The organism is Pararhizobium polonicum (assembly GCF_001687365.1).
GTDB classification, from domain to species: domain Bacteria; phylum Pseudomonadota; class Alphaproteobacteria; order Rhizobiales; family Rhizobiaceae; genus Pararhizobium; species Pararhizobium polonicum.
The window spans coordinates 54,789-168,190 of record NZ_LGLV01000015.1; the positions used below are offsets into that span (position 1 = coordinate 54,789).

A 113,402-nucleotide genomic window follows, 5' to 3' on the forward strand; every position below is an offset into this window, starting at 1 on the left:
TGTCGATAAAGCCGGGCACGACGATCTGCCCGGTGATGTCGATCTCGGTTTTGCCGCTATAGGTTCCGCACGTGCCGACGATGCGGTCGCCGCAGATGGCGATGTCGGAGGCAATGAGATCGCCGGTGACGAGATCGAAGAAACGTCCGCCCTTGAGCACGATGTCGGCCGGAATACGGCCGGTGCCCTGATCGATCAGCTTTTCAAGTTTTTCGCTCACGGGGCCTGCCTCTTTGATGCTTGTCTGAAATAGGAGTGGCCCGAAGCATAGAGGCTGATCGCCGTCATTGCATAGCCAGGCATGGAAAATCGCTGATGGCGTCTGTGGATGGCGGCGGAATGTAGGGCTGCCAGCCCGCTCGCCGAAACGAAATCGGGCGCCGAAGCGCCCGATCCGTTACCGGTCTGTCTGCTTACTCGGCAGAAACGATCTTGCCGTCTTCCCACTTGTAGAGCGAGAAACTCTGCGAGGTGAGGTCGCCGGTTTCGCCATAGGTGACGTCGCCGATGGCGGTCTTGATCGGCTCGCCGGTTTTCAGGGCAGCAGCAACGGCTGCTGCATCGTCTGCACTGCCAGCCTTTTCGATGCCGGCCTTGATCACTTCGACAGCCGCATAGGCGTTGAGCGTGAAGGCTTCGGCCGGGATTTTCGCGGCTTCGAGGGCGGCAACGGCTGCCTTCGAGCTGTCGTTCTTCAGGGCGTCCGCAGCGTTGGTGAATACCGTTCCAGCCGCCGCATCCGTGCCGATGGCCCAGAATTCGGTGTTGGAGAGGCCGTCGCCACCGATGATCTGGATCGGAGCGGAAATGTCATGCAGCTGGCGGACGAGAAGGCCGGCTTCCGGATGGTAGCCGCCGAAATAGAGGACATCGACCTTTTCCGCCTTGAGGCGGGTGGTGAGCGCGCTCAGATCCTTGTCGCCCGGTGTCAGCGAATCGTTGAAGACTTCGGTAACGCCGCCGGCGTTCAGCGTCGCCTTGAACGAATCGGCAAGGCCCTTGCCGTAGGCGCCCTTATCGTTGAGGATGCCGATGCGCTTGTCCTTGAGCTGCTTCAGCACATAGGCCGCTGCCACTTCAGCCTGCTGGTCGTCGCGGCCGCAGGTGCGCAGGATCGTCGTCAGGCCGCGCTTGGTGAGGTCCGGCGTGGTCGCGGTTGGCGTGACCATCAGGACGCCGTTTTCGGCCAGAACATCGGAGGCCGGCATGGCGACACCGGACGTGACCGGGCCGACAACGAAGCGGATGCCTTCGCCAACGATCTGGTTTGCTGCCGATACGCCTTGCTTCGGCTCACCGGCGTCGTCCGCCAGCTTGAGTACGACCTGCTCGCCGAGAATGCCGCCGTTCTTGTTGATCTGGTCGACGGCCACCTGGGCGCCGTTCTTGACCTGATCACCGTAAGCGGCGACGGGACCCGTCAGCGGCGCGATCAGGCCGATCACGATCTCGGCATGCGCCAGCGGCGCAAAGGCCAGCGAAGCGGCGAGGGTGGCGCCTGTCAATCTCTTGAAATTCATCTTTCGTCTCCTTGGATGGGTTGGTTCCCCGCGTGCCGGCACTATCACCGTTCCCTGACGGAGAGGCCCCAGCCGATCCGTCAAAGCAAGTCGAGCCCGTTGGGTTTCCGTCTCTTGCGGACGGGTAAAATCCCATAGCAATCGTGTAGGAAGTGGCGGCGGATTCCGCAAGCCGGATTTTTAGGCTGTTCGCCCAATGTTTGATCGTTATCGACGCAAAACCGGGCCGAAACGTCAATTTCGACCCGGTTTTCATATGAGTATTGGCTAAATATTGTTCATTCAGGCGTTGGCGATCAATACCTTGCGGATGCCGTCGATCAGTTCGTCGATCTCCGCCTTGGAGATGATCAACGGTGGCGAGAGCGCAATGATGTCGCCGGTGGTGCGGATCAGGTAGCCGCTTTCATAGGCCTTGAGGAAGGCCGAGAAGGCACGCTTGGTCGGTTCGCCGGCGATCGGTGCCAGCTCGATGGCACCGATCAGGCCGATATTGCGGATATCGATGACATGCGGGCAATCGCGCAGCGAATGCAGCGCGTCGCCCCAGTAGGACGCAAGTTCGGCACCGCGGGTGAGCAGGCTTTCGTCGCGATAGGTATCGAGTGTGCCGAGTGCGGCGGCGCAGGCGATCGGGTTGCCGGAATAGGTGTAGCCGTGGAAGAACTCGATCATGTGTTCCGGGCCGTTCATGAAGGCGTCGTGAATTTCCGCGGTGACGAAGACGGCGCCCATCGGGATGACGCCGTTGGTCAGGCCCTTGGCGGTGACGATCATGTCGGGCTTGACGTCGAAATACTGGGCTGCGAACGGCGTGCCGAGGCGGCCGTAGCCGGTGATGACTTCATCGAAAATCAGCAGGATGCCGTGCTTGGTGCAAATCTCGCGCAGCTTCTGCAGGTAGCCCTTCGGCGGGATGAGGACGCCGGTGGAGCCCGCAACCGGCTCGACGATGACGGCAGCGATGGTCGAGGCGTCGTGCAGCGTGACGATGCGTTCGAGTTCGCTGGCGATGTCGCCGCCATGCTCCGGCACGCCCTTGGTGAAGGCATTCTTTTCCGGCAGGTGGGTATGCGGCATGTGATCGACGCCGGTCAGCAGCGTGCCGAACATCTTGCGGTTGGAAACGATGCCGCCGACCGAGATGCCGCCGAAATTGACGCCATGATAGCCGCGCTCGCGGCCGATCAGGCGGGTGCGGGAGCCCTGACCCTTTACCTTGTGGTAGGCCAGCGCCACCTTCAGTGCGGTTTCGACCGATTCAGAACCGGAATTGGTGTAGAGCACATGCTCCATGCCGTCGGGGGCGATGTCGATGAGGCGGTTTGCCAGTTCGAAGGCCTTGGGATGGCCGAGCTGGAAGGCCGGGGCATAGTCGAGCTCGCCGGCCTGCTCACGGATGGCTTCGGTGATCAGCGGCCGGCAGTGGCCGGCGTTCACACACCAGAGGCCTGCCGTGCCGTCGAGCACCTGGCGGCCGTCATGGGTGGTGTAATGCATGTCCTTCGCCTTGACGAACATGCGCGGTTCTTTCTTGTACTGCCGGTTGGCCGTGAACGGCATCCAGAAAGCGCTGAGATCGTTGGGCGTGGCATTGAGGCGGTTCGACATCATATTCTCCGTGGCGTTTTTTATGTCTGGTGGCCAAGTCCAGATGGATGAGGTGAATCTTTACCTGCCGGTCAAACTATCAGGGCGCCTTTCCCGGTCAAGTCTCGGGCTTGGCCGGACGGAGCGGTTTCCAATCGGATCGGAGAAAATATTCCCCGTTGAAAACAGCTGGAAACAGGGCTTGCGGCCCGGTCTTTTCCGAAGGTTAACCTGTTTGCAGCAGAGTGGCGCCGCATTCCCGAAACATGGGCTCAGGATAGAGACTTGCCGAAATTTCCAGCCAGCCTGATGCTCGTCCTTCTCGTTTGCCTCCCCGGCCCGGCAGGCGCGGCCGATATGATTGCCGACGGTGCCTTTGCAAAGGGACAGGACGGATTCTGGGCTGCCGGAGGCGTTGTATTGTCGCGTGAACACGGCAAACTGTGCGCCGATGTCGAAGCCGGGGGAGAACCCTGGGACCGATTGCTTGGTGTCAACGACCTCGAATTTACCCCGGGCACATCCTACCGGCTGACGATGGCTCTTGAAGCCAAGGAACAGCACAGCTTCCCGATTCTGGTCCAGCGCAATGCGGAACCGTGGACGGCACAGGCGAATTTCACGGCGGAGGCCAAAGCCGGGAAGACGACGTTTGCGACCGTCTTCAAGGCAACCGAAGCCGAGCCGGCCCAGATCGTCTTGCAGCTGGGCGGGGCGGAAAAACCCTGGCGGCTCTGCCTGGATACTGTGGCACTCAACGAGGCGAAGCCTGACGAGATCGCGGCGGCGACAAGAGACGTGGTCCGCGCCCTGCCGGCGCTGGTCAACCAGACCGGCTATTTCCTCGATGGGCCAAAGCGCGCGACGATTATTTCGGATGCAACCGGGCCGCTGGCGTTCAAGCTTGAAGATGCGTCGGGCGCTGTGGTCGGCGAGGGCACGGCGGCACCTGCCGGTTTTGACGAGACGGTGGGCGCCGACACGCAGATCGCCGATTTCTCGGCCTTTGCGACCGCCGGCGAGGGATATCGCCTGATCGTCGGCGACACGAAAAGCTACCCGTTCTCCATCGGCCATGACATTTACGGCCAGCTACGCGTTGATGCGCTGTCCTGGTTCTATCCGCAGCGCAGCGGTATCGCGATCAGGGGCGATATTGCCGGGTCGGCCTATGCGCGGCCTGCCGGTCATCTGCAGGAAAGCCCCAACAGGGGCGACAACGATGTGACGTGCCTGACCGGCGAGGCGGCGGCAAAGCTCTACGGCAAGGACTGGACCTGCGACTATACGCTCGACGTCTCCGGCGGCTGGTACGATGCCGGCGACCAGGGCAAGTACGTGGTCAACGGCGGCATTGCCGTGTCCCAGCTTCTCGGCACGTTCGAGCGCGGGCTGGTGTATGGCAAGGGCGCATCGCCCGTCATGAGCGACAGCCTGTCGCGCATTCCGGAAAATGGCAACGGTGTTCCCGATATTCTCGACGAGGCGCGCTGGGAACTCGAATTCCTGATGAAGATGATGGTGCCGGACGGTCAGCCGCTGGCCGGCATGGTGCACCACAAGGTTCACGATACGAAATGGACCGGCGTGCCGATGCTGCCGCATCTCGATCCGGAACTGCGGGCCCTGCATCGCCCTTCGACGGCCGCGACACTCAACCTTGCGGCCGCCGCCGCGCAGGGGGCGCGGCTTTTCGCACCCTATGACGCGGCGTTTTCGCAGCAGCTCCTGGCCGCCGCGCAAAAGGCCTGGCTGGCCGCCGCCGCCAATCCGGTTCTCTATGCGCCGGATTCGGATGGTCATCAGGGCGGTGGAGATTACGGCGATACGGATATTACCGACGAAACCTACTGGGCCGCCGCCGAACTTTATGTCACCACGGGAGAGGCGCGCTATCTGACCGCGCTGAAATCCTCGCCCCATTGGGCGGGACCGGTCTTTCCTGCCACGGGCGCCTTCGACTGGCGCAGCGTCGCGGGGCTTGGCCGTCTGGATCTCGCGCTTTACGGCGACAAGCTTCCTGAAGAGGACAAGGCGATGATCCGTGCATCGGTGGTGGCCGCTGCCAAAAACTTCATAGGCCTGCAGAAGAAGGAGCCCTTCGGGCATATCTACCGGCCGGCTGGTAACCGCTACGACTGGGGATCCAACCAGGTCATTCTTCAGAATATGATCGTTATCTCAGCGGGTTATGACCTGACGGGCGAGCGGCCGTTTCTCGACGGCGTGCGCGAAAGCATGGATTACATCTTGGGGCGCAATGCGATGAACATGTCCTATGTCACCGGTTACGGTAGCGTCTTTGCCCAGAACCAGCACAGCCGCTGGTATGCCCACCAGGCCGACGCTTCGTTGCCCCATCCTCCGGTTGGCAGCCTGGCAGGCGGGCCGAATTCGTCGCTGGTCGATGATGTCGCGCGGGCACGCCTCAAGGGGTGCCGGCCGCAGACCTGCTATGTCGATGACATCATGTCCTGGGGGACGAACGAGATCACCATCAACTGGAACGCGCCGCTGGTCTATATCGCGTCTTTCCTGGCGGATGCACGATGAGCGGACAGACGGGCATCGCTTTCATCGGCACGGGTTTTGTCGCCGACTACTATATGACGACGCTGGCGAACCATCCGCAATTGCGGCTGACGGGTGTCTGGGACATCGATCGCGCACGGCTGCGGCAGTTCAGCGATTACTGGAAGGTCCATGCCTATTCGTCTGCGGAGGAAGCGCTTGCCGATCCCGCCGTTGCCATCGTCGTCAACCTGACGCCGCCCGAAAGTCACCATGCCGTCAACAGGGCGGCGCTGCTTGCGGGCAAACACGTCTATTGCGAAAAGCCGCTGGCAATGACGGTGGACGAAGCCAGGGAACTGGTCGGGCTGGCGGCGGAAAAAGGATTGATCCTGGCGGGCGCGCCGGCCAACGCGCTCAGCGATGCCCGCGCCCATTGCGCCGATATCCTTGCCTCCGGTGTCATCGGGACGCCGCGTCTTGCCTATGCGGAGATGGAGGACGGGCCGGTCTTTCACGACAAGTGGCAGGAATGGCGCAGCCGTTCGGGCGCGAAATGGCCGGCCGTTCACGAATTCGAAATCGGCTGCACGCTGGAGCATGCCGGTTACGCGGCAAGCTGGCTCGTCTCGCTGTTCGGGCCGGTTGCCAATGTCGCGGCTTTTTCGGCGCTGACCTTTCCCGACAAGGGGCCGGGGACCGAAACCCTCACGCTCGGGCCGGATTTTTCCGTCGGTTGCCTGACCTTCCGGTCGGGTCTGGTCGCCCGTCTGACAAGTGGGCTCGCAGCGCCCAGAGATCGATCGCTGACGATCACCGGCGACAAGGGCACGATCGTCGTGCGCGACCTCTGGGACAATCGCTCGCCGATCCATGTCGAGCTGGCGGGTGCCCGGCGGCCGCTGTTCCATCGTCTGATCGAGCGTCTCGAATGGCAGTTTCAGCGAAAATTCCCGTTTCGTCTCACGGCCGGAAAGCCCGTGGCCTATGCAAGCGCCGCTGCGAAAAACATCCTGCCGGCCTATCCGTCGCAGATCGATTTCGTGCGTGGCATCGCGGCGCAGGCGGATGCGATCCGCAGCGGTAGCACGCCGTTCTTTTCCGGCGAGACCGCGTTGCATCTGACCGATATCGTGCTGGCGCTCAACGCCGGCAAGCGGGATCATACGCCGGTCGGGCTATGATGCGGGCTGTGCCAGAATGGTTTCGATGATGCCGAGCGCTTCGGCACTGGAGCCAAGCGGCATCGAAGGCTGTTCGCGCTTTCCCTCCAGAATGGCCTTGCTTGCGGCCTCGATTTCGAATTGCAGCCCGTTTCCCGGAAAGCCGTGTTCGTAGACGGTGAGGCCGGGCAGGGGGAGCCTGCGCGCGATTTTGCTGATGGCCCGCGCCAGACGGCCGGAACCCGCCGGGGTTGCAAGACGACCGGCAAGCCGGTTTCGCGTCACGATAACACGGCTCGCCCGCAGGAACGGGGCATCGATGACCAGATTGCCGGTTTCGCCCTCGATGATGAAACGATTGTCGCCGTTGCGATCGAAGCCGCAGGAGAGCGCTGCTTCGAACCCGTCATAGCCAAGCCGGATGTCCGCTGCCATATCAACGCCCGTGGGCGCTGCGCGCCATCGCCCCGCCACTGTCTGGGGTGAACCGAACAGCGCCAGTGTCAGCGCAATCGGATAGATACCGAGATCGAGAAGAGAACCGCCGCCGAGCGCCTGCGAGAAAAAACGGCTGTTGCCGTCGAAGGCCTTGGCATAGGCGAGCTCGGCGCGAATGCGGGTGACGGCCCCGATCGCGTTGCCGGCCAGCAGGCTGCGGACCCGGTCGATTGCCGGGAGGTAGACGGTCCAAAGGCCCTCCATCGCAAAGACATGCCGTCTTGCCGCCAGTTCGGCAAGCGACCGGGCCTGTGCGGCCGATGTGGCCAGCGGCTTTTCGACGAGTACAGGTTTTCCGGCGGTCAGCAGTGTCTGGGCCTGATCGTAGTGAGCGGTATTCGGTGTGGCCAGATAGACGGCATCGATCAGAGGATCCGCAGCCAGAGTCGCGATATCCGCGAGGATGCGAAGGGGGCCGAAGCGGTGCGAAAAGGCGGCGGCGGCTTCCGGTGTTCGTGAGCTGACGGCGGCAAGCTCGGCATTGCCGGTCAGCCGGATGTCTTCGGCGAAGGTCGAAGCAATTGCGCCTGTGCCAAGTACGGCCCATTTCAGGCGCGGTACCGGAGGCTGGTTTTGGGCTGTCTTGTCCATGCGCAGATACTGCACGCCAAGTCTCAAAGGCGCGTAAACGCCAAAGGTGGCGGCGTCTTTCCGGGACAAACAATTCAGGTTGAAAGCAGAAGAGGCGGCTGACAGGACGGGGCCGGCAAGCGGCCCCAACCCATATCAGGCGGTACGGCGCTGTGCGACCTTTTCGGTCGTGCTCGTTTCGTCGCCGTAAATATCCTTCAGTGTCTTCAGCACTTTCAGGACAGCATCCGAGGAACTCGAATAGTAGATCGTCTGCGCGTCCCGACGGGTGGTTACGAGATTCTGGGCACGCAGTTTCGAGAGATGTTGCGACAGTGCGGACTGGCTGAGGCCGACCTGGTTTGCCAAGGCGCCGACAGCCATTTCCTCGTTCACCAGTGAACTGAGAATCAGCAGACGCTTCGGGTTGGCCATGGCCGACAGAAACTCCGCAGCTATTTCAGCTTTGCCGTGTTTCTGAGGAGAGATCGTTTGCATTCGGTACTCCATGCGAAGTTCACATCACGCTTGGTTATGAATGTGAATAACGGATAATTAGCCGTGATGAATAAAAGGACAACCTCTCATAGCAAGAATTCGGGGTAGATAGCATCGAGTTAACCGTAAAGTCTGACCAGCATCGGCCGGAGTTCTCCTGCGGATTGGAGAGGTCCCTCATATTCCAGCCGTTTCAGCTGATCTCCGGAGGCCAGATCGACGCCGCCGGCGTCCAGGCCGCAGATTCGCCAGCCGGTCCCCTTCGCCTTGCAATAGAGTTTTGCGTACTTGCTCGCCGCATCCGAATGGTCGGTGTTCATGTGGTCGATCGCCCGCGCTTCCATCGCAGCGAGTTCGTCGATTGCCGGAGAGCGGATGAACAGGTCCTCGCCGTCAAGCGCATAGGCCCGGCCGAAACCGCCGTTCAGGCTGGCTTTGAGCGGCGTCAGCCGGAAGAAGGCGAAATCCGGGAAGTCGACATAGAGTTTCGCTTTCGGATGACGGCGGATGAAGCGTTCGCGGATGCGGGCATGGGCCGCGCTGTCGCGGTCAAGTCTTTCCGTCTCGCACTGGATTGTGAGCCGGGCATGGGCCAGCGGATCGCCCTTGCCGATTTCGCCTGTGAGCAGGGAGCAGCGGCTGTCGGCGGACAAGGCCTGCGTGTGAGTCGACAGCGCGGAAACCAGAATGACCGGCGCCCCGTCGATATCGATGCCGAGCAGCACGCGGCTGACAAAGGGAAAGCCGTTGCTTCCGGGCTCGACGACGGCGATGGCGGCGCTGCGGGCCGAGCGCAGCAACACGCGGGCCAGCGTGCGCGCCTCATCGTCGGTTTCGCGCAGGACGGAAGGTTTGTCGGCCATCGGGTGCCTCGTCTTGTGAATGCCAAACGCCCGGAGAGGTTGTCTCCGGGCGTCTTTTATAAGGGCATTCAGGCCCGTCCGGTCAACTCTTGTTGCGGTGCCGGGTCAGGCCTTCCACGACGTTCTGCGCATCGATGGTACCGACGATGGCGCCGTTTTCGACGACGCCGATGCTGCCCGGCTGGCGCGACATGGCGTCGAGAATGTCGATCAGCGGTGTCGTCGGCTTGGCCGTCGCCGAGACGCCGGCGCCGCTGCCGGCGCGGTTGACGCCCTGGCTCATCACGTCCATCGCGGTCAGCATGGTGATCGGGTTCATGTGCTGGACGAAATCGGCGACATACTGGTTTGCCGGGTTCTTGACGATATCCTGCGGCGTGCCGCACTGGATGATGCGGCCGCCTTCCATGATGGCAATACGGTTGCCGATTCGGAAGGCTTCGTCGAGATCGTGGCTGACGAACAGGATGGTCTTCTTCAGCCGCCGCTGGAATTCCAGCAGTTCGTCCTGAAGCCGGGTCCGGATCAGCGGATCAAGCGCGGAGAAGGGCTCGTCCATCAAAAGGATCGGCGCCCCGGTGGCAAAGGCGCGGGCAAGGCCCACGCGCTGCTGCATGCCGCCGGACAGTTCCTTGACCTGGCGGCTCGCCCATTTCGTCAGGTTGACCAGTTCCAGCTGTTCGGCAACGCGGTCCTTGCGTTCCTTGTCCGGCACGCCGGCAAGCTCCAGTCCGAAGCCGACATTGTCTTCCACCGTGCGCCACGGCAGCAATGCGAACTGCTGGAACACCATGGAGACATCGTGCATGCGGAAGTCGCGCAGCGACTTGGCGCTGGTCTTGTACGGGTTGATCATGCCGTGCCCGGTCTTCACCTGCACTTCGCCGCGCACCACCGGCGCCAGACCGTTGACGGCGCGCAGCAGCGTCGACTTGCCCGAGCCCGACAATCCCATCAGCACGAGGATTTCGCCCTCGGTGATGGTCAGCGATGCATCGGCGACGCCGAGCACCAGGCCGGTGGCCGCGCCGATTTCGTCGCGGGTCTTGCCCTGATCGACCATGGCGATGGCGGCTTGCGGCCTGTTGCCGAAGATGATGTCGACATTCTTGAAAACGACGGCATCGGTCATGCGCCTTCTCCTTCATCGGACGAACGGAACAGGCGGTCGAGAATGATCGCGAGAATGACGATACAGAGGCCGGATTCAAAGCCCATGGCGATGTTGACCGTGTTCAGCGCCCGCACGACCGGCACGCCGAGACCGGCGGCGCCAACGAGGGCAGAAATGACCACCATCGACAGCGACAGCATGATGGTCTGCGTCAGGCCGGCCATGATCTGCGGCATGGCAAAGGGCAGCTCGATCTTGCGCAGCACCTGCGAGGGCGTCGCACCGAAGGAGACCGCCGCTTCGACCAGCGATGGCGGTGTCGAGATGATGCCGAGGCGGGTCAGCCGGATCGGTGCCGGAATGGCGAAGATCACGGTGGCGATCAGACCCGGCACCATGCCGAGGCCGAACAGAACCAGCGCGGGGATCAGGTAGACGAAGGTCGGAATGGTCTGCATCAGGTCGAGGATCGGCCGCATCACGGCATAGACCCAGGCGCGCCGGGCAGCGGCGATCCCCAGCGGAATGCCGACGGCCATGCTGACGGCGCTGGCCGCCAGCACCAGGGCGAGCGTCTCCGTTGTCGCCTTCCAGTAGCCGAGATTGATGATCAGCAGCAGGCCCAGCAGCGTGAACAATGTGACCCCGATCGAGCGGCGGAACCAGTAGGATGCTGCCGTCACCACAGCCACGACGATCAGCGGGTGCGGTGACTGCAATATCCACAGGATCACATTGACCACGCCCGACAGGACGGCGGAGACATGGTCGAAAAAGCCTGAGAAATTGGTGGTCAGCCAGGTGAAGAAACTCTTCGCCCAGCCGCCGATGGGGATGCGTCGATCAGGATTGGTTAGCCATTCCACGGAAAATCGCCTGGTTCTTGATGCCGATGATAGGAGAGGATGCGCTTAAAAAAGGCGGGGACTGCTCCCCGCCTTTTGTTGACCGGTCAGAGACCGAGCGCTGTCTTCACCGCTGCCAGTCCGTCGCCACCATCCTTGGTGGTGACGCCGGCAAGCCAGGGGTCGATGGCTGTCGGATTGGCTTTCAGCCATTCGGTCGCAGCCGCTTCCGGATCCTTGCTGTCGTTCAGGATCTTGCCCATGATCTCGTTTTCCATCGGAAGCGAGAATTTCAGGTTGGTGATCAGCTTGCCGACATTCGGGCATTCGGCGGTGTAGCCGGCGCGCACGTTCGTAAAGACGGTGGCTCCGCCGAAATTGGGGCCGAAGATGTCATCGCCGCCCGACAGGTAGGTCAGCTTGAAATTGGCGTTCATCGGATGCGGTTCCCAGCCGAGGAAAACCACCGGCTGACCGTCTTTTTCCGCGCGGGCGACCTGGGCCAGCATGCCCTGTTCGGATGATTCGACCACCTCGAAGCCCTTGAGGCCGAACGTGTCCTTGTCCGTCATGTCGATGATCAGGCGGTTGCCGTCATTGCCGGGCTCGATGCCGTAAATCTTACCGTCGAGTTCGGCCTTGTGTGCGGCGATATCCTTGAAGTCCTTGATGCCGAGCTCTGCGCCCTTGGCATTGGTCGCCAGCGTGTACTTGGCGCCTTCCAGATTGGGACCGAAGGATTCGACGGACTTGTCATCAAGGAAGGGACGCACGTCGTTTTCCTGGGTCGGCATCCAGTTGCCGAGGAAGACGTCGATGTCCTTGTTCTTCAACGACTGGTAGGTGACCGGAACGGAGAGAACCTTGATGTCGGCCTCGTATCCGAGGCCTTTCAGGATCGACGCCACGGTCGCGGTGGTCGCGGTGATGTCGGTCCAGCCCACATCGGCGAACCGGACGGTGCCACAGCTTGCCGGCTCGGCGGCATGGGCGGATGTCAGTGCGGTCAGCGATACAGCCGCGGTCAGCATGAGTTTCAGTGTCAGTCTGGTCATCGTGATCATTCCCCTGCTTTTTGGTTTAAGCCAATCACCAAATGTCCGCCTCTTCAAGCGCCCTGATGTTGGCTCCAAGTGTATTGGGACATTCGCCGGACACGCCCGCGTAAAACGACGCGGGATGTCGCATTGCTAATGTTCTGCTGGCTTGCGTCGATTTTCTGTGACTTTCGTGCTCGCGCTCTGGCCTTCCCCGTTCGGTCTGTTCATGAACAACCGACAGCATACAGAAGAGGACGCCATGGCAAAACTGTATTTCAGCTACGCCACCATGAACGCCGGAAAATCGACCTTGCTCCTGCAGGCGTCCTATAACTATCGCGAGCGCGGCATGCGCACGGTGATCCTGATCGCGGCCTTCGACGATCGGGCAGGCAAGGGGCGTGTGTCCTCGCGCATCGGCCTGAGCGAGGATGGCATATCCTTCCATCATGACGACGACCTCTATGCTCTGGTCGAGCGGCTGCATGCTGAAGAGACGATCGCCTGCGTCTTCGTCGACGAGGCGCAGTTTCTCGGTGAGGATCAGGTCTGGCAACTGGCCCGCGTCGCCGACCGCATCGGCATTCCCGTCATGGCCTACGGGTTGCGCACGGATTTCCAGGGCAAGCTCTTTCCCGGCTCGATGGCGCTTTTGGCGATCGCCGACGAGATGCGTGAAGTCCGCACGATCTGCCATTGCGGCCGCAAGGCGACCATGGTGGCGCGGATGGATGCGCAGGGCAATGTCGTGCGCGAAGGCGCCCAGGTCGATGTCGGCGGCAACGAGAAATACGTGGTTTATTGCCGCCGCCACTGGGAAGACAAGATGAGCGAAGGCTGAAGCGGGCTATCGCGAAGCCCGCGCTCCATGCCATGATGGTGGCGATCCCAATAGATTTTCCGGAGAAACTGCCCATGTCGTTACGGCTTGCTCTGATGAGCCTCTGTCTCTGTCTTCAGGCCGGTCTTGCCCATGCCGGCGGCGATGCGGCGGCCGGTGCGCAGGTCTTCAAGAAGTGCGGTGCCTGCCATACCGCAACGGAGCCCTTGAACCGGGTCGGGCCAAGCCTGATGGGGGTCATCGGCCGTCCGGTGGCGACATATCCGGGTTACAGCTATTCGAGCGCCATGAAAACCTTCGGCGAGGACGGCAAGCTCTGGGACGTGGACCGGCTTTCGGAATACCTGCTCAGCCCGAAAGCGATGGTGCCCGGAACCAAGATGTCTTTTCCCGGCCTGAAGAAGCCGCAGGATATCGACGACGTCATCACCTATCTGACATCGGCTGCGAAATAGGCGCGGCGTTGCGGGGCAATCTCGGCGGATGGCGTGCATTGAAATTCGTCACACGAGATACTTGCGCTTCAAAATACCAGTCCCATTCTATAAGCTGATGTCACGACTGAATAATTAAGCTGCGTGGCGCGTCTGCACCGGAGCAACCAAGGGGGAAAACCGATGGCGACACTTCAGAATTTTGAGAGCGAAATCGAGAAAACGCGCGGCATCGTCGAACAGATCCGCGGCAAGATGAACCAGTCGGCCGTCGTACTCGACCAGTTCGCCAAATCGGACACCAAGCTGGGCGATGCCAATTTCGATATCGAGAACGCCCGCATTCAGGACGTCATCAACCAGCAGAAGGTGATGGAGGGCAATATTGCCGACCTGATCATCGGTCTGGAAGACGCCACCAACGTCTTCGGCTCCGAATTCGAGAGCATGAAGAGCTATACCGGTTATGAAAAATTCATCGGCATTTTTTCCAAGCAGCGGTCACAACGCATGCGCACCGACCGTGTCCGCAACATGTCGCTTGCCGGCAATCTTCAGGAACTGCTGGCCAAATCCGACACCATCGTGGGCATTCTGAAAGAACAGAAGAATGTACTCGATCAGCGTTACAAGACCTCGGAAGCAAGCCTGCTGCAGGTGATCGAGCGGCGCAAGAGCACGATGGCAAACCTGCTGGAAACCCAGAAGCGGATCGAGGAACTGAACCCGCTGCTGATGGACATCGAAAACAAGATCGCTGCTTCCACCGACCAGATCTCCCGTACCCAGCTAGAAGGCGAGCGTTCGGTTCTGGCGACGGAATACAATCAGAAACAGGCCAAGGAGCAGGAGCTTCTGGCCGAGAGCCAGACATACGAGCGCTACACCTCGATGTTCCAGACCTTCGTCGATTCGCTCAACAACCAGATCGCCGCGCAGAACACGCTGATCAACAAGCTGACGATCGATACCGAACAGCGCATCGTGCTTTACAAGGCGCTGGAGGATTCCTTGAAGACGGCGGCCCAGCAGGATGTCGCCCACAAGATCAATACGCTCGGCAGCCAGGTCGATACCGCAGCCGAGGAAACCATGGCCGGCATCGGCTCCGCCTCGCAGCGCCATATCGGCGATCTCCTGGAAATGCACGAGAAGAACATGCTCTCGACCCAGGACATCCAGCGCCGCAAGAAGCTGGCCGACGATGCTTTTGCCCGGCGGTTCCAGGCTGTCATGGACAAGCACAATTCGGCGAATTACGTGAAGCCGTGATTGCGCCCACAATGCCGTCTCGCGCCAAAACGTTTGATATGTCCGTCTACCATGGCCGCTGGGCGGCCTATACCTCCCCCTTGAGGGGGGAGGTCGCGCGGAACGCTCGGGTGGGGGGGGCCGTTGGGTGTCTCGAAAAATCACCCCACCCCGGAGCTTCGCTCCGACCCGCCCCCTCGATGGGAGGGTGGCCATCATGAACGCCGCATCCGAAGGCACGGTTGGCCAGTATTTTGCCTCGATCCGCGCCGCCCTTGGCGGTCTCGAAATCTTTCTGGCCGACAGCAGCACGCCGCTTTACCGGAATTCGATGATCGGCGAGGCGGTCGTGCCCTATCTGGCGCGGTTGAAGGCGTCCTTCTCCTGCTGGGAAAATCGTATCGGCTTTATCGAACAGTTCCGTATCTCGCGGGCCGAGAGCGGTTTTCCGGTGTTCCAGAATGTGCTGGAGCTGGAAAACGACCGGCAATCGGCTGAAAAACGGTTGTCGAGCATTCCGGTCGCCGATGCGCTGCGTCTGGAAATGGCCGATTTCATTCTTCGCCAGAAAGCATTTCCGGCTGAATTGCAGTCGCGCATGGCCGAGCGGCTCTATCTCGAACAGATCGGCAAGGGTGACATCTTCTCGCCCTTCATCATGCCTGAGACGATCCGGGTTGCCGTCAATCCGAAGACCATGCGGCCCTATTACGTGGTCAGCTGGGGTGCTTTCGATGGCACAAGCACGCTGCCGATGGTCTACATGGCAACCATCGAGGATTCCTCGGAAAAGATCATCAAGCTTTTGGTGACGGCGGACGGCAAGCTGAACCCGGAGATGGATATTCCCTTGCCGATCGGCGGTCTGCTCAATCCGGATCTCGCCAGCCGGTTTGACGATTTTGCGTTGAAGAACAGCGCCTATTCTCTGACACCGGTGACGATAGCCACCAGTCTCGACAGGGATTTCCCGGACCTGCATCCCAAGCAGCTGCGGCGCATCGTGCTTGGACCGTTCTACTCGGCCGGAATTACCGAGAACAATGCCAAGATCAACGAGATCCTGTCGAAGGTGCGCAAGGCGGAAAACGCCTGGCTTTTGACCTGGACCGTGCAGGAGGTGTTCTCAAAGGCCGAACGGCCCGCCCAGCGCGGCTTTTTCTCCTCGACACCGGCGTCGGAGGAATTCCACATCGATACCGACAATCTCGAGGCGACCCGCATGGGCGTCAGTTCCTACGAGAAGCACGCTTTGGTGCCGCATGACGCTTACCAGGCGCTCTATGCCGCCGGCGATGCGGCGGAGGTCTTCGGCGACTACAAGGTGCATGTGATTTCCGGAAACCAGGTTATCAGCGAGGTGTGAGGCAATGTCACTGAACGCGGGCTTGACGACACTGCACGAGGACGACATCGCCAAGCATCAGGCGGTGGCGCAGGGGCTGGTCACCCGGCTGATCATCCTTGAAGCCGACGATCCGTCTGCGGGGACAGCTTTGGCCGGAACCGGCCGCCGTTTCGTGTCCACCGTTTCGACCGGTGGTCAGCGCCGCACGCGCGAGGTGGAATTGACGAAGGCCATCCAGTCGGTTCGCGCCAACGATCCGCTGTTTTCGCCTGCTCAGCACGCGCTGCTCTATCGATCGCGGCGCGGCATTCAGGTGGCGCTCGCCGTTGCCGATGTCTTTGCCCGCCAGACCAATCTGGAAGGGTTGCAATCACGCAATGCCGCGGCACCGCTGTCGGGCGAGGACGCCACCCAGTTCAAGGCGCTTCTGTCGGCATCGGCCTATATCGCCGCCTTCACCTTCGCCGCCTATCTCGGGGCGACGCTTGCGGGGGAGGGCGAACCGGTCGAGGATGGGACCGAGCCGGATTTCCTGTTCGATACGCCGCAGGATGCGCTGAAGGGCATGCTCTCGGCGTTGGACAAGACCATTGCCGGTGCGCCCGACGATGCCGCGCTGACCAGCCGGGCGCGGGCCTTCTCCCGGCTTGCGATCGAGGGACTGATCGGCCGCAAGGCACGGTTCACCGGGCTTGCAAGCTTCGAGAATGTCCATATCCGGCTCGATCAGGACGATTTCACCCTCAACGGTTTTGACGTCGCGCCCGGTCAGAAGCGCAAGCCGCTGGTGATGAGCTTCAAGAAGCCGGAAGAGATCATCGGCAACCACATCGCCAAATATCAGGCGTTGAAGCTTGCCAAGATGCTGATGGCCTATGATTTCGACCGGCAGATGAATCCGTTCGTCGAACTGGGCGGCTTCCTTTTCACCTTCATCGGCGACGGCATGCCGGGCACCGGCAAGACCATCCTGATCCAGATGCTGGCGGGCATGCTCAACGACTACTGCGAGATCGCCGGATACGCCTTTCACTACGAGAATTTCGGGGTCGACCAGATTTCCTCCTATCAGGGCAAATCGGGGCAAAACTGCAAGGAATTCGTCAACAACGTCATCAATCCGAAGGCGATCGGCTTCGGCACCATCGACGATGTCGATCAGGTGGCGGCCAAGCGCTCGGACGACCGCGCGTCGGCGGGGCAGCATGAGGTGACGGCGGTGCTGATGGAAAGTTTCGCCGGTGCCTCGACGGTGATCCGCGGCAACTGCACCTTCGGCATGTTCTCCAATTATCCGGAAAACGTCGATGATGCCCTGCGCCAGCGCGCCGGTGCCCGCTGGCTGGTCGATGGGCCGCAATCGGAAGGCGATTATATCGATATCTTTGCCATGCTGGTCGGCAAGAACCATAAGATCCCGCTGGGCGAGCACCAGCTGTTCGCTGGTCAGGAGATCAAAAAAGCGGTTTCGCAGTCCTACGAGGCGCATGCCCGCCCGAAGGAAGAGGGGCTGCTTGCGGTGTGGGAGCGCCACGAAAAGGAAGAGGGCAAGATCGCGACGCTGGCCGACGTCGGCTCCTACCTGCATATGATCAAGGAAGCCGAGCCGCGCTTTACCGGCCGGGCAATCAAGAACATCACCGACGCGATCAAGATGCGGGCGATGGATGTGGACCTGCCCGACGACTGGTTTGCCACGCCGCAGGCCTTCATGCACAAGGCCTATGACGAGAAGAAAGCGATGATCGAAGACCTGCGCGGGCCCATCACGCTCGAGATGGTCATGCAGGAAATCAACCGCTACGCCGACAGCGAATTCCGTTACACCGACAAATCCGACGATGCGGCCGTGACCGACATCATTCGTCGGGAGCGCCAGAGGGAGAAGGCGATCCGCGAGATCGAGGCGATGAAGGCGGATGGGCGGTGGCAGGGGTAAAAGTTTGCTGAGAGCGAATTGTTCTTGCCGTCAGGTCTGAAAGGCCTTAATTTCATGAGGAAAATTGTTCTCAGCAAACAGGCGGCAACGGCATTGCAGCGTATGCCGCAAACGGATGCGAAGCGGATAACGAAAAAGCTGCAGCAATATTCGGTCGATCCGGCATCGTTGGCAAACAATGTGAAGAGGCTGCAAGGCTCGGACCACTATCGACTCAGAATCGGCGATTGGCGTGTGATTTTCAATGAGACAGGCATCGTCATTGATGTCGTTAAAATCGCCCCGCGCGGCGACGTTTATAAGGAGATGTAGCATGAACTCAGCTGTGTCTTTCAAAACGCCCAACGGCGAGGAGCTGGTCTTGCTGAGCAAGCAGGACTATGAGGATCTTGTGAGGCAGGCCGAACTGGCGGAGGATTTGGCGGACGCTGAAACAGTTCGCGTTTTTCACGAAAAACTGGCGCGTGGCGAAGAAGAACTGATCCCGCTCGAGATTGTCGAGCGATTAATCGATGGCGAAAACCCGATTCGGGTTTGGCGCGAGCATCGCGGTCTGTCCGCAAAGAAGCTTGCCGAGATTGCCGGGATCAGTGCTGCTTATCTCTCTGAGCTGGAGACCGGCAAGAAGGAGGGCAGCTTGTCAACTTTTAAAAGCATTGCGACAGCGCTCCGTCTCGATCTGGACGATCTGGTACGGAACGAAACCGACAGCTCAGCCAGGCACCCATGATTTTGACCAAGCGTGTTACCGCATGAAACGCCTCCTCGAAGCCGAACTGATCTATGGCCGCCTGCTCGATATTTCCGAGCCGCATCTGATTGCGCGCTACAACAAGGCGCTTGCCGGGTTCGGCCTGCGCCCCACGGCGCTGCCATCCTTTCAGATCGACATGACCGGTTTTTCGCCGGAGATCGCCGATGAACTCGGCGACCGCGATTATCTCGATCCCAACCGCGTCAACCGCCGCTTCATCATCCTGACGCCGGCGCAGGAAGAACTGCCGGTGGTCCATACCAGCTTCTCCAATACCGCGGCGCTGATGCACGAGTTTTTCGCCGCCAATAGCCGTGCGATCAATGCGGTGACGATCAAGGATGCGCTGTACGGCGAGATCGAGGATTCGGTATCGGTCGTCAACGATATCGACGACCTGTTGTCGATCAACGAGGTGCGTTTTCGCGTGCTGTCGGCCGAGGACATGCTGGGCAAGGCGGCCGAACTGCGCTCGCTTGTCGACCGGCTGAAGACGGTGCCGACCGCATGGGCCGATGATGCGTTGCTCAACCGCATGGTCGAGCTTGCAAAAGTCACCGGCGATATCCGCGAGAATGCGCTGGTGCCGGACAAGCTGGTCTTCCGCCACGAGGCCTTCTGGGCCAATCATTTCGGCGGCGTCTACGTCTTTCTCGATGAAAAGACGACGACGGTGATCTGCGATCCCTCTGTGCCCGGGTTCCGCCGTTCGCGGCCTTGGCAGGTCGGCTATATCAGCCTCTCGGATCATCAGCACATCTATGAGTTTCTCGCCTCGACCAACCGGCTGCAATTGCCGCAGGCATCCTGGGTGGAAAGCTCCGGGCTCTATCAGCACCGCGCGGACATGATCCTGCGCGGGCTGGTCAATCAGGCCGACCCGGCCACGGATATCAATGCGATCGACGCGATCTGGCTGCAGACCTGGATGCATCGCAACTCGGCGCTGGTGTCGTCGGATGGTGCCTATCCGTTCCTGCAGACCATGCTGCGCACGGTCCTGGCGTCTGGCAGCATCAAGATGCAGGACGTGGCGCCGGAAAATCGTTTCCTGCTGGTTCGCGCGGCACCCGATCATCCCGACCAGTGGCTGACCAACCGGTTGATTTCGCAGCTTGTGCCGCGCGACTTCGTCTCCCGCTTCGTCTTTGACAAGCAGGGGTTTTATACGGCCTATGAACATTACAGCGAAAAGTTCAGGGAATATGTTGTGGCAACGCTGACCGGCACATATCTCAGGGACAAGGTGGCGTTCCGAAAACGCCTTTATGGCATCAAGGAGGATAACAGCAATGCTTGATCCGATCGTCGCGTTTTTCCAACGTGTGTTTGCAGCGATCGGCCGGGGCATCGGCCTGGCGATTGCCTGGATACTCTCTCCCTTCATCGCCATCGCCAACTGGTATCGGGGGCGTGCGTGGATCATCAAGGGGCCGATCGGTATTGCTCTTCTCGTCCTCATCGGCCTCTACGGCTATTTCTTCTGGCAGACGCAGGCCTGGACGAATTTCGACCCGGATTATCCGAACCGGTACAATCTTGCCGCGCGCAAGAATGACGCCGGCCTTCCGGTCAAGGTGGCCGCGGGCCAGACGGCGCCGGCCAATGCCTGCGAGCGCTCGGCCATCGTCGATGTCACCGCCGATCTGATTGACTACAACGTCAACCAGAATGCCTGGATCTCGTCGATGCTGCTCTACAAGGTCGGCCTGTTCGGCATGGATTGGGATCGCACACCTTGGCTCGACAACAAGGCGTCGTTCCAGCGCGGCATTAACGAAGCGGTGCGGCGCACGACGGTCGAACTGGTCGATTCCCTTGTCCGCATGCGCGGTACGTCCGGCATCAATCCGCTGCTGCAAAGCGTGCGCAGCAAGATGCAGTACGAGGAAACCAACTGGTATTTCGGCCTGTCGCCTTTTGGCCCGCTGACACCGACACCGTCGCAATATCGCGTGGCGATGAAGGATCTGCGGACCTTCAACGACGAGTTGTCGAAATGCGCGGCGACATTCGACGCCCGCGCCGACAACTTCCTGGAATTCATGGACCGCGTCTCAAGCTCGATCGGCAGCACCTCGGCAATGCTGCGCGAGCGCTCGGAGAACTTCAATGGCGGCTGGTTCGATACGCGGGCCGATGATCGCTTCTGGTTCGCCTATGGCCAGCTCTACGGCTATTACGGCGTGCTGACGGCAGCCGGCGCGGACTTCGACGGGGTCATCACGCAGCGCGGCCTCGGGCCGATCTGGAACGAAAGCATCAAGCAGCTGCGAGCCGCCTTGCGCATCCAGCCGTTTATCATCTCGAACGGCCAGGAAGATGGATGGATCATGCCGACCCATCTGGCAACGCTCGGCTTCTATGTCCTGCGGGTTCGCTCGAATCTGGTCGAAATGCGCGATATCCTGGCACGCTGAGACCGTTTGATCGTTTTAAGGACGGAAGGACGTTGTTCTTCCGTCCTTTTTGTTGGATTTGGCCAAAATCCGCATCGTTTTTGCTTTTTCCCTTGCCGATCGGGAACAAAACGATGGAAAGCGCCTTCGGTTCGCGTTCATATGCGCCTCAGACCCAGAAAACGGTGGAAGGGGAGAGACACCATATGGCCGAGGTCAAGTCCGATATCGAAATAGCCCGCGCAGCGACGAAGAAGCCGATCCTCGAGATTGGCGCCAAGCTTGGAATTCCGCCCGAACATCTGCTTCCTTACGGCCATGACAAGGCGAAGATCAGCGCCGACTTCATCTCCCAGCAGAAGGGCAGGCCGGACGGCCGGCTGATCTTGGTCACTGCGATCAATCCGACGCCGGCCGGCGAAGGCAAGACGACGACGACGGTCGGTCTTGGCGACGGGCTCAATCGCATCGGCAAGAAGGCGGTCGTCTGTATTCGCGAGGCGTCGCTTGGCCCCTGTTTCGGCGTCAAGGGCGGGGCTGCCGGCGGCGGCTATGCGCAGGTCGTGCCGATGGAGGACATTAATCTTCATTTCACCGGCGATTTCCACGCCATCACCTCGGCCCATAATCTGCTGTCGGCGCTGATCGACAACCACATATACTGGGGCAACGAGCAGAATATCGACATCCGCCGCATCGCCTGGCGCCGCGTGATGGACATGAACGACCGGGGGCTTCGCCATATCGTCGGCTCGCTCGGCGGCGTTGCCAACGGCTTTCCGCGCGAGACCGGATTCGATATCACCGTCGCCTCGGAAGTGATGGCGATCCTGTGCCTGTCCACCGATCTCAAGGATCTGGAAAAGCGCCTCGGCGACATCATCATCGCCTACCGGCGCGACAAGACGCCGGTCTTTGCCCGCGACATCAAGGCCGATGGCGCCATGACCGTGCTGCTCAAGGATGCAATGCAGCCGAATATCGTGCAGACGCTGGAAAACAACCCGGCCTTCGTGCACGGCGGCCCGTTCGCCAATATTGCCCATGGGTGCAACTCGGTCGTGGCGACGACGACGGCGCTGAAGCTTGCCGATTATGTCGTCACGGAAGCCGGTTTCGGTGCCGATCTGGGGGCTGAAAAATTCTTCGACATCAAATGCCGCAAGGCCGGCTTGAAGCCCGATGCGGCGGTGATCGTGGCCACCGCGCGGGCGATGAAGATGAATGGCGGCGTGAAGAAGGAGGATCTGGGTCACGAGAATATCGAGGCCGTGAAGAAGGGCTGCGCCAATCTCGGCCGCCATGTGCAGAACGTCAAGAAATTCGGCGTGCCGGTGGTCGTGGCGATCAATCATTTCACGCTGGATACCGAGGCTGAGATCCGGGCGATCAAGGATTATGTCGCAACGCTCGGCGCCGAGGCTATCCTCTGCAAGCACTGGGCCGAAGGATCCGCCGGCATCGAGGACCTTGCCCGCAAGGTCGTGGCGCTGGCGGAAAGCGGCCGTTCGCAGTTCTCGCCGCTTTATCCCGACGACATGCCACTGTTCCACAAGATCGAGACCATCGCCAAGGACATCTATCACGCCGGAGAGGTGATCGCCGACAAGGCGGTGCGCGAGCAACTGCACATATGGGAAGCGCAGGGCTATGGCCACCTGCCGATCTGCATGGCCAAGACGCAGTATTCGTTCTCGACCGACCCCAACCTGCGCGGCGCCCCGACCGGGCATACGGTGCCGATCCGCGAGGTCCGTCTTTCCGCCGGCGCCGGCTTCATCGTCGTCATCACCGGCGAGATCATGACCATGCCCGGTTTGCCGAGGGTGCCCTCGTCGGAGAAGATTTTCCTGAATGCGGATGGCTTTATCGAGGGATTGTTCTGAGCGGCACATCAACGGAATCATGGCGAAATCGGCAGCGATGCCGTTGATTTTGCCTGCCGGCAGCCTTCGCCTCAGCCATAGGGGCCGAGATAATCGGTCTTGCCGACGGCAACGCCCTGATTGCGCAGGATGTCGTGGGTTGTGGCGACGTGGAAGAAGAAGTTCGGAAGGGCGAATTTCAGCAGGTAGTCGTCACCCGTGAAGGTGAATTTGAGTTTGCCGAAAGCGATCGGCACGTCCTTGGTGTCGCTCTTTTCCAGATCGGACGGCTTGACGGTTTCGAGGAAGGCGATCGTCTTGGCAATGCGTTCGCGAAGCTCGGAAAACGTCTTTTCCTCATCCGGAAAACTGGGTGCAGGCACCTCCGTCAGGCGGCCGATGGCGTTCTTCGACGTATCGCTGACACGCTGGATCTGGCCGGACAGCGGCAGCATGTCGGGGGCAAGCCGGGCATTGAACAGGTCATCCAGCGGGATTTTCTTGGCCGCCGCATGGGACTCGGCCTTGTCGAGAAGCGTTGCAAGAACGTTGAGACCGCGAATGAACACCGGTACCGACAGTTTGAACATGGAAACGGGCATGGAGAATTCCTTGTCTTGAGTGCGCGGGCTTCAAGGCCGGCGCCTGAGGCAGATGGGGTGCGTTCAGCCCCCATGCAAGCCGAGGGCGCAGTTGCCGGATACGATCTTTATCAGCTCAAAGCCGGATGATATGTGACGCTGTTTCAGCGGCAATAGCGGTATCCGCCTTTCCGCTCGATCACGTCGAAATGCAGGTGGTTTTCATGGGCTTCGTCGCTGCCGGGATCGAGAACGGTTTCGAAATAGAGGCAACCGGTCGCGGTCACCGCGCGCTGGAAAGCTCCAGCGAGGGTGGAATCGTCGTCGCGGGGCTGGATTTCGATCGATTTGCCATTCTTGAAGGTGAATGAGGCGATGTCGATGGCATTGCCGCGCGCATGTTCGGAGATTTTCCCGGTCGTTGCGTTGTTGCGCAACCGGCAGATATAGCTTGATGCCTGATTGATGGTGATGAGCGGCCCCTCGTTTTCGAGAGCGACTTTCGCGGCCGGCAGCACCGCATCCTTTGTCCAGCGAGCGAGTTCCAGCGCCGTTTCGCACCGCATCTTGCCTTCCGGCTTCAGCGTGATGCCGGGAAGGACAGTCTGCAGCGTCAACGGCTTGTCGATGCCGCAGCCCTTGCCGTCATCGATCCGTTTTTCCTCCCGAAAGGTGGCGCCGAGTTCTTTCAATGCCGTAAGGCAGGCACCGTATTCCTTCGGATCCCCCGCCTTGATCGTCAGGTCCGGCTGAAGGGGCGTGTCCGGCTGTTCCGCCGCAGGCTTGGCATCGTCCAGCGCTGGCGCCTGCTTTTCGTCTTTCTTGGCGAGGGGCGGCTCCTGCCTGGTCTTGTGCCCACTCCCGGTCGTATCCCCGGTCTTTGCTGCCGGCTGTGGTGTCTCCACCGTCACCGGTTTCGTTTCGGGGATGGGGCCTTTCTCGGGAAGGCCGGCGCTGGACAGGAGAAGGATCGACAGAAGGAGAAGGGCGAATCGAAATGGCATAAGCGGGCTCCGTTTCTGCCGGAGGCGGCAGGGTCACGGTTCACAACGCATTCGGGCGCTAGTCGGTTGCATTGCAGCTTGCGGATGACGATCGTTGCCGATCGGACACGATTTGTCCGCGGGTGGCGAAAGGTTGATCGAATTGTGGCGATTATATGTTGACAATAATAGTCATGTTTCTTACGCCGCATGAAACGTAGCGTTTCTTGTCGCTGCCCGATATTCGTTATCCATACCTAGCCAGCCCTTTGAGCCATTCGTCTCAGCAGCCAGCCCGGTGCATTTATCAAAGGATTGGTCCATGATTACCCGGCATCACTGCGCGGCGCTCTTGGCGTGCGCGGCGTTTTCTTCTGTCGCTTTGCCTCCCCAAATTTCCCGGGCACAAGACGCTGTTGCAACAACCGCTGAAGAGGGCGCCACCACGCTCAAAAAGCTGACGGTCAAGGGGAGGGGCGTGACGGGGGTCGCCGATACGCCGCTTGCGACGGAAACGACGGTCGAAGACATTCAGGACAATCAGGTTTCCTCTTTCGAGGACCTTGGTCGCACGCTGCAGCCGGGTGTGGGCTTCAACCGGGCCAATGGCAGCGTCAACGTCCGCGGGCTGGACGGCGCGCGCGTCCAGACGACGATCGACGGCATCGTCATTCCCTATCTCGATGATGGCGCCCGCGATGCCGATGGCGGAATCGACAGCTTCGATTTCGATGCACTCTCGGCCGCCGATATCGTTCGTGGCGCGGATTCAAGCCGGGCCGGTGATGGCGCTCTTGGCGGCGCCGTGGTGCTTCGAACGCTACAGCCGGAGGATCTGATCGGTGAGGGCAAAACCTGGGGCGGTATCTTCAAGTTCAGCTATGATAGCGAAGACAAGAGCTGGGCAGCCTCGGCTGCTGCGGCTGCCCGCTACGGTAATACTGCGGTACTGTTCCAGGGCGGCTACAAGAAAGGGCATGAGCAGGACAATCGTGGTACGTCCGGCGTCTACGGTCCGGGCCGCACGGAGCCCAACCCCGCCGACTTTGACCAGAAGAATGTTCTTGTGAAGGTCAAGCAATATACCGATACCGGTCACACCTTCACGTTCACCGGCGAGCGCTTCGATCGCGATAAAGATATCGACCTGCGCCAAGAACAGACAGCCACTGGCAACTACCGCCCGGGCGATTGGGACGGCAATGAGGCGGTCAAGCGCGATCGTATTTCGCTGAACTACGAATTCGAGGCCGTTGACGACGACGCATTGATCGATGCCGCCAATGCCGTCTTCTACTGGCAGGACCTGACCCGTGATAGCGGCAAATCGGGATACCGCTACACGTCGGTCATCGGCGACTATTCGCGTAATAGCGAGGTCGAAAATCGTTCGGTGGGTGCTGCCGGATATGTGGAGAAGAAGTTCGACACGGGAAGGTTGCATCACACGGTCCGGCTCGGTGGTGATTTTTCCATCGGCAAGACGACGCAATATTCCTCCGGCGAAGACAGCTGCTCCGGTGGACCGTACACGCCATTTGACCCCTGCAATTTCCTCCATACCAATCAGGCTGATATGCCCGATGTCGACAGCAAGAAGTTCGGCATCTATTTTGAGGACGAGATCGCCATCGGTGATAGCGCGTTTTCGTTGACGCCAGGCCTTCGCTACGACTGGTACGATCAGTCGCCACAAGAAACGGCTGCCTACACCAACAATCCGAATTTCAACGGCATGCCTCCCGGCCAGAGCAGCGACGCTTTCTCGCCGAAACTGCTTGCGAAATACGAGGCTGCGCCGAATGTTGAGTTTTTCGCCCAGTGGGCGATGGGCTTCCGCTCGCCGACGGCAAACGAGCTCTACCTCGACTATGGTGCGCCCGGTACCTATCTGCGGCTTGGCAATCCGGACCTGAAGCCGGAAACCAGCAACGGGTTCGAATTGGGCGCGAATCTGGGTGACGAAGATTTCGGTGGACGTATCAGCGTCTTCCACAATCGCTACCGCAATTTCATCGACACGGTCGCTGTCGGTGCGGATCCTGCCTATCCCTTCGGAGTGACGCAGGCCGTCAATCTTGATCGAGTCCGTATCTACGGGGTCGAAATTTCCGCCCACAAGCAGTTCGACAGCGGTTTCCATATCAACGGCTCGCTCACCTATGCCAACGGTCAAAATCTGGATCCAGCCGTGGAAAACAACCGGCTTGCGTCGGTTGCACCTTTGAAGGGCGTTCTGGGCGCCGGCTATGCTACCGAAACATGGGGTGCCGATGTGACACTGATCGCGGCAAAGGGAGCTCCCAGCAAATCCGATTCAACGTTTGGTAATGTACCCGGCTATGGTCTTGTCGACCTTACCGGCTGGTGGAAACCCGAAATCGCCGAAGGCCTCACTGTGCGGGCAGGGGTCTACAACATCTTCGACAAGAAATATTACGATGCCATCAGCGTGCGCGATGTCACATTTTCCGGGACATCGCCGGGCAAGGCATACTATTCCGAGCCAGGCCGGACCTTCAAGGTCTCGCTAACCCAGCGCTTCTAAACATTAGTTGATGTTGGCGATCACGGGAGCGGTCTGGAAAGGCCGCTCCCATTCTCGTTTTTCAAAGCGCCAGATTTTCCATTGACAAAGTGCATATACACACATATCTCCCATCGCATGAAAGCGAACTCCTCCATCACCTCCTGCAACTGCTTTGCCATCCGTCAGGCCGCGCGTTTCGTGTCGCAGCTTTACGAGCGGCATTATGCCAAGGCGGGGATCACGGCGGCGCAGTTTTCATTGCTGGTCTATATCGCCGAAGCGGAGAAGGCCGGTATGGCGGATATCGCCGAGGCGATGGTGATGGAGCGGACGACATTGGTGCGCGCCCTGAAGCCGCTGGAGCGGGATGGTTATGTGGTCAGCGAACCGGAAGGCAAGGGGTCGCGAAAGCTGCTGCTGACGCTGCCGCCGAAGGGGCTGCAGAAGCTGAACGAAGCGGTCGAATGCTGGCACGCCGCGCAAGCGGAATATGTGGCGCTGGTCGGCGCGCAAAGGGCAGATGACCTGCGCCAGATGCTTCTCGCCATTCCCTCCGGAAAAGCCGCCTGAAGAGCAAAGGCCGGAAACATTCGGCTTTTCACGATATAAATAGTGCATATGCACATATGGAGAAAAGAAAATCATGTCCCGGACAATTGAAAATACCGTTGCTCTCGTCACCGGCGCCAATCGCGGTATCGGCCGCGAATTCGCAGCCGAGTTGCTGCGCCGTGGTGCGCGCAAGGTCTATCTCGGTGCCCGCGATCCGGCCTCGCTTGCCGCGCTCGTCGCTCTCGATCCTGCCCGTCTGGTGCCGCTCAAGCTTGACGTGACCAATGCGGCGGATGTCGCGGAGGCTGCCCGGGTGGCAACCGATGTCACGCTGCTGATCAACAATGCCGGTTTTGCCGGCGGGCAGGGGGGTATCTCCGCGCCGGATCTTTCGATCGCCCGCCAGGAGATGGAGGTGAATTATTTCGGCGTGCTGGCGCTGTCGAAGGCCTTTGCGCCGATCCTTGCCAAGGCGCCGGCAAGCAGCATCGTCAATGTCCTGTCCTTCCTGTCGCTGGTCACATTGCCCGCGGCCGGGACCTATTCCGCCTCCAAGGCTGCCGCTCTTGCCGCCACCCGCACCATTCGCGCGGAATTGAAGGATCAGGGCACGCATGTCGTTGCCTCCATGCCGGTCCAGGTGGAAACCGATATGGGCCGCGGCCTGCCGGAGCCGCGCCTGCAGCCGATTGACGTCGTCAGTGAAACGCTCGATGCCGTCGAGACCGGTGTGGAAGAGGTGTTTCCGGGCGAGCTGACCCGCAATGTCGCCGCCGCATTCGCTGCCGATCCGAAGGGCTTGCAGGCGCATATGTCGGCAACACTGCCTGCATAAGGACGGGCATTGGCACCGGCGGAAAACGCGTGTTTATTTTTCCGCCGCTGCCCGCTTGCACAATCCTGCGTCTCACGCTAACAATTCCGCCATGACACAGGCACGCAACATTGCAATCTGGTGGTGGGCTCGCTAAAGCGGCCTTGACCAGTCATGCGTGATTGAGACGATAAGCCGCCCGGAAGTTTCGAGGCGGCTTTTTTGTATTCGGGCCGCAGGAAATGACGGGCCTGAACGGAGCGGAACATGGCGACGACAATTCTTGCAGACGGCGCGGAAGCCTATACCACCAAGGGCGGCATTTCCGTCACCCGCCGGCGGCGCGAGGCCCCCTATGGCGAAGCGATCTCCAGCTATGTCGACAGGCTCGACGAACGCCGGGGCGCGGTTTTCTCCTCCAACTACGAATATCCGGGCCGCTACACGCGCTGGGACACGGCGATCATAGACCCGCCGCTCGCCATTTCGTCCTTCGGCCGCGCGCTGTGGATCGAAGCCTATAACGAGCGCGGCGAAGCGCTGCTGGAGATGGTCTCGGCGCATCTTGCCGGTGTTGCCGATATCACGCTCGGCGCATCGACGGCCCGTCGCCTGGATCTGACGATCAACATGCCGGACCGGGTCTTCACCGAAGAAGAGCGCTCCAAGATGCCGACGGTGTTCACGGTGCTGCGCGCCGTCACCAGCCTGTTCTATTCGCAGGAAGATTCCAGCCTCGGGCTCTACGGCGCCTTCGGCTACGATCTCGCCTTCCAGTTCGATGCGATCGAACTGAAGCTGAAGCGCCCCGACGACCAGCGCGACATGGTGCTGTTCCTGCCGGACGAAATCCTCGTCGTCGATCACTACGCCGCCAAGGCCTGGATCGACCGCTATGATTTCGCCAAGGACGGCAAGACCACCGACGGCAAGGCTGGCGATATCGCCCCGGAGCCGTTCCGCACCGCCAACAGCATTCCGCCGCACGGAGATCATCGCCCCGGCGAATATGCCGAGCTGGTGACGAAAGCGAAGGAAAGCTTCCGCCGCGGCGATCTGTTCGAGGTGGTTCCGGGCCAGAAGTTCTTCGAGCGCTGCGACAGCAAGCCGTCGGAGATTTCCAACCGGCTGAAGGCGATCAATCCGTCGCCCTATTCCTTCTTCATCAATCTCGGCAATCAGGAATATCTGGTCGGCGCCTCGCCGGAAATGTTCGTGCGTGTATCGGGCCGGCGTATCGAGACCTGCCCGATCTCAGGCACGATCAAGCGCGGCGACGATCCGATCGCCGACTCGGAACAGATCCTCAAGCTGCTGAATTCCAAGAAGGACGAATCCGAACTCACCATGTGCTCGGACGTTGACCGCAACGACAAGAGCCGCGTCTGCGTGCCCGGTTCCGTCAAGGTCATCGGCCGCCGCCAGATCGAGATGTATTCGCGCCTGATCCACACGGTCGATCACATCGAAGGCCGGCTGCGCGACGACATGGACGCCTTCGACGGTTTCCTGTCGCATGCCTGGGCCGTCACCGTTACCGGTGCGCCGAAGCTGTGGGCGATGCGCTTTATCGAAAGCCATGAAAAGAGCGCCCGGCTCTGGTATGGTGGCGCCATCGGCATGGTGGGCTTCAACGGCGACATGAACACGGGGCTGACGCTGCGCACCATCCGCATCAAGGACGGCATTGCCGAGGTGCGCGCCGGTGCCACATTGCTCAATGACAGCAATCCGGAAGAAGAAGAAGCCGAAACCGAACTGAAGGCATCCGCCATGATCGCAGCGATCCGCGACGCAAAATCCGCCAACAGCCGCGGCACCGGCCGTGACGTGGCCTCGGTCGGCACCGGCGTCAACATCCTGCTGGTCGATCACGAGGACAGTTTCGTCCATACGCTGGCCAATTATTTCCGCCAGACGGGGGCGACGGTCACCACCGTGCGCTCGCCTGTGGCCGAAGAGATTTTCGACCGTGTGAAGCCGGATCTCGTCGTTTTGTCGCCCGGTCCCGGCATGCCGAAGGATTTCGACTGCAAGGCGACGATCAAGAAGGCGCGGGCCCGCGACCTGCCGATCTTCGGCGTCTGCCTTGGGCTTCAGGCGCTGGCCGAAGCCTATGGCGGCGATCTGCGCCAGCTGGCCGTTCCGATGCACGGCAAACCGTCGCGCATCCGTGTGCTCGAGCCCGGCATCGTCTTTTCGGGTCTCGGCAAGGAAGTGACGGTCGGCCGCTATCATTCGATCTTTGCCGACCCGTCAACCTTGCCGCGTGACTTCATGATCACCGCCGAAAGCGACGACGGCACGATCATGGGCATCGAGCATACCAAGGAGCCGATCGCGGCCGTTCAGTTCCATCCGGAATCGATCATGACGCTGGGCGGCGACGCCGGCATGCGGATGATCGAGAACGTGGTGGCGCATCTGGCCAAACGGGCGAAGATCAAGGCCGCCTGATCGGACATGGACGCAGGTTGAAAACCGTCGCGCCCGAAATGGCGCGGCGGTTCTTTTTATTGAAAAGGGGCCAGCAAATGGCGACAGACGTTCATAAAAACGGGGCACAGCGCCTGGCGTTCTGGGGCATTCCGCTGGCGATGGCCGTGCTGGGGCTGAAGATGCTCGCCTGGTGGGTGACGGGATCGGTGGCGCTGCTTTCGGACGGTCTGGAATCGATCGTCAATGTGGTTGCCGCCATCGTCGCCTTCGTCGTCATCGGTTATGCCGCCAAGCCCGCTGACGCCGGTCATCCGTTCGGCCATTACAAGGCGGAGTATTTTTCGGCCGTCATCGAGGGTGTTCTCATCGTCGTTGCCGCCCTTCTGATCGTTTTTGAGGCGATTCCGGCCATTCTCGCGCCGCGGCTTCCGGATGCGCCGGCGCTCGGCCTTGCGATCAACCTTGCGGCAGGTCTCGTCAATGCGGCCTGGGCCTATACTTTGATCCGCGCGGGAAGAGCCTATCGCTCTCCGGCGCTAACCGCCGATGGCCATCATATCCTCTCCGACGTCGTCACGTCCGTCGGCGTGCTGGTCGGCCTGGTGCTGGCGATCGTCACCGGCTATGCGGTGCTCGACCCATTGCTTGCCGTGATCGTCGCCTGCAATATTCTCTATCAGGGCTGGAAGGTGATCGCCCGTTCCGTCGACGGGCTGATGGACCGGGCGGTGTCTAGCGAAGAGGAGAGCGCCATCAAGCAGGCGATCGCCGCCAATGCCACGGGGTCGCTTGGCGTCCACGATCTGAAAACCCGCGAGGCGGGCTCGGCGATCTTCGTCGATTTTCACATGGTTGTTCCAGCCGCGATGCCGGTGGGGGATGCCCACGATATCTGCGACCGGCTGGAAGATGCGATCCGCGAGGTCAATCCAGGTGCTAAGATTACCATCCATGTCGAGCCGGAAGGCGAAAAGGCCCATGGGATCAGGGTCAAGGTTATGAAGGAATGAAACGATGACGAAAACAGATGTCTCCGGCCTGTCGCAGCTCGGCCAGAACGTGGCTGCACCCCAGACCCCCGAGGAGGCCGTGCTCGAGCGCGTGCCCACCAGCCATGCCGGTACGGATTTCGTGGTGCGCTTCACCGCACCGGAATTCACCTCGCTCTGCCCGATGACGGGCCAGCCGGATTTTGCCCATATCGTCATCGATTATGTGCCGGATGGCTGGCTGGTCGAATCCAAGTCGCTCAAGCTCTATCTGCATTCGTTCCGCAATCACGGCGCCTTCCACGAGGATTGCACGATCGATATTGCCAAGCGTCTGGTCGATTTGCTGGCACCGAAATGGCTGCGGATCGGCGCCTACTGGTATCCGCGCGGCGGTATTCCGATCGATGTGTTCTGGCAGACCGGCGCGCCGCCGGAAGGCCTCTGGTTGCCGGATCAGGGCGTGCAGCCCTATCGCGGACGTGGCTGAAACGAAAAAACGGCGGTTGTTGAGCCCGCCGTTTTTCGTTGATCGGATATTGGTCAGTTGAAGATCAGCGCCAGGCCGGCGAATGCGGTGATGCCGCCGAGGATGCGCGAGATGACCCGGCCGGAGGAGAGCCGGCCGATGCCGAGACCCAGGCCGATGCCGGCGGCATGCAGCAGCGCCGTTGCGATCACAAAACCGGCGCTGAAGGGCAGTGCACCCGCGGCACCCAGCTCGCCGCCATGGGCATAGCCGTGGAAGAGGGCAAAGACGCCGACGACGGCGGCGCAGGCAACCGTTTCCATCCGCACCGCCATGGCAACCAGAAGGCCAAGCGCAACGACGGAGGCAAGGATGGCCGGCTCGACGAAGGGCAGGTGCACGCCGGTCATCGCCAGGACAAAGCCGAAGGCCATGGTGCCGACGAAGGCGGATGGAACGATCCAAAGCGCGCGTCCGCCGATCTGGGCTGCCCAGAGGCCGACGGCGACCATGACGAGGATATGATCGAGGCCTGACAGCGGATGGGTGACGCCCGCCAACAGCGAGCCGTGTTCGGCCGGATTGAGATGGGCAAAGGCGGGCGCGGTGGATGCGGTCAAGGCCAGGGCCGTGAGAAGAAGATGTTTTTTCATGGTGATCCCCACTGAAGGACGGGAGCGTGGGAGGCGGCCCGCCGGATGCGAATTCGTGACATCGCCATCTTATTGCCGATTGGGGACCTGTCCATACGGCAAATACCGGGGAGCCGGAAAAACAGTTTGGAAAACTGTCTTTCCGGCGCTGATAGGGTTGATATCTATGTTCAGTTTAAGCGCCTCTTCCTGCGAAGAGGATGGAGGCGGTCAGACGTCGAAGCTGTCGTCCGAAAAATTCGAGCTGTCGTCGTTGAAATCGGCATTGCTGAAAGAATCGTCATTGCCGGCAGAGTTGGCGGTATCCGCCGTCGCATCGCCGCTGCCGAAGTAATTGTTGTTGACGACGTTTTCCTCGATCACCTCTTGCGGCCCTGCAAGCCCGCCTGTCCCGCCGAACAGGCCGTGGTTGCCACCGAAGAGACCGCTCAGCGAATTGGCAAGCAGCATGCCGCCGGCAACACCCGCCGCCGTCCCCATGGCGCCGCGCAGGAAACCGCCGGCGGGAGAGGGGGCGGCTGCGCCCCACGGACCGGCGGCCGGCCGCTGTTCACTGCCCCAGGGACCTGCGGGGGCGGGCTGCTGTGCATAGGCGGGTTGAGAGGGGGCGGGTTGAGAGGAAGCTGGGGGCGGGCTGCCGAACAGGCCGCCGAGACCGCCGAGGAAGCTGCCGCCGCTTCTTTGCGGTTGCTCTCCCCGGCTTTCCAGCTCGGCTATCCTTTGTTCCAGCTCCTTGAGGTGACCGGCGGCCGAGCGCAGTGCCTGATCCTGCAGGATCACCGCCTGGGACAGAAGATAGGGGGCGTGGGGCTGGGTGCGGATGGCCTCGTTGATCAGCGTCTCGGCCTGCGGATCGCGCTGGGTGTCCTGCGCTGCGCGGGTGCGCTCGAAAAGCTCTTCAAGCAGTTTTTGTTCATCAGGTGACATGATCGTTCTCCTGGGACACGGGACGGCATCTCTTGCCGTGCGTTCCGGTCGTCACGAACCTGATTTAGGCAACGATCATGGCGGCGCAACGTCGCTGGACCTGCATTACGCATTTGTAATGGACGCCGCCGCCACCGCATTTTTACCAATGCGCAGCTTTGCCTGCGGGCCGCATTGTTATAGGAGGAAAGTTGCACTATGTGCAGGACAGATGAAATCATGCTGGAGACGAGCGTATGAATCGTATGAATGAAGACGAGGAAGACAAGGCAAAGGAACTGCCTTTGGGCAAGGAAACCGAGGCGAATCTGTTCAAGTCGCGCTCGATCTTTATCTACGGTCCGATCAATCAGGAACTGGCGCAGAAGGTCTGCTCGCAGCTCGTGGCTCTTGCGGCTGCCAGCGACGAGGATATCCGCATCTTCGTCAGCTCTCCGGGTGGGCATGTCGAATCCGGCGATTCGATCCATGACATGATCAAGTTCATCAAGCCGAAGGTCTGGATGATCGGGACCGGCTGGGTCGCTTCCGCCGGTGCGCTGATCTACGTATCGGCTCCGAAGGAACGGCGCATTTGCCTGCCGAACACGCGCTTCCTCTTGCACCAACCCTCGGGCGGCACGCGCGGCATGGCATCCGACATCGAAATTCAGGCCCGTGAAATCATCAAGATGAACGAGCGCCTGAACCGGATCTTCTCGGAAGCCACCGGTCAGCCGGTCGAAAAGATCGCCAAGGACACGGATCGTGACTACTGGCTGTCGGCCGAGGAAGCCAAGGCTTATGGTCTGGTTTCGCGGATCGTCACGTCGCAGGCCGATATCTAAGGCGTTCAAATCTTCGAAACATCCCAACCCCGCTGGTTCGCCCGGTGGGGTTTTTTATTGTCGGTTTGCTGTGGCAGAGAGGGGATGATCGATGAGTGCTGTGTCGATGGTGATGAGCTTCATGTTTTCGACTAGGCATTGGGCAAGCAGAAGTCTGTCAAATGGATCGCGTGTCGGCGGTTCGGGCTCGACGCTCGGTAGGACATGATCTTCGTTGATCGAAATGAGGGCGATGCCGAAATGCCGCGCTATTTCAGGCAACTCTTCCAATCGGTTTTGCAGCGGAAGTTTGCCCAGACGGTTCTTGATCGCAATTTCCCAGAGGCTTGCAACACTGAGATAATATTGATCATCAGGATCGGTAATGACCCTGCGGATTGCTACCGGAAGTGCGGCGACACGGTCTTCGATAATTGCCAGAAAGATATGCGTGTCCAGTAGCCTTGCCACTCTTATTCTCCGCGAAAAGGCGGCAGAGGCGTGATCAGAAAATCTTCAGGTAACGGGTCGTCGAAATCTGCCGGAATTTCGCCAAAGAAGCTGTCTATGCCAAGCTTCTTCTTGTAGGCTTTGCCAGCCTCCCAATCGATCCCGCCCTTCTTCGTTGCCGGTACGAGGTCCATCACCGCCTTGCCGTTGCGGGTCACGGTGATTGTTTCCCCGGCCTCGACGCGGCGGGCGAGCTCGGTCAGCTTGTTCTTGGCTTCGCGGATCGGGATCTGGACCATGGCGATAGTGTAGCTGCAGGTGGCCACATTTTCAATCTGGATGATTTGCCAAGGCCGCTCTTGCCCTTGCGCCTGTCTGCGGCTATACAGCCCTCATGTCGAATACAGGCGCCATCATTATCGAACAGGCTACCCGCGGGCACGTTGCCATCGCGGAGCGTTCGCGCGCCTCGCTTCTTCTTCTCGGCCTTACACGCGGTTGCCGGGTTCTTTGAAGGAGCGCCCGGTGGCCGAAAGCCCACCGGCCACAGCTCCTTGCCTTCCCTGAATAACAGATACGAAAAGAACCCGAGAGCCAGCATTTTGCCGTCGCAATGCGACCGTCGATCGGTTATTGCATGCGGACGATGCGCCTCAAAGACGAAGAGAAGCCGCAATGATCATGAAGTCCCACACCGTCAAGCAGGGTATGCCCGAGGCAGCGGTCAAGTATCAGCCCTATCCGCAGATCAATATTCCGGACCGCACCTGGCCGGGCAACACCATCACCAAGGCGCCGATCTGGTGCTCGGTCGACCTGCGCGACGGCAACCAGTCGCTGGTCGACCCGATGGGCCACGACCGCAAGGCCCGGATGTTCCAGCTGCTGCTCGACATGGGCTTCAAGGAAATCGAGATCGGTTTCCCGTCCGCCTCGCAGACCGACTTCGATTTCGCCCGCTGGTGCGTCGAGGAGGGCAATGTGCCTGATGACGTGTCGTTGCAGGTGCTGGTCCAGTGCCGCCCCGAGCTGATCACGCGCACGTTCGAATCCCTGCAGGGCGCCACCAAGCCGATCGTGCATTTCTACAATTCCACCAGTGAGTTGCAGCGCCGTGTTGTCTTTGCCAAGGACGTGAAGGGCATCAAGCAGATCGCCACGGATGCGGCCAAGATGATTGCCGACATGGCGGCCAAGGCCGGCGGCGGCTTCCGGTTCGAGTATTCGCCGGAAAGCTTTACCGGTACGGAACTGGATGTGGCACTGGAAATCTGCAACGCGGTGGCCGAGATCATCCAGCCGACGCCGGACAACAAGCTGATCCTCAATCTGCCCTCGACCGTCGAGATGGCGACGCCGAACGTCTATGCCGACCAGATCGAGTGGATGTGCCGCAATCTCGACAACCGCGAAAACCTGATCATCTCGCTGCATCCGCACAACGACCGCGGCACCGGCATCGCCGCCACCGAGCTCGGCCTGATGGCGGGCGCCGACCGTGTCGAAGGCACGCTGTTCGGCAATGGCGAGCGCACCGGCAATGTCGATGTGGTGACGCTGGCCCTGAACATGTTCACGCAAGGGATCGACCCCGAGCTGGATTGCTCCGATATCGAGCGGATCAAGGAAGTCTACGAGTATTCCAACCAGATGGTCATTCCCGAGCGCCATCCTTACGTCGGCGAACTGGTCTACACGGCGTTTTCCGGCTCGCATCAGGACGCGATCAACAAGGGCATGAAGGCGATCAAGGTCGCCAACAAGCCGCTCTGGGAAGTGCCCTACCTGCCGATCGATCCGCAGGACGTCGGACGCTCCTACGAGGCGATCATCCGCATCAATTCGCAGTCGGGCAAGGGCGGCATCGCCTATATCCTGCAGCAGGATTACGGCATCAACCTGCCGCGCAACCTGCAGGTCGAGTTCCGCGAGGACATCCAGCGCATCACCGACGAGCATGGCAAGGAATTGCCGTCGAAGGCGATCCACGGACGCTTCATCGAATGCTACGTCGATCAGCCCGATGCGCGCATCCGCTTCGTCGATCACCACACCTATCCGGTCGGCGAACACAGGGGTGTGCGCGTCGTTGCCGCCGAGATCACCGACAATGGCGAAACCAAGCGGATCGAGGGCAAGGGAACAGGCCCGATCGACGGCTTCATCAATGCGCTGTCGATCTATCTCGGCATCGAGATGTCGGTTGCCGACTATTCCGAACATTCGCTGCAACACGGCTCGAACGCGGCGGCGATCGCCTATGTCGAAGTCGAATACCCGGGCGGAAAACTGTTCGGTGTCGGCATCAACACCAATATCGTCGCGGCCTCTCTTGAGGCCATCGTCTCGGCTGCAAACCGGGTGCTGGCGCAGAAGGCGAAGTAATCCAGCTGTTTACGCGATTCCTTGAAGGAATTGATTCAAACAGAAAGGGCCGCTTCCTCCGGGGAGGCGGCCCTTTTCACTGATCAAGCAGGATTTCAGATCGTCGCCGAGACGGCGTCGGCGAGTTGCTGGAGGTCGGCATCGGCCGAAGGGCCGACGACCACGTAGGAGGCGCCGTCCTTCTGCCAGGAAATCATGGCGATATCGTCGCGCATGCTTTCGGTCATCCTGCCGTCGGATGCGCCGGGCTTGCTTTTCAGGAAACAGATCGCAAAGACATCGCCGTCCTCGTTCTTATACATCAGCTGTGCCACCGGCTTGCCGGCAGCGACCAGCAGGCGGGCGCCTTCGAAGGTCAGGCCCTTGCCGGTCAGGTCCGGAAGCGTGAAATTCACTCCGACATTCGAGGCCAGCCAGCTCTCGATCTTGCTGTTGCCAGCCGGAACCTCGACCAGATGCTCGGCCGTTTGCCGTGCATAGATGCGGTGATAGTCGGCGATATCGTCGAGCCAGGTGCGGGCGGCGGCCACGTTCACCGGCACCGCGCCGTCGTTGCTGGTCTTGCCGATCATGAAGCCGGTCGAGCCGCCAACGAGCAGCAGCACGATCGACGCCGCAAGCGCCCTTGGCCACAGGCGGGTGCGCGTCTTGCGCGGCGCGGCATTGGCGACACGCTCGGCCTTTGGTGCGGCGCCCGGTCCCTGCTTGATCTGCCGGACCAGCGAAAGCGGAACAGGATCGTGAAGAAATTCCTCGAATCCCTTGTTGCCGAAGGCATTCCCGGCCTTCAGCATTTCAAGCACCAGCCGCGCTTCGTCATCGCGCGCCACCAGCTGATCCAGTTCCTTGCGTTCCGCCTCATTCACTTCGCCGTCGATATAGGCCGACAGGCGGATTTCCAATGCGAGCCCCTTCGTGTTCTGCAACGCTCAGGCCCTCCTTTCCGTCGTCTCGGTGATCATGGCGGCGAGACGCATGCGCGCGGTCGAAAGCCTGCTCATCACCGTGCCGATCGGGATCTTTAGGATATCGGCGGCTTCCCGGTAGCTGTGCCCTTCGACATTGACCAACAGGAAAACGCTCGCCAGTCCTTCCGGCATGGAGAGGATCATCTTTTGCAGCTGATTGGCATAGACGGCCTTTTCGCCGGATGCCTCGATCGACAGTTCGTCCTGCTCGGAGGCATCGACGGTGCCGCCGCCGGTGCGCACCTTGCGCTTTCGGATTTCGTCGATCCAGAGATTGCGTGTCATGGCATATATCCAGCTTTCAAGCCGCCCTTCACCGTTCCAGAGGTGGTTGCGCGTGATCGCACGCTCGCACACCTCCTGAACCAGGTCATCGGCATCGGCGGCGTTGCGCGTCAGTGTCATGGCGAAACGGCGTAACTTGGGCAGCACACTGACCAAGTCCCGTCTGAATTCGTTCGATTCTGCCGCTGGACGCATTGCTCTTCCAAAGAAACGTTCCGGATGGGGAATCTATTCATCCGGGTCGAAATACACGCCGGTTGATATGAAACATTTGTCCCATGGTCTGCAAGCAGGCAGCTGGCCGGACGCGCATATTTTGCGGCTCCCGGGCGTGTGTTGGCACTGAATGACCGGCCGGGCACGCCGGAAGGGCAACCCGGCCGGATCGGATCAATAGTTGCGGACGCCGCCGAGCGATTCGAGCAGGGCGCGATAGGCCCAGCTGTTTTCGCCGCCGCGGTCGCGAATCTCGATCAGCTGCGCCTTGGCCTCCTCGACCTTGCCCTGTTCGATCAGCGCCTGGCCCATGTAGGAGCGGGCAAGAATATAGTTCTCGTCCGCCTGTAGTGCGCGCCTGTAGAAGCTCATGCCGAGTTCCATGCGGCCCGCCTTGCGGTTGGAATAGCCGCGATAGTTGAGGATGCGGGCGCTGTTCTGGTCCTTGACCGCGTCGAGGACCTTCAGCGAATTCTCGTACTGGCCGGCATAGGCGAGCTCGCGCGCCGCCTTGAACAGAATATCGTCGTCGAGGCTGCTCTTCTTGGCGTCGACGCATTCCTTCTTTGCCTCATCCCAGACCTTGCCGTCCTTGCATTCGGTCGAGGTCTTGGTCTTTTCCGGCGGAGCGGTCGTGTCCTCGCCCGCGGCCCGGGCCGTCTGGCTCAGTGTGAAAGCTGAAACAGCTGAAAACAGGGCAATCAGTGCGGTCTTGCGGTTGATCATGGTCATCTCCTGGCTGAAAACTGCGTCCGGCAAACCGGATTGTCTGACGTCCCTGCGGGTGCGCCATTGCTCCTGTCTTCCGGTCAGTTCCATGTGACGGATGACGAACGCCGATTATTGCATCAGCATAGCGGTTTTTGGCATTTTGGCGAGTAACGATCGCAGGATCAGAACCGCGTGGTCTCGACCAAGGTAATCGAGCGGCTGTCCATGGTGAGCTCGAACCGTTCGCGGATCAGGTTCCATTGTCCCGGGCCGCCGGAGATCGAAAACAGGTTGAATGCGGCTGGCGGTTTCTTGCCGCCCCGTCCTTGCGATGCCGAGGCGATCCCAACCACCGGCACGGGCTTGATCTGGCCCTTGAGGGAATAGACCGTGTTCAGATGGGTGTGGCCATGCAGCACCAGCTCTGCGCCGCCGGCGGTCACCGTGGCGGCAAACCGCCTGATGCCGAGCATGCGCTTGTGCATGGACGTCGCGCCACGGATCGGCGGATGGTGGATCATCACCACGCGGAACAGGCCGGCTTCGCCCGCAGCCCGCAGCAGATTGACGGTTTCGCGTGCCTGCCGGCTGCCGAAATAGCCGCTGGCGGCAAAGGGCGGCGTGGCAACGGCGGTCGAGCAGCCGATCAGCGCCACGGGACCGCGCACGCGCAGATAGGGATAACAGTGAAAATCGTCGTTCCACTCCGCCGGTCCCTGATCGCCGCGCATATAGGGGTACCAGGCCCTGATGGTTTTCTCGTAGGCGCCGGGGACATAGGCATCGTGGTTGCCGGGCACCACTGAGATGTTTTTCGGTTCGCCGGCCTCCTTCAGCCACGCGCTCACCGCCTCGATCTCGCGGGAAGAGGCGAGGTTGACCAGGTCGCCGGTAATCGCCAGATGATCCGGATCGACACGCTCGATCTCGTCCATCAACAGGTTGAGCGTGTTGCCGACCAGATGATTGCGGCGGTTGCGATGCCAGTTGACGAAGCCGGTGATGCGCTTCGATGCGAGTTCGCGGAACGAAAGGTCGGGCAGGGGGCCAAGATGAATGTCGGAAATATGGGCGAGTTTGAACATCCCTTGTACCTAGCGCATATTCCCGGCAAGGGGAATCATCCGGGGCGTTTTATCCTCGGCGAAACAATGGGTAAGACGATGACCGACGGAACCGGACCGGCATGAGCGAAAAGCCGCCGGAAATGCGCAGCTGGAGAGCCCGGCTTCTCACCCGCCTGATGCACAGCTATTTTGCCTTGGCGCGAGGCATGACGATGGGCGTGCGCGCCGCCTGTTTTGACGCGGAAGGCCGGGTTTTTCTCGTCAGGCATTCCTATGTTCCCGGCTGGCATATGCCGGGCGGCGGGCTGGAGCGAGGCGAGACGGCCTTGCAGGCGCTGGTCAAGGAATTGCGCGAAGAGGGCAATCTGGAGCTGACCGACGCTCCTGAGCTTTTCCACGTCTATTTCAACCGGCTGACCAGCAAACGCGATCACGTTGTCTTCTACCGCTGCCGCAATATCCGGCAGGTTTCGCCGAGAACGCCGGATTTCGAGATCGTCGAGACCGGCTTTTTCGCGCTGGACGCCCTGCCGCCGGAGACAACCGCCGCCACGCACCGGCGGCTGGCGGAACTCTCGGGAGATACTCCGCCAGCCGACTTCTGGTAGCTCAGGCAGCCAGCTTTTCGCGGCCATGCGGCGCGTCGAGGGTGAGAACCGGTCCGGCGGGCACCACGCCGGTCGGATTGATCATCGTATGGCTGCGGTAATAATGCTCCTTGATGTGGCGCAGATCGACCGTCCCGGCCACACCGTCGACCTGATAGAGGTCCTGCAGGTAGCCCTGCAGGTTCCTGTAGTCGGCGATGCGGCGGATATTGCACTTGAAATGTCCGACATAGACCGGATCGAAGCGCACCAGTGTGGTGAACAGCCGCCAGTCGGCTTCGGTGGTGCGGTCGCCGGTGAGGTAGCGCCGTGCCGACAGGCGTTCTTCCAGTTCGTCCAGCACCTCGAAGAGGACATCGACGTTTTCCTGATAGGCTTCCTGTGTCGTGGCGAAGCCTGCTTTGTAGACGCCGTTGTTGACCGCGTTGTAGATGCGCTCGTTCAGACCGTCGATTTCGGTGCGCAGCGTCTGCGGATAGAAATCGTCGTTCGATCCCGTCAATCCATCGAAGGCCGAATTGAACATGCGGATGATTTCCGAGGATTCGTTCGAGACCATCTTGCCCTGTTTCTTGTCCCAGAGCACGGGCACGGTGACGCGGCCGGAATAATGTGGGTCGGCCTTCACATAGACCTGCCAGAGCGCGTCCGAGCCGAACAGATGATCGACGGTGCCGCCGATCTCGTTCTTGAATTCCCAACCCTTCGACAGCATCAGTGGATCGACGATCGAGACGGTGATCAGGTCTTCGAGCTTTTTCAGCTTGCGGAAGATCAGCGTGCGGTGCGCCCAGGGACAGGCGAGCGACACATAGAGATGATAGCGTCCGGCCTCGGCCTTGAAGCCGCCTTCGCCGGTCGGGCCTGCCGAACCGTCAGTGGTGATCCAGTTGCGGAACTGCGCGGCGGCACGTTTGAAGTGGCCCTTGGTTTCCTTCGTGTCGTACCAGACGTCCTGCCAGACGCCGTCAACCAGCATGCCCATCGTCGATCTCCTGCGGCGGTAGTGCCGCCTGCCCGTGAATGTGTTCCTCCTAGATAGTGTATGAAACCGGCGTATATAGCCCGCAAATATTGAACAGTGCGTTTTGGGCTTTGACATCGGGTCTTTTTCTGCTATCCGGCCTCTCAGAATTTTTCATGCCAACGGATACATTCGATGTTTTTCCCGGGAAGCCCACGACGACGCTGATGCTGAGAACGCCTTGAGGGCGAAGCCATCACCTTTTTTCCGTCTCGTATGCCCGGTTTCCCGATGTTCATGAAAAAGCACGATCTCGTCTATCTGACCGAAGACGCCTCCCACGACGCAGCCATCGAAATCATCAATGAAGAAGCGTTCGGCCCCGGCCGGTTCGCCCGTGCCGCCGCACGCATCCGCGAGCAGGGGCCGCATGATCTTTCGCTGTCCTTCGTCTGCGCCGATGACGGCGAAACTATCGCCTCGGTGCGAATGACGCCTGTTCTCGCCGGCTCGATCAAGGGGCACCTGCTCGGCCCGCTCGCCGTGCGCCCGTCGCACAAGAATCGCGGCATCGGCCGGGAACTGGTGCGCATCGCCGTCGAGGCTGCGCGCAGAAAAGGGTCTCAGGGCGTCATCCTGGTCGGCGACCCGCCCTATTACCAGCCGCTGGGCTTCGAGAAGGTCGCCTATGGCGCGCTGACCTTTCCGGGGCCGGTGGACCCCAACCGTGTTCTCATCGTGCCGATGGGCGAAGACGTGCATGCGGGGCTGAAGGGCGAGATCCGCTGGCGTGAGCAGTAAGGTTGCGGGGACGTTGCATCGGATAACGGTGCCGGCTTCCCAATTCTGCCACAGTGGCTGCGAATATCCCGAGCATCGAAACCGGGATATTCTGAATGCGTTTCCTGCCGGCCCTTCTTGCCACGCTTCTTACCGCCACACAGGTGCCCGCCGCCGATCTCATCCATTTCTGGGACGCGCCGCAGCATGGCGGTAACAGCTTTAACCGGCTGCCGCCGGATCAGGCCTATTTCGACGCATTGAAGGCCTATGGGGCCAGCTGGGTGCGTCTTTCCTACGACAAGTGGAAACCGGCAAAACGCGATTTCCTGATCGGCGATGCGGACAAGTATGAGGGCATCCCGGCACAGGACCTCGCGACACTGAAGGCGGCACTGGATCGTGCCGACAAGGCCGGGCTCAAGATCGTGATCACGCCGCTGTCGCTGCCGGGCATGCGCTGGGCGCAGAACAACGGTAACACGTTCGATGGCCGTCTTTGGCAGGACAAGGCCTGGTGGCCGCAGGCTGCCACCTTCTGGAAGGATCTCGCCGCGGCCCTCAAGGATCATCCGGGTGTCGCCGCCTACAACATCATCAACGAACCGGCGCCGGAGAAGAGCAACGGCGTTGCCGAGCACGCAAGTGCCGATGCGCTAAGCGCCTGGTACGCCGGGCAGGCGGGAACGGCGCGCGACCTGCCGGCCTTCTACGAGACGGTCATCAAGGCCATTCGCGAGGTCGATCCCGCGACACCGATCATGGCGGATGCCGGCTGGTATGCCGCCGCCGATGCTTTCAGTTATTGGCCGAAACCGCTCACCGACGACAAGGTGCTCTACAGCTTCCATATGTACGAGCCCTATGCGGCCACCAGCGCGCCGAACATGAAGCGGGAAAAGCCCTACGCCTATCCGGGCAAGGTTCCATTCGGCGACGGTGAGGAAACCTGGAACCGTGAACGGATTGCCGCCTATCTGAAACAGCCGGTGGAATGGGCCGACAGCCACAACGTGCCGCGCAACCGCATGGTCGCCGGCGAATTCGGCTGCATGCGCCGCTGGGAGGGCTGCAAGGCCTATCTCGAGGATGTGCTGACCGCGCTCGACGACAGCAAGTTGCACTGGGCCTTCTACAGTTTCCGTGAGGACAGCTGGGATGGCATGGACTACGAGCTCGGCACGAAGAAGGTGCACTGGAGCTATTGGGACGCCATAGATGCGGGCAAGCCCGATCCGATCAAGCGTAAACCGGGACCGGAATTCGATCCGATCCGGAAAAGGTTGTAGGCGGGATGATGTAGGAGACTGCGCTCTAAGCGAAGCTTAACCCCTCGCCCTTTCCTATCAGGTTGGGACTGCTTTGCGCCAACAGCGGTTATTATCTAACTCACAGTTCGAAGCAGCATTGCTTTCCAGGCTGTCTCTCTCCTATCTTGGTCCAAAACTGGGAGACGAGGTTTCTTTATGAAAATGAATGATTTCGCTGCGTTGGGGCGAAACCTGCTGGATTGTCTCCCCGGTTATCGTGTCAAGGGTTCACTAATTTTCGCGGAGCCAATCGGTCACGTCCTGCGGGGCATTGGTTTCGACAGCTCCAGCCACAGTAAAACATCTTTCCACATGCACGTATTCTTTCAGCCGCTCTGTATCCCTGCGAAACACGTACATTTCACGCTTGGCTTCCGTCTGCGTGATGTCAATGGTTACGACGGATGGTATTCTGACCGTTCAAACTTGGTAGCTGATATCTCGAAAGCTATACTGGTAAACGCGGCGCCTTTTTTGGAAAGCGTTGCGACAGTTGAAGGAGCAGCAAAGACCGCAGAAGCAATGCGGTCAAGCAATTCACATGTTCAGGAAGCTGCTGCGTTATGCAGAATTTTGGCGGGCGATCCGACGAAAGCATTGTCTCAACTTCAGGAAATAACTGGTCTTGATCGCAGAATTGCTTGGCAAAATGAACAGGCGACACGCATCGATGGTCTGATAGAGATGCTTCGAACTGACCGCGCAGTCGCAGAGAGAAAACTGCGAATCTGGCAGTCGGAGACGGCATTAGCTTTAGGGGTGAGCGGTGCAACCGCCGCATGACTGCTTAGGCCAAAAGCGAATCTTCCACTGGTAACAAGGTAAGAGGGTGGCCGCCAGGCTGGATACGGGGCAATACTTACGATCGGTAAACCGGTAGTGGTGCGTTCCTGCGACGGATAGAACTCGATAAAGCGTCTCGACAACCGCCGACGCAAATAAAATTACCGCCCCTCGCGATGCCAGGTCGCCGAAAGCACGAACAGCAGGGCCGCCAACCCGAGGAAGCCGGCAAACAGCGACAGCGAATTGATGCCCTTCAGCACCGTTTCGTCGGTCATGCGCAGCGACATGCGCTGATCGTCGGCGACGCGCACGGTGCCGCGCACCGGCAGGATCGGCGGCAGGTCCACCGGACCGTTGGCATCGGCCAGGCGCTGCACCAGCCCCTTGGTCTTTTCTGCCCAGGGCGCAAGCGTCTGCGTGGTCGAGATCGTTGCCTTGAACTCGGGCGCATCGACGCTGCCGACATGCACCAGCGTGTTGAGTTCACCATTGGTGACCTCGAAAAGCCCGGTTTCGGCGGTTCTCACACTGGCCTTGTAGAGACCGGGCTCGCCTTCCTTGAGGGCAATCTCCTCGGTTTTGCCGGAAGGGTATGTCAGCATGGCCGCGCCCGGATCACCTTCAATCGTTTGCCTGGCGATTTCGAGCGTGCGGCCGCTGGCATGCGCGGTCAGGGCCTCTTCCTCGAGCGCCGGTTCCTGCATCAGCCAGTGGGCCGTGCGCCGGTAGAGGGAAACGCTCGGGCCGCCACCTTCAAAGCCGCGCGCCCAGAGCCAGCCCTGATCGGACAGCAGCATGGCGACGCGGCCCTTGCCGACGCGGTTCAGCACCAAGAGCGGCTTGCCGTCGGCGGCCTGCATCACCGTCTGGCCGAGCGGCTTGTTGACATCTACCGTGCGGAACCAGCGGCCCCAATGGGGCGGCTCGCTGTCGGCGCCTTCGAGGCCGCGGGTGACCGGATGCTTCTTTCCCTCGTCCGACAGGCGCGGATAGAAGGCCTTTTCGTTCATGAAACCGGTCGGGCTGGCGGGCAGGACAGCGGAGAGCGGCGTGGTTGCTATCGAATCGTCGCCGGCATGTTCGGGGCCGGCTGCGATCAGAAGCGCGCCGCCGTTTTCGACATATTGGGCGATGTTGTCATAGTAGAGGATCGGCAGCACGCCGCGATGCTGGTAGCGGTCGAAGATGATCAGGTCGAATTCCTTGATCTTCTCGACAAACAGTTCACGGGTCGGGAAGGCGATCAGCGACAGTTCGTTGATCGGCGTGCCGTCCTGCTTTTCCGGCGGACGCAGAATGGTGAAATGCACGAGATCGACGGCGGCGTCGGATTTCAAGAGGTTGCGCCAGGCCCGTTCGCCGGCATGCGGCTCGCCTGAGACCAGAAGGACACGCAGGTTTTCGCGGATACCGTCGATGACGTGGACGGCGCGGTTGTTGGCCTCCGTCACTTCGCCGGGAACGGCGGCGACGTCGAATTCGAGGATGTTGTTGCCGCCGCGCGGGACAGTGAAGGCGAAGGGCACGTCTGTGCCCGGTTCGGCCATTTCCGTGGCGATCCGGTTGCCGTTGAGGCTGATGGTAACTTCCGCCGTGCCGCCGGGTGCCGTGCCGTCATCGACGATGCGGAAGGTCACCTTCTGCTCCTCGCCGACGATGCCGAAGCGCGGGCCGCTGACGATCTCGATGCGGCGGTCGAACTCGTCCGGCTTGCCGGTGATCAGGCCGTGGATTGGCGCATCGAAACCGAGCGGCTGGTTGATATCGGGAACGTCGTGGATCTGGCCGTCGGTGATGAAGATCGCGCCGCCGACACGGGCAGGCGGCACATCGGCCAGCGCCGTCTGAAGCGCGGTGAACAGCTTGGTCGACGGGGTCTCCGTGTCCTCGTCATCGGCCGCCTCGACGATACGCGTCTCGATCTGCGGGAATTTGGCCAGACGCTGCTTCAGTGTTGCCAGTGCCGCGTCGGTCATGGCGCGCCGGCCGGCATTGTCCTGGCTCTGGCTGCGGTCGACGACGACGCCGACGATGGTGGATAGCGGCTCGCGCTCTTCCTGGAAGAACACCGGGTTGGCGACCGCAAGGCACAGGGCTGCCAGCGCCGCCGTGCGGAAGGCCGCGCCGCGCACGCCGCGCCAGAAACCGAGCGCCGACAGAAGGACTGCCGCAAATGCAAGCGCTGCAATGAAGGGCCAGGGCAGCAGCGGCTGGAAATCGAGTGTCATGGTCGCGCCCTCACTGGCCAAGCCGTTCGAGCAGAGCCGGGATATGCACCTGGTCGGCCTTGTAGTTGCCGGTCAGCATATACATCATGATGTTGACGCCGGAGCGGAAGGCGAGTTCGCGCTGCTGCTCGTCCGGCGGCACGGTCGGGAGCAGCGGCAGGCCGTTGCTGTCGATCGCCCAGGCGCCGGCAAAATCGTTGCCGGTGATCATGATCGGCGAAACGCCGTCGCCCGAGCGGGCAGGCCTGCCAGTCGGCTGCGAGCCATTGTCCGGTTGCGCTTCGATCCACAGAGGGCTGCCATTGTAGCGCCCCGGGAAATTCGACAGCAGGTAGAAGGATTTGGTCAGCACATTGTCGGCCGGAACCGGTTCCAGCGGCGGAATATCGAGATCGGCGAGGATTGCCTGCAGCCGCTCCGCATTCGGGCTGGTGCCGGCGCTGGTGCCAAGCGAGGAAAACTGGTCGCGCGTGTCGAACAGCACCGTACCGCCGGCGCGCATATAGGCGTCGATCCGGCTGATCGCTGCCGGGCTCGGCATCGGTGCATTGGCCGACACCGGCCAGTAGATCAGCGAATAGAAGGACAGCTCGTCCGAGGCGATGTCGAGGCCGATCGGCGGGCCGGGTTCGAGCGTGGTGCGATAGGTCAGGAACTCGGTGAGACCGGCAAGGCCGCGCTCGGACAGGCGGTCGACATCGGCTTCGCCGGTGATGACATAGGCAAGATGGGTCTTGTCCAGCTGCCGCAGGATCAGGTCGTCGCCGGGCCGGCTGTCGTCGGCAAGCGAAGAGCCGGGTGTCATGACCAGAGCGCCCGCTGCCAGCGCCAGAACGATCATGGCGGCGGCCGGCATTCTCAGCCGGGCAAAGGCGCCGCCCATGAATAGGACGACAGCGGAATCGAGCAAAAGCAGGATGAGTGCTGCGGCAAACAGCGATGGTTTCAGCGACCAGGCTTCCGCACCGATCAGCGGCTCGGTGGAATAGGCGATCGGCAGGCCGGTCGCATCGATCGGCTTCAATTGCGTGTCGGTAGTCAGGAGGTTCAGGGCGGTAAATCCTTCTTCCGAACCATAGAGGCCGGGCGGGTTTTCGGCGCTGGAAACCGGCGTTGCGCCGGCCGTGATTTCCAGCGGCCGGGCCCTGCCGGTTTCGCTGATCAAAACACCATTGGCATTCAGCAAGCGGTAGGGCGCCAATGTCTGGCCCGCTGCCGCTCCTTCGCTTGCTACGCCGCCGCTGCGCGACAATTGCACGCTCCGGCGCAGCATCTCGACGAAATCGCCTGATATCGGCAAGTTCGACCAGGTTGCCTCGGCGCTGACATGGAAGAGGATGATGCGCCCTGCGCCCTGCGTCTTCGTCGTCACCAGCGGCGTGCCGTCGGCAAGGCTTGCCCAGGTGCGCGACGAGAGGTCGGCCGTCGGTTCGGCGAGAACCTGCCGTTTGACGAGGATGTCTTTGGGGCGTGGCATGCCGGCAAAGGGGCTGAGTGCCGGATAGTCGGCCAGCGGTTGCGGCTCCGACCAGGAGAGGGCGCCGCCCAGCGCGCGTTCGCCTTGGCGCAGGGTGACTGGCACGAGTGGATCGTCGGCAGGGGCGGCGGCCAGGCGCGGCCCGGCAAAGCGGATCAGCGTGCCGCCGTTTTCGATCCATTGGGTCACCGGCGCATAGGTCTCTTCCGGCAGGCGGCCGATATCGGCCATGATCAGCATGGATGGCTTCTGCGCCAGCAGCTCGGGGATCGACACAGCCAGATCGGCCTCGTTCGGCTGGATCAGGTCGGCATAGGGCGCCAAGGCCCGGTTGATGTAATAGAGCGGCGACAGCAGCGGCTGCGACTGGTCGCGGGCTTCACCGCTCAAAAGCGCCACGCGGCGGCGGCGGAAGCCGTCATCGAGCAGGAAGGTGCCGCCGGCCGTGGCTGCACCATCGATGGCGACGCGGGCAAAATCGTTGCGCAGTTCGAAGGGGGCGGCGAGCGTTCCCCTGGCCAGCCCTTCGCCGGCTGCAAAGGCGACGGAGCCATTGGCGATTGCCCGCCCGCGCGTGTCATAGGCGGTAATCGGCAACGTCCGCGCCGTGGCGGTATCGAGCCGGCTGGCGCTGACCACCATGGATTCGGCATCATTGGCGGAGTTGGTGATCGCCACGGCCTGGTCGTTGCCGCCCTCGATCAGCCTGAAATTTTGCGGGGAGAGGGCGGCGAGTTCCGCCATCACGTTGGTATCCCCGGCATCGATGCCGTCCGAGAGGAAGGCCAGCGTACCCGGAGCCGTTCCGTTCAGGCCCGTGCGCAATGCGGTGATCGCTGCTTGCCGGTCGGGCCGAAGCGGCTGCGGCGAGGCGGCGGCCATGCGGTTGTGCGCTGATGTCGCCGATCCCGGCACGGCATTGTGCTCCCTGTCGGCGGTGAAGACGATTGCGACCGGAAGGTCCTTGGCTTCCGCGTCGCCGATCAGGGCATCCGCCGTTTCGACACGGCGCTGCCAGTCGGTTGCCGTTGCCCAGCTGTTGTCGACGACCAGCGCCAGCGGGCCATTGCCGGCAAGCGTGTTCGAGCGTGGATTGAAGACCGGATCGGCGATGGCGAGGATGATGGCGGCGGCCATCAGCATGCGCAGCAGCATCAGCCACCACGGGCTTTTCGACGGCGTTTCCTCGCGCTTCAGGACGCTGGCGAGAATCCTGAGCGGCGGGAAGATTTCGGTTACCGGCTTGGGCGGCGTCATGCGCAGAAGCCACCAGATCGCCGGTAGGGCGACAAGGGCTGCGAGCATCAGCGGATTGGCGAAGATGAACGGCAGGAAGCTCATAGCTGGCCTCCATGGGTTGCGCGCCCGGGCATGCCGGAGAGATACATGTGGACCGCCACCAGCGCCTCGGAGGCAAGATGGTCGGTCCTATGCGGTGTGAACGTCCAGCCGAGATGGCGCAGGTTTTCGCCAAGGCTGTCGCGGCGGGCAAGATAGGCACGGCGGTAGTCGTCACGGACGATCTCGGCGCGGCCGGCAGTCAGCTTTTCGCCTGTTTCCGGATCGGTGAATTCGGTGCGTCCGGCATAGGGGAAGCTTTCCTCGGCAGGGTCGGCGATCTCGACCACATGGCCACGCATGCCGCGGCGGGCAAGCGGCCCGAGCTGTGCCATGATCGTATCGGCCGGGTCGAGGAAGTCACCGATCAGCACGAGGTCGCTCGCACCCCGGATCATCGCCGTCTGCGGCAGGCCACCGGACAGCGGTGTGTGCATCAGCGCCGTTGCCAGCCGTTCGGCGGCATTGCGGGCCGAAACGGGTTCCATGACGCCGGGGCAGCCGATCCGTTCGCCGGAACGGGCGAGAATTTCGGCAAGCGCCAACATCAGCACCAGCGCCCGGCTTTCCTTGGAGACTGCGCCGAATTTCGACTTGTACATCATCGAGGGCGAGAGATCGGCCCAGAGCCAGATGGTATGGGCGGCTTCCCATTCGCGGTCGCGCACGTAGGTATGATCGTCGCGGGCCGAGCGGCGCCAGTCGATACGCGACAGGCTTTCGCCGTCGCTATAGGGGCGGAACTGCCAGAAATTCTCGCCGATGCCGCGCTTGCGGCGTCCATGCCAGCCGGAGATGACCGTATTGGCAATGCGTTTTGCCTCGACCATGCAATCGGGGATCAGCCGGGCGCGGCTCTGCGCGCGGGAAAGCACTTCTCCGGACGGTGTCGGCTCGACGATTTGCCCTATCGAGGCCATTCATTATCCCTTGGCTTGCTTGACCAGGCCGGTGATGACGTCACGCACCGACATGCCTTCCGCCCGTGCCGCAAATGTCAGCGCCATGCGGTGCTGCAGAACCGGTTCGGCCAGCGCCATGATGTCATCGATGGATGGTGCGAGCCTGCCGTCGTAGAGAGCACGGGCGCGGGCGCAGAGCATCAGCGACTGGCCGGCACGCGGGCCGGGGCCCCAGGCGACGTTCTTGTCCGTTGCCGCGTTGCCGTTGCCCGGGCGAGCCGAGCGCACCAGCGAGAGGATGGCATCGACCACCTTTTCGCTGACCGGCATCTGTCGGATCAGGTGCTGGATATCCCTGAGCTGGGCGGCATCGATAACGCCACGTGCCTCGGATTCATGCGTGCCGGTGGTTTCCAGCAGGATCTGCCGTTCGGCGGCAAGTTCGGGATAGCCGACATCGACCTGCATCAGGAAGCGGTCGAGCTGGGCCTCGGGCAGGGGATAGGTGCCTTCCTGCTCCAGCGGGTTCTGGGTCGCCAGCACATGGAAAGGCTGCGGCAGGTCGTTGCGCTGGCCGGCCACCGTGACGTGATATTCCTGCATGGCCTGCAACAGGGCCGACTGGGTGCGCGGGCTAGCGCGGTTGATTTCGTCGGCCATCAGAAGCTGGGTGAAGATCGGGCCGGGCACGAAGCGGAACGACCGCCGGCCGTTCTCGTCCTGATCCATCACTTCGGAGCCGAGAATATCGGACGGCATCAGGTCGGGCGTGAACTGGATACGGCTGGAATTGAGGCCGAGCACGATGCCTAGCGTCGAGACCAGCTTGGTCTTGGCAAGGCCGGGCACGCCGACCAGCAGCGCGTGGCCGCCGGAGAGCACGGCAAGCAGTGTCTGCTCGACCACGCTTTCCTGACCGAAGATCACCTTGCCGACTTCCTTGCGGATCACGGCGATTTCGCCCAGAGCCTTTTCAGCGGCGGCGATGATCGCCTTGTCGTCGATCGCGCCGTCAGTCGTCTTCATCACACCCATCGTCTGTCTCCAGTGGCCGGCAATGGTGCCGAATCGCGAAAAGCGCTCTTTCCGTCTCTGTTTTTCAATCTATGCTCCGCCCGGTGGCTGACAAGACGGGAGCAACGCACTATCTCGTGAGGCGGTGCTCGATAAAACGCAAGAATAGGGCCAAACGGGACGGAACGATGGCGGATGCCGAAATAGATATGACTGGCGATGCGGCAGGCCTGGCGGCGCTGATTGCGCGTGCGGCCGGGCAGACAAACGGGAAAACCCGGGGTTTGCCGCCCGTAGAGCGTTGGAATCCGCCGTTTTGCGGCGATATCGACATGGAAATCCGCGCCGACGGCACCTGGTTCTATATGGGGACGCCGATCGGCCGGCAGCCGCTGGTGCGGCTGTTTTCCACCGTTTTGCGCAAGGACGGGGACGGCCGGACCTATCTCGTAACTCCTGTGGAAAAACTCGGCATCCGCATCGCCGATGCGCCTTTCGTCGCCGTCGAGATGACTGTGACGGAACAGGACGGCACGCCGGTCATCACCTTCCGCACCAATGTCGGCGATGTCGTGGAGGCGGGCCCGGAGCATGGTCTTCGCTTTGTCGTCCATGGTGAGAACAGCGAGCTGAAGCCCTATCTGCATGTGCGCGGACGGCTGGAGGCGCTGGTTTCACGCGCCGTGATGTACGATCTGGTGGCGCTGGGTGAAACGGTCGTGATCGATGGCATCGAGATGTTTGCCGTCCGCTCGGGCGGCGTGGTCTTTCCGGTCATGCCCGCCGAGGAACTGGAAGCGCTTTCGGCATGACGGATCTCCTGTTTTCAGCCGACGAATTCCGTCGCCGTGCGCGCCAGCAATCCGGCAATCCGGTGGATGAGGCGTGGCGCGAGCATGGCGATTTCCTCCTCAATCCCGATACCATCCCCTATCTCGAAACGCTGAAGCTCAAGGATGCCGCCGTTCTCGTTCCGGTCATTGACGACGGCGACGAGGCCCGCGTCATCTTCACCCAGCGGACGGTGAGACTGCGCAAGCATTCCGGGCAAGTCGCCTTTCCCGGCGGTGCCATCGATCCGGAAGACGATACGCCGGAACGCGCGGCCCTGCGCGAAGCGGAAGAGGAAATCGGCCTCGACCGGCGTTTCGTCGAGACAGTTGGCCGGCTGCCCCACTACATGGCGATGTCCGGGTTCCGCATCACGCCGATTTTGGCCGTGGTACAGCCGGGATACGACCTGATACCCAACCCCGACGAGGTGGCCGCCGTCTTTGACGTGCCGCTGTCGTTCCTGATGAATCCCGGCAATCACGGTCTCGGTCAGGCGACATGGCAGGGGGCCGAGCGGCATTTTTACAGCATGCCCTATGGCGAGCGGAACATCTGGGGCATTACCGCGGGCATTGTCCGCATGTTGTATGAAAGGCTTTACGCATGACTTCCGTTGCCACCGAGGCCTGGTTTTCGGCGCCTGCGTTGCGTCGCGTCTTCGATCTGTTGAATGCCGATGGCGGCGAGGTTCGCGTCGTTGGCGGCGCGGTGCGCAACAGCCTGATGGGCGTTGCCGTCGCCGATATCGATATGGCGACCACGCTGCTGCCGGAAGAGGTCGTCGCCCGTGCCAAATCCGCCGGCATCAAATCGGTGCCGACCGGGATCGAGCATGGAACGGTGACGCTGGTCGTCGACGGCACGCCATACGAGGTGACGACGCTGCGCCGCGACGTCGCGACTGACGGTCGCCGTGCCGAGGTTGCCTTCGGCACGGATTGGCAAGTGGACGCCGAGCGGCGGGACCTGACGATCAACGCGCTCTATGCCGATGCGAATGGCGACGTGATCGATCTCGTCGGCGGTCTGGCCGACATCGAAAAACGCAGCATCCGCTTTATCGGCAACGCTGCCGAGCGTGTTGCCGAAGACTATCTGCGCGTGCTGCGCTTCTTCCGCTTCTTTGCCTATTACGGTTCCGGCCGTCCGGATGCCGACGGTTTGCGCGCCTGTGCGCAGGCCCGTTCAAAGCTGTCGGGGCTTTCCGCCGAGAGGGTGTGGTCGGAACTGAAGAAGCTGCTTTCGTCCAGGGACCCGGGGCGGGCGCTGCTGTGGATGCGCACCTCCGGGGTGCTCACCGAAATTCTGCCCGAAAGCGAGAAATGGGGCATCGATGCCATCCCGGCGCTGATCACTGCCGAGCAGACATTCGGTTGGCAGCCGGATCCGCTGCTGCGGCTGGCGGCCGTTGTTCCGCCGGATGCGGAGCGGCTGGAGGCGATGGCAAAGCGGCTGCGGCTGTCGAAGGCTGAGGCCGCCACATTTGCGGCATGGACAGACGCGCCGCGTCTGCCGGCTGATATCGCCGATACGGCGTTCGACCGGCTGCTCTACCGGCACGGCGCAAACGGGCTGGGCACTGCTCTGCGGCTTGCACTGGCCTCGTCGCGGCAAAAATCGGAGAACGATCCGGCGCAGCTGCCGGAGACGGCACGGCTTCACCGGCTGCTGACGCGGGCGCAGAAGTGGCAGAAACCGGTCTTCCCGCTGACGGGTGCCGATGTTCTGGCCACCGGTATTGCCGCCGGACCGCGTGTCGGCGAAATCCTCGGGCAGCTCGAGGACACGTGGGTGGATGGCAATTTCAATGCGGACCGGGCAACGCTGGTTGCCCGGCTGCAGTCGCTAGTCTGAAATCAGGCGACGATCTGAAGATCAGGCCGCTTTCGTTTCCTCGACGATCCGCGCCTTGATGTTGTCGACCATGTTTTCGCGGATCAGCGTTTCGCCGTGGGACTGACGCAGATGCTCGACGGCGCGGCGCACGACTTCGGCGTCGCTGTCGGCGCGGGTGTGCCAGTCGCAACCGGGTACGAGGGACCCGCATTCAAACAATCGCATGATGCTCCTCCTTGCGTGTTTGTCCATTCCGCCCGAACGGTGGTTTCCGGTGGGGGAAGGCGTCCAGTATAACCGAAAAAGGCGCGGATGGTTCCCCGGGCCACGAGAAACGTCTTCACGTTTTTGAGGGTGCTTCCGGCTTGAAAACGGGCGGCCGGCCGCGGCGTGATCGCGACATGACCTTGAAGCTTCCTTCTCAGGGCCACATTGTCGCCCGATCCATCCTGAAGTTTGGCAGCGGGATTATTCCCACCGGAAAGGCGGTGCAAACCGTCTTGAGACTGACTTAAGGAAGGACACGCATATGACCATTCGCCACATGCCCGTCGCAGCTCTGACCGCTGCCGCGCTCAGCCTGATCGTCATCAACTCACCGGCTTTTGCCCAAGGGGCTGCCGAACCACAAGCCGCGCAGCCGATGCAGGGGACGGCACCCGCAGCCATCAGCGATCAGAAGATCGAAGCCTTTGCCGTCGCCTATCTGCAGGTCGACAAGGTGCGCCAGGACTACGCCGCCAAGATCGGCGCCGAAAAGGACGCCGCAAACAAGCAGAAGCTTCAGAACGAAGCCAACAAGCAGATGATCAACGCGGTCGAAAAGTCGCCCGGCATGTCGCTGGACGAATACAAGACCATCATCACCGCGGCGCAGACCGATCCGGATGTCGCCAAGAAGGTGCAGGAAAAACTGAAGGTTAGCGATACCGCTCAGTAGAGCGTGGCCGGCATTGGAGCAGGGCAAGACAATCCGGTCCTGCTCCACAACTGCCTGCGAAATGCCGGTTATCGCGGCGGCAAACGGCACGCCGCCGTCAAGAATCCACTATAGAAAAGCACGGCTTTGATGCTATGGCTTCGTCTCCCTGAGACGACCGCAAAGGCATGCCGACCATCATGAGCTCTTCTCTCCAGCAGGAACTGATTGCCTCGATCCGCAATATTGCGGATTATCCGAAGCCCGGCATCATGTTCCGCGACATCACCACGCTGCTCGGCAATCCGCGCGCCTTCCGCCGTGCAATCGATGAGCTCGTCCATCCCTTTGCCGGTACCAAGATCGACAAGGTGGCCGGTGTCGAAGCGCGGGGCTTCATCATGGGCGGCGCGATGGCGCATCAGATGTCGGCCGGCTTCGTGCCGATCCGCAAGAAGGGCAAGCTGCCGCACGACACGGTGCGGATCGCCTATAGCCTGGAATATGGCGTCGACGAGATGGAGATGCACCGCGACGCCATCAAGCCGGGCGAGAAGGTCATTCTGGTCGACGACCTCATTGCCACGGGCGGCACGGCCGAAGGCGCGACCAAGCTCCTGCAGCAGATGGGCGCCGACATCGTTGCTGCCTGCTTCATCATCGATCTGCCGGAACTGGGCGGCCGCAAGAAGATCGAGGCGCTGGGCGTCAAGGTGCTGACGCTGATCGAATTCGACGGCCACTGAGACCCCGTCAGGTAAACTCGATCACCTTGCTCTCGAACCGGATGACCGGCTGGCCATCCTGGTTTTCGCCTTCGCACAGGATGGTGTTGATCCGCCAGCCCGGCCGCGATTCCAGATCCTTGGCCGCGACGAAGGTGACGAAATAGGCGATAGTGTCGCCGGCAAAGACCGGGCGCAGCCAGCGCATGTCGCGAAAGCCGGGCGAGGGGCCAAGATTCGGGGCAACGATGCCCTCCGCCGCCAGCCGCTTCACCTCGCCCATCCAATAGGGCACGAAGCATTTCATCCAGCCGGCGCAGGTATGCCAGCCCGACGCGCAGAGCCCGCCGAACAGCGATCGCCTGGCAGCCTCGGCATCGAGGTGAAACGGTTGCGGATCGAATTTTTCGGCAAAATGAATGATGTCATCGGCCGTGAAGGTAACCGTGCCGATGCTCTTCCGTGTGCCCTCGGGGTGAAGGTCCGCCAGTTTCATGCCTGCACTTCCTTCGGCTGGCAGCGGATCATGTTGGCGTAGTCGCAGACCGCCACGGTTTCTCCCCGCTGGTTGAGGACGGTGGCCCGCAGCCGCACGATACCGATCTCGGGCCTCGAGCGGGAGACGCGTGCCTCGATGACCGTGCAGGCGCCCGAAAGCGTATCGCCGGCCAGAACCGCCTTCTTCCACTCCATGCTGTCGACGCCGGGGGAGCCTTCCGAGGCCGTTTCGTGGATATAGCTGTCGCAGAGCATGCGCATCATCATGGCGCTGGTATGCCAGCCCGATGCTGCCAGTCCGCCGAGAATGCTGGCTTTGCCGCCGTCTTGTGACAGGTGCATCGGCTGCGGATCGAATTCCGAGGCGAAGGCGACGACGTCTTCCGCCGTCACCGTCACCGGCTTGAACTCGAACCGCCTGCCGGCCGGAAAATCTTCGAAATGAAGCATGTCCATGTCCTCCAACGGGGATGTTCTAGCACTCGGGTTTGTGGCTGCAAATGACAGCAGGCTGCAACGCTGCCGTTGTTCGCCGTCAACCGATGGCTAGAAGGGCAGGTCCTGACCGTTGATCTTCACCTTCTTGTTCTCATCGACGGCGATGTTCCACATCTGGCGGCCATCGGGCGTCTGCTTGGCAAACCCCTTGATCATCAGCAGCATGAAGGCTGCCTGGCCGAACTGCGGCACGGTCGCGGCATTCTCCTGCAGATAGGAAATCGTCTTGTCGAAATCCTTTGCGTAAAGGGTCAGGTCGGTGTTCTGCCGGCCCGGCTGTTCGGGATAGACGATGGTCGTGCCCGAGAGGCTGAAGTCGTAGACGGAGGATCGCGCCGAGACGTCGTTATATTTGATCGTCAGAGCGCCACCCGGCAGGAAGAGGCGGCCGGCCTCCGCCGCCTGGGCATCGGTCAGCGTCTTGTCCGCGTTGAAATCGGCATGATCGATGAAATAGGTGATGCCGCTGGCGAGGTTGAGGTTTTCCAGCGAAATATGGGTGCTGACGGTGTCCGGCAGCGCCGCCTTAAACGCATCCGGCACGGTGCCGGGCGGGACGGACGGTTTGTCGAAGGCGATGCCGATGCCGAAGCTGGCGTTATCCTTCAGGCCGTTGGTATTGATCGTGTAGCGCAGGGTTTCGGCGCCAAACGTTCCGGTGGGTGTGCCCACCTTGAGGTTTGCGACTTCGACCGATTCCAGCAGCGTTTCGAACATCGGCAGATTGGCGCGAACCAGTGCCTTGAGGCGGACCTGCTCCGTTGGAAGCAGCGTTTTCCTTTTCACGGCATCCACGAGAAAGAAGACGATGTCCTGCAGTGGGCGATAGGCAAGGCCGTTGAACGCGACATCCGCCGTCACGTTGTCGGCGGAAATGTCGACCTGCACCTTGGTGGGATCGATGACGGTTTCGGTAAATCCGTTCATCGCCATGTTGGATCGGATATCGACGGTCTCCGGCGTCGCCTTCTTGGTATTGAGGGTCGATGTCATCGAACCGAAGCGGGCCTCAAGGGATTGCTGCGGCGATTTCGACGTCACGGTGATGCCGTCGGCCGTCATGTCCATGGATTTGAAATAGAGCAGGTCGGGATCGACAATGCCTTCGGAGCGCATGGCATCGATCTTGTAAGTGAAATCCGTCTTTTCGGCTCCGGTGGTGAACTGCCCCTTGACGTCCAGATCCGCCGTCTGGGCGAAGTGCCAGAAACCATCCTCCATCGGCCGGATCAACGACAGAAAAGGCTTCAGGCCGGAAATGCTGAAGGTTTTCGGGTCGATATCCTTCAGCAGAACGGTCGGGTCGAAGGTGACTTCATAGTCCTCGGTGCCGGGGCGGACCTTGATCAGGCCCGATTTCGCCAGCTCGCCGGGCAGGTAGGACGTGAACTTCTGTTCGAGTTGCTGTGCGCCCTGATGGCTGATGTCAGCTGCCTGTACCGATTGCGTGACGAGGGCGGTTGAAAGCAGAAGGGCGGAAAGCAAACGCATCGAAAACTCCTCAATAGGGCCGCAGGACGGCTGCGGGCAACCATACCGTTCATTGCCCGAAGGACAAGCGCTGTCATGGAGGGAATGGTGGATACTCACGAAAAACGCCGCTCGTCGATGTCAACGAGCGGCGTCCCGATATCTTGTGTCTTGCGGTTCGGCTGGCCGGTTTGCGACGGCCGGTGCCGGTCTTACGTGTTGAAGCGGAAGTGGATCACGTCGCCGTCCTGGACGACATATTCCTTGCCTTCGTCGCGTGCCTTGCCGGCTTCCTTGGCGCCGGTTTCGCCGCCGAAGGCGATGTAATCGTCATAGGCGATGGTGAAGGCGCGGATGAAGCCGCGTTCGAAATCGGTGTGGATGACGCCGGCAGCACCGGGCGCCTTGGTGCCGCGCGGAATGGTCCAGGCCCGCGTTTCCTTGGGGCCGACGGTGAAATAGGTGATGAGGTCAAGCAGCCTGTAACCGGCTCGGATCAACTGGTCGAGACCGGCTTCATGCAGGCCGAGCGCTTCGAGGAATTCCTTGGCTTCTTCTTCCGGCAGCTGGGCGACTTCGGATTCGATTGCAGCCGAAATCACGACCGTTTCGGCGCCTTGCGCCTTGGCCATCGCCTCGACGGCCTTGGTGTGGGCATTGCCGGAAACGGCATCGCCCTCGGCGACGTTGCAGACGTAGAGGACCGGATGGGCGGTCAGAAGATTGAGGCCCTGCAGGATCAGCTTTTCCTCGGCATCCAGCGTCGGCAGCAGCGTGCGCACCGGCTTGCCGTCCTGAAGCAGCTTGAGGGCTGCGTCCATGACCGGCAGCAGGCTGACGGATTCCTTGTCCTTGGAAGCGGCGCGCTTGCGGGTCTGTTCGGTGCGGCGCTCAAGGCTTTCCAGATCGGCGAGCATCAGCTCGGTCTCGATCGTTTCGGCATCGCCGACCGGATTGATGCGGCCTTCGACATGGGTGATGTCGTCGTCCTCGAAGCAGCGCAGCACGTGCACAGTGGCATCGACTTCGCGGATATTGGCGAGGAACTTGTTGCCGAGGCCTTCACCCTTCGATGCGCCGCGCACCAGGCCGGCGATGTCGACGAAGGAGATGCGGGTCGGGATCAGCTCCTTCGACTTGGCGATATCGGCCAGCTTGCGCATGCGCGGATCGGGTACGGCCACTTCGCCGGTGTTCGGCTCGATGGTGCAGAACGGATAGTTCGCGGCCTGCGCCTGCGCCGTCTTGGTCAGCGCGTTGAAGAGAGTGGACTTGCCGACATTCGGCAGTCCGACGATACCGCATTTGAAACCCATGGCACCTTGTCCATATCTTGAAAAACTTTGCCCTGCCTATGGGGGAAGGGCTTGATATGGTCAAGCCTTGCCGTTCCGCAGCGGTCGCATTTTCCGGTTTGGGCCGCCAAAGCCGGGATAAAAGCGCGCCCGGTGCTGCCGGGCGCGCCATTTTCACAGGCGGAACACCTTGACCTCGTTGCCGCGTTCCAGGTCCTTGTTGGCAAGGAAAAGCGCGGTCCGGGCGTTGCGCGCATCCCGCTCCGCCAGCAGCTGCAGCGCGGCTTGAAGACGGCGGATTGCCGTCGCCTTGTTGCGGTGCTGCGAGCGCTCGTCGCGGCAGATGACGGTGATGCCGCTCGGTATGTGGGTCGCCCGCACGGCGCTGTCCGTCGTGTTCTGGTGCTGTCCGCCAGGGCCGCCGGCTCGCAGCGTTTCGAAGCGGATATCCTGCGGATTGATCGCTGTGGCATCCGCAGCATCGCCTGCAAGCTCGATGGTGCGAACGCCGACGAACCAGTTCTGCCGCTTGTGATGCGGCCGCACCGTACTCTTGAAAACGAACCGGATGGTGCCGCAATAGCCGTTGGCGAGCATCATTGCGCCATTGCCGCTGATGGTGACGATGGCGGATGCCGGACCATGGGTGTCCGGTGCCCGCGCGGCCGTTGCCTCAAAGATGCAGCCGTGCGCTTTCGCCTCCTTTTCGAGGATGGAAAGCAGCGCGGAGAGCGCGATGCGGCATTCGACCGGGCCATTGCCGGCGGTCACGAGGAGATGGATGTCAACCACGTTTCTGTCTCCGTTCCTGGCGGCGTTCGCGTCCCTTGTCCCGCTTGGCCTCGTCGTGATCGATATCGACCTTCTTGTAGGTGACGAGCGGCTTCATCGCAGCCAGCGGCCGGACGAGGCCATGGCCCGCCAGATCCTCGACCACCTGGGCTGCGTTCTTGTAAGCGCCTGCCGCTTCTTCGACCGCAAGCCGGCGGTCGTCGCAGATGGCCACGCCGCCCCAGGCGTTGCGCAGCAAGCCTTCGCGCTCGCTGCGGGTGTTGCCGGTGCGGCCATGCATGTTGCGGCGATCGTATTTGCGGCCTGCGCCGTGGGAGATCGCCCAATGCGAGATCGCAGCGCCGGCCAGCGGCTCGACCACATAGCTCAGGCTTGCCCGCGAACCGGCGATGGGGGCGATGCCGCCAGCCGTCACCGCTGCGGCGCCCTTGTAGTGGACATGGCCGTGCGCCGCTGCGCGCACGAGATTGTGCGGCACGTCGGCGATCAGCCGGACCTCGGTGCGAAGCACCGCGGCCGCCCGCTCGGCAATGATCTGCCGGTTGAGCGCTGCCCAATCGACGCAGAGATCGTGCCGCGTGAGCCAGGCAATGCCCGCATCCGATGCCGGATCGAGCCCCTCGTCAAGCGAGGCGTTTCCGGCAAGCGTTTCGGCAAAGACACTGGCACCGAGGTTGCGTGATCCGGAATGAACCAGCAGATAGGTTTTCTGCCTGTCCAGATGCACGGATGCTTCCGGGCACAGCAGTTCGTCCACCGCCTGGATTTCGCAGAAGTGGTTGCCGCCGCCGATCGTGCCAAGGGTATCGGCCTTTGCAACCAGCGAGCGGGCGTTGTCCATTGCCTCGCTGTTCATCTGGCCGAAGGCCGGCGTCTCAAGCTGACGCAGCGCCTCCGCGGCCTTTTCAATTTTGAACTTGCGCAGCGGCAAGTCGAGCTCGAAGAGGCCCATGCCGCAGCCGATATCGGTGCCGATCAGCTGCGGGTAGAGACGTGTTGACAGCGCCGCCATGCCGACGGGGCCGTATTTTCCCGGATGAAGGTCCGGAAATCCGGCGATCGACAGCATGCCCGGCATCTGCGCCATGTCGGCGAGTTGTTGCAGGGCGGATCCCTCGATCCAGGATTTTTCGGTAAAGTAATGCGCCACGGCGGCGGGTTTGCCGCACGGCGTGGTATCGGGACCGGAGTCCCCTATAAAATTGCCCATGGATATCTTCCGAAGACAGGGTAAATCGTCCGGCCACGCGGCCGGCTCTTTAGCCCTCGGCAGCGTGTCTACGCTGACTAGGCCTGTGCCCTTGAGGGGCGTGCTGAAATGATGTCGGTCATTGTCGGCTCCCTGTCTCGATAAAATCTGAAGCGCCGTATACGCGAAATCGCGCGGGATACAATCATCCGCCGGCGTGCTTCGGCGACTTGACGGCCGGCCGTGTCTTCGATGTCACAGCCGCCGCATCTTGAACGTCGGGCTGCGCGGTGCGAATATGAGGGAGACAGACGTCATCCGCCGCCAGCCTCTTTGTTTCACGAGAGGAAATTCCGATGAGCGAAAACGACACCACTCTCAAGCCGAAAACGAAGACCAAGCCGAAGCTGGAGCGGCCGAAGCTCTACAAGGTCATTCTCATCAATGACGATTATACGCCGCGCGCGTTCGTCATCATGGTGCTGAAGGCCGTCTTCCGCATGAGCGAGGAGACCGGCTACCGGATGATGATGACCGCCCACAAGCTCGGGGTTTGCGTCATCGTCGTCTGCGCGAAGGACATTGCCGAGAGCAAGGCCAAGGAGGCGACCGATCTCGGCAGGGAGGCGGGTTTTCCGCTGATGTTCACCACGGAACCGGAGGAATAGGCGGTTGTTCTCTCCAGCTCGCATGCACGAGTGGATACAATCTCAAAAGTCGTGCTCTCTGTATGTGACGGGCATTTTCCCGTGTTTCGTCAAGAGGTATCCGACACCCTTTGCCTTGGGAAGAGAAACGCCAGTGTCTAGCGAAACACCCAATTCATTCAAGTATTTCAAAAGAAGGCTGTGAGTGAAGCGGTCCTTCTTTGATTTTGACGTATAATCGTCTCTATTCTCAAATCCAAAAGGCTCGCCGTATTGTCCAAATTTCCACGAGCCTCCGTCGTTTGAGGCGTAAACAGTTCGTCGATTGTTGCCTTCGCAGTAATATTCCAAAATTGTTGCACCGAAAGAGGTGACCTGTCTGGTTGAAGGATCGGTGAGTTGATCGCTCATGACCACGCGAATTGCGTCTGTTCTCAGCCTTGAAGACAATACCTGGGGTGGTGCTGCATCCGTTCCGTCGACACCATTGTCGAAATACAGCGTCCAGTTTTCATCGATTGGCCAGAAGAGATATTTCGTCGATACGGGAGATGTCAGAGGCAGTAATGCACTCAGCGCGGCATTGATGCTTTCCTCACGTCTCTGCAGGTCAAGCTTGAAACTAAAGTCACGTAGAATGTCATTCTGCCACAAGAGAAACTCATCTGCCGCTAATTTACAGGGGCATTTGATTAGGCCAAAGGATTCACGCCAATGTGGCGTACTTAACAAACTCAAACTGGGCCCCCATGTACTTTGGGTTTCGGGTCTGTAGCACCGGCCTATTCGCCCTTGTTGCCGAACAGCTTCTTCAGCATGTCGGCCATCGGTCCGGTCGTCGGCAGGATTTTGGGCTGGGCGCTGTTGCGGGCCTGGCGGATATGGGATTTGCCGGCGGGTTTGGCAGGCGCAGGCTCGGGCTCCGGTTTGCCGCCCGTCGCAAGCGTCAGCTTGTTCAGGAGCTGCGAATCCTCAGCCTTCACCAGCATGTCGGCATTGTCGGCAAGCGCATCCAGCAGCGGTTCCAGCCAGACGCGGTCGGCCTTGGCGAAGTCGCCGAGCACATGGTTGTGCACCTGTTCCTTGGAGCCCGGATGGCCGATGCCGAGGCGCAGGCGGCGGTATTCCCGGCCGCAATGGGCGTCGAGCGACTTGATGCCGTTGTGGCCGCCATGGCCGCCGCCCGTCTTGATCCGCGCCTTGCCCTGGATGAGATCGAGTTCGTCGTAGATCGCCAGAATATCCTTCGGCTCCAGCTTGTAGAAACGCATGGCCTCGCCGACGGCTTCGCCCGACAGATTCATGAAGGTCTGCGGCTTCATCAGGAGAACACGCTCGCCGGCGATCTCGCCCTCGGAAATCAGTGCCTTGAACTTCTTCGACCATGGCGAAAAACTATGACGCCGCTGGATCGCGTCGACGGCCATGAAACCGATATTGTGGCGGTTGCCGGCATATTGGGCGCCGGGATTACCAAGACCTGCGAAAATCAGCATCGAACATATCTCTAACAGTCGGACAGACCTGTCTTGCACCGCGTCGGCGTCCCGATGTCAACCGTTCACGCAACACAGGCGGTACTTTTCCCGGCGGGCTCTCCTGCTAGCGGTTCGGGCGCAGCCCGTATTTGACCATTATCCGGTCCTGTGTCCCGTTGCCGATCAGCCTGTCGAGCTGCGCTTGCATCTTGACGATCAGGTCATCCGGCAGGCTGAGATTGCAGGCGAAGCCGTACAGTTTCCCCTCCAGGACAAGAGCGGATTCCAGCGCCTTGCCTTGATCGCGCATGGTTTCAAACGTCTTTTTTGACGTCATCATCAGATCGATGCGGTCGCTCAGCAATTTCTTCACCGTTGTTTCCATGTCGGCGGCGAGATCGATCTTGGGGAAATTGTTTTTCGTGAGGAAATTGGCGGAAAAATCCTCGCGCTGCGTTCCGATGGTGAAGCGCTTGGCTTCCTCGATATTGGCGGGATTGACGCCGGAACCGGCCTTGCGCACCATGACCATATGATCGATCAGCAGAGGTTCCACCCATTTGAAGCGTTTGTCGCGCTCGTCGTCATGCCCGGTGGTGAACAGGCAGGTCCAGGGCTGGTTTTCCGTGATCGACAGCGCTCGCGCCCAGGGCAGTATTTCCAGGGAATACTCGATACCGAGCGCTTTCATCATCAGCTCTGCCTGCTCGACGGAGGCCCCCTGGATGGTACCGTTCTCGTGAAAATTATAGGGAGGATATTCCTCTGTCAGCAGCTTGAGCGTCTCGGCATATGCCGTTCCGGAGAGGAGAAAAACGAGCGCGAAAATGACGTGTCTCATACCCGTTCTCCTCCCATCCCTGTCATGCGCGGGTGGTGACCTTTGCCTCTGACTCCATCTCCAGCATCAGTAGCATATTTTCGATCGGCATTGGCCGGCTGAAAAGGTAGCCCTGGCCGAAGTCGAGGCCCAGCTTGCGCAGAAGTTCCCACTGTTCTTTCGTCTCGATGCCTTCGGCAACGACGGTACAGCCCATCTGATGGGAGATCGTGCGGATGCCCTTGATCAGCATGCGGCTCTTGCGCCGGATGTCGGCGGTTCCCGTGGTCAGGGAGCGGGTGAAGGACTGGTCGACCTTGACGATATCGACGGGGAAGCGGTTGAGATAGCTGAGCGAGGAGTAGCCGGTGCCGAAATCGTCGAGGGCGATGCGACAGCCGAATTCGCTGAGTTGCTTCAGCACCGCGTGCACATCCGGATTGTCGAGCATCAGCACGGCTTCGGTAATCTCGATGACGATGCGGGCCGGGGAGATATGGTGTTTGAGTAGCAGGGCGGCAAGCTTGTGCGGCAGTGTCTGCTCGAACTGGAGCGGCGAGAAGTTGACGGCGAGATAGGTGGTCTCGGTTCCTTCGAGCTGTGTCAGGCGGGCAAGATGGCCGATGGCTTTTTCCAGCACGCGTTCGCCGATGCGGGCGATCGTGCCGGTTTCCTCGGCAATGCCGATGATCCTGGCCGGCGGCAGGATGCCCTTGTCCGGATGGTTGAGCCGCATCAGCGCCTCGAAGCCGGCGATACGTCCATCGCTCAGATCGACGATCGGCTGCAGATAGGCTTCGAACCAGTCCTCCTTCAGGCCTGCCTCGATGTTCTGTTCCATCTCGTGGCGTTCGCGGGCGGTGTCGAGCATGCTAGCATCGAAGACAAGCATGCCGTTCTTGCCATCGCGTTTGCGGGCATACATCGCCATGTCGGATTTCAGCAGCAGTTCGGCGGCATTGGTCGCATGAACGGGATAGAGAGCGATGCCGATGCTGGCGCTTACCGAAAGCTCCACGCCCTCGACCAGGATCGGTTGGCCCAGGCTGACGCAGATGCGCTCGCCGATTTCGCTGGCGAGCGCCTCGACTTCCGCCGCATTGACCAGGATGGCGAATTCATCGCCGCCGAGCCGCGACATCGTATCGTCCGGGCGCAGCGTGGTGCGGATACGGGAAACGACCTGACGCAGCACTTCGTCGCCGGCGGCATGACCGAAATTGTCGTTGATCCACTTGAACCGGTCGAGGTCGATGAAGATGCAGGCCAGTTGCATGGCATGATCGTCTGCATCGCGAATGGCCTCGTCGAGGGCGGCTTCAAAGCCCTGGCGGTTGAGAAGGCCGGTCAGATGATCGGTGATCGCCTGTTCGTGGTTGCGGCTTTCAGCCCGCTTGAGTTCGGTCACGTCCGTCATGACGGAAAGGGAGAGGCCGCCGCGCTCGTCGCTGGCGGCGCTTTTCATCTCCAGGATCAGAACCGTCATGGTCTCGCCGTTCGCCTTGATGAACGGCACCGTGACTTCGCAGATATTGGCATGCGTGGGATTGGCATTGCTGCGCCGGGCGCGGTAGGTTTCGTGCCAGTGCGTATCGACAAAATCGGTGAAGGTGCGCCCGATCACCGCGTCGCGGGCGTAACCGGTGGCCATCAGCCAGTAGTCGCTGACGGCGGTGATGCAATTGGCCGGGTCGAGCGAAAACAGCATGGACGGCGTGAGGTTGTAGATATCCGTCGCGCGGCTGTGGGCCAGCTTCAGCTCGATCTCCTCGCGTTCCAGCTCGCTTTGCATCTCGTTGAAGTTATGGGCAAGTGCGCCCATCTCGTCGTCCGATGTCCAGTCGACATGGTGACGCGAGCCGAGCTGGCGCGTCGCTTCGATCGCGGCCGTCAGCCGCATCAGCGGCCGGATGACCGTGATACGATTGCCGATGATGGCGGAGGCAAAGACGATGCCGACGGCGACGATCAGAATGACGAAGACGCTCAGCTCATCCTTGCTGAACCGCGACAGAAGGCCGGGCGTGATAACCCATATCTCGATGCTGCCGACGGATTTCTGGCCGTCCCGGGAATCGTAGAAAATTTCCTTGGTGAGAACCGTGTGCGACAGGCTGGCATCCACCGGCCCGGCGGGCAGTTGCACGGAGATCGAATGGGAGCTGTCCTTGACGTGAACGGACATGATCGAGACATCGCCGATCAGCGACTTGGCGATCTGTTCGATACCGTCTGTGTCGAAATCCCAGAGCGGTTTTCCAAGGGCCTGGGCGCCGGCTTCCATGAGAACCTGCGTGTTCTGCAGACTTTCACGGGCAACCCGTTCTGACGACAGGCTCAGAAAAAGCACGATAAGAGGAGCGACGAAGATAAGCATCGCGCCACAGACGATAGCAATAAAACGGTTCTCGACGGAATGCATCATCGGATGCACCCGGTCACGTTACTGGTCTCACGTCGCATTAGGATTCTCGTACACTGAAGCCGGAATAATCCCCCAGCGGCAACTCACCACAAAAATCTTAAATGTTGCTGAAACCCATGGCTGAAAAAATTATAACAGTGGTTGCATGTCCCTGAAATTCTCAGGCCGGACAAGGCGCAATAAAAAACCCGCCGCACACGAGGTGCGGCGGGCTGACAATCAAAGCCGTGAGGCTTGGATTATTCGGATGCTGTTTCTTCTTCTTCCGTCGTGCCGCCAGCCGGCTGCGCGATGGTAGCGATCGTGAAGTCGCGGTCGGCGATAACCGGCGTTGCGTTCTTCGGCAGCTTGATGTTCGAGATGTGGATGCCGTCGCCGATCTTGAGGCCGGACAGGTCGGCCGTCAGGAATTCCGGAATGTCGTCGGCCGGAACAACCAGCTCGACTTCGTGGCGAACGATGTTCAGAACGCCGCCGATCTTGAGACCCGGGGACTTCTCTTCGTTGACGAAGTGAACCGGAACTTCCACGTGGACGACGCTGTCCTTCGAAACGCGAAGGAAGTCGACATGCATGGTGAAGTCACGGACCGGATCCAGCTGGTAGTCCTTCGGCAGGACGCGGATCTTCTCGCCGCCAACGTCGATCGTGGCGATCGTGGTCATGAAACCACCGGCGTGAATCTTCTGGGTGACTTCCTTCGTGGAGAGGGCGATGGAAATCGGTGTCTGCTTGTCACCATAGATGACAGCAGGAATAAGACCGTTGCGGCGAAGTTCACGGGAGGACCCCTTACCAACCCGTTCGCGCGTTTCGGCCTTGAGCTCGTAGGATGCGTGGCTCATGGTCGTACCTTTCTGGTGTTTTTGGAGAGCTCATCCGCTTATCTATAAAGACAGGATGAACCGAGGCGTTTGACCGCCTCATCCGCGTTTGCCTCCAAGGGTGTCTGCGCGGACGCGCGTCCATAACCGAGAACGCTGAGAATTGCAAGCAAAGCCCGGTTTTGCCGGCATGGTGCGGTTTTGCCGGAAAACCCGCTCGAAAGTGGCGATGCAACCTGCGGCACACGTAAAACGGGATATCCTTCAGGGCTTGATAACCGTCAGGTGATCTAGTCCGGATCACGTTAATCTCTCTTAGTCCTTGCATGGCACATTGCGTCCGAGTTTCAAACAGGTGTCCCATGCTCAAGATTCTTTCCTGCATCGCAACAGACCATGATTACGGTCTGCTGGCGCTTGCAACTCTCGTCTGCGTTCTCGGTTCCGTTCTGACCATGCGGCTCTATGCCCGTGTCGGTCGCACCGTCGGTGTGCAGAAGCTGAACTGGCTGTTCATGGGCGGGGTCATCGGCGGTTCGACGATCTGGACGACCCATTTCATCGCCATGCTGAGCTTCAGGCCGTCTCTTGAGCACGCCTACGAGCCGATCCTGACCATGGCATCGCTGGGCGTGGCGATCGGCGTCACGACGCTCGGCTTTTTCGTGACCGCCATGCGCAAGACCGGGCCGACCATCGAACTCGGTGGCGCCATCGTCGGGGCAGGCATCGCCATCATGCATTATATGGGCATGGCGGCCTATCAGATCGCCGGCCGCATGGAATGGGATTTCGGCTATTATGCAGCCTCGATCATCCTTGGCATCAGCTTCGGCGCGGTCGCCACGAGCCGGATTGCACGGCCGGTCACGCGCTTCTGCAAATATGGCGGCATCGCGGCCCTGATTCTGGCCATCGTCAGCATGCATTTCACCGGCATGACGGCGATCACCATCATTCCTGATCCGATGATCTCGCCGTCCGCGGCGCTTATTCCCGACAGCCTGCTGATCATCATGGTCATGGCGCTGACCTGCGTGATGCTGGGGCTGGGTGCGTCGACCTACATCATCGACCTTCATTCCACGCAAGGGGCCGCCGAGCGGTTCCGCCACCTGTCGCTGCACGATCCTTTGACCGGGTTGCCGAACCGCGTTGCCTTCGGCGAGCATCTCGATGAAATCATCCGGCACAGGAACGATGATGCGGCGCGTGTCGCCGTGCTTTCCTTCGACCTCGATCGCTTCAAGGATGTCAACGACGTGCACGGACATGCGGCCGGCGATGCGGTCTTGCGCACCATCGCCGAGCGGATGTCGAAGGTTCTGGGCGAGGGTGAATTCATTGCCCGGATCGGTGGCGATGAATTCGTCGCGCTGACCTCCAATCTCTTCGTGAAAAATGAGGCAAGGACATTCGCGTCGCGGCTGATCGCCGAGATCGGCAAGCCGGTCGAGTGGCAGGGCACGACCTTCCTGGTCGGCACCAGCGTTGGCATTTCGCTCTTTCCGGTCGATGCGCGCGTACCCGAAGAACTGCTTGCACAGGCGGATCTGGCCATGTACCGGGCCAAGGCCGCCGGCTCCAATTCCATCCGGCTCTATGAGCCCTCCATGGATGACGCCGCCCGCAATCGCAGCGTTCTGGCCATGGACATGCGCCAGGGCATCGAGCGCAATGAATTCGAACTCTATTACCAGTATCAGAACAATTCGCTGACCCGCGATGTCATTGGCTTTGAGGTTCTGTTGCGTTGGCACCATCCGGTGCGCGGCATGGTGCCGCCGATGGAATTCATTCCGATTGCCGAGAAGAACGGCTTTATTCATGAACTGGGCGACTGGGTTCTGCTGACGGCCTGCCGGCAGGCGGCGGCGTGGCGGAACCCGGTGAAGATTGCCGTCAATGTCGCGCCGGCCCAGCTTGCCGACACGAATTTCCCGGCCCGCGTTCGCGAAATCCTGTTCGAGACCGGTCTCGACGCCTCCCGTCTCGAACTCGAAATCACGGAATCGGGCATCATCGCCGATCAGCAGCATGCGCTGCACATCATCCGGCAATTGAAGCAGCTCGGCGTCAACATCGCCATGGACGACTACGGCACGGGTTACTCCTCTCTCTCGACCCTGCAGAATTTTCCATTCGACAAGATCAAGATCGATCGCGCCTTCATCGATGGTGTGACCAGCAACCGCCAGTCGGCGGCGATCGTGCGCTCGACCATCATCCTGGCCCAGAGCCTCGATATCCCCGTTCTTGCCGAAGGGGTCGAGAACGAGGCGCATATGGATTTCCTGCGCAACGAGGGTTGCCTGCAGGTTCAGGGCTACCTGTTCGGAAGGCCGATGCCGCTCAGCGAAATCGAACATGTCGTCAATGCCGTGCCAAAGGGAAACGATCAATCCGAGAAAACCATGGAACGTGATGCAGGGGAGGAAAGTGCCGCGGCCTGATTCCGCGCTTCATCCGGCTACGGCATGGGGTGGATGGTCGTGATGATGTATCGTCCTGATACTCTTTTTGATTGCATAGTCTCTCAGTTTTGACGGGCGTTACACCCGGAAAACCGCCGTTTCTCCGGGTGTAACGCCGGAAACCGGCTCGATATTTCCGGCTGAACGCTGGAGAGTCGGGGATGCAACCGCCTTTAATGATTATTAGGGGTTGTATGAAATGATTCCATCCGTATCAGTACGGGTGGTGTCTATGCTCAAGGTTCTTTCCTGTGTCGCCATGGACCATAGCTACGGTCTTCTCGCGCTTGCAACTTTTGTTTGTATTTTTGGATCGATACTGACCGTTCGGCTCTATGCCCGCGTTCAGCGCAGCCTCGGCATGCAGAAGTTGAGCTGGCTGGTCATGACGGGGGTTGTTGGCGGATCGACGATCTGGATGACGCATTTCATCGCCATGCTGAGTTTCAACGCGCCGCTGGCGCATGCCTACGAGCCGACGCTGACGATGGCGTCGCTGGCCGCCGCAATCGGCATCACCACATTGGGATTTCTCATTACCGCGACGGGCAAGCCCGGCATTCTCGTCGATCTCGGCGGCGCCGTTGTCGGGGCGGGTATTGCCATCATGCACTATATGGGCATGGCCGGTTATGAGATTGCCGGCCGGATCGAATGGGATCCCGGCTACTACGCGGCATCCGTATTTCTGGGTATCGGCTTCGGCGCCGTCGCCATGAGCCGGATCGCGCGGCCGGTGACGCGGTACTGCCAGTATATCGGTATCCTCACCCTGATCCTGGCCATCACCACGATGCATTTCACAGGCATGAGCGCGATCACGATCATCCCGGACCCGCTCATCGTCCCTTCGGCCGACGTCATCCCCGATAGCCTGCTGACGGTGGTGGTTGCCATCGTCGGGGTGATGCTGGTGCTTGGGGCCTCGACTTACGCCATCGATCTCCATTCGACGCGCGGGGCGGCGGAACGGTTCCGCCATCTGTCGCTGCATGATCCGCTGACGGGACTGCCCAACCGCGTCGCGCTTGGAGAACACCTTCAGGCGGTCATCGACGGTGAGAAGGTTGATATGGCCGGGATCGCCGTCTTGTCCTTCGATCTCGACCGGTTCAAGGACGTCAACGACGTTCACGGCCATGCGGCCGGTGACGCAGTTTTGCGCGCGATTTCCGAACGGATGTCTCAGGCTTTGGGCGAGGGGGAGTTCGTCGCGCGCATGGGCGGCGATGAATTCGTGGCGCTGACCCGCAATCTCTCTACCGAGAACGAAGCCTCGGCTTTCGCATCGCGGTTGATTGCCGCGATCGTCAGGCCTGTCGAGTGGAAGGGGAAGAGCCTGCTCGTCGGCACCAGCGTCGGTATTTCGCTCTATCCCGGCGATGCGCGCACCCCGGAGGAGCTTCTGGCGCAGGCGGATCTTGCCATGTACCGGGCCAAGGTTGTCGGTTCGAATGCTGTGCGGCATTACGAGCCGGCGATGGACGATGCGGCGCGGGACCGCAGCGCTCTTGCCATGGACATGCGCCAGGGCATCGAGCGCAACGAATTCGAGCTTTACTACCAGTACCAGAACAATTCATTGACCCGCGACATCATCGGCTTCGAGGTCCTGCTGCGCTGGCATCATCCCCTTCGGGGCATGGTGCCGCCGGCCGAGTTCATTCCGATCGCTGACAGGAACGGTTTCATTCACGAACTGGGCGACTGGGTTCTGCGCACGGCCTGCCAGCAGGCGGCATGCTGGAAGATCCCGTTCAAGATCGCGGTCAATGTCGCGCCGGGCCAGCTCGCCAATGCCAATCTGGCGGCGCGGGTGCACGAGATCCTTCTCGAAACCGGCCTGCAGCCGTCGCGGCTGGAACTGGAAATCACCGAATCCGGCATCATCGCCGATCAGCAGAATGCCCTGCGCGTCATCCGGCAGCTGAAGCAGCTCGGTGTCAAGATCGCCATGGACGACTATGGCACCGGCTATTCCTCATTGACAACCTTGCAGAACTTTCCGTTCGACAAGATCAAGATCGACCGGGCCTTCATCGACGGCGTGACGACCAACCGCCAGTCCGCGGCGATCGTCCGCTCGACCATCATCCTTGCCGACAGTCTCGGTATTCCGGTTCTGGCCGAAGGCGTGGAACGCGAGGAGCATATGCAGTTTCTGCTGAGCGAAGGATGTCCGCAGGTGCAGGGTTACCTGTTCGGCAGGCCGATGCCGCTGAGCGAGATCAGCCATGTGGTGAATGCCGAGATCGCGGACCAGCCTGCCGTACAGGCCGACGACAGATCAGAGCCGGAAATCATGCCGATGCGCGTTGCCGTCCGATGAGAGTGATGTCAGCGCCGGCGTAACGGGGTGAAGCGGGCGAGCGCGAGCATCAGCCCGCCCGCCATCAGCCCCCAGAAGGCACCCGAAATCCCCGCGAAGCTGACGCCGGATGCCGTCACCAGAAACGTGACGGCGGCCGCTTCCCGGCTGTCCGCTTCCTTGAATGCCGCCATGGCCGAGCCGGAAAAGGCGCCGATCAGGGCAAGACCCGCGACCGCCTGGATCAGGACCGGCGGGGCAAGGCTGACAAAGGCCGTGACGGCCGCGGCCAGGAGGCCGAAGATGATGTAACCGACACCGGCGACGATCACCGCCCAGTAGCGCCGGGATGGGTCCCGATGTGCGTCCTCGCCTGCGCACATCGCCGCCGTGATCGCCGCCAGATTGACGGCATGACCGCCAAAGGGCGCGCTCAGGACGGAGAAGACACCTGTCATGGCAAAGAGCGGGCCGGGTTTCGGCTCGTAGCCGTTGACCTTCAGCACGGCGATGCCCGGAATGTTCTGCGAGGCCATGGTGACGATGAACAGCGGCAGCGCGATGCTGACCAGACCTGCGATCGTGAAATTCGGGTGCACCCATTCGACATGCGGAACGAGCGTTGCTGAGATCCGCGCCATGGCATCGGCAGGCATATCGACGCCGAAGGTTAGCACCAGAGCGAAGGCGAGAAGGGCAGCGGGCACCGCAAACAGCCGGTTGATGCTGCCGACGATCACCCAGGCAAGCACGATGGGCAGCCCGAACAGCGGATTGAAGCCGACCGCTTTCACCGGTGCGAAGCAGAGCCCGATCAGCACGCCCGCCAGCATGGCGTTTGCCAGCGGTGCCGGTATGGCTGCAACGGCGCGGCCGAGCGGTTTCCACAGTCCGGCAAGAATGATCAAGACGCCGCAGATGAGAAAGCCGCCGACGGCCGTGTTGAAGCCGCCTTCCACCGCGCCGGAGCTTGCCAGCAGCGCCGCGCCCGGCGTCGACCAGGCAATGCTGACCGGCAGCCGGGTGGCGATGCTCAGCACGATCGCGCACAGCCCCGTCGCCACCGATAGCACCATCAGGCCGGATGCCGCCTGCGCTTCCGTGGCTCCGACACCGGTCAGCCCGTGCAGCACGATGGCAAACGAGCTTGCGAACCCGACGAAAGCGGTAAGCAGGCCCATGAAAAGGCTCTGGAGGGAGAATTCGCGAAGCATTGTGCGGGAAACCATGAGAGCTTGGGGAACGATTGCAGCAAATCTGCCCTATCACATCGCCACATTCGTGCAATACCATGCCACAGGCGCTGCCGGTAAAATGCGGTTTTGCCGCTTTTGTCTTTGACCTTTGTTCAACTGGACGTTTCACTGCGAATACACCTATAGTGCGATCAGCGTCAGCCCTCAGGGAGGAGAGCCGATGAAGCATTCGGATCACGTTCATGCCGTCGCACAGCACATGTCGGCGGCAGCCAGCTCGCTGGTGGCGGCCTCATGGCGACGGTGCCTGACGGTACACGGCCTGTCGCCGGAGGAAGGCCGTTCGCCACTCAGGCTATCGCAACAGGAATTCCGCGCGGCGCGGGAAAAGTCGGGCTATCTGATCGAGGAAGCGCAAGGCGAACTCGACCGGCTGTTTTTGACGGTCGGCAAGGCCGGTTGCTGCCTGCTGCTGACCGACGAGAACGGCGTCGCGCTGGAACGCCGTGGCGCGTCGGGTGACGACAGGGATTTTCGCGAGCTGGGCCTCTGGTCCGGCACCGTCTGGAGCGAGGCGAGTGTCGGCACCAACGGCATCGGCACGGCGATCGCCGACGAGCGCGCCGTCGTTATCCAGCGTGATCAGCATTTTCTCAGCTGCAACACGGGGCTCTCCTGTGCCACCGCGCCGATCCGCGATCATCTCGGCAGGGTCGCCGCGGCGATCGATATCTCGACCTGCCGGGACGATGCCGGCGAGATGGCGGTGCTGCTGTTGTCGCAGGCGGTGCGCGATGCGGCCGCCCGGATCGAGGCCAATCTGTTCCGCCGCGCTTTCAGCGGCGCGCGCATCCTTCTGGTGCAGGCCGATGGCAAAAGCAGCCCGGCGTTGCTCGCCATCGACCGTGACGATCTCGTGCTTGGCGCCACTCGCGCCGCGCGTCTCCAGCTCAATCTCGATGACCGGCGGATCGCCGGCGGCGTTCCCGCCGCCGACCTGCTGCACGAGGGACCGGCCGGGCAGGGCGAAGACCTTCTCGACGCCGAACGCGCGGCCCTTCGCCGCGTGCTTTCGCGCAGCAACGGCAATGTTTCGCTGGCTGCCGATACCCTGGGGATCAGCCGGGCGACGCTCTATCGCAAGATGAAGAAGCTCTCGGTCAATTGAACGGCACAGCGCCCGGCACTGGTGTTGCCGCGTTGCAGCACGGTTAACGCGCTGCGCCTGTCGCACATTTGAAACACTTCCTGTCCGCAGCGCATGCCGCGCCTCTACCGGCCTGCGCCATTCAAGCGCACCTTTCCTACCAGCAGATTGTTGGAGTCTGTTTCAGGAGGAGAAAACACATGCTGCATCAAAAGATCGTAGAGAACCCGTTCAGGCAGAAATACGGCAACTACATCGGCGGCGACTGGCGCGAGCCGATCAGCGGCCGCTATTTCGACAACACCACCTCGGTGACCGGCGGCGTGCTGTGCCAGATTGCCCGGTCCGAAGCCGCCGATGTCGAACTGGCGCTGGATGCTGCCCATGCCGCCAAGGACAAATGGGGCCGCACCCCGGCCACCGAGCGCGCCAACATCCTGATGAAGATCGCGCAGCGCATGGAGGACAATATCGAGCTTCTGGCGAAGGCCGAGACCTGGGACAATGGCAAGCCGCTGCGCGAGACCATGGCGGCCGACATGCCGCTCGCCATCGATCACTTCCGCTATTTCGCCTCTTGCGTCCGCGCCCAGGAAGGTTCGATCGGCGAGATCGATCACGACACGGTCGCCTATCATTTCCACGAACCGCTCGGCGTCGTCGCCCAGATCATTCCGTGGAATTTCCCGATCCTGATGGCTGCCTGGAAGCTGGCGCCAGCCCTGGCCGCCGGCAATTGCGTCGTCCTCAAGCCGGCCGAGCAGACACCGGCCTCGATCCTCGTCTGGATCGAACTCGTCGGCGATCTCCTGCCGCCGGGCGTGCTCAACATCGTCAACGGTTTCGGTCTGGAGGCCGGCAAGCCGCTCGCCACCAACCCGCGCATCAACAAGGTGGCGTTTACCGGCGAAACCTCGACCGGCCGGCTGATCATGCAATATGCCAGCCAGAACCTCATTCCGGTGACGCTGGAACTGGGCGGCAAATCGCCGAACATCTTCTTCGAAGACGTCATGCGCGAGGACGACGACTATCTCGACAAGGCGCTGGAAGGTTTTACCATGTTCGCGCTCAACCAGGGCGAGGTCTGCACATGCCCGAGCCGCGCGCTGGTGCATGAAAAGATCTACGATCACTTCATGGAAAAAGCGCTGAAGCGCGTCGCCGCCATCAAGCAGGGCAACCCGCTCGACATGTCGACGATGATCGGTGCCCAGGCCTCCAGCGAACAGCTGGAAAAGATCATGTCCTACATGGACATCGGCAAGCAGGAAGGCGCCGAAGTGCTGATCGGTGGCGAGCGCAACAACCTCGAAGGCGAACTGTCCGGTGGCTTCTACGTCAAGCCGACGGTGTTCAAGGGCCATAACAGGATGCGGATCTTCCAGGAGGAAATCTTCGGCCCGGTCGTTTCCGTTACCACCTTCAAGACCGATGCCGAAGCGCTGGAAATCGCCAACGACACGCTCTATGGCCTTGGTGCGGGCGTCTGGAGCCGCGATGCCAACCGCTGCTACAATTTCGGCCGCAATATCCAGGCCGGACGTGTCTGGACCAATTGCTACCATGCCTATCCGGCTGGCGCTGCCTTTGGCGGCTACAAGCAGTCCGGCATCGGCCGCGAGACCCACAAGATGATGCTCGATCACTACCAGCAGACCAAGAACATGCTGGTGAGCTACAGCCCCAAGGCGCTGGGTTTCTTTTGATATTACTCTTCCTTCTCCCCGCGCTCCCCGCGCGCGGGGAGAAGGTGCCCGAAGGGCGGATGAGGGGCCGCTCGAGCTTGCCTCTCACCCTAACCCTCTCCCCGCAGGCGGGGAGAGAGGACTATTTCGGAGAAAACAATGACCGACACCATCGACGGCGAACCGCGCGTGCTGGCCACCGACGCAGCGCTCGCCTTCATCAAGGAGATCCAGCAGGATCATCCCGATGTGCTGTTCCACCAGTCCGGCGGCTGCTGCGACGGCTCGTCGCCGATGTGCTATCCGGCGGACGACTACATCGTCGGCGACAACGATATCAAGCTGGGAGAGATTGGCGGCGTGCCGGTCTATATCAGTGCCAGCCAGTTCGCGGTCTGGAAACACACGCAGCTGATCATCGATGTCGTGCCGGGCAGGGGCGGCATGTTTTCGCTCGACAACGGCCGCGAACGCCGGTTCCTCACCCGCTCCCGGCTTTTCGCTGGCGGTGAGGCTTGCGCCATTCCGGTTGTCAAACACGTGTGAATGTCGTCGTGCCCGTCGATGGGCGCATCAATCGAACAGGCTGGAAACCGATTCTTCCTGGCTGGTGCGGTTGATGGCTTCGCCGATCAGGCTGGCGGTCGAGATGACGCGGATGTTGTGGGCCGATTGCACCGCCGTCGTCGGCTGGATCGAGTCGGTGATCACCAGTTCCTTCAGCTTCGACGAGGTGACGCGGGCAACAGCACCGCCGGAGAGAACACCGTGGGTGATATAGGCGGTGACGCTGGTCGCGCCGTTTTTCAGCAGCGCCTCGGCGGCGTTGCAGAGCGTGCCGCCTGAATCGACGATATCGTCGATCAGCAGACAGTCCTTGCCGGTGACGTCACCGATGACGTTCATGACTTCGGACTCGCCGGCGCGTTCGCGGCGCTTGTCGACGATCGCCAGCTGGCAGTCGAGGCGCTTGGCCAGCGCGCGGGCGCGCACCACGCCGCCGACGTCGGGCGAGACGACCATGACGTTCTTCAGATCGTAGTTTTCCTTGACGTCGCGCGACAGGATCGGCACGGCGTAGAGGTTGTCGGTCGGGATGTCGAAGAAGCCCTGGATCTGGCCGGCATGCAGGTCGAGCGTCAAAACGCGGTCGGCACCGGCCTCGGTGATGAGGTTGGCGACCAGCTTGGCCGAGATCGGCGTGCGCGGACCGGGTTTGCGGTCCTGGCGGGCATAGCCGAAATAGGGGATGACCGCGGTGATGCGGCGGGCTGACGACCGGCGCATGGCGTCGATCATGATCAGCAGTTCCATCAGGTGGTCATTGGTCGGAAACGATGTCGACTGGACGAGGAAGACGTCCTCGCCGCGCACGTTCTCCTGAATTTCCACGAAGATTTCCTGGTCGGCAAACCGTCTGACGGTTGCTTTGCCCAGGGGCAGGTTGAGATAATTGCAGATCGCTTCGGCCAGGAGCCGGTTCGAGTTGCCTGCGAAAACCTTCATCGATGGTCCGCCTGTGCTGGCGCGGATCGTCTCCGCGCAATTCCGTAAGCCAGCCGGGGTCTCGATCGTCCCAAGCTTATGCGCGCTTCATAACGCCCTTGACTTTGAATGCAAGAGGATTGCCGTGTTGCAACGCGGTTTATCCTAAAAAGTTTTCAGATAACGTGGCGAAGAGATGACAGCGGCGGTGTTCAGCCGGCATTATTTTCGCGCCAGCTGAGATATTCGGCGATCGTCTTGGTGGCGATCGTCTGCATCGTCTGCGGCGGGACGACGGACCAGAGATCGGCGGCGGTGGCATTCACCGTGTCCTGTCCCTGGATGCGATGCAGCCGGTTGCCGCTGCCGTCGAGCACGTCCCAGACATAGACGATCGTCGTCTTGCCGCCATCGTTCAATGCCGAGAAATAGCCCTTCAGGATGTGCTGGCTGCTGGTGTCGGACGCAGCCTTGATGACGAGGCCGTGGGAGCGGGCTTCGTTGCCGAGCTGTTTCGACAGCGGCGTCACGGCCTGCACCGGTGCGCCGATGATCGGCAGGAAGCGGATCGTACCTGCCGTACCCGTGGGTGCGATAGCCGCAGCTTTTTGCGGTTGCTGGATTTGCGGGGTCTCTTCGGCGGCGCGCAGGGGGGCTGAGGATTGTTGCCGTTCGGTGGATGCGGCCTCGTCGATCGAGCCCGTGTCGTCCGGTGCTGCAATCGCAGTCCTGTGTGTGGCCTGCTGTTCCTGCGCCGGGATCTGGCCCTGCTGCAGGCGTCCTGCCTGCGCATCCAGCGATCCGGCCGGATCGGTGTAATCGGTATCGCCCTGCGCCATCAGCGTGCCGCTCGGGCCTTCGGAAAAACCGTCCTGTTCCGGCGCTGCGAGCTGCGTGCTTTGCACCGGTGCGCTCGTCTGCGGGGTGAAACGGCCGGTCCTCTGCGGCATGGGCTGTTGCGACATGGCATTGAGGTCGGCCTGGTTGACCGGCGGCGAGTTGAACGTGCCGCCGCCGACATCGACCTGCGGCGTCAGGTCGTCCATGCTGTTGCAGCCCGTAAGAGCGAGGGCAATTCCAAGGCTTGCAAGAAGCGTGATCGGTTTGCGCATTGTTCTACCGTCCGGTTTCTCGGTGACGGATGGATTGAAGGCCCCCACCTTTCTCCGTCGTTCCACCAGACGTTAGATCAATTTTCCTAAGCAGTTATGAAGTCCAGTCCGTAGCGCGACAGCGCCGTGGGTGCGCCTTCCGTTGTCAGGTAGGTCTGGCCCAGCGTCATGGCGGTGCCGCTGTCGCTGTCCATGATGATCATGTGGACGAACAGCGACATATTCGGCTCGATCTCCTGTGGATTGCCGACGTGGAACATCTGGTGCTCCATCCAGGAGGGTGAGAAGCGGGCGCCGAGCGAATAGCCGCAGGCGTTCAGCCGGTGACGCGTCAGGCCGCGCTCGTCCATGATTCTGGAGTGCACTTCAAAGACGGTCCCGAAGGTGTTGCCGGGGCGAAGAACCATTTCGATCGCCTGGATGGTGTCGCGGCAAGCGCTGTAGAGTTCGCGGTGGCGGTTGGTCGGCTCGCCGATGACGACGGTGCGCATCATCGCCGCGTGATAGTGGGCGCTGACGCCAGCCCATTCCAGCGTCAGCTGATCCTGTGCGTCGAGCGTCCGGCGGCCGGCCTTGTAGCGGCAGAGCAGCGCGTCGGCGCCCGAGCCGATGATGTATTCGTTGGCCGGGTAATCGCCACCGCCGGCAAAGACGGCGCCCTGCATCGCGGCCAGAATGGCGGCCTCGCTGCCGCCGGCATGAATGAGCGGAATGGCGGCATCCAGCGCGTCGTCGGCAAGACTTGCGGCCTTCTCGACATGGATGATTTCGGCCGGGCTCTTGATCAGGCGCAGGCGGCTGACCAGCAGCGAGGCATCGACCAGCTCGCCGAAGCTCGTCAGTTGGTGATCGAGCAGCCGGGCGATGCGGCCGGTCATGCCGTGGGTGTCGTATTCGATGCCGATACGCGTGCCGAGCAGGTCGAGATCGCTGAGCAGGTTCTTCAGGTCCATCGTCGGATCGGCGTTGACCCGGTCGACCCAGACCTCGACACGCTCGATGTTGGACGTGTGCTTGGCCTGTCGCAGATCGGCCGAGCGGGTGAGCAGCACCATCGAGCCGTCGGCCTTCACTACCAGCGTCTGGAAGAAGCAGTAGCCGAAGGTGTCGTAGCCGGTCAGCCAGTACATGCTCTCCTGTGCAAACAGCAGCATGGCGGCCAGCTTTTCTTCCTTCATCTTGGCGGTCAGCCGTTCCAGCCGCGCCGAAAATTCATCCTGCGTGAAATGCAGTGCCATGTCATCTCTCCCGAATGGATATTGCAGAGATTTGCCGGCCATAATCCGGTTCGCTGCGATGGGTCGTGCGGCGGTAGGAGAAGAAGCGCTCCTCGTCCGCATAGGTGCAGAGATCGAGATTCTCCGCGGTGATGCCGGCATCGGTGAGCCGTTTGGTCGTCAGTCCCGGCAGATCGAACATGGCGTGGCCGTCGCGCGGCGAGGGGGAGAAGAAAGCTGCATAGCCTGGGTCCTTTTCGAGGAACCGCTCGACGAATTCCGCGCCGACCTCGTAGTTTCTCCGGCTGATCGAGGGGCCGAGGCAGGCGGCGATCCGCTCGCGGCGGGCGCCAAGCGATAGCATCGCCTCGATGGTGCTTTCGAGCACGCCGGTGAGCGCGCCCTTCCAGCCGGCATGGGCTGCGCCGATCACGCCGGCTTCGGCGTCGGCAAAGAGAACGGGGCCGCAATCGGCCGACAGAACGCCGATGACGAGACCCGGCGTTGCCGTCACCAGCGCATCGGCTTCGGTTCTGGTGCCGTCATAGCTGTCGTCGACGATGATCGCGTCCGGCGAATGGACCTGATGCACCGTTGCCAGCTTCCGCAGTTCTGCGCCAAACCAGGCGCTGACCCGGGCACGGTTCTCCTCGACACGATGGCGTTCGTCATGGGATCCAAGGCCGACATTGAGGCCCCGGTAGATCCCATCCGAAACGCCGCCTTCGCGGGTGAAATAGCCGTGCTTTATGGCCGTTCCCGCCCGTTCGGACAGGAGCGGGCTTTGCACAGGCGAGGGCAAGGCATCATCCTTCATCGGTGGTTTGCCCTTTCGTTATGTTACGCGATGCGGTGGGTTTTCCGGGGTTGCCGTTTTGCCGGCCCGGGTGATTTGGCCGGATGTTGGCCTTCGGGGCGGCTGCTGTCAATCCACCGGAACGACAGCTGGCGTCGTCACCGGCGCTTGCGACCGGTTACTTCTGGAAGGGCACAAGGGCGACGCTCGGGCTGCTGACGACCAGCACCTTGAACAATTCGCCCATCTTTCCTTCGCCGGCTCCGGCCAGCCGTTCCGCGTCTGCCCGGATGTTGTCCTGGGTCTCTACACTCTTGTCGCGCCCCAGTGCAGCCGCGCGTTCGGCAAGGCCAAGAGCAATGAGAAAATCGCCCTGATAGGTCAGGCCGTTGATCTGCAGTCCCTCCGCCACCGCCCGCCGGGCCAGCTGTTCGAAATCGACATGGCTGGTGATGTCGGCCTGGCCCGGATGGGCCAGCGGGTGGTCGAACCGGTGGGCATACACCGCCTGCAGCGTGTCGCCGAGGCCCGTGGCCATATGGCCGTAGTCGATGATCACGGCGGTGCCGCCGCCGGTGCGGATGCGCTCGCTAAGCGCTGCCATGACGGCGTCACGGGCAGGGGCCGTCTCGAAGGCCGTGCCGAGCGGAGCCGTCTGGGCGGCAGGCGGCAGGAGGTCCGGATCGATGCCGGCGACGCCGGCTGCAAAGGTCAGCTCGCCGTCGGCATCAAGGCCGACAAGGCGCTCCTTGAACCCCATCGCGGTCTTGACGAACTGGCGGATGGGGATGGCATCGAAAAGCTCGTTGGCGGCCAGCAGCAGGAAGCCGTCCGGCAGCGTGTCGAAGCTGTCGTGCCAGGAAATCTTGAATTTGTGGGCAACCAGCGTCTGCTGTTGCACTTTCTGCAGCCGCTCGCTGGTCTCGACCAGATGCACGGTCGCGGCTTCATAAAGGGCAGGCGAGAGCTTGGCGACGACGCGCAGGATGTCCGCCATCATCGTGCCGCGGCCCGGGCCGATCTCGGCGATGTTGACCGGGCTCGGTTCGCCATGCCGCTGCCAGGCCTGGACGAGGAAAATGCCGATCATCTCGCCGAAAAGCTGGCTGATTTCCGGCGCCGTGATGAAATCGCCGGACTGGCCGAACGGCTCGCGGGTCTTGTAGTAGCCGTGCTCGGGATCGGCCAGGCACAGGGAAAAATAGTCGGTCACGCTGATCGGGCCGTGGGCCAGGATCAGCGCCTTGATCTTTTCTGCAAGCGGGGTCGTCATGAAGGCCCCTTCATGCCGTTGCGATATTGGCGCGGCGGGCCCGCAGGATGGCCCAGAGGCCGAGGAAAACCATCGGCAGGGACAGCAGCATGCCCATCGTCAGCCAGCCGCCGAAGAGATAGCCGAGCTGCGCGTCCGGCTCGCGGAAGAATTCCACGAAGATGCGGGCGAGACCATAGCCGGTAACGAAGACGCCGCAGACGAGGCCGGGGATTTTCAGGGCATGGCGGCGATAGATGAGGATGGCGAGAACGGCCAGAAGCACGAGACCTTCGAGGGCTGCCTCATAAAGCTGGCTCGGATGGCGCGCGAACGGTCCGCCGGTCGGAAAGATGACCGCCCAGGGCATGGACGACAGCCGGCCCCAGAGTTCGCCGTTGATGAAATTGGCGATCCGCCCGAAGAACAGGCCGATCGGCACCACGGCCGAGACGATGTCGAACAGGCTCCAGACGGCGATCTTGTTGCGGCGGGCAAACAGGATCATGGCGATCATGGTGCCGATCAGCCCGCCATGGAACGACATGCCGCCATTCCAGATTTCCAGCGCCCGGATCGGGTTCTGGAGCACGCTGCCCAGATCGTAGAAGAGGATATAGCCGATGCGGCCGCCGCCGACGATGCCGGCTGCGACCCAGAGAAGGAAATCGTCAAGTTGCGCCTCGGTCGCGGCCGGTGTTCCATTGCGCCAGAGGGATGCGTTGCGGACCAGCCTGCGGGCATATTGCCAGCCAAGCAGGATGCCGGCCACGTAGGCGAGGCCATACCAGTGGATCTGCAGAGGGCCGATGGAAATCAGCACCGGATCGATTTCCGGAAAGGGCATGATCGAGAAGAGTGTGGCGATTGTTTCCAAGGTCTTGCTTCATTCCGGTCTGTTGTTTGCCGGAACATGGGGCTCCGGCAAGATGGGGTCAAGGCGGGTTCCTTACAGGAAAGGCTGACATCACCGGTATTTTTCCTTGCATCGGCCCGCATGTCCTCCTACCTCCTCTTCAAGCCCGCATAGTGGGCAAAGGACGAGAGCGATCGGAGACCCAAGACGATGAGCACAGGCGCAAACCGCATTCTGGATGATTTCGCCAAGTTGATGACGGACGCGGCGGGTGCCGCCCAGGGCGTCCGCAAGGAAATGGAAACCGTCTTTCGCGCGCAGGGTGAACGGCTCCTGAATTCCATGGATATCGTCAAGCGCGAGGAATTCGAGGCCGTCCGGGAAATGGCGCTCAAGGCGCGCGAGGAAAACGACGCGCTTCTCGCCCGTATCGCCGCCCTTGAGGCGCGCCTGTCAGAAACGGGCAAGTGACGATTCCCGAAGCGGCGGTGCAGATTGTGTCGCCGCTTTCGATACGCCTGCCGCGCATCCGTCCCGGAGTGGCACAGGACGACGGTTTTCCAGCTCTGTCTGAGACGCGTTTTTCATAAATTTTTTACCCTGTGGACACTGCCGAAAAATGCTTACGGCAGAGTCGTTTAAGAACCGGGGCTGAATCAATTTAAGAGAGCCTATCCACAACCGCCGGGGCTATTTTTGATGCGGGGGGCTTTCATGCGGACTCCGGCATTATACACTGATTTTAAATGATGATTCGAAACGGATCACGCAAGCTCCAGGCAGGGTACATAAGCCAGGATGGTCGTGCTTCCGGTAATCATAAGTGTTCGTTTCTGGTGTTTGAGTTTGCAGCCCTCGTGTGTGAACGCGATGTCGCATGTCTGCGCCAGGACTTTTGGGGTGACGCATGAGCCTGATGGAACTGGAACTTGAGCGCCAAACGAACCCGGTCGATATGATCGAGTTTGTCGCAGCCAATAACGACTGGTGCTTCGAGCGCTCAGGCGAAGACGAAATCGCCATGACGGTCGAGGGCAAGTGGACAGACTATCACGTCTCCTTCTCCTGGATGGAAGAGTTCGAGGCGCTGCATCTTGCCTGCGCCTTCGACATCAAGGTTCCCGAAAGCCGCGTCAACGAAGTGATCCGGCTGCTCTCCCATATCAATGGCCAGGTGCTGATGGGCCATTTCGATCTGTGGCGCCAGGAAGACGTGGTGATCTTCCGCCAGTCGCTGCTGCTCGCCGGCGGTGCCGAGCCGACCAACCAGCAGGTCGAAGTGCTGCTCTCCAGCGCGCTCGAAGCCTGTGAATCCTATTTCCAGGCCTTCCAGTTTGTCGTCTGGTCCGGTGTCGATGCGCAAAGCGCCGTCGAGGCCGTGATGTTCGAAACCGTCGGAGAGGCATGACGATGACTGTGCGTGCGGCTGGTCCGATCGTTCTCGTCGGTGCAGGCAATATGGGCGGCGCGATGCTTGCCGGCTGGCTGAAAAGCGGCATTGCCGGTGCCGATCTGCTGGTCGTCGATCCCGGTCCGCCGCCTGCCATGGCCAAGCTGATTGCCGACAATGGTGCCCGCCACGAAACGGCGGCGCCCGCTGGCGTGAAGGCCGGTGTTCTTTTCCTTGCGGTCAAGCCGCAGATGATGGGGGCGGTGCTGCCGCCGCTCAAAGGGCTCGTCGGTCCTGAAACGGTGGTGGTCTCGGTTGCCGCCGGCACGACGCTCGGTTTCATGCAGTCGCATCTCGGCGACGCCGCCATGGTGCGCGCCATGCCGAACACACCGGCCATGATCGGCCGCGGCGTCACCGGTGCCTTTGCCAATGGCGCGGTGTCGGCGGCGCAGCGTGATCTTGTTCATAACCTTTTGAAGGTCAGCGGCCCGGTCGAATGGGTCGAAACCGAAGCCGATATCGATGCGGTCACGGCCGTGTCTGGCAGCGGCCCGGCCTATGTCTTTTATCTCGTCGAGTGCATGGCGGAGGCTGGCCGCAAGGCCGGTCTTCAGGCGGACCTTGCCATGCGGCTTGCACGGGAAACCGTCGCGGGGGCTGGTGAACTTTTGCACCAGTCCCCCGACGATGCCTCCAGGCTCCGTCAGAATGTGACGTCTCCGGGCGGCACGACGGCCGCCGCCCTTTCCATCCTCATGGCCGATGACGGCATGCAGCCCTTGTTCGACAAGGCAATTGCCGCAGCCCGCAAGCGGGCGGAAGAACTGGCCGGTTAATTCGGGATTCCGTTCATGACAGAGACCATCGCCTACGCCGATTTCGAGCGTGTCGATATTCGTACAGGCACGATCATCGAGGCTTCTCCCTTTCCTGAAGCGCGCAAGCCGGCGATCAAGATCGTTATCGATTTCGGCCCCGAGATCGGTGTCAAAAAATCCTCGGCGCAGATCACCGCGCATTATACGCCGGAAAGCCTGATCGGCCGCCAGGTGCTCGGTGTCGTCAATTTTCCGCCGCGCCAGATCGGGCCGTTCCGCTCGGAGGTCCTGACGCTGGGCTTCGAGGACGAGGCCGGCGGCATCGTTCTCGCCGCCGTCGACAAGCCGGTGCCGAACGGCAAGCGGCTGTTGTAAGGAGAGTGACGATGGATATCAGCGCTGTTCGCGAATTCGTCCGCGTCACCTGCCTGCGCGATGCGGCCATGATCGCCGGAGACTGGTCGGCCTCGCATGTCGTCTCGCTGCTCGATCCGGAGCTGGCAGACGAGCATGTTCCGCGCATATCTGGAGCCAAGCATCATGTCGTGCGGTTGCGGGACCAGGAAAATGCGCAGGCAACCAGCCATTTTCCCGAAGCGATAACCGCGTTTTTCGATGCCGTGCTTCCAGCCGTCGAGCAGCAGGACAGCCGCATCCTCGTGCATTGTCACGCGGGTGTGAGCCGTTCCACCGCGTTTGCCTACGGCATCATCGCCCACCGTTTCGGCTCGGGGCGCGAGGATGAGGCTTTCGATGCATTGCTGTCGATCGTCAACAAGCCATGGCCCAACCGTCGCATCATCGAGATTTTCGATGCCCACTGGCAAAGGGAAGGGCGCCTTCTGGCGCCGCTCGACGTCATGCGGGCAAAGCACCCGAAGCGCATCGACGCCTGGCACCGGTTCAATGCGCGGCGCGGGATGGTCGGCACGTATTCGCGTTGATCAGGCCGGCACCCGCACCATCGCCCGTAACCCGCCCAACGGACTGTCCGACAGCGTAACATTGCCGCCGTGGCTGCGGGCGATGTCGCGGGCGATCGCCAGGCCGAGGCCGGTACCCGAGCTGTCGAGGTTGCGAGCCTCGTCGAGCCGGAAGAACGGTTTGAAGACATCCTCGCGCGAGCGTTCCGGAATGCCGGGGCCGTTGTCATCCACGGTGATCGTCAGCCATTTCGAGCCGTGCCGCGCGTCGATGTGAACAGTGTCGGCGTAACGATAGGCGTTGGAGGCCAGATTGGCGACCAACCGGGTGAAGGCATTGGGCCGCACGCGGACATTGTCGTCGCCTTCCACCGAGGTGGTAACGGTCTTGTCCTGGAGTTCGGCCTCCAGCGTCAGCCTGTTCATCAGGTCGTTGAGCTTCAATTGCCCGACATCTTCCTCCGCCTCGCCGCGCGCGAAGGCGAGATAGCCCTCGAGCATGCTCTGCATATCCTCGACATCCTGATTGAGATTGTCGAGATCGGCACTGTCGCCGGCCAGCGCCAGTTGCAGCTTGAAGCGGGTGAGGATGGTGCGTAGATCGTGGCTGACGCCGGTCAGCATCGCCGTGCGCTGCTCGATCTGGCGTTCAATGCGCTCGCGCATCTGGATGAAGGCAAGGCCGGCGCGGCGGACCTCGTCGGCGCCGCGCGGCGAGAAATCGTCGATCTTCTGCCCCTTGCCGAAACTTTCGGCCGCCTTGGCGAGCGTCAGGATCGGCCGGATCTGGCCGCGCAGGAACAGGATGGCGATGGTCAAAAGCACCAGCGAGGCGCCGACCATCCAGACGATGAAGATATGGGTGTTGGAGGCATAGGCCTGGCTGCGGCGCGCATAGACGCGCAGGATGCGCTGGTCGTCGAGCTTGATGCGGACTTCGACTAGATCGGAATTGCCGACCGTATCGATCCAGAACGGCTTGCGGATCTGGTCGGATATCTCGCCGCTGAGGATCTGATCGAGAATCTCGAAGAAGGGTTTGGGGCGTGGTGCCGGCAGCTCGCCATCCGGCTCGATCGAGATGCTGAGGTTCAACCGCTCTCGGGCAATGCGAACGATGTCGGAATAGTCGTCGGCCGGCATGGCGTCGATCAGGTCGATGACCGCGGCGATATCGCCGGTGACGGCTGCCGACAGCCTCTGTGTGACCAGCTGCCAGTGCCGCTCCATGAAGACGAAGGCGACGACGGACTGCAACAGCACCATCGGGATGATGACGATCAGCAGCGAGCGGGCATAAAGCCCCATCGGCAGCTGGCGGCGCAGCCAGCGCATCGTGCGTTTCCAGGGCGTGTCGGCTGTTTGCGCCCGGTAGCGCCGCAGGAGGTCAAGATTCGCCATGGCTGCCCAACCGGATCATAGGATTAGTCCACGCTCAGCCGGTAGCCGATGCCGCGCACGGTTTGCAGCCAGACGGGGTTCGACGGATCGTCTTCGATCTTGCGGCGCAGGCGGTTGATCTGGACGTCGATGGTTCTTTCGCCGACCTCGGCTTCGTCGCTCACCAGTTCATGGCGCGGAATGGTTTCGCCGGCGCGCTGCGAGAACAGCATCATGATTTCCTGCTCGCGATCGGTCAGGCGGATATGATCGGCGCCGCGCCGCAGTTCCTTGCGGACCACGGAGAAGGTGAAGGGGCCGAAAATGACCTGTTCCACCTTGGGTGCCTTTGCCGGCGCATTGCGCCTGAGAATATTGTTGATGCGCAGCACCAGTTCGCGCGGGTCGAAGGGTTTGGGCAGATAGTCGTCGGCGCCGGCTTCCAGGCCCTCGATGCGGGCATTCGATTCGGCCAGCGCCGTCAGCATGATCACCGGCACGGTCTTGATCTTGCGCAGGCTCTGGGTGAGAGAAATGCCGGTCTCTCCCGGCATCATCACGTCGACGATCAACAGGTCGTAGTCTATGCCTTCAAGCTTGCGGCGCGCTTCGTCGGCATCCGCGGCGGTGGTCACCCGGAACCCTTTTTCCATCAGATAGCGGTTCAGAAGATCGCGGATACGGCGGTCGTCATCCACGACCAGCAGGTGGGCGGCATCGTCGTCGATCCTCATCGTCTTTATCATCGGTCCCCTGTCATCTTGCACAGTCCGACCGCACAGGCCGGGATTTCAATTGTCATCGGCATTCTTCATGCCGGCCAGGAAGCGTTTGACCAGTTCCCGTGCGCCGGGACCGGTCTTGGCCAAGGCGTCGGCGATGCGCCGCGATTGTGGCTCGGCCAAGGCTCTTGCCAGAATCTTGCCTTCCTTCGTTGTATAGAGCTTGCGCTGGCGGCGATCTTCCGGTCCGGCAATCTGGTGAATATACCCTGAATCGATGAGTTGTTTCAGGACACGGGCAAGGCTCTGCTTGGTGATCCGCAGCGTCTCGAGCAGGTCGGCAACGGTCATGCCGGGCTCGCGGTCGACAAAATGCAGCACGCGATGATGCGCCCGCCCGAATCCGCGCTTTTCGAGAATCACATCCGGATCGGAGGTGAAGTCGCGATAGGCAAAGAAGAACAGCTCGATGATCTCAAAATCGACTGATTCCGCGGTGTCTGTCCCGGCCGCGGACATGTCTTTTTCGGCTTTCTGGTTCGGCTGTCCTGCCACGCAGTCGTTTCCTTTCAATTGCAGTGCGTTCTACGAAACATTTGAAAAAATATGTCAGCTATATTGACATATTTTTTCGCCATTGGTAACTGTCTGGCCTCAGAAGGGCGAACACCCGACGCTGGTCCTGTCGTTGAAGATAGGCCGTGCCGCTCTGATCGCCAATCCAAAATCACCATAACGGATTTCCCTGGCTCACGTTTGCCGATAAAATGGAAACAGGGAAGACAATCAACACAAAGAATGGCGTGTAGGCGCCCAGGGATGAGACGATGGCAGCAGTTCCTTTTGATCAGTTGGACGGTCAGATCTGGTTCAACGGTGAGTTTGTCGACTGGAAGGACGCGAAGGTTCACGTGCTGACCCACGGCCTGCACTATGCCAGCGCGGTCTTTGAAGGCGAGCGGGCCTATGGCGGCCGCGTTTTCAAGCTGACGGAGCACAATCAGCGCCTGCACAAGTCGGCCGAAATTCTCGGCTTCACCGTCCCGTATTCCGTCGCGGAACTGGATGCCGCGACGATCGAACTTCTGAAGCGGCAGGGCTTTTCCGAGGCCTATGTCCGTCCGATCGCCTGGCGCGGTTCGGAATCGATGGGCGTTTCCGCTCAGAACAACCGCATCAATGTATCCATCGCCATCTGGCAGTGGGGCAGCTATTTCAATCCGGCTGAGAAGCTCAAGGGCATCCGTCTCGACATCGCCGAATATCGCCGCCCCGATCCGAAGACCGCGCCCTGCGCCTCCAAGGCCGCCGGCCTCTACATGATCTGCACGATTTCCAAGCATGCGGCGGAAGCCAAGGGTTATGCGGATGCGATGATGCTCGATTATCGCGGTCAGGTTGCCGAGGCGACCGGCGCCAACATCTTCTTCGTCAAGGATGGCGTCATCCACACGCCGGTGCCGGACTGCTTCCTCAACGGTATCACCCGCCAGACGGTCATCGAGCTTGCCAAGCGCCGCGGATACCAGGTGATCGAGCGGGCGATCATGCCGGAAGAGCTTGCGGATTTCTCCGAATGCTTCCTCACCGGCTCGGCCGCGGAAGTCACGCCGGTCTCCGAGATCGGCCCCTATACGTTCAAGCCGGCGACGATTTCCGAGACGCTGATGAACGACTACATGAAGGAAGTCTATCCGGTGGCTGCCGCTGCGGAATAACCGGCGGTTCGATCCGAATTGAGAAAAGGCGGCCAACTCATTGGGCCGCCTTTTCATTTGATAGATGGTCGTGCCAGCTGGCGTGGACCGGTTAGGGAACGCGCGGGGTTTTCAGGCTTTGTTGCCGCCCAAAACCAGGCCTGCAAGCCCGGTCAGGACGCCGCCGCCCACGAGCCCGCCAATGGCTTGGGTGATGAGCCCGGCCGCCGCGGCTTCGCCACCCAGCATCTGAACGAGAAATCCGCCGCCCAGGCCGCCGATCGCACCGACGATCGTGCGCACGACGACACTGACTGCCTGCTGCTTGAGAACTGCTCCAGTCGCGTTGCCGCCAGCAGCGCCGGCGATCAATTGCGTAATGATAGGCAATAATGCTTCCATTGTTCTCTCCCCGTTTCGCCACCTGCATCCGGCTCCCCAGACTCACGTGGCACGCCGTCGATCCGGCATGCACAGGTTGAGGTGAAAATCCGCACGAGTCAATTTCGCAACTGCGAAATGAGCACAGTTAAATCAATCGTCTTCAGGTGGAGAGGAAAGTCACGCGTTTTCATTGTCCTGTGCTGCGCTGACCGCCGTGCCCGGTGTTCCAGATGGAACCGCGGATACCGGGAAAATGGAAAATATTGGACCTGTTCCGCACGCCCGGAACAATTGTGTCATTTCGGTGTTTAGAGGCCAATAAGGGAGGATTACTCAAATGCTACAGGACATTTCCGCGCAACCGTATTCGCCGGCCCGCCAGTTGCGGCCGGTCGTCGTCACCGTCATCGTCGCCGAGCTCGCGGTTTTCGCTCTCTTGATGACCACGATCAATTTCCAGACACCTCTGCCGGCCCCGGTCGAAATCGCCGAAGTCCGTTAGAAGCCTTCGATCGATTACGATTGCTTGCGTTGCCCGTTTTCATTGCGGCGCGTCCGTCCTATATGCTGTCCTGTGATTGAGACAGCGAGCGATCGAGACAGCGAGGCACAGGCGGCATGTTACAGGCGGGCATTATCCCGGTTACCCATTTCCAGCAGAATTGCACGGTGTTGTTCGATACCGAAACCAAGGAGGGCGTGATCGTCGATCCGGGCGGGGATGTCGATATCATTCTGCAGACGATCAAGGAAAACGGCATCACGCTGAAGGCGATCTGGCTGACCCATGGCCATATCGATCACGCCGGCGGGGCCAAGGAACTCAAGGAAGCCCTGAACCTCGATATCATCGGGCCGCACAAGGACGACCTGCCGCTGCTGGAAAGACTGGAAGCGCAGGCGGAGAAATTCGGGCTGGCGATGAAGGTCGAGAACGTGCTGCCGGACCGCTGGCTGGAGGAGGGCGATACGGTGTCCTTCGGCGATCATGTCTTCGAAGTCCTGCATTGCCCCGGGCATGCGCCCGGCCATGTCGTCTATTTCAATCGCACTCAGGGTTTCGCCCATGTCGGCGACGTTCTGTTTCGCGGCTCCATCGGCCGCACCGACCTTCCCGGTGGCAACCATCAGCAGCTTCTCGATTCGATCCGCGACAAGATCCTGCCGCTCGGCGATACCGTCGGCTTTATCTGCGGCCATGGCCCGGGCGGCCAGATCGGCGAGGAGCGCCGCACCAATCCCTACCTGCGCGGTTTGTAGAGGCGTCTCCGGCCGCAGTCATGCTGTGCCGTGTGTTGGGACAGCAAAAAAGGCACGTACCGATGGGCACGTGCCTTTTTCAATGCATGTTACTGGCTGTCTCAGCCGGCGGTGCAGAAATAGTCCCGGCCGTCATAGCCGCGGAAGGTGCCGGACTGCGCGTCAAACGAGCGATAGCGCTGCGAGCAATAACGGTACCAGCCAGGGCTCCAGGGCTCCAGTCCGCCGTAGTTTTGAACCACGACAGGGCGGGGACGATAGACCGGGCGGGGCTCGTAATATTCGGGTTCCGGATCGACATAGACCCGTTCCTGGTAACGCGGCCGGTTGGCAATGGCGCCGCCGATGATCACGCCGGTGGCAAGACCGAGTGCGCCAAGCGCAAGGCCATCGTTGTTGTGACGATAATGCCGGTCGTAGCCGCCATGGCGATAATAGTTGCGGCGGCCCCAGTCGTCGGCCTGCGCGGGGGTGATTGCCGGGATGACAGTTGCCGCGGTGGCAAGAGCAAGAACAGCAGCTTTGATAACCTTGTTCATTGTTTCGATCCTGTGATGGGCCGGACCATTTCCGTCCTTCATGATGAAAACAAACTAATATGGCAAAACTGAATGCAGCCTGAATGAAAAAACCCGGCAACGAGGCCGGGCTTCAACGTGAATCTGTTTGCAGGGGGCTGGGTGGCTTAGCCAGAGACCTGCAGGTTGACCGCCTTCGGGCCCTTGCCGCGGCGATCCGGTTCCGTGTCGAAGCTGACCTTCTGATTTTCGGATAGTCCGTTCAGGCCCGAAGCCTGTACGGCGGAGATATGCACGAAGATATCGGCGCCACCATTGTCCGGCTTGATAAAACCAAAGCCCTTATCGGTGTTGAAGAATTTAACAATGCCAGTCTCGGCCATGCGTCAGGTCCTTTTTCCTCTGCCCGGATGCGGCGGGCAGCATTACAATGTTTGCCCCAGGGGCGTGCGGCAGGCAGTTCTCGACTATGAGGAAAGGGTCCTGTAATTGCAGCCAGCCATCGAAAAACTCTGTCTTTGCCCGACTGCCCGGAACATTTTGCGTGTCCGGCGCGCGTTATTTAAAGGTCTTCCCGTGTTCGCAAATTGCCCGAACACAGTAAGCTTGCTGTGTTTATTTTAAATTGGCAAGCAAAAGTTTTTTGAAACAAGTGTGCCATTTTGGTTTGTTTAAAAAGCGATCAACTGCCGAAAAATATGATTTTTCAGCTGATATATTGTAACATATTGAAAATATTTCTCATTTTTAAATTTTGCATGTTTTTTAGGCCATTTGCGACAGGATCTGTCGCAGAACGCCATGGCGCTCCAAACCAACGTCACCGCGTTTTCAAATATTAACCGTTTGATAAAACTTGCCGCTTCGCCGCTCGGTGCGGCTGTTACTCCGCCTGCGCCCGAAGGGAAACAAGGGCTTGGCTTGCGGGGTGCTCAGCTTTTCTGGGGGGCGGCGGAAACCCGCAGCAGCGTTGCGTCGTCTCCGTCCGTCAGCAGCAGGACCGATCCGTCTGGTGCCACCTTGACGTCGCGGATGCGTCCGAACTCGCCTTCGAACAGCCGCTCCTCGGAAACGATCGCGCCGCTGTCGTCGCGCTCCAGCCGTGCCAGCAATTGATACTTCAACGCCGCGACCAGCAGGTTGCCTTCCCATTCCGGGAACATCGCGCCGTGATAGACATCGATGGCGCCGGGGGCGATCGACGGATCCCAGTAATAGAGCGGCTGCTCGTAGCCGTCGGCGGCCTGGCCGATGCCGATCTCAAGACCGGAATAATCCTTGCCATAGGTAATGACCGGCCAGCCGTAATTCTTGCCCGGCTCCGGCGTGTTGATCTCGTCGCCGCCGCGGGCGCCGTGTTCGACGGTCAAAAGCTGGCCATTGGTGGTGTCGATGACAATGCCCTGCGGGTTGCGGTGCCCCTTCGACCAGACCTCGGCCAGCCCGGCCTTGCCGTCCCGATAGGGGTTGTCCGCAGGGATGCTGCCATCCGGGTTGATATGCAGAATGGCGCCCGCATGGTCGCGCATGTCCTGCGCACGGTCCCGTTCGCCACGATCGCCGATGCCGAAGAACAGGCTGCCATCGGCGGCGATGGCGATCCGCGATCCGAAATGCTGGCCCTTGCCGGTGAACCTGTTCATCCGGAAAAGCTCTTTCACGTCCGTCAGGCTCTTTCCGTCCTCGGCCAGCACGCCGCGCGCGATCGCCGTTCCATAACCGTTGCCGTCCGCAGCCGCCATCGACAGGAACAGCGTCCGGTTGGTGCTGAAGCCGGGATCGAGCGCCACGTCGAGAAGTCCGCCCTGTCCCTGGCGGGCGGCGGCGGGAACGCCGGTGATCGGTGCCGACGCTTTGCCGTCACGAATGATGCGAAGGGAGCCGCCAAGCTCGGTGACGATGAAGGCGCCGTCGGGCAGCACTTCGACCGACCAGGGATTGTCGAGGCCGGAGGCGATGGTCTCAACCTGCACGGCTGCCTTCCTGGTCGGGAATTGCATGGGTTCCTGGGCGAGGGCCAGGGAAGGGGCGGCGAGAAGGGCGGCCGTCAAGGCGGTCCGTTTCAGCAGGTATTCAAATGTCGCCTTCATCCCATCCCTCCATGCCGGTTCTTTCGAAACTGGGGGGCTGAGACGGCGGGATCAAGGCCGATCAGGCGGATTCTGCGATCAAAAGGATTTTACCGGGAGTTGAGCGGTGTTTTCCAGGACTGACAGTTTCGGTTGATCGGGGGAGGCGACAAGCTCCGCATTGACGATGTAGCGCAAGGGGCCCTGTTCGGTCGCGTCGAAGGGCCAGCAGGTGGCAAGCGCCAGATGGCGGCCGGATGCATCCGCATCGATGCCACTCTCGTCCCAGCGGGCGATCCGGCCGGGGCCGGCGCGGAAGGTGAGGTTGGTTCCATCCTTGCGGGTGATGACCAGAAGATCGCCCGGCTCGACGTCCTTCAGCCAGCGGAAATGCGTATCACGATGGGCGGCAATGACGGAAGTGCCGAGTTCGCCGGGCGCCGGGGTATTGGCCAGCCGCGCCGGTCCGAAGGCCAGCGCCTCGCCGCTGGCGCCGGACAGCACCACGGCGGTCTTGCCGATGCGCGGCGCGGTGATTTCCGCCTCGGTGGAAAAATCGGCCCAGGGCCATGGCTTCGCGTCTGTCTCGCCGTGCAGTTGCGCCTCGAAGCTACGCTTCAGGAGAACCTGCGAAACCTCCGCCTTGGCCTTCATGTAAACGCCCTTGCCGACCAGCATCAGGCCGGCGAGGGCGAGAAGGGCGATCCCGGCAAGGACGACTGTTTCTAGGGCGCTGAGCCGCGCCAGAAAACCGTCGCGGCCCTCGTTTTCGGGTTTATCGGACACGGTGGCGTGCCTCCAGGATCAGGCCGCGCAACTGCCAGCGCCACAGGCTGAAGGTGGTCGCCGCCATCAGCGCGATGGCGATCAGCATCAGGCCGATCAGGATATGCCGGTCGGCCAGCGTTGCCGTCTGCGGCAGGTTCACCTGGCTGCCGGCCTGTGCGATCAGTCCGGCAGCGCGTGCCGTCGGGGCCGCGGCCATGCGGTCGGCGATCAGCATCGCCTGTTCCTCACCCGTTTCGAGCGATGCCTTGCGCTGGCCTTCCGGCAGGGCCTGCGGTGTCCTCTCGCCGAGTACCTTGCCGAAATCCCAGCCAGCCGGCAGGTTGAGCGGCAGATCGGTGCTGGCGACAGGTTCTCCGGCCGGCCGCGACGGCGTCACGTCGACTGCAACAAGGCTGGTGACGCGCGAGACGAGGTGGTGAGCAAGCGCCACCGTCTCGATCTGCTTGTCGAGTGCTGCCCTGTCGTTCACCATGTAGCCCGTGGCATCCATGTCGTCGATCTTGCGGCGTGCCCAGAGCTTGGCAATGCCGGCACCTTCGGAGGCCTTGGCGACGTCCATCTCGAGGCGCCACGGCTGGCTGCCGGTCTTGCCGGTGATCTGCAGCTTGCCCGCAGGCGTCGCGCCGTCGAGTTCGGCCGTCAGCACCACCGGTTCGCCGCGATAGAGGTCGGGCATCGGGTTCGGCGTGATATCCTGCGCATTGGTGCCGTCGAAGGTGACGACGATATCGGTCATCACGGGATTTTCGAGCTTGTCGAAAAGCTCGCCCATGCGGGCGGCAACCTGATCTTCCGAGCCGATCAGCGTGAAGGTGCCGCGGCCGATTTCGGCGGCCTTGGTCATGAAATGGGTGTTGGGCGCCGAGCCGATGCCGACGGTAAAGACGCGGGCATCGCCGCGGTTGTTCGAAATTTCCGTAAACAGCTGCTCTTCGTTGCCGATCGCACCATCGGTGAGGAACACCACCTGACGCAGCGCACCCGGTTCGACCGAACCTTGCGTGCGAAGGGCCGCTTCCAGGGCGGGAAGCATTTCCGTACCGCCGTCGGCTGTCAGGGCGCGGACGAAAGCGATCGCATCTTCGCGCTTGTCCGGCGTGGCCTGTACCAGCGACGGGAAGTGCACCGTCATCGTGTCGTCGAAGCGGATGACGTTGAACCTGTCTTCCGGCTGCAGCTTGGAGATGGCGAGCGCCAGGCTTTCGCGGGCCTGTTCGATCGATTTGCCGGCCATGGAGCCGGAGTTGTCGATGACGAAGATCACTTCGCGCTTCGGACGTGTCTCGGTGGCGGCGGCATCGTCGGCCGGGGGCGTCACGAAACCGAGCAGATAGGTCTTGCCGTTCATTGTCTCGCGAAACAGGCCGGCATGCGGGGTCTTGCCGGCGCTGGCCGTCCAGTTCAGCTCGAAATCCTTGTCGGCCGGGACGCTGCCGCTCTTCAGCGAAATCGTACGGGCCATGTCATCGACCGTCTGCGTGTCGGTCTCATGGAAGGGCGACGTGACGGTGCCGAGCGGGAAGCCGGCCTTCAGGTTGACCGTCAGCGTCACCGGATTGATCTTGGCGTTCTCGGCCGGGTCCAGCACCGGCGCCGTGATCTTGTCGCGATCGGGAACCGGATCGTTGACCGCATAGCCGGAGTTGGGGTCGAGATCGACCGTCCGGACGATCGGATCTGGATTGTAACGTGGCGCGACGACCATCGGGAAACGCAGCGAGAAGGTGCCGCCAGACTGATGGACGCTGCTTTGGTATTCGATCTGCACGACGATGGTTTCGCCGGGGCCGATATTGGCAACCTGATTGGTGAAGATGTTGGGGCGCTGCTGCTCGAGAAGTGCGGTCTTCTTGCCCTCGGCCTTGGCCTGCTCATAGACCTTGCGAGCCTCTTCGCGGGCCTTGATCTCGCCTTCGATGAAGCGGTTGCCGATCTGCATCTTCAGCGTATCGACGGCGGAGTTTTCCGGCAGCGGGAAGACGTAAGTGCCTTCGACCCAGCCCTTGCTCGGGTTCTGGAAACGCTGGGTGACGCGGGTGCGGGCGATCGGGCCGTTGACGTCGATCACGACATCGGTCGCCAGACGCGGCGCCTCGACGAATGCGCCGGGTTCTTTCGAGGGGAAGAGCAGGGCGCCGGTGCCCATGTCGTTGGGGCGCACGAAGCCGGCAAAACGCTGTGGCTTGCCTTCGGTTTTCTCGGCGATCGTCTCGGCTGCGGCGTGCGAGAAAAAGCCCATCGCAAATAGCAGGACCATCGTCAGGGCAACAAGGGCTGCCACGATCAGATATTCGACGTGCCGCGCGGTGACGCGGCTTGGCGGTGTGCCCGCATTTTCGGTGTCCAGAAGCATTGCAGGCCCCCTCGGCGCAAATGGATTGGTCGGCCTTCAGAAAGAGCCCGGAAGTCGGCTGTTCAAGGACGGAATTGCGGCGGCCCAAGGCATTTATTGTGACCAAATCAAGGCGTTGCAAAAATTGGCAAAAGCGTTTGTTTTTGATGAATAAATTTCCGCGACGAAACGTTATTCCGCCTCATGTGCTCAAGGCTGCCGTGGCTTTGCATTTCTCTTTCTCCAGGCTGGAAAAGCAGAGTCGTTTCAGGCATCTGCGGCGCGCGGCCGACAAACTGATTCATCCAATTGTGTGATGTCATCGATGAAACATTGTCATGGTCACGCATTTTGCCGGTTTTCTGGGCTCTTTGCGCTTGAAACCGGGGCAGTCTTTCGACATACACCTAACCGCTATGGAGCCAGGCAGAGCCCGCTTCATTGGCCGCATGCTGTTTCAACCTGATCAGGACAAACATATCATGGCCTTTCTTGCCGACGCCCTTTCCCGTGTAAAGCCATCCGCCACCATCGCCGTTTCCCAGAAAGCCCGGGAACTGAAAGCCAAGGGCCGCGATGTGATCGGGCTTGGCGCCGGAGAGCCGGATTTCGATACGCCGGACAATATCAAGAAGGCCGCCATCGACGCGATCAACCGCGGCGAGACGAAGTACACGCCGGTTTCGGGCATCCCGGAACTGCGCGAGGCGATCGCCAAGAAGTTCAAGCGCGAGAACAATCTCGACTACACGGCTGCCCAGACGATCGTCGGCACCGGTGGAAAGCAGATTCTTTTCAACGCCTTCATGGCGACGATCAATCCAGGCGATGAAGTCGTGATCCCGGCACCTTACTGGGTGTCCTATCCGGAGATGGTTTCCATCTGCGGCGGCACACCGGTGTTCGTCGAAGCGACGCAGGCCAACAATTTCAAGCTGACCGCCGAAGACCTCGACAAGGCGATCACGGACAAGACCAAGTGGTTCATCTTCAATTCGCCGTCCAACCCGTCGGGCGCTGCCTACAGCCATGCGGAACTCAAGGCCCTGACCGACGTGCTGCTCAAGCATCCGCATGTCTGGGTCCTGACCGATGACATGTACGAGCACCTGACCTATGGCGATTTCAAGTTCGCCACGCCGGTGGAAGTCGAGCCGAAGCTCTATGACCGCACGCTGACCATGAACGGCGTGTCCAAGGCCTATGCCATGACCGGCTGGCGTATCGGCTATGCGGCCGGCCCGCTGTCGCTGATCAAGGCAATGGACATGATTCAGGGTCAGCAGACCTCGGGAGCCTGCTCGATCGCCCAGTGGGCGGCCGTCGAGGCGCTCAACGGTACCCAGGATTTCATCCCGGAAAACAAGAGGATCTTCGAAGGCCGCCGCGATCTGGTCGTCTCGATGCTCAATCAGGCCAAGGGCATCGAGTGCCCGTCGCCGGAGGGGGCGTTCTACGTCTATCCGTCCTGCAAGGGGCTGATCGGCAAGACGGCACCGACCGGCAAGGTCATCGAGAGCGACGTGGACTTCGTGTCCGAATTGCTGGAATCGGAAGGCGTCGCCGTCGTCCAGGGGTCGGCCTTCGGTCTCGGCCCCAACTTCCGCATTTCCTACGCGACTTCGGAAGAGCTGCTTGAGGAAGCCTGCAAGCGTATCCAGCGCTTCTGCGGCGCCTGCAAGTAAGCACGGCATCGGCCTGTCCCAACGAGCCCGCCGGTAACGGCGGGTTTTTTGTTGGGTGGCCGTTGGTTTGGGCGTGCATCGTTCGGGTCGCGTAGCGACATCTAGCCTAACGGCCGGAAATCATCGCTCCCGGCACGCCATACGGGTTCCCGTTTCGCGCGATTCCCGTTACATGACAGCCTGTTGGGAGGAGACCTTCATGAACATCGCGCCGCACCGCCGGATCTACATCTGTTTTTTCCTGTTTGCCGTCTCGCTTGGTGCGTTGCTCGCTCGCATGCCCGATCTGCAGGTCGCTCTCGGTGTCAATAAATCCGAGCTGGGAATGACGCTGATCGGCATGGCGATCGGCGCGCTGACGTCGCTGACATTCTCTTCGCCGCTGATCGCGCATCTGGGTGCGCGAACGACGGCCTTTGTCACCGTTCTCGGTACGGCTGCATCGTTTGCGCTCGTTCCCTGGGTTGGCGAAGCGCCGCTGGTGTTCTGCGTGTTGTTCGGGGCGGGGCTGCTGGCCGGCGCGCTGGAAATCAATCTCAATGTCGAAATCGACCGGCTGGAGGCGCAGCTCGGGCGCGGCATCATGAACCGGGCCCACGGCTTCTGGAGCCTTGGGTTCTTCGTCACAGCGCTGATTGCATCGGCCGTGCGCCAGGCCGAAATCTCCATGCAACTGCATCTGGCCGTCACACTTGCCGTGGTGCTCGTCGTCGGCACGGTGGCCATGTCCGGCATCCGCAATGCGCCGGCGCGCGCGGTATCGCATGAGGCGAAAGCGCCGCTTCTGGCTCTGCCGACCGTCGGCCTTCTGCCGCTCTGCATGATCGGTCTCGCGGCTTTCCTCGTCGAAGGCGCCGGCATCGACTGGTCGGCGATCTACATGCGCGACGTTTTTGCGGTCGAACCGTTCATTGGCGGCCTCGGCTTGACGCTGTTCACCTTCTTCATGGCGATGGTGCGGCTGTTCATCGATCCGGTCGTCGACCGTTTTGGCGCCCGCGCCGTGGCCACGGCCCTGCTGCTCCTGTCGGCGATCGGCCTCTGCGCCGTCTGGCTGGCGCCGCATCCATATATCGCGCTCCTTGGCTTTGCCCTGATGGGCGGCGGCTGTAGCGCTGTCTATCCGCTGGCGGTGTCGGCGGCGGCGCAGCGCACCGACCGGGCGGCACAGGTGAATGTCGCAGCGCTCGGGCAGGTGACGTTCATCGTCTTCTTCCTGGCGCCGCCGCTGCTTGGCTTCGTTGCCGAACATGCCGGCATCCGCACGTCCTACCTCGTCTGCCTGCCGTTGATCCTCTATGCGCTGTTTTCGGTCAAGGCGCTGGCATCGCGCGGAGCGGCCGGCAACCCGGCCGCGGCCGTATCGCCAGCGCAGGGCTGAGGGGCTGGGCAGGGCTGAGGCCGGGGATCACGTGCCGATATAGGCAAGTAAGCCCTCCACCAGCGCATCGAAGGTGGCGCGGCAGCGGGGCGTCGTCTTCAGGTTCTCGTGCATGACGACGAAGGTTTCGAGCGGCAGTTCGAATTCCGTCTTAAACAGCCGCACGATATCGGGATCGCGTCTGGCGAGCGCCACCTGGCAGACGCCGATGCCTGAGCCGGCGCGGATCGCTGCCAGCTGCGCCAGATTGCTGTCCGCCCGGAACGAGGGGCGCATCAGCTCGATCAGCGGGACGCGCTTGCGGATCGCCCGCACGAAGGCGCTTTCCCGGTCAAAGCCGATAGTACGATGGTGGAGCAGGTCTTCGAGCGTGTCCGGAAATCCGTGTTTGTCGAGATAGCGCCGGTGTGCGTGAAGGCCGAGCGGAATGCCGCCGATCCGGCGGGTGATCAGCGCATCCTGTTCGGGCGCCACCATGCGCACGGCGATATCCGCCTCCCGGCGCATGAGGTCCTCGACGGCATCCGACAGGGAAAGCTCGATGACGAGGTCCGGGTAACGGTCATTGAGCGCGGCCAGCAGCGGCGGCAGCACCTCTATGCCGATTACCTCGCTGGCGCTGATGCGCACCGTGCCGCGCACGCCGCCGCCCAGTCCTGTCGCTGCCCGCAGCAACGCTGCCGCGTTGGAGGCCAGCTGTTCGGCATGCGGCTTGAGATCGGTTGCCGCCTCCGTCGGGATCAGCCCCTGCGGCGAGCGGATGAACAGCTGGAAGCCGATGACGCCTTCCAGCGCATCGATATGCCGGCCGATGGTCGGCTGCGTCAGCCCAAGCTCGCGGGCGGCGGCCGACAGCGATCCCTCCTGCAGAACGGTCAGGAAGGTGCGGTAGAAATCCCAGCTGGGTTCGATCTCTCTCATTCATTTTTGTATATCAGATAAATAATTTTCGACAATTCCGTTTATCTGCAACTGCGCGCAGGATGATCTCCATCGAACACGGAGATCAGACATGACCGGCGAAGCAAAACAGACAGTCCTCATCCTCGGCGCGACCGGGGGCATTGGCGGCGCGGTTGCCCGGAGCCTTCAGGCGCGCGGCTGGGCGATTCGCGCCCTGCATCGTGATGCAGCCAAGGCCGCCGCGCAGAGCCCCGGCTACGAATGGGTGCAGGGCGACGCCATGACAGCGGACGACGTGCTGGCCGCGGCCCAGGGTGCAAGCCTGATCGTTCATGCCGTCAATCCGGCGGGTTACCGCAACTGGGGTACGCTGGTGTTGCCGATGATCGACAACACGATCGCGGCGGCCAAGGCTGTCGGCGCGACGGTGCTTCTGCCGGGCACGATCTACAATTTCGGCCCCGACGCCTTCCCGCTGCTGCATGAGACATCGCCGCAGAATCCGGTGACGGCAAAGGGAAAGATCCGCGCCGAGATGGAGCGCCGCCTGGAGGCGGCATCAGCGGAAGGTATGCGGGTCATCATCGTCAGGGCAGGGGATTTCTTCGGTCCGGGTGCTGCCAACAGCTGGTTCAGCCAAGGGATTGTCACACCCGGAAAGCCGGTCCGCAGCATCACCTATCCCGGCAGAAAGGGCGTCGGCCATCAATGGGCCTATCTGCCCGATGTCGCCGAAACGATGGCGCGGCTGGTCGATCGCCGCGAGACGCTGGCACCGTTTGCCGTCTATCACATGCAGGGGTTCTGGGATGAAGACGGCACGCGGATGGTTGCCGCGATCCGCCGCGCCAGTGGCAACCCGGAACTGAAGGTCAAAGCTTTCCCCTGGTGGTTAATGCCGTTCGTCTCGCCGTTCGTGCCGTTGCTGAAGGAATTGCGGGAGATGCGCTATATCTGGCAGGAGCCATTGTGCATGCCGAACGACAGGCTGGTCGCTGCCATCGGTGCCGAACCGTGGACGCCGATCGAGGAGGCCGTCAGGGGGTCGCTTGCCGCGCTCGGCTGCCTGCCGCCGGAAACGGCACTGCCGCAGCGGGCTCTGTCGGCGCCCGTGGAGATTGCAGGATAGCGGCTCAGTTCTTGAAGACGATGCAGGCGCCGCCGCCCTGGCGGATTTGGGTGCAGACGGCATCCGCCTCGGCGCGGGTCTGGCGGCCGATGCGGGCGGTGTAGCGCAGCCGGGTTCCAAATGCCCTGTTGCGCTCCCGCTGGATCAACGGCTTTTCGCCATTGAGCGGCGCGGGCATCCGGCTGACGACATTCTGGAACAGCCGCTGCGCCACGGATTTCTGGAAATGCGCTGACAATTGCGCGCCCCAGGGTGCCCAGGTGCCTTCGTCTCCGAACTCTACTTCCTTCATGCGCCGCTTGTCGGCAAGCGCGGTGCAGGCATCATAGAACGACTTGTCCTTGTCGAGCCGCAGATCGAGCGTCTGGGGCGGATTGTCTTTCCATTCCTCCACCGGATGGGCGGTGATGGCGAGCACATAGGCGCGCGTCTCGTCTGGAAGGCTGCCGGTGTTGAGAAATGTGCCCACCCCGCCTTCTCCGGCATTGTAAGCGGCGGCTGCCAGGCCGAGATTGCCGAAACGGTCACGCAACGCGTTGAGATATTCCGCCGATTTCCCCAGGGCCTCCAGCGCATCGAAGCTGTTGGACAGGCCGCGCAACTTCGCCGTCGAGGGGATGAATTGCGCAATGCCTTCGGCTCCCTTCGGGCTGACGGCATCCGGCCGGAACAGGCTTTCCTTCCAGATCAGCCGGGCAAAGAAATCGGGCGGCAGGGCGTTGGTTTCGGCGAAATGGCCAAGGGCGGTACAGATATCACGGCTGTAGCTGCGGGCGCGAACGCAGAGCGTCGTGTCTGCCGTTGTGGTGGAATAAACGCAAGGTGGCGCGCGCCATTCCGGCTGGGCAAAGGCATTGGAGGTGTTTGTGAACGTGACGATAGCCGACGCAACGGTAAACAATGCCGCTAACCATGCCCGCTCATGCCGCCGTCTGTCGTGTTTCATCCGCTGAGCGACCATCCGCCAAATATTCCGACGGTTCTTCATAGCATCGATACGGCGCGGCGGGGAGACGGTCTATGCCTGATCCGGCAAGGTCAGTTGCATGAAGGTCAGGTCCAGCCAGCGGCCGAACTTGGTGCCGACCTCCTTCATCCGGCCGGTGATCTCGAAACCGAGCTTTTCGTGCAGGCGGATCGAGGCTTCATTGTTGGCCTCGATGCCGGCGACCATCACATGCTTGCCGCAGGCCGCAGCCCGCTCGATCAGGGCCAGCATCAACATCTTGCCGATACCGCCGCCGCGCTGGTTCTTTTCGACATAGACCGAATGCTCGACCGTATGGCGATAGCCGTCGAAGGCCCGCCAGTCGCCAAAGGAGGCGTAGCCGGCGATCGTAGCGTCATCCGTGACAGCCACCAGCACCGGATAGCCGAGACGCTTGCGATCAGCCAGCCAATTGGCACGGTTTGCAAGATCGACCTGCGTATCGTTCCAGATCGCCGTCGTGTTGAGTACGGCATCATTGTAGATATCGCGGATGGCGGGTAGGTCGGTCTCTTCGGCGTCGCGCAGGTGCATCGGGGTCTCCAGCAGTTTGGCGCATGCTCTATGCCGCGGCGGCACTGTTGTACAGTCGGTAAATCATCCGTTGCCGGAAGCGGGTCAAGTGCCGCTGGCAAGCTCCGCCGCGGCGATTTCCGCGATATGAAGAGCCGGCGCCGGATCGCCGCCATCCTCAAGGGACCACGCGGCGGAAAGCCCGGCATAGGCCACGAGCCACCGGAGCAGCCGTTCCGGCGAAAGGCCTGATTCCGTTGCCACGATGGGAAGCCGGCGGCGCAGTCTTGCCGGGTCCGTCGCCACCGCCGGGGCCGGATTGCAGAAGAGGTTGGCATAGTCATAAGCACGCTCGCCAAGCAGCCCCTTCGGGTCGATTGCCAGCCAGCCCCGGTCTTCGAAATCGAGGATATTGCCGTGGTGGATATCGCCATGCAGGACGCCGACCTCCCGGGGTGCCGCAAGCAGCGCTTTTGCGACAGCGTCCGAGGTGCTGAACACGCCGCCGTAGGCCGAGGCCGCCGCTTCCAGCGCGCGGAACCGGATGTCGAGGGGAACAAGCTCGGGATAGGGTTTGGCCGGCGGCCGGTGAAGGGTTTGAACGGTCCTGCAGATGATCCGGCTTGCCTCGTCATCGTCGCCGTTCATCGCCATGACCAGCAGCGAGCGCTTGCCTTCAGCCCGCTCCAGCAGGATCGCCTCACCGTCATGGGCATAGACCTTTGCTGCGCCATCGCCGTCCCACCATTGTATCAGCAGGCCGCCGCGCGTTTCCTCGGCGATGGTCGCAACCTTCAGCATGGCGGGCAGGCCCTGCCAGCGGACGGGGAGGAGGTGGCTGGAGTGGGTGACGACGGGGGCGCCGTCGGGCGCGAGTCCCCATGCCTTGATGTGACGGTCAAACATTGCAGGCCCCTTCACTTCCTCTTCTCCCCTGTGGGGAGAAGGTGGCCCGCAGGGCCGGATGAGGGGGCGGCTGGCTCCGAAATCGCGGAGGCACCCCCTCATCGTCTCGTTTCACTTGCACTTATCCCCGCTGGGGAAATGTGGCAAGAAGCGTCATCCCGCGAGGCATGCGGCGCACGAGTTTGGTGCAAGAGATCACCCCACCCAGGACTGCATGCCGACCCTCCCCCTTGAGGGGAGGGTGGATTGTCAAGCGACCTGCTGCTCGAGCGCCGGATAGTCGGTATAGCCCTTGGCGCCGCCGCCGTAGAAGGTGGCCTGATCCGGCGTGTTGAGCGGCGCGTTGTCCTTCAGGCGCTCAACCAGATCGGGATTGGAGATGAACGGCTTGCCGAAGGCGACGAGGTCGGTCTTGCCGTCCCTGACGGTCTCGATGGCGAGATCGCGATCGTAGCCGTTATTGGTCATCCATGCGGCCTTGCCGCCTGCCTTTTCATAGGCTTGGCGCAGCGCCTTGTAGTCGAACGGCGTGTCGCCCTGCTGGAAGTCGCGCGGGCCGCCGGTCGCACCTTCGATGATGTGGATATAGGACAGCTTGTACTTGGCCAGGCCTTCAACGACATAGGTGAAGAGCGCCTGGGCATCTGGATCGGAACTGTCATTGGCCGGCGTTACCGGCGAAATGCGGATGCCGGTGCGGCCTTCGCCGATTTCCCGGGTGATGGCATCGACGACCTGGAAGAGGAAGCGGGCGCGGTTTTCGATCGGGCCGCCATATTCGTCGGTGCGCACGTTCGAGCCCGAGCGCAGGAACTGGTCGATCAGGTAGCCGTTGGCCGCATGGATCTCGACGCCGTCGAAGCCGGCATCGATGGCCGCGCGTGCGGCCTTGCGGTAATCTTCGATGATGCCCGGAATTTCGGAGAGCTCGAGCGCGCGCGGCTCGGAGGTTTCGGCGAAGGTGCCGGTGCCGTCAGCGTTGATCAGATAGGTCTTCGACTTTGCCTGGATGGCGGAGGCCGACACCGGCTTGCCGCCGTTCGGCTGCAGCGAGGTGTGGGAGATCCGGCCGACATGCCACATCTGCACAACGATCTTGCCGCCGGCCTTGTGCACGGCGTTGGTGACCTGTTTCCAGCCGTCGAGCGCTTCCTGGGTATAAAGGCCGGGAACGTCGGCATAGCCCTGGCCCTGATGGGTGATGGCGGTTGCTTCGGTAATCAGCAGGCCGGCCGAGGCACGCTGTTCATAGTAGGTGACATTCAGCGTGTTCGGCACAGCGCCCGGCGAGCGGTTGCGCGTCAAAGGCGCCATCACGATGCGGTTGGCAAGCTCGATGTCGCCGATCTTGATCGGGTCGAAGAGGGAGGTCATGGAAAGTCCTTTTCGTTCGTTGCGGGGTATGGAGAGGGGAGGGCTGCGGGCGGGGTTGCCCGTCAGAGCGTGTTGGCGATGTCCTTCAGGAACGCCTCGATGGTGTCTTCGTTCCGTCTGTAGAAGATCCACTGGCCGACCCGTTTGGTGGTGACCAGCTCGGCACGCTGCAGGATCGACAGATGGCCGGAGACGGTGGATTGCGACAGGCCGCAGCGTTCGAACTGGCTGGCGCAGATGCCCATCTCCAGCGGATGATGCTGATCTGAAAAATGCGCCTCCGGCTCCTTCATCCAGCCCAGCATCTCGATACGCTTGGGATGCGCCAGGGCCTTCAAAATTTCGTCCTTGTCCATCGATCGACTCTGTATCGTTAAATTCCGATATGCCGATATGTGGATCGCGATTGGCCGATATTCAAGTCACGACTGTGTGAAAGATGGCTGAAGGGGAGATTTGATCAAAAAAAAAGGGCCACTGGAGAACCAGGCCCTTTTAGGTGTGAAGGTTCAAAACCTCCAGAGGGGAACAGCTGCTGCGGCGGTACTGGGAGGAAGAAGACCGCCATGTGCATCAGCTGAGATGGATATGGGGCGGTGCGGCAAAAATTTCAATGCTTGGCGTCAAGAAAAATTGCAACCCTGAGTGTGTATTTGAATTCAGGGCAAAAAAAGAGGGCCACAAGAAGAACTTGGGCCCTTTATAGTTATGAAGGTAATTAACCTCCAGAGGGGAACAGCTGCTGCGGTGGCACTGGGAGGAAAAAAGCCACCAAGATGCATCAGCTGCAGTCGATATGATGGTTTTTTGGGCGATCCGCAATCATTTAATATGCATGACAGCCATGTGCTGAGCGCACCCCTGCGTATTTTTCAGGCGATTCTCCGTGCAGTCTCCTTGCGCGGAATGGGCGTACTGCAAAAATAGCAGTTAAAACAGCAGTTTGTCTAGCAGGATTGTAGAGAGTGTTTTTTGTGCAGCTGCGAAGGCGGGGTCAGAAGTTCCAGTTGCGGGCCTTGGCGACGATGAAATCGCGGAAGACTTTCAGCTTGGCAGCGTTCTTCATCTCGTCCGGATAGCAGAAATAGGTATCGAAGGACGGAATGTCGGCACCGATCGGAAGTTGAATAAGCCCGGGATCGCGACCGACGATATAGTCAGGCATCATGGCGATGCCGATGCCAAGCAGGCAGGCACGCTTGATCGAGGTTTGGCTGTTGATCTGCAGGTGCGAGGGACGGGGGTTGTCGCTATCGCGTCCGGCGATTTCCAGCCAGTTGACGTCGAGCAGATAGTTGGGAGCCGGCTCGCCGAAGGTGATGATGCGGTGGTTGTCGAGATCCTCGATCGACTGCGGCTCGCCATATTTGTTGATATAGGAGGGGGCCGCGTAGACATGCATGTGCACGGTGAACAGCTTGCGCTGGATGAGGTCGGACTGCTGCGGCTGGCGCAGCCGGATGGCGCAGTCGGCGTGGCGCATGTTGACGTCCAGCTCCTCGTTGTCGAGGATCAGCTGCACCTGCATGTCGGGATAGAGCGACAGGAATTCCTGCACCTTGTCGGTGAGCCAGCCCTGGCCGAGGCCGACCGTGGTGGTGATGCGCAGCTTGCCGGAGGGCTTGTCGGTGTTTTCGGTCAGCTGGACCTTGACGCCTTCGAGCTTCATCAGCACTTCATGTGCGGTCCGGTAGAGGATTTCGCCCTGTTCGGTGAGAATCAGGCCGCGGGCATGGCGATGGAACAGCTTGATGCCGACATCCTGCTCGAGCGAACTGACCTGCCGGCTGATGGCCGATTGCGAAAGATGCAGCTTGTCGGCCGCATGGGTAAAGGATCCCGCTTCCGCCGCCGCATGGAAAATACGCAGTTTGTCCCAGTCTAGCGGCATGCCACCCCCCATAGGTCCTTGTGGCGGAAAACGGCCTCGTTGTTTCCCGCCAGAAGACTGATTGTCTGTTCCCACTCAGGAGCGGGTTTTGCCGCTCCAATCATTCGCGGCTTCTATTCGGCCGCAATTGCGACAGGCATATGGCCCGCCAGATATTTTTCCGCCTCGAGCGCTGCCATGCAGCCCATGCCGGCAGCCGTGATCGCCTGACGGTAGATATCGTCGGTCACATCGCCAGCCGCGTAGACGCCAGCCACATCAGTGGCAGTCGAATCGGGTGCTGTCCAGAGGTAGCCGTTCGGCTTCAGGCGCAACTTGTCCTTGAAAAGCTCGACCGCCGGCGCATGGCCGATCGCTACGAACACACCGTCGATCGGCATCTCGCTGGTGGCGCCGGTCTTTGTGTTGCGCAGCTTGACGCCGCTGACCGAGGCCGGCATCGGCGGCTTGGCCGCAGCACCGGTATATTCCGTGACTTCGTGATCCCAGATGATCTCAACGTTTTCCTTGGCAAACAGCCGCTCCTGCAGGATCTTTTCAGCGCGGAAATGATCGCGGCGGTGCACGACGGTCACGGTCTTGGCAAGGTTCGACAGGTAGAGCGCTTCCTCGACGGCCGAATTGCCGCCGCCGACCACGATCACATCCTTGTTGCGATAGAAGAAACCGTCGCAGGTGGCGCAGGCCGAAACGCCGAAGCCCATGAAGGCGGGTTCGCTCTCGATGCCGAGCCATTTGGCCTTGGCACCGGTGGCGATGATCAGCACATCGGCTGTCCAGTCGGTGCCGCTGTCGGTCTTCAGGCGGAACGGACGCGCCGAGATATCGACGTCGGTTACGAGGTCATTGACGATCTCGGCGCCGACATGGGTCGCCTGCTTGAGCATCTGCTCCATCATCCAGGGGCCCTGGACCGGATCGGCATAGCCCGGATAATTCTCGACATCGGTGGTGATCATCAGCTGGCCGCCCTGTTCCATGCCGGCGATCAGGACCGGATTGAGCATGGCACGCGCCGAATAGATGGCGGCGGTGTAGCCGGCCGGGCCTGAGCCGATGATGAGAACTTTGGTGTGTCGGGCAGTCATGGTCCGGGTCCTTCGATGGCCGGGACGGTATAATATCGTCCGGCTTCGTCATGAGATGAGAAAATCCTCTTCTAGTTTAGGGATTTCCGCCGCCCTGTTTCAAGGGCAGGGCCGCTGATACACACAGGTGTGTTGCCTGATTGCCCCGGTTCAGCGAGGTTTTTGTGCATGACGCGCGCAGATGCCCTCGTTTTTCCATCCTAATACGTGTTACCGACGAGCCCTGTGACAATGCTTTGTCGTTGCGAGAGAAACCGGTTTGGCAAAACGCCCTTTTTCATATCCCTTCGCGTCTGCAGAGGCTTTCGACTACGGCCGAAACGTCCTCGAAAAAATCCGCACCCGTCTTGAAACGAGGCGCGTCGCATCACGGCGCAGAAAAGATGCGGGCGGGGAGCGTACGGGGCTCTCCCAGTTGCATCCCCATGATTTTCGGCCACTTGAGAAGCAGGATATTCCTCTTGTCTTCATCACGCACAACGATCTCAAATTCATGCGGTCTCTGCTGCAGCACTATCGAAAATTGGGAGTGACCCGTTTCATATGCGTCGATGATCGCTCGACCGACGGCACCCGGGAGTTTCTCTGCGAGCAGCCGGACGTCGATGTTTGGAGCGCCGACACGCGCTTCAAGGAGGCAAAACGCGGGCGTCTCTGGAGAGAAGCGCTGTTTGCCCGCTACGGCAAGCAACGCTGGTACGTGAGTATCGATTCAGACGAATATCTTGTCTATGAGCAATGTTACGACAAACCGCTGGCGGAATTGATTTCGCATCTCGAAAGCAGGGATATCAGGCGGTTTGCGGCTCCCATGATCGATATGTATCCAGGCGGTTCGGTCGATGCATCCCGTTTTGACGGAAACGACGCGATGATGCCTTGGGAGGTCGCTGACTGTTTCGACGGCGAGGGCTATGTGATCGAGAAAACCAAACGCTTTCTCAGTTTGTTCGGAGGGCCGCGCCGCCGCAAGTTCGCTTCTGAATTGGAGCTGATGAAGTATCCTTTGATGTTTTGGGATGAAACTTGCAGCACCGGCGTCAGTATCCATCAGCCGCTGCCATTCGAGCGCAATTTCTATCCGATTTCCGCAGTCCTGCTGCATTTCAAATTTTTTGCCGACTACCGGGAGAAAACCAAGGACGCTGTTGCGGACCAGCAATATTTTGGAGATGCACGGGAATACCGGCGGATACTGGCGGCCATCGAAAAGACGGGCGATCTCGATTTCGTCTATGAGGGCACCGTGAAATATTCTTCGCCGCAACAGTTGATCGAGCGCGGCTTCATGCACTCGATCTGGTAGAGAGCGGAAGTTGCGGATGCCGCCGCGGTGGCAGCCTCCAGACGTCAGGAAACGGGAAGTTTAACCATGGTGATGCGCGTCGAACTTGATGCTATCGATATGAAAATTCTGCGCGAACTCCAGAATGACGGGCGGATGACGAATGTCGAGCTCGCCGAACGCGTCGGCATATCGGCGCCGCCCTGTCTGCGGCGCGTGCGCAAGCTGGAGGAGGCCGGCATTATCCGCGGCTATCGTGCCCTGTTGAATGCCCCGGCGCTTGGTTATGATCTGGTTGCCTTCTGCATGGTCGGCCTCAAGCATCAGTCGGATGCCAATCTCAAGGCGTTTGCCAAGCAGACGGCCAATTGGCCGCTGGTGCGCGAAGCCTGGATGGTCTCCGGCGAGTCCGACTTTCTCTTGCAATGCGTTGCCGAAAACCTTGCGAGCTTTCAGGATTTCGTTATTGAAGAGCTCACAGCCACGGAGAACGTGGACACCGTGCGAACGATGCTGACGATCCGGCAGGTCAAGGATTCATCGCTTCTCTAGCCGGGTGAACCGTCCGATCGATCGGAACACCGCTGAAAATGGCTTCAAGCTGAGGAATGTGCTTTGACAAAAAAGGGTATCATCTATGTTGCGTTCGGGCAAAAATATGTCGATGAGGCACTCTTTTCCGCCAGTTCCGTAAAGCGCCATTCCCCTTCACTCGGCATCACCATCTTTACCGATTTGCCGGTCGCGCACGCTGTTTTCGATTCAGTGGTGCTCATCAAGCCGACCCACAAATTCGCTAAGGTGGATTTCATTCCGGATTCGCCCTACGATTACACATTGTTCCTCGACAGCGACACGGAAGTCGTGCGCGACATTACGGATATGTTCGATATTCTCGATCGTTTTGACATGGCCGCGGTTCATGATCACGCCCGTAAGAGCAGCCGCTGGTCGAACAAGATACCGGACTACGCCGCCATTCCCTACGGTTTTTCTGAATTCAACACCGGCGTTCTTCTCTATCGAAAATCCGAGAAAATGCAGGCTTTCTTCGAAAGCTGGCGCACGCATTTCTATGCGAATATGGAAGGCAGTCTTGGCCAGGATCAGCCATCCTTCCGCATCGCCGTTTGGCACAGTGATGTACGCATGCATACATTGCCGTTCGAGTTCAACGTGCGAAACGAAAGCATCCGTGACAAGATGAAGAAGCGTTCCGAGAGTGCGGCCGACGAAAGCCTGTTGAAGCCACGCATCTTTCATTGGCACGGTCTGAACAAAAAGCGCTTACATCATCGCTTCAAGGCGAAGTACCGTGCCATGAAATATTGATTGGCCGATTGTGGCCGTCGATCTTGATGTCGCGATACGCCAAAACGGAACCTGCGTCCGAATGACAAATCTCCCGCTCTCCGCCTTCATCATCTGCCTGAATGAGGAAGCCTATCTCGGCAATTGCATCGAGAGCCTGGAGAGTTGCGCCGAAATCGTCATCGTCGATTCCGGTTCGACCGACGGTACGGCGGCGCTGGTGCAGTCCTATATCGACAAGGGCTGGCCGATCCGTTTCCTGTTCGAGCCCTGGCGCGGTTATGCCGGCCAGAAGCAGTTCGCGCTTGACCAGTGCAGCCAGCCCTGGTGCCTGAATATCGATGCCGACGAGCGGCTGGACGAGCCGTTGCAGGCGCTGCTGCCGTCGCTGATCGAAGCCCCGGCGGACACCGTCGGCTGGCGGGTTGCGCGCCGGCCCTACCTGATCGGCTACGGTTATACGCCCGACAAGGTGCGCGAGCGCAAGAACCTGCGGCTGATCCGCAAGGGCAGGGGCGCCTATGATCTGAGCCAGAAGGTCCATGAGGGTATCGTGCCGGATGGCAAGGTCGAGGCGGCCGCAACCGGCAGTCTGTTGCACTACCGC

110 protein-coding genes and 1 pseudogene (2 of these 111 cut by a window edge) are annotated in these 113,402 nt (G+C 61.1%); 50 read left to right on the top strand and 61 right to left on the bottom strand.

Annotation, left to right across the window (positions count from 1 at the left end):
- From ade to aptA, 3 genes are all read right to left on the bottom strand, one after another.
- Positions 1–220 carry the beginning of an adenine deaminase gene (ade, locus tag ADU59_RS22310; protein WP_068956675.1) on the bottom strand. The gene continues 1,478 nt to the left of window position 1, outside the view, so the window shows 220 of its 1,698 coding nt (coding positions 1–220); it begins with the start codon at positions 218–220; the stop codon falls past the left edge of the window.
- A 193-nt stretch (positions 221–413) separates the two neighbouring features.
- On the bottom strand, positions 414–1,520 hold the full coding sequence (locus ADU59_RS22315) for a branched-chain amino acid ABC transporter substrate-binding protein (protein WP_068956677.1): 1,107 nt from the start codon (positions 1,518–1,520) through the stop codon (positions 414–416).
- Between the two features lie 282 nt (positions 1,521–1,802).
- Positions 1,803–3,131: an omega-aminotransferase AptA gene (gene aptA / locus ADU59_RS22320; protein ID WP_068956679.1), complete on the bottom strand. Its 1,329-nt coding sequence runs from the start codon at positions 3,129–3,131 to the stop codon at positions 1,803–1,805.
- Between the two features lie 264 nt (positions 3,132–3,395).
- On the opposite strand from aptA, the gene ADU59_RS22325 reads away from it, so the two are divergent.
- Together ADU59_RS22325 and ADU59_RS22330 are read left to right on the top strand one after the other, a co-directional pair.
- Positions 3,396–5,663, top strand: a complete 2,268-nt coding sequence (locus tag ADU59_RS22325; RefSeq protein ID WP_244506485.1) for a glycoside hydrolase family 9 protein — start codon at positions 3,396–3,398, stop codon at positions 5,661–5,663.
- Complete coding sequence (locus ADU59_RS22330; RefSeq protein WP_068956681.1) at positions 5,660–6,805, top strand: Gfo/Idh/MocA family protein; 1,146 nt, start codon at positions 5,660–5,662, stop codon at positions 6,803–6,805. The genes ADU59_RS22325 and ADU59_RS22330 overlap by 4 nt, the downstream gene beginning before the upstream one ends.
- Here ADU59_RS22330 and ADU59_RS22335 read toward each other — a convergent pair.
- The 6 genes from ADU59_RS22335 to ADU59_RS22360 form a co-directional block, all read right to left on the bottom strand.
- Positions 6,800–7,888, bottom strand: coding sequence for a Gfo/Idh/MocA family protein (locus ADU59_RS22335; protein WP_139093209.1), 1,089 nt, complete (start codon positions 7,886–7,888; stop codon positions 6,800–6,802). The two genes, ADU59_RS22330 and ADU59_RS22335, sit on opposite strands and share 6 nt — an antisense overlap.
- Positions 7,889–8,008: 120 nt before the next feature.
- Positions 8,009–8,350: an ArsR/SmtB family transcription factor gene (locus ADU59_RS22340; protein ID WP_068956685.1), complete on the bottom strand. Its 342-nt coding sequence runs from the start codon at positions 8,348–8,350 to the stop codon at positions 8,009–8,011.
- Between the two features lie 119 nt (positions 8,351–8,469).
- Positions 8,470–9,213: a HugZ family pyridoxamine 5'-phosphate oxidase gene (locus ADU59_RS22345; RefSeq protein ID WP_068956687.1), complete on the bottom strand. Its 744-nt coding sequence runs from the start codon at positions 9,211–9,213 to the stop codon at positions 8,470–8,472.
- An 82-nt stretch (positions 9,214–9,295) separates the two neighbouring features.
- Entirely contained in the window at positions 9,296–10,345 is a 1,050-nt protein-coding gene (choV, locus tag ADU59_RS22350; protein ID WP_068956689.1) for a choline ABC transporter ATP-binding protein, read from the bottom strand.
- Positions 10,342–11,193 (bottom strand): choline ABC transporter permease subunit, encoded by an 852-nt coding sequence (choW, locus tag ADU59_RS22355; RefSeq protein WP_068956691.1) that lies wholly within the window; start codon positions 11,191–11,193, stop codon positions 10,342–10,344. The genes choV and choW overlap by 4 nt, the downstream gene beginning before the upstream one ends.
- Positions 11,194–11,279: 86 nt before the next feature.
- On the bottom strand, positions 11,280–12,227 hold the full coding sequence (locus tag ADU59_RS22360) for a choline ABC transporter substrate-binding protein (protein ID WP_068956956.1): 948 nt from the start codon (positions 12,225–12,227) through the stop codon (positions 11,280–11,282).
- 244 nt (positions 12,228–12,471) lie between these two features.
- Between ADU59_RS22360 and ADU59_RS22365 the strand changes: the two genes are divergently transcribed.
- The 10 genes from ADU59_RS22365 to ADU59_RS22410 all read left to right on the top strand — a co-directional run bounded on the left by ADU59_RS22365 (position 12,472) and on the right by ADU59_RS22410 (position 23,064).
- Positions 12,472–13,053, top strand: coding sequence for a thymidine kinase (locus tag ADU59_RS22365; RefSeq protein ID WP_068956693.1), 582 nt, complete (start codon positions 12,472–12,474; stop codon positions 13,051–13,053).
- A gap of 74 nt (positions 13,054–13,127) precedes the next feature.
- Complete coding sequence (locus ADU59_RS22370) at positions 13,128–13,508, top strand: c-type cytochrome (protein WP_068956695.1); 381 nt, start codon at positions 13,128–13,130, stop codon at positions 13,506–13,508.
- Between the two features lie 162 nt (positions 13,509–13,670).
- A complete protein-coding gene (locus ADU59_RS22375; protein WP_068956697.1) occupies positions 13,671–14,759 on the top strand; it encodes an Atg14 domain-containing protein in 1,089 nt (362 codons plus the stop codon).
- A 196-nt stretch (positions 14,760–14,955) separates the two neighbouring features.
- Positions 14,956–16,104, top strand: coding sequence for a hypothetical protein (locus ADU59_RS22380; protein ID WP_068956699.1), 1,149 nt, complete (start codon positions 14,956–14,958; stop codon positions 16,102–16,104).
- Positions 16,105–16,108: 4 nt separating this feature from the next.
- Positions 16,109–18,025, top strand: coding sequence for an AAA family ATPase (locus ADU59_RS22385; RefSeq protein ID WP_068956701.1), 1,917 nt, complete (start codon positions 16,109–16,111; stop codon positions 18,023–18,025).
- Positions 18,026–18,079: 54 nt separating this feature from the next.
- A complete protein-coding gene (locus tag ADU59_RS22390; RefSeq protein WP_068956703.1) occupies positions 18,080–18,337 on the top strand; it encodes a type II toxin-antitoxin system RelE family toxin in 258 nt (85 codons plus the stop codon).
- A 1-nt stretch (position 18,338) separates the two neighbouring features.
- A complete protein-coding gene (locus ADU59_RS22395) occupies positions 18,339–18,755 on the top strand; it encodes a helix-turn-helix domain-containing protein (protein WP_068956705.1) in 417 nt (138 codons plus the stop codon).
- A gap of 22 nt (positions 18,756–18,777) precedes the next feature.
- Positions 18,778–20,079 carry a DUF6638 family protein gene (locus ADU59_RS22400; RefSeq protein WP_068956707.1) on the top strand — a complete coding sequence of 434 codons (1,302 nt, stop codon included), beginning with the start codon at positions 18,778–18,780 and terminating at the stop codon, positions 20,077–20,079.
- A complete protein-coding gene (locus ADU59_RS22405; RefSeq protein ID WP_068956709.1) occupies positions 20,072–21,199 on the top strand; it encodes a DUF2333 family protein in 1,128 nt (375 codons plus the stop codon). The genes ADU59_RS22400 and ADU59_RS22405 overlap by 8 nt, the downstream gene beginning before the upstream one ends.
- A 185-nt stretch (positions 21,200–21,384) precedes the next feature.
- Complete coding sequence (locus ADU59_RS22410) at positions 21,385–23,064, top strand: formate--tetrahydrofolate ligase (RefSeq protein ID WP_068956958.1); 1,680 nt, start codon at positions 21,385–21,387, stop codon at positions 23,062–23,064.
- A gap of 71 nt (positions 23,065–23,135) precedes the next feature.
- On the opposite strand, the gene ADU59_RS22415 is transcribed toward ADU59_RS22410, so the two are convergent.
- The gene (locus ADU59_RS22415) at positions 23,136–23,645 is read right to left on the bottom strand and encodes a DUF1993 domain-containing protein (protein WP_068956711.1); all 510 of its coding nucleotides are present in this window, start codon (positions 23,643–23,645) and stop codon (positions 23,136–23,138) included.
- 143 nt (positions 23,646–23,788) lie between these two features.
- Positions 23,789–24,628 carry an extensin-like domain-containing protein gene (locus tag ADU59_RS22420; protein WP_068956713.1) on the bottom strand — a complete coding sequence of 280 codons (840 nt, stop codon included), beginning with the start codon at positions 24,626–24,628 and terminating at the stop codon, positions 23,789–23,791.
- Positions 24,629–24,929: 301 nt separating this feature from the next.
- Between ADU59_RS22420 and ADU59_RS22425 the strand changes: the two genes are divergently transcribed.
- The 6 genes from ADU59_RS22425 (at position 24,930) to queF (ending at position 32,421) form a co-directional block, all read left to right on the top strand.
- Positions 24,930–27,155, top strand: a complete 2,226-nt coding sequence (locus tag ADU59_RS22425; protein WP_068956715.1) for a TonB-dependent hemoglobin/transferrin/lactoferrin family receptor — start codon at positions 24,930–24,932, stop codon at positions 27,153–27,155.
- Between the two features lie 117 nt (positions 27,156–27,272).
- Positions 27,273–27,707 (top strand): MarR family winged helix-turn-helix transcriptional regulator, encoded by a 435-nt coding sequence (locus tag ADU59_RS22430; RefSeq protein ID WP_068956717.1) that lies wholly within the window; start codon positions 27,273–27,275, stop codon positions 27,705–27,707.
- A gap of 73 nt (positions 27,708–27,780) precedes the next feature.
- Positions 27,781–28,524, top strand: coding sequence for an SDR family NAD(P)-dependent oxidoreductase (locus ADU59_RS22435; protein ID WP_068956719.1), 744 nt, complete (start codon positions 27,781–27,783; stop codon positions 28,522–28,524).
- Positions 28,525–28,770: 246 nt separating this feature from the next.
- Complete coding sequence (locus tag ADU59_RS22440) at positions 28,771–30,960, top strand: anthranilate synthase (protein WP_068956721.1); 2,190 nt, start codon at positions 28,771–28,773, stop codon at positions 30,958–30,960.
- Positions 30,961–31,037: 77 nt separating this feature from the next.
- Positions 31,038–31,952, top strand: a complete 915-nt coding sequence (locus ADU59_RS22445; protein WP_068956723.1) for a cation diffusion facilitator family transporter — start codon at positions 31,038–31,040, stop codon at positions 31,950–31,952.
- A 4-nt stretch (positions 31,953–31,956) separates the two neighbouring features.
- Positions 31,957–32,421, top strand: a complete 465-nt coding sequence (gene queF, locus ADU59_RS22450; RefSeq protein ID WP_068956725.1) for a preQ(1) synthase — start codon at positions 31,957–31,959, stop codon at positions 32,419–32,421.
- Positions 32,422–32,474: 53 nt separating this feature from the next.
- Here the strand turns inward: queF and ADU59_RS22455 are convergent, their stop codons facing one another.
- Together ADU59_RS22455 and ADU59_RS22460 are read right to left on the bottom strand one after the other, a co-directional pair.
- Positions 32,475–33,053, bottom strand: a complete 579-nt coding sequence (locus ADU59_RS22455) for a HupE/UreJ family protein (RefSeq protein ID WP_068956726.1) — start codon at positions 33,051–33,053, stop codon at positions 32,475–32,477.
- Between the two features lie 210 nt (positions 33,054–33,263).
- Positions 33,264–33,980: a DUF2076 domain-containing protein gene (locus tag ADU59_RS22460; RefSeq protein WP_068956728.1), complete on the bottom strand. Its 717-nt coding sequence runs from the start codon at positions 33,978–33,980 to the stop codon at positions 33,264–33,266.
- Between the two features lie 245 nt (positions 33,981–34,225).
- On the opposite strand from ADU59_RS22460, the gene ADU59_RS22465 reads away from it, so the two are divergent.
- A complete protein-coding gene (locus ADU59_RS22465; protein WP_425332049.1) occupies positions 34,226–34,807 on the top strand; it encodes an ATP-dependent Clp protease proteolytic subunit in 582 nt (193 codons plus the stop codon).
- Between the two features lie 54 nt (positions 34,808–34,861).
- On the opposite strand, the gene ADU59_RS22470 is transcribed toward ADU59_RS22465, so the two are convergent.
- Together ADU59_RS22470 and ADU59_RS22475 are read right to left on the bottom strand one after the other, a co-directional pair.
- Positions 34,862–35,257 carry a type II toxin-antitoxin system VapC family toxin gene (locus tag ADU59_RS22470; protein ID WP_083198387.1) on the bottom strand — a complete coding sequence of 132 codons (396 nt, stop codon included), beginning with the start codon at positions 35,255–35,257 and terminating at the stop codon, positions 34,862–34,864.
- Positions 35,258–35,259: 2 nt separating this feature from the next.
- Positions 35,260–35,562, bottom strand: a complete 303-nt coding sequence (locus tag ADU59_RS22475) for a type II toxin-antitoxin system Phd/YefM family antitoxin (protein WP_425332045.1) — start codon at positions 35,560–35,562, stop codon at positions 35,260–35,262.
- A 349-nt stretch (positions 35,563–35,911) separates the two neighbouring features.
- On the opposite strand from ADU59_RS22475, the gene leuA reads away from it, so the two are divergent.
- A complete protein-coding gene (gene leuA / locus ADU59_RS22480) occupies positions 35,912–37,621 on the top strand; it encodes a 2-isopropylmalate synthase (RefSeq protein WP_068956739.1) in 1,710 nt (569 codons plus the stop codon).
- Between the two features lie 95 nt (positions 37,622–37,716).
- Here the strand turns inward: leuA and ADU59_RS22485 are convergent, their stop codons facing one another.
- The 4 genes from ADU59_RS22485 to ADU59_RS22500 all read right to left on the bottom strand — a co-directional run bounded on the left by ADU59_RS22485 (position 37,717) and on the right by ADU59_RS22500 (position 40,886).
- Positions 37,717–38,547 carry an anti-sigma factor family protein gene (locus ADU59_RS22485; protein ID WP_068956741.1) on the bottom strand — a complete coding sequence of 277 codons (831 nt, stop codon included), beginning with the start codon at positions 38,545–38,547 and terminating at the stop codon, positions 37,717–37,719.
- Between the two features lie 3 nt (positions 38,548–38,550).
- Entirely contained in the window at positions 38,551–39,069 is a 519-nt protein-coding gene (locus tag ADU59_RS22490) for an RNA polymerase sigma factor (RefSeq protein WP_068956743.1), read from the bottom strand.
- Between the two features lie 195 nt (positions 39,070–39,264).
- Positions 39,265–39,822: a tetratricopeptide repeat protein gene (locus tag ADU59_RS22495; protein ID WP_068956960.1), complete on the bottom strand. Its 558-nt coding sequence runs from the start codon at positions 39,820–39,822 to the stop codon at positions 39,265–39,267.
- Between the two features lie 161 nt (positions 39,823–39,983).
- Positions 39,984–40,886: a metallophosphoesterase family protein gene (locus ADU59_RS22500; protein WP_068956746.1), complete on the bottom strand. Its 903-nt coding sequence runs from the start codon at positions 40,884–40,886 to the stop codon at positions 39,984–39,986.
- A gap of 101 nt (positions 40,887–40,987) precedes the next feature.
- Between ADU59_RS22500 and ADU59_RS22505 the strand changes: the two genes are divergently transcribed.
- Positions 40,988–41,476 (top strand): NUDIX domain-containing protein, encoded by a 489-nt coding sequence (locus ADU59_RS22505; protein ID WP_068956748.1) that lies wholly within the window; start codon positions 40,988–40,990, stop codon positions 41,474–41,476.
- A 1-nt stretch (position 41,477) separates the two neighbouring features.
- Here ADU59_RS22505 and ADU59_RS22510 read toward each other — a convergent pair whose 3' ends face one another.
- Positions 41,478–42,461, bottom strand: a complete 984-nt coding sequence (locus ADU59_RS22510) for a glutathione S-transferase family protein (RefSeq protein ID WP_068956750.1) — start codon at positions 42,459–42,461, stop codon at positions 41,478–41,480.
- A 276-nt stretch (positions 42,462–42,737) separates the two neighbouring features.
- Here ADU59_RS22510 and ADU59_RS22515 point away from each other — a divergent pair, with 276 nt between their 5' ends.
- From ADU59_RS22515 to ADU59_RS22525, 3 genes are all read left to right on the top strand, one after another.
- On the top strand, positions 42,738–43,241 hold the full coding sequence (locus ADU59_RS22515; protein WP_068956961.1) for a GNAT family N-acetyltransferase: 504 nt from the start codon (positions 42,738–42,740) through the stop codon (positions 43,239–43,241).
- 95 nt (positions 43,242–43,336) lie between these two features.
- Positions 43,337–44,509, top strand: coding sequence for a glycoside hydrolase family 5 protein (locus ADU59_RS22520; protein WP_068956752.1), 1,173 nt, complete (start codon positions 43,337–43,339; stop codon positions 44,507–44,509).
- A gap of 177 nt (positions 44,510–44,686) precedes the next feature.
- Positions 44,687–45,313 carry a hypothetical protein gene (locus tag ADU59_RS22525; protein WP_068956754.1) on the top strand — a complete coding sequence of 209 codons (627 nt, stop codon included), beginning with the start codon at positions 44,687–44,689 and terminating at the stop codon, positions 45,311–45,313.
- A gap of 161 nt (positions 45,314–45,474) precedes the next feature.
- Here ADU59_RS22525 and ADU59_RS22530 read toward each other — a convergent pair whose 3' ends face one another.
- Genes ADU59_RS22530 through ADU59_RS22545 form a run of 4 tightly spaced genes read right to left on the bottom strand, consistent with a single transcriptional unit; the run spans position 45,475 to position 52,296 of the window.
- Positions 45,475–47,544 carry a hypothetical protein gene (locus ADU59_RS22530; RefSeq protein WP_068956756.1) on the bottom strand — a complete coding sequence of 690 codons (2,070 nt, stop codon included), beginning with the start codon at positions 47,542–47,544 and terminating at the stop codon, positions 45,475–45,477.
- A gap of 10 nt (positions 47,545–47,554) precedes the next feature.
- Positions 47,555–50,362, bottom strand: a complete 2,808-nt coding sequence (locus ADU59_RS22535) for a DUF4159 domain-containing protein (RefSeq protein ID WP_068956758.1) — start codon at positions 50,360–50,362, stop codon at positions 47,555–47,557.
- Entirely contained in the window at positions 50,359–51,279 is a 921-nt protein-coding gene (locus ADU59_RS22540) for a DUF58 domain-containing protein (RefSeq protein ID WP_068956760.1), read from the bottom strand. Before ADU59_RS22540 ends, ADU59_RS22535 begins: the two co-directional genes overlap by 4 nt.
- Before the next feature lie 3 nt (positions 51,280–51,282).
- Positions 51,283–52,296 carry an AAA family ATPase gene (locus ADU59_RS22545; protein ID WP_068956765.1) on the bottom strand — a complete coding sequence of 338 codons (1,014 nt, stop codon included), beginning with the start codon at positions 52,294–52,296 and terminating at the stop codon, positions 51,283–51,285.
- A 167-nt stretch (positions 52,297–52,463) separates the two neighbouring features.
- Here ADU59_RS22545 and ADU59_RS22550 point away from each other — a divergent pair, with 167 nt between their 5' ends.
- From ADU59_RS22550 to ADU59_RS22560, 3 genes are read left to right on the top strand one after another with little or no spacing between them, the layout of a single operon-like run.
- On the top strand, positions 52,464–53,087 hold the full coding sequence (locus ADU59_RS22550; protein WP_068956768.1) for a DUF1285 domain-containing protein: 624 nt from the start codon (positions 52,464–52,466) through the stop codon (positions 53,085–53,087).
- Complete coding sequence (locus tag ADU59_RS22555; RefSeq protein WP_068956770.1) at positions 53,084–53,716, top strand: CoA pyrophosphatase; 633 nt, start codon at positions 53,084–53,086, stop codon at positions 53,714–53,716. The genes ADU59_RS22550 and ADU59_RS22555 overlap by 4 nt, the downstream gene beginning before the upstream one ends.
- Positions 53,713–54,963 (top strand): CCA tRNA nucleotidyltransferase, encoded by a 1,251-nt coding sequence (locus ADU59_RS22560; protein WP_068956772.1) that lies wholly within the window; start codon positions 53,713–53,715, stop codon positions 54,961–54,963. The genes ADU59_RS22555 and ADU59_RS22560 overlap by 4 nt, the downstream gene beginning before the upstream one ends.
- A gap of 21 nt (positions 54,964–54,984) precedes the next feature.
- On the opposite strand, the gene ADU59_RS22565 is transcribed toward ADU59_RS22560, so the two are convergent.
- Positions 54,985–55,170 (bottom strand): DUF1059 domain-containing protein, encoded by a 186-nt coding sequence (locus ADU59_RS22565; protein ID WP_068956774.1) that lies wholly within the window; start codon positions 55,168–55,170, stop codon positions 54,985–54,987.
- Positions 55,171–55,474: 304 nt separating this feature from the next.
- Between ADU59_RS22565 and ADU59_RS22570 the strand changes: the two genes are divergently transcribed.
- Both ADU59_RS22570 and ADU59_RS22575 read left to right on the top strand, forming a co-directional pair.
- Positions 55,475–55,885, top strand: a complete 411-nt coding sequence (locus ADU59_RS22570; protein WP_068956776.1) for a DUF4168 domain-containing protein — start codon at positions 55,475–55,477, stop codon at positions 55,883–55,885.
- Positions 55,886–56,064: 179 nt separating this feature from the next.
- Positions 56,065–56,610: an adenine phosphoribosyltransferase gene (locus ADU59_RS22575; protein ID WP_068956963.1), complete on the top strand. Its 546-nt coding sequence runs from the start codon at positions 56,065–56,067 to the stop codon at positions 56,608–56,610.
- A 7-nt stretch (positions 56,611–56,617) separates the two neighbouring features.
- On the opposite strand, the gene ADU59_RS22580 is transcribed toward ADU59_RS22575, so the two are convergent.
- The 6 genes from ADU59_RS22580 to ADU59_RS22605 all read right to left on the bottom strand — a co-directional run bounded on the left by ADU59_RS22580 (position 56,618) and on the right by ADU59_RS22605 (position 62,352).
- A complete protein-coding gene (locus ADU59_RS22580; protein ID WP_068956778.1) occupies positions 56,618–57,085 on the bottom strand; it encodes a MaoC family dehydratase in 468 nt (155 codons plus the stop codon).
- On the bottom strand, positions 57,082–57,537 hold the full coding sequence (locus ADU59_RS22585; RefSeq protein WP_068956965.1) for a MaoC family dehydratase: 456 nt from the start codon (positions 57,535–57,537) through the stop codon (positions 57,082–57,084). The genes ADU59_RS22580 and ADU59_RS22585 overlap by 4 nt, the downstream gene beginning before the upstream one ends.
- A 96-nt stretch (positions 57,538–57,633) precedes the next feature.
- Complete coding sequence (locus ADU59_RS22590; RefSeq protein ID WP_068956780.1) at positions 57,634–59,076, bottom strand: hypothetical protein; 1,443 nt, start codon at positions 59,074–59,076, stop codon at positions 57,634–57,636.
- Positions 59,077–59,267: 191 nt separating this feature from the next.
- Positions 59,268–60,371 (bottom strand): redox-regulated ATPase YchF, encoded by a 1,104-nt coding sequence (gene ychF, locus ADU59_RS22595; protein ID WP_068956782.1) that lies wholly within the window; start codon positions 60,369–60,371, stop codon positions 59,268–59,270.
- Between the two features lie 153 nt (positions 60,372–60,524).
- Positions 60,525–61,142, bottom strand: a complete 618-nt coding sequence (gene prfH, locus ADU59_RS22600; protein WP_068956784.1) for a peptide chain release factor H — start codon at positions 61,140–61,142, stop codon at positions 60,525–60,527.
- Entirely contained in the window at positions 61,135–62,352 is a 1,218-nt protein-coding gene (locus ADU59_RS22605) for an RNA ligase RtcB family protein (protein ID WP_068956786.1), read from the bottom strand. The genes prfH and ADU59_RS22605 overlap by 8 nt, the downstream gene beginning before the upstream one ends.
- Before the next feature lie 335 nt (positions 62,353–62,687).
- Here ADU59_RS22605 and clpS point away from each other — a divergent pair, with 335 nt between their 5' ends.
- A complete protein-coding gene (gene clpS, locus ADU59_RS22610; protein ID WP_068956788.1) occupies positions 62,688–62,999 on the top strand; it encodes an ATP-dependent Clp protease adapter ClpS in 312 nt (103 codons plus the stop codon).
- Positions 63,000–63,041: 42 nt separating this feature from the next.
- On the opposite strand, the gene ADU59_RS30385 is transcribed toward clpS, so the two are convergent.
- The 5 genes from ADU59_RS30385 to ADU59_RS22630 all read right to left on the bottom strand — a co-directional run bounded on the left by ADU59_RS30385 (position 63,042) and on the right by ADU59_RS22630 (position 68,546).
- On the bottom strand, positions 63,042–63,632 hold the full coding sequence (locus ADU59_RS30385) for a hypothetical protein (RefSeq protein WP_139093210.1): 591 nt from the start codon (positions 63,630–63,632) through the stop codon (positions 63,042–63,044).
- A gap of 128 nt (positions 63,633–63,760) precedes the next feature.
- Positions 63,761–64,474, bottom strand: coding sequence for an aminoacyl-tRNA hydrolase (gene pth / locus ADU59_RS22615; RefSeq protein ID WP_068956790.1), 714 nt, complete (start codon positions 64,472–64,474; stop codon positions 63,761–63,763).
- 106 nt (positions 64,475–64,580) lie between these two features.
- On the bottom strand, positions 64,581–65,297 hold the full coding sequence (locus tag ADU59_RS22620) for a substrate-binding periplasmic protein (protein ID WP_068956792.1): 717 nt from the start codon (positions 65,295–65,297) through the stop codon (positions 64,581–64,583).
- A 22-nt stretch (positions 65,298–65,319) separates the two neighbouring features.
- On the bottom strand, positions 65,320–67,701 hold the full coding sequence (locus ADU59_RS22625; RefSeq protein WP_068956794.1) for a putative bifunctional diguanylate cyclase/phosphodiesterase: 2,382 nt from the start codon (positions 67,699–67,701) through the stop codon (positions 65,320–65,322).
- A 239-nt stretch (positions 67,702–67,940) separates the two neighbouring features.
- The gene (locus tag ADU59_RS22630) at positions 67,941–68,546 is read right to left on the bottom strand and encodes a 50S ribosomal protein L25/general stress protein Ctc (protein ID WP_068956795.1); all 606 of its coding nucleotides are present in this window, start codon (positions 68,544–68,546) and stop codon (positions 67,941–67,943) included.
- Positions 68,547–68,887: 341 nt separating this feature from the next.
- Here ADU59_RS22630 and ADU59_RS22635 point away from each other — a divergent pair, with 341 nt between their 5' ends.
- Together ADU59_RS22635 and ADU59_RS22640 are read left to right on the top strand one after the other, a co-directional pair.
- Positions 68,888–70,978, top strand: a complete 2,091-nt coding sequence (locus ADU59_RS22635) for a putative bifunctional diguanylate cyclase/phosphodiesterase (protein ID WP_068956797.1) — start codon at positions 68,888–68,890, stop codon at positions 70,976–70,978.
- 253 nt (positions 70,979–71,231) lie between these two features.
- A complete protein-coding gene (locus ADU59_RS22640) occupies positions 71,232–73,328 on the top strand; it encodes a putative bifunctional diguanylate cyclase/phosphodiesterase (protein WP_068956799.1) in 2,097 nt (698 codons plus the stop codon).
- An 8-nt stretch (positions 73,329–73,336) separates the two neighbouring features.
- Here the strand turns inward: ADU59_RS22640 and ADU59_RS22645 are convergent, their stop codons facing one another.
- Positions 73,337–74,521: a benzoate/H(+) symporter BenE family transporter gene (locus ADU59_RS22645; RefSeq protein ID WP_068956967.1), complete on the bottom strand. Its 1,185-nt coding sequence runs from the start codon at positions 74,519–74,521 to the stop codon at positions 73,337–73,339.
- Positions 74,522–74,723: 202 nt separating this feature from the next.
- On the opposite strand from ADU59_RS22645, the gene ADU59_RS22650 reads away from it, so the two are divergent.
- The 3 genes from ADU59_RS22650 to ADU59_RS22660 all read left to right on the top strand — a co-directional run bounded on the left by ADU59_RS22650 (position 74,724) and on the right by ADU59_RS22660 (position 77,884).
- Positions 74,724–75,671 carry a helix-turn-helix domain-containing protein gene (locus ADU59_RS22650; protein WP_068956801.1) on the top strand — a complete coding sequence of 316 codons (948 nt, stop codon included), beginning with the start codon at positions 74,724–74,726 and terminating at the stop codon, positions 75,669–75,671.
- A gap of 179 nt (positions 75,672–75,850) precedes the next feature.
- Positions 75,851–77,359 carry an aldehyde dehydrogenase gene (gene adh / locus ADU59_RS22655; protein ID WP_068956803.1) on the top strand — a complete coding sequence of 503 codons (1,509 nt, stop codon included), beginning with the start codon at positions 75,851–75,853 and terminating at the stop codon, positions 77,357–77,359.
- A gap of 138 nt (positions 77,360–77,497) precedes the next feature.
- Positions 77,498–77,884: a DUF779 domain-containing protein gene (locus tag ADU59_RS22660; protein ID WP_068956805.1), complete on the top strand. Its 387-nt coding sequence runs from the start codon at positions 77,498–77,500 to the stop codon at positions 77,882–77,884.
- A gap of 27 nt (positions 77,885–77,911) precedes the next feature.
- Here ADU59_RS22660 and ADU59_RS22665 read toward each other — a convergent pair whose 3' ends face one another.
- The 6 genes from ADU59_RS22665 to lgt all read right to left on the bottom strand — a co-directional run bounded on the left by ADU59_RS22665 (position 77,912) and on the right by lgt (position 84,077).
- Positions 77,912–78,844 (bottom strand): ribose-phosphate pyrophosphokinase, encoded by a 933-nt coding sequence (locus tag ADU59_RS22665; RefSeq protein ID WP_068956807.1) that lies wholly within the window; start codon positions 78,842–78,844, stop codon positions 77,912–77,914.
- A gap of 191 nt (positions 78,845–79,035) precedes the next feature.
- Positions 79,036–79,935, bottom strand: a complete 900-nt coding sequence (locus tag ADU59_RS22670; RefSeq protein WP_068956809.1) for a hypothetical protein — start codon at positions 79,933–79,935, stop codon at positions 79,036–79,038.
- Between the two features lie 86 nt (positions 79,936–80,021).
- Positions 80,022–81,173, bottom strand: coding sequence for a M24 family metallopeptidase (locus ADU59_RS22675; protein WP_068956811.1), 1,152 nt, complete (start codon positions 81,171–81,173; stop codon positions 80,022–80,024).
- 1 nt (position 81,174) lies between these two features.
- Positions 81,175–81,969, bottom strand: coding sequence for a peptidoglycan editing factor PgeF (gene pgeF, locus ADU59_RS22680; protein WP_068956813.1), 795 nt, complete (start codon positions 81,967–81,969; stop codon positions 81,175–81,177).
- A gap of 157 nt (positions 81,970–82,126) precedes the next feature.
- The gene (locus tag ADU59_RS22685) at positions 82,127–83,221 is read right to left on the bottom strand and encodes a class I SAM-dependent methyltransferase (RefSeq protein ID WP_068956815.1); all 1,095 of its coding nucleotides are present in this window, start codon (positions 83,219–83,221) and stop codon (positions 82,127–82,129) included.
- Between the two features lie 10 nt (positions 83,222–83,231).
- Entirely contained in the window at positions 83,232–84,077 is an 846-nt protein-coding gene (gene lgt, locus ADU59_RS22690) for a prolipoprotein diacylglyceryl transferase (protein WP_068956817.1), read from the bottom strand.
- Positions 84,078–84,266: 189 nt separating this feature from the next.
- On the opposite strand from lgt, the gene ADU59_RS22695 reads away from it, so the two are divergent.
- The 5 genes from ADU59_RS22695 (at position 84,267) to ADU59_RS22715 (ending at position 87,211) form a co-directional block, all read left to right on the top strand.
- Positions 84,267–84,527, top strand: a complete 261-nt coding sequence (locus ADU59_RS22695; protein ID WP_068956819.1) for an accessory factor UbiK family protein — start codon at positions 84,267–84,269, stop codon at positions 84,525–84,527.
- 436 nt (positions 84,528–84,963) lie between these two features.
- Positions 84,964–85,464 (top strand): type III secretion system chaperone family protein, encoded by a 501-nt coding sequence (locus ADU59_RS22700; RefSeq protein ID WP_068956821.1) that lies wholly within the window; start codon positions 84,964–84,966, stop codon positions 85,462–85,464.
- Complete coding sequence (proC, locus tag ADU59_RS22705; protein WP_425332046.1) at positions 85,461–86,285, top strand: pyrroline-5-carboxylate reductase; 825 nt, start codon at positions 85,461–85,463, stop codon at positions 86,283–86,285. The genes ADU59_RS22700 and proC overlap by 4 nt, the downstream gene beginning before the upstream one ends.
- Positions 86,286–86,300: 15 nt before the next feature.
- Positions 86,301–86,642, top strand: coding sequence for a tRNA-binding protein (locus ADU59_RS22710; RefSeq protein WP_068956825.1), 342 nt, complete (start codon positions 86,301–86,303; stop codon positions 86,640–86,642).
- An 11-nt stretch (positions 86,643–86,653) separates the two neighbouring features.
- Positions 86,654–87,211, top strand: a complete 558-nt coding sequence (locus ADU59_RS22715) for a dual specificity protein phosphatase family protein (RefSeq protein WP_068956827.1) — start codon at positions 86,654–86,656, stop codon at positions 87,209–87,211.
- Here ADU59_RS22715 and ADU59_RS22720 read toward each other — a convergent pair whose 3' ends face one another.
- From ADU59_RS22720 to ADU59_RS22730, 3 genes are read right to left on the bottom strand one after another with little or no spacing between them, the layout of a single operon-like run.
- Positions 87,212–88,591: an ATP-binding protein gene (locus ADU59_RS22720; RefSeq protein ID WP_068956829.1), complete on the bottom strand. Its 1,380-nt coding sequence runs from the start codon at positions 88,589–88,591 to the stop codon at positions 87,212–87,214.
- Positions 88,592–88,614: 23 nt separating this feature from the next.
- On the bottom strand, positions 88,615–89,316 hold the full coding sequence (locus ADU59_RS22725; RefSeq protein ID WP_068956831.1) for a response regulator: 702 nt from the start codon (positions 89,314–89,316) through the stop codon (positions 88,615–88,617).
- 45 nt (positions 89,317–89,361) lie between these two features.
- Positions 89,362–89,811 carry a MarR family transcriptional regulator gene (locus ADU59_RS22730; RefSeq protein WP_099050911.1) on the bottom strand — a complete coding sequence of 150 codons (450 nt, stop codon included), beginning with the start codon at positions 89,809–89,811 and terminating at the stop codon, positions 89,362–89,364.
- Positions 89,812–90,119: 308 nt separating this feature from the next.
- Between ADU59_RS22730 and ADU59_RS22735 the strand changes: the two genes are divergently transcribed.
- Positions 90,120–91,010: a branched-chain amino acid aminotransferase gene (locus ADU59_RS22735; protein ID WP_068956835.1), complete on the top strand. Its 891-nt coding sequence runs from the start codon at positions 90,120–90,122 to the stop codon at positions 91,008–91,010.
- Positions 91,011–91,121: 111 nt separating this feature from the next.
- On the opposite strand, the gene ADU59_RS22740 is transcribed toward ADU59_RS22735, so the two are convergent.
- Positions 91,122–91,391, bottom strand: a complete 270-nt coding sequence (locus ADU59_RS22740) for a hypothetical protein (protein WP_068956837.1) — start codon at positions 91,389–91,391, stop codon at positions 91,122–91,124.
- A 319-nt stretch (positions 91,392–91,710) separates the two neighbouring features.
- On the opposite strand from ADU59_RS22740, the gene ADU59_RS30925 reads away from it, so the two are divergent.
- Together ADU59_RS30925 and ADU59_RS22745 are read left to right on the top strand one after the other, a co-directional pair.
- Positions 91,711–91,875, top strand: a complete 165-nt coding sequence (locus ADU59_RS30925; RefSeq protein WP_099050909.1) for a hypothetical protein — start codon at positions 91,711–91,713, stop codon at positions 91,873–91,875.
- Positions 91,876–91,991: 116 nt separating this feature from the next.
- Positions 91,992–92,633, top strand: coding sequence for an MBL fold metallo-hydrolase (locus tag ADU59_RS22745; protein WP_068956839.1), 642 nt, complete (start codon positions 91,992–91,994; stop codon positions 92,631–92,633).
- A 101-nt stretch (positions 92,634–92,734) separates the two neighbouring features.
- Here ADU59_RS22745 and ADU59_RS22750 read toward each other — a convergent pair whose 3' ends face one another.
- The 6 genes and pseudogenes from ADU59_RS22750 to ADU59_RS30390 all read right to left on the bottom strand — a co-directional run bounded on the left by ADU59_RS22750 (position 92,735) and on the right by ADU59_RS30390 (position 98,691).
- Positions 92,735–93,172, bottom strand: a complete 438-nt coding sequence (locus tag ADU59_RS22750) for a BA14K family protein (protein WP_068956841.1) — start codon at positions 93,170–93,172, stop codon at positions 92,735–92,737.
- A 146-nt stretch (positions 93,173–93,318) separates the two neighbouring features.
- Entirely contained in the window at positions 93,319–93,534 is a 216-nt protein-coding gene (locus ADU59_RS22755; protein ID WP_037098666.1) for a cold-shock protein, read from the bottom strand.
- Positions 93,535–94,083: 549 nt separating this feature from the next.
- Positions 94,084–95,241 carry a PQQ-dependent sugar dehydrogenase gene (locus ADU59_RS22760; RefSeq protein ID WP_068956843.1) on the bottom strand — a complete coding sequence of 386 codons (1,158 nt, stop codon included), beginning with the start codon at positions 95,239–95,241 and terminating at the stop codon, positions 94,084–94,086.
- Between the two features lie 78 nt (positions 95,242–95,319).
- Positions 95,320–96,012 (bottom strand): annotated as a pseudogene (locus tag ADU59_RS22765) (class GN sortase); the annotation flags it as partial.
- A complete protein-coding gene (locus ADU59_RS22770; RefSeq protein ID WP_244506486.1) occupies positions 95,996–98,362 on the bottom strand; it encodes a marine proteobacterial sortase target protein in 2,367 nt (788 codons plus the stop codon). The pseudogene ADU59_RS22765 and the gene ADU59_RS22770, both read right to left, overlap by 17 nt.
- 107 nt (positions 98,363–98,469) lie before the next feature.
- A complete protein-coding gene (locus ADU59_RS30390; RefSeq protein WP_139093211.1) occupies positions 98,470–98,691 on the bottom strand; it encodes a hypothetical protein in 222 nt (73 codons plus the stop codon).
- Positions 98,692–98,823: 132 nt separating this feature from the next.
- On the opposite strand from ADU59_RS30390, the gene ADU59_RS22775 reads away from it, so the two are divergent.
- Positions 98,824–100,026, top strand: a complete 1,203-nt coding sequence (locus ADU59_RS22775) for a pyridoxal phosphate-dependent aminotransferase (RefSeq protein ID WP_068956970.1) — start codon at positions 98,824–98,826, stop codon at positions 100,024–100,026.
- A gap of 199 nt (positions 100,027–100,225) precedes the next feature.
- Positions 100,226–101,407 carry an MFS transporter gene (locus ADU59_RS22780; protein WP_068956847.1) on the top strand — a complete coding sequence of 394 codons (1,182 nt, stop codon included), beginning with the start codon at positions 100,226–100,228 and terminating at the stop codon, positions 101,405–101,407.
- A gap of 27 nt (positions 101,408–101,434) precedes the next feature.
- Here ADU59_RS22780 and ADU59_RS22785 read toward each other — a convergent pair whose 3' ends face one another.
- Complete coding sequence (locus ADU59_RS22785; RefSeq protein WP_068956849.1) at positions 101,435–102,328, bottom strand: LysR family transcriptional regulator; 894 nt, start codon at positions 102,326–102,328, stop codon at positions 101,435–101,437.
- Between the two features lie 91 nt (positions 102,329–102,419).
- On the opposite strand from ADU59_RS22785, the gene ADU59_RS22790 reads away from it, so the two are divergent.
- Entirely contained in the window at positions 102,420–103,439 is a 1,020-nt protein-coding gene (locus ADU59_RS22790; protein WP_068956851.1) for an NAD(P)H-binding protein, read from the top strand.
- Positions 103,440–103,443: 4 nt separating this feature from the next.
- Here the strand turns inward: ADU59_RS22790 and ADU59_RS22795 are convergent, their stop codons facing one another.
- The 7 genes from ADU59_RS22795 to trxB form a co-directional block, all read right to left on the bottom strand.
- A complete protein-coding gene (locus ADU59_RS22795; protein WP_162493789.1) occupies positions 103,444–104,385 on the bottom strand; it encodes a lytic transglycosylase domain-containing protein in 942 nt (313 codons plus the stop codon).
- Between the two features lie 72 nt (positions 104,386–104,457).
- Positions 104,458–104,961, bottom strand: coding sequence for a GNAT family N-acetyltransferase (locus tag ADU59_RS22800; RefSeq protein ID WP_068956853.1), 504 nt, complete (start codon positions 104,959–104,961; stop codon positions 104,458–104,460).
- An 84-nt stretch (positions 104,962–105,045) separates the two neighbouring features.
- The gene (locus ADU59_RS22805) at positions 105,046–105,846 is read right to left on the bottom strand and encodes an aminoglycoside phosphotransferase family protein (protein ID WP_083198389.1); all 801 of its coding nucleotides are present in this window, start codon (positions 105,844–105,846) and stop codon (positions 105,046–105,048) included.
- A 249-nt stretch (positions 105,847–106,095) separates the two neighbouring features.
- Complete coding sequence (locus tag ADU59_RS22810; RefSeq protein ID WP_068956855.1) at positions 106,096–107,220, bottom strand: alkene reductase; 1,125 nt, start codon at positions 107,218–107,220, stop codon at positions 106,096–106,098.
- A gap of 62 nt (positions 107,221–107,282) precedes the next feature.
- Positions 107,283–107,576: an ArsR/SmtB family transcription factor gene (locus tag ADU59_RS22815; protein WP_068956856.1), complete on the bottom strand. Its 294-nt coding sequence runs from the start codon at positions 107,574–107,576 to the stop codon at positions 107,283–107,285.
- Between the two features lie 638 nt (positions 107,577–108,214).
- Complete coding sequence (locus ADU59_RS22820; protein ID WP_068956976.1) at positions 108,215–109,111, bottom strand: LysR family transcriptional regulator VtlR; 897 nt, start codon at positions 109,109–109,111, stop codon at positions 108,215–108,217.
- 113 nt (positions 109,112–109,224) lie between these two features.
- Complete coding sequence (gene trxB, locus ADU59_RS22825; RefSeq protein ID WP_068956858.1) at positions 109,225–110,199, bottom strand: thioredoxin-disulfide reductase; 975 nt, start codon at positions 110,197–110,199, stop codon at positions 109,225–109,227.
- A 334-nt stretch (positions 110,200–110,533) separates the two neighbouring features.
- Here trxB and ADU59_RS22830 point away from each other — a divergent pair, with 334 nt between their 5' ends.
- The 4 genes from ADU59_RS22830 to ADU59_RS22845 all read left to right on the top strand — a co-directional run.
- Complete coding sequence (locus ADU59_RS22830; RefSeq protein WP_068956978.1) at positions 110,534–111,505, top strand: glycosyltransferase family 2 protein; 972 nt, start codon at positions 110,534–110,536, stop codon at positions 111,503–111,505.
- A 66-nt stretch (positions 111,506–111,571) separates the two neighbouring features.
- Complete coding sequence (locus ADU59_RS22835; protein ID WP_083198390.1) at positions 111,572–112,036, top strand: Lrp/AsnC family transcriptional regulator; 465 nt, start codon at positions 111,572–111,574, stop codon at positions 112,034–112,036.
- Between the two features lie 63 nt (positions 112,037–112,099).
- On the top strand, positions 112,100–112,816 hold the full coding sequence (locus ADU59_RS22840; protein WP_068956860.1) for a glycosyltransferase: 717 nt from the start codon (positions 112,100–112,102) through the stop codon (positions 112,814–112,816).
- A gap of 61 nt (positions 112,817–112,877) precedes the next feature.
- On the top strand, positions 112,878–113,402 hold the 5' portion of the coding sequence (locus ADU59_RS22845) for a glycosyltransferase family 2 protein (protein ID WP_068956862.1). The gene runs 297 nt beyond the window's last position; 525 of the gene's 822 nt are visible here — the first part of the coding sequence; it begins with the start codon at positions 112,878–112,880; its stop codon lies beyond the right edge, outside the window.

Coding starts and splice junctions, on each gene's coding strand:
- ADU59_RS22315 (WP_068956677.1), bottom strand. CDS start 1,520: ATGAATTTCAAGAGATTGACAGGCGCCACCCTCGCCGCTTCGCTGGCC.
- aptA (WP_068956679.1), bottom strand. CDS start 3,131: ATGTCGAACCGCCTCAATGCCACGCCCAACGATCTCAGCGCTTTCTGG.
- ADU59_RS22330 (WP_068956681.1), top strand. CDS start 5,660: ATGAGCGGACAGACGGGCATCGCTTTCATCGGCACGGGTTTTGTCGCC.
- ADU59_RS22340 (WP_068956685.1), bottom strand. CDS start 8,350: ATGCAAACGATCTCTCCTCAGAAACACGGCAAAGCTGAAATAGCTGCG.
- ADU59_RS22345 (WP_068956687.1), bottom strand. CDS start 9,213: ATGGCCGACAAACCTTCCGTCCTGCGCGAAACCGACGATGAGGCGCGC.
- choV (WP_068956689.1), bottom strand. CDS start 10,345: ATGACCGATGCCGTCGTTTTCAAGAATGTCGACATCATCTTCGGCAAC.
- ADU59_RS22360 (WP_068956956.1), bottom strand. CDS start 12,227: ATGACCAGACTGACACTGAAACTCATGCTGACCGCGGCTGTATCGCTG.
- ADU59_RS22365 (WP_068956693.1), top strand. CDS start 12,472: ATGGCAAAACTGTATTTCAGCTACGCCACCATGAACGCCGGAAAATCG.
- ADU59_RS22370 (WP_068956695.1), top strand. CDS start 13,128: ATGTCGTTACGGCTTGCTCTGATGAGCCTCTGTCTCTGTCTTCAGGCC.
- ADU59_RS22375 (WP_068956697.1), top strand. CDS start 13,671: ATGGCGACACTTCAGAATTTTGAGAGCGAAATCGAGAAAACGCGCGGC.
- ADU59_RS22380 (WP_068956699.1), top strand. CDS start 14,956: ATGAACGCCGCATCCGAAGGCACGGTTGGCCAGTATTTTGCCTCGATC.
- ADU59_RS22385 (WP_068956701.1), top strand. CDS start 16,109: ATGTCACTGAACGCGGGCTTGACGACACTGCACGAGGACGACATCGCC.
- ADU59_RS22390 (WP_068956703.1), top strand. CDS start 18,080: ATGAGGAAAATTGTTCTCAGCAAACAGGCGGCAACGGCATTGCAGCGT.
- ADU59_RS22395 (WP_068956705.1), top strand. CDS start 18,339: ATGAACTCAGCTGTGTCTTTCAAAACGCCCAACGGCGAGGAGCTGGTC.
- ADU59_RS22400 (WP_068956707.1), top strand. CDS start 18,778: ATGAAACGCCTCCTCGAAGCCGAACTGATCTATGGCCGCCTGCTCGAT.
- ADU59_RS22405 (WP_068956709.1), top strand. CDS start 20,072: ATGCTTGATCCGATCGTCGCGTTTTTCCAACGTGTGTTTGCAGCGATC.
- ADU59_RS22410 (WP_068956958.1), top strand. CDS start 21,385: ATGGCCGAGGTCAAGTCCGATATCGAAATAGCCCGCGCAGCGACGAAG.
- ADU59_RS22415 (WP_068956711.1), bottom strand. CDS start 23,645: ATGCCCGTTTCCATGTTCAAACTGTCGGTACCGGTGTTCATTCGCGGT.
- ADU59_RS22420 (WP_068956713.1), bottom strand. CDS start 24,628: ATGCCATTTCGATTCGCCCTTCTCCTTCTGTCGATCCTTCTCCTGTCC.
- ADU59_RS22425 (WP_068956715.1), top strand. CDS start 24,930: ATGATTACCCGGCATCACTGCGCGGCGCTCTTGGCGTGCGCGGCGTTT.
- ADU59_RS22430 (WP_068956717.1), top strand. CDS start 27,273: ATGAAAGCGAACTCCTCCATCACCTCCTGCAACTGCTTTGCCATCCGT.
- ADU59_RS22435 (WP_068956719.1), top strand. CDS start 27,781: ATGTCCCGGACAATTGAAAATACCGTTGCTCTCGTCACCGGCGCCAAT.
- ADU59_RS22440 (WP_068956721.1), top strand. CDS start 28,771: ATGGCGACGACAATTCTTGCAGACGGCGCGGAAGCCTATACCACCAAG.
- ADU59_RS22445 (WP_068956723.1), top strand. CDS start 31,038: ATGGCGACAGACGTTCATAAAAACGGGGCACAGCGCCTGGCGTTCTGG.
- queF (WP_068956725.1), top strand. CDS start 31,957: ATGACGAAAACAGATGTCTCCGGCCTGTCGCAGCTCGGCCAGAACGTG.
- ADU59_RS22455 (WP_068956726.1), bottom strand. CDS start 33,053: ATGAAAAAACATCTTCTTCTCACGGCCCTGGCCTTGACCGCATCCACC.
- ADU59_RS22460 (WP_068956728.1), bottom strand. CDS start 33,980: ATGTCACCTGATGAACAAAAACTGCTTGAAGAGCTTTTCGAGCGCACC.
- ADU59_RS22465 (WP_425332049.1), top strand. CDS start 34,226: ATGAATGAAGACGAGGAAGACAAGGCAAAGGAACTGCCTTTGGGCAAG.
- leuA (WP_068956739.1), top strand. CDS start 35,912: ATGATCATGAAGTCCCACACCGTCAAGCAGGGTATGCCCGAGGCAGCG.
- ADU59_RS22490 (WP_068956743.1), bottom strand. CDS start 39,069: ATGCGTCCAGCGGCAGAATCGAACGAATTCAGACGGGACTTGGTCAGT.
- ADU59_RS22495 (WP_068956960.1), bottom strand. CDS start 39,822: ATGACCATGATCAACCGCAAGACCGCACTGATTGCCCTGTTTTCAGCT.
- ADU59_RS22500 (WP_068956746.1), bottom strand. CDS start 40,886: ATGTTCAAACTCGCCCATATTTCCGACATTCATCTTGGCCCCCTGCCC.
- ADU59_RS22505 (WP_068956748.1), top strand. CDS start 40,988: ATGAGCGAAAAGCCGCCGGAAATGCGCAGCTGGAGAGCCCGGCTTCTC.
- ADU59_RS22510 (WP_068956750.1), bottom strand. CDS start 42,461: ATGGGCATGCTGGTTGACGGCGTCTGGCAGGACGTCTGGTACGACACG.
- ADU59_RS22515 (WP_068956961.1), top strand. CDS start 42,738: ATGAAAAAGCACGATCTCGTCTATCTGACCGAAGACGCCTCCCACGAC.
- ADU59_RS22520 (WP_068956752.1), top strand. CDS start 43,337: ATGCGTTTCCTGCCGGCCCTTCTTGCCACGCTTCTTACCGCCACACAG.
- ADU59_RS22525 (WP_068956754.1), top strand. CDS start 44,687: ATGAAAATGAATGATTTCGCTGCGTTGGGGCGAAACCTGCTGGATTGT.
- ADU59_RS22530 (WP_068956756.1), bottom strand. CDS start 47,544: ATGACACTCGATTTCCAGCCGCTGCTGCCCTGGCCCTTCATTGCAGCG.
- ADU59_RS22535 (WP_068956758.1), bottom strand. CDS start 50,362: ATGAGCTTCCTGCCGTTCATCTTCGCCAATCCGCTGATGCTCGCAGCC.
- ADU59_RS22540 (WP_068956760.1), bottom strand. CDS start 51,279: ATGGCCTCGATAGGGCAAATCGTCGAGCCGACACCGTCCGGAGAAGTG.
- ADU59_RS22545 (WP_068956765.1), bottom strand. CDS start 52,296: ATGGGTGTGATGAAGACGACTGACGGCGCGATCGACGACAAGGCGATC.
- ADU59_RS22550 (WP_068956768.1), top strand. CDS start 52,464: ATGGCGGATGCCGAAATAGATATGACTGGCGATGCGGCAGGCCTGGCG.
- ADU59_RS22555 (WP_068956770.1), top strand. CDS start 53,084: ATGACGGATCTCCTGTTTTCAGCCGACGAATTCCGTCGCCGTGCGCGC.
- ADU59_RS22560 (WP_068956772.1), top strand. CDS start 53,713: ATGACTTCCGTTGCCACCGAGGCCTGGTTTTCGGCGCCTGCGTTGCGT.
- ADU59_RS22565 (WP_068956774.1), bottom strand. CDS start 55,170: ATGCGATTGTTTGAATGCGGGTCCCTCGTACCCGGTTGCGACTGGCAC.
- ADU59_RS22570 (WP_068956776.1), top strand. CDS start 55,475: ATGACCATTCGCCACATGCCCGTCGCAGCTCTGACCGCTGCCGCGCTC.
- ADU59_RS22575 (WP_068956963.1), top strand. CDS start 56,065: ATGAGCTCTTCTCTCCAGCAGGAACTGATTGCCTCGATCCGCAATATT.
- ADU59_RS22580 (WP_068956778.1), bottom strand. CDS start 57,085: ATGAAACTGGCGGACCTTCACCCCGAGGGCACACGGAAGAGCATCGGC.
- ADU59_RS22585 (WP_068956965.1), bottom strand. CDS start 57,537: ATGCTTCATTTCGAAGATTTTCCGGCCGGCAGGCGGTTCGAGTTCAAG.
- ADU59_RS22590 (WP_068956780.1), bottom strand. CDS start 59,076: ATGCGTTTGCTTTCCGCCCTTCTGCTTTCAACCGCCCTCGTCACGCAA.
- ychF (WP_068956782.1), bottom strand. CDS start 60,371: ATGGGTTTCAAATGCGGTATCGTCGGACTGCCGAATGTCGGCAAGTCC.
- ADU59_RS22605 (WP_068956786.1), bottom strand. CDS start 62,352: ATGGGCAATTTTATAGGGGACTCCGGTCCCGATACCACGCCGTGCGGC.
- clpS (WP_068956788.1), top strand. CDS start 62,688: ATGAGCGAAAACGACACCACTCTCAAGCCGAAAACGAAGACCAAGCCG.
- pth (WP_068956790.1), bottom strand. CDS start 64,474: ATGCTGATTTTCGCAGGTCTTGGTAATCCCGGCGCCCAATATGCCGGC.
- ADU59_RS22620 (WP_068956792.1), bottom strand. CDS start 65,297: ATGAGACACGTCATTTTCGCGCTCGTTTTTCTCCTCTCCGGAACGGCA.
- ADU59_RS22625 (WP_068956794.1), bottom strand. CDS start 67,701: ATGATGCATTCCGTCGAGAACCGTTTTATTGCTATCGTCTGTGGCGCG.
- ADU59_RS22630 (WP_068956795.1), bottom strand. CDS start 68,546: ATGAGCCACGCATCCTACGAGCTCAAGGCCGAAACGCGCGAACGGGTT.
- ADU59_RS22635 (WP_068956797.1), top strand. CDS start 68,888: ATGCTCAAGATTCTTTCCTGCATCGCAACAGACCATGATTACGGTCTG.
- ADU59_RS22640 (WP_068956799.1), top strand. CDS start 71,232: ATGCTCAAGGTTCTTTCCTGTGTCGCCATGGACCATAGCTACGGTCTT.
- ADU59_RS22645 (WP_068956967.1), bottom strand. CDS start 74,521: ATGCTTCGCGAATTCTCCCTCCAGAGCCTTTTCATGGGCCTGCTTACC.
- ADU59_RS22650 (WP_068956801.1), top strand. CDS start 74,724: ATGAAGCATTCGGATCACGTTCATGCCGTCGCACAGCACATGTCGGCG.
- adh (WP_068956803.1), top strand. CDS start 75,851: ATGCTGCATCAAAAGATCGTAGAGAACCCGTTCAGGCAGAAATACGGC.
- ADU59_RS22660 (WP_068956805.1), top strand. CDS start 77,498: ATGACCGACACCATCGACGGCGAACCGCGCGTGCTGGCCACCGACGCA.
- ADU59_RS22665 (WP_068956807.1), bottom strand. CDS start 78,844: ATGAAGGTTTTCGCAGGCAACTCGAACCGGCTCCTGGCCGAAGCGATC.
- ADU59_RS22670 (WP_068956809.1), bottom strand. CDS start 79,935: ATGCGCAAACCGATCACGCTTCTTGCAAGCCTTGGAATTGCCCTCGCT.
- ADU59_RS22675 (WP_068956811.1), bottom strand. CDS start 81,173: ATGGCACTGCATTTCACGCAGGATGAATTTTCGGCGCGGCTGGAACGG.
- pgeF (WP_068956813.1), bottom strand. CDS start 81,969: ATGAAGGATGATGCCTTGCCCTCGCCTGTGCAAAGCCCGCTCCTGTCC.
- ADU59_RS22685 (WP_068956815.1), bottom strand. CDS start 83,221: ATGACGACCCCGCTTGCAGAAAAGATCAAGGCGCTGATCCTGGCCCAC.
- ADU59_RS22695 (WP_068956819.1), top strand. CDS start 84,267: ATGAGCACAGGCGCAAACCGCATTCTGGATGATTTCGCCAAGTTGATG.
- ADU59_RS22700 (WP_068956821.1), top strand. CDS start 84,964: ATGAGCCTGATGGAACTGGAACTTGAGCGCCAAACGAACCCGGTCGAT.
- proC (WP_425332046.1), top strand. CDS start 85,461: ATGACGATGACTGTGCGTGCGGCTGGTCCGATCGTTCTCGTCGGTGCA.
- ADU59_RS22710 (WP_068956825.1), top strand. CDS start 86,301: ATGACAGAGACCATCGCCTACGCCGATTTCGAGCGTGTCGATATTCGT.
- ADU59_RS22715 (WP_068956827.1), top strand. CDS start 86,654: ATGGATATCAGCGCTGTTCGCGAATTCGTCCGCGTCACCTGCCTGCGC.
- ADU59_RS22720 (WP_068956829.1), bottom strand. CDS start 88,591: ATGGCGAATCTTGACCTCCTGCGGCGCTACCGGGCGCAAACAGCCGAC.
- ADU59_RS22725 (WP_068956831.1), bottom strand. CDS start 89,316: ATGATAAAGACGATGAGGATCGACGACGATGCCGCCCACCTGCTGGTC.
- ADU59_RS22730 (WP_099050911.1), bottom strand. CDS start 89,811: ATGTCCGCGGCCGGGACAGACACCGCGGAATCAGTCGATTTTGAGATC.
- ADU59_RS22735 (WP_068956835.1), top strand. CDS start 90,120: ATGGCAGCAGTTCCTTTTGATCAGTTGGACGGTCAGATCTGGTTCAAC.
- ADU59_RS22740 (WP_068956837.1), bottom strand. CDS start 91,391: ATGGAAGCATTATTGCCTATCATTACGCAATTGATCGCCGGCGCTGCT.
- ADU59_RS30925 (WP_099050909.1), top strand. CDS start 91,711: ATGCTACAGGACATTTCCGCGCAACCGTATTCGCCGGCCCGCCAGTTG.
- ADU59_RS22745 (WP_068956839.1), top strand. CDS start 91,992: ATGTTACAGGCGGGCATTATCCCGGTTACCCATTTCCAGCAGAATTGC.
- ADU59_RS22750 (WP_068956841.1), bottom strand. CDS start 93,172: ATGAACAAGGTTATCAAAGCTGCTGTTCTTGCTCTTGCCACCGCGGCA.
- ADU59_RS22755 (WP_037098666.1), bottom strand. CDS start 93,534: ATGGCCGAGACTGGCATTGTTAAATTCTTCAACACCGATAAGGGCTTT.
- ADU59_RS22760 (WP_068956843.1), bottom strand. CDS start 95,241: ATGAAGGCGACATTTGAATACCTGCTGAAACGGACCGCCTTGACGGCC.
- ADU59_RS22770 (WP_244506486.1), bottom strand. CDS start 98,362: ATGCTTCTGGACACCGAAAATGCGGGCACACCGCCAAGCCGCGTCACC.
- ADU59_RS30390 (WP_139093211.1), bottom strand. CDS start 98,691: ATGCGTGACCATGACAATGTTTCATCGATGACATCACACAATTGGATG.
- ADU59_RS22775 (WP_068956970.1), top strand. CDS start 98,824: ATGGCCTTTCTTGCCGACGCCCTTTCCCGTGTAAAGCCATCCGCCACC.
- ADU59_RS22780 (WP_068956847.1), top strand. CDS start 100,226: ATGAACATCGCGCCGCACCGCCGGATCTACATCTGTTTTTTCCTGTTT.
- ADU59_RS22785 (WP_068956849.1), bottom strand. CDS start 102,328: ATGAGAGAGATCGAACCCAGCTGGGATTTCTACCGCACCTTCCTGACC.
- ADU59_RS22790 (WP_068956851.1), top strand. CDS start 102,420: ATGACCGGCGAAGCAAAACAGACAGTCCTCATCCTCGGCGCGACCGGG.
- ADU59_RS22795 (WP_162493789.1), bottom strand. CDS start 104,385: ATGAAACACGACAGACGGCGGCATGAGCGGGCATGGTTAGCGGCATTG.
- ADU59_RS22800 (WP_068956853.1), bottom strand. CDS start 104,961: ATGCACCTGCGCGACGCCGAAGAGACCGACCTACCCGCCATCCGCGAT.
- ADU59_RS22805 (WP_083198389.1), bottom strand. CDS start 105,846: ATGTTTGACCGTCACATCAAGGCATGGGGACTCGCGCCCGACGGCGCC.
- ADU59_RS22810 (WP_068956855.1), bottom strand. CDS start 107,220: ATGACCTCCCTCTTCGACCCGATCAAGATCGGCGACATCGAGCTTGCC.
- ADU59_RS22815 (WP_068956856.1), bottom strand. CDS start 107,576: ATGGACAAGGACGAAATTTTGAAGGCCCTGGCGCATCCCAAGCGTATC.
- ADU59_RS22820 (WP_068956976.1), bottom strand. CDS start 109,111: ATGCCGCTAGACTGGGACAAACTGCGTATTTTCCATGCGGCGGCGGAA.
- trxB (WP_068956858.1), bottom strand. CDS start 110,199: ATGACTGCCCGACACACCAAAGTTCTCATCATCGGCTCAGGCCCGGCC.
- ADU59_RS22835 (WP_083198390.1), top strand. CDS start 111,572: ATGGTGATGCGCGTCGAACTTGATGCTATCGATATGAAAATTCTGCGC.